Below are 110,597 nucleotides of genomic sequence, written 5' to 3'. Positions count from 1 at the left end.
GGGGGAGCCGTGTCCGCCCGCCGGCGGCGCGGTCATCGGCCGCTCCAGATGGAGGGAGAGGGCGATCCCGTGGCCCATCGCCCAGACACCGCTGCCCAGCAGGGAGACGTCCACGACCGGTGCCTCGCCCGTGCGCTCGCGCCGGAACAGAGCCGCCGCGATGCCGCCGGCGAGGTTGGTGCCGGAGATGGTGTCGCCGTAGGCCGGTCCGGGCGGCGGGATCATCCCCTCGATGCCGGGCGGGGTGAGGCTGGCGGCCGTGCCGGCCCGGGCCCAGAAGGCGGTCATGTCGTAGCCGCCCTTCTCCGCCTCCCGGCCGCGCGGACCGAGCGCGCTGCCCCGGGCGTAGACGATCCGCGGGTTCACCTCACGGATGTCGTCCACGTCGATCCCGAACTTCCGCCGGGCCGAGGGCAGGAAGCTCGTCAGGAACACGTCCGAGCGGCGGGTCAGGTCGTACAGCACCTCCCTGCCCTCGGGACGCGCCATGTCGAGGCCGATGCTGCGCTTGCCCCGGTTGGCGTGCTCGACGTTGGGGTTCGGATCGCCCTCGACCTTGAACGTGCCGGTCTGCCGCAGACCGCGCTGCGGATCGCCGTTGACCGCGTGCTCCACCTTGACGACGTCGGCGCCCCAGTCGGCGAGGACGGCACCGGCGGACGGCACGAAGCCGTACATCGCGACCTCGAGAACCCGTATGCCGTTCAGAGGTCCGGCGCTCATTCGACCACCGCCCCGAAGGTCTTGCGCTCCATGAACTCCTCCAGTCCGTCCACGCCCTTCTCCCGTCCGATGCCCGACTGCTTGTAGCCGCCGAAGGGCGTGTCGGCGAAGAAGTAGTTGCCGCCGTTGATGCTGAACGTGCCCGTGCGGATCCGCCGGGCCAGGGCGATCGCCCGTTCCTGGTCGGCGCTGTGGACCGCGCCGGACAGGCCGTACACCGAGTCGTTGGCGATCCGGACCGCGTCGTCCTCGTCGTCGTACGGGACGATGGCGAGGACCGGGCCGAAGACCTCTTCCTGTGCCAGCTCGCTCGCCGGGTCCACGCCGGTGAGGAGCGTCGGCGTGTAGAAGAAGCCCGGGTCCACCCGCTTGCCGCCGGTCACCAGCGTCGCGCCCGCCTCGACCGCCCGCCGCACCATGCCGTCGACCCTGTCGCGCTGCCGCTCGCTGATCAGCGGACCCATATAGGTGCGGGGGTGCGCGGGATCGCCGTACCGCACCCGCTCCAGTGCGGCCGCGACCTGCTCGGTGATCGCGTCGTGGTGCTCGCGCGGCACCAGCATCCGCGAGGTGATCGCACAACTCTGGCCCGCGTGCAGACAGATCATGTAAGCCGCGTACGTCGAGGCGGCCGCGAAGTCGGCGTCGTCGAGGACGATCAGGGCCGACTTGCCGCCGAGTTCGAGGAAGACCCGCTTCACGGTGCCGCTCGCGGCGGCCATGATGTGGCGGCCGGTCACGGTGGACCCGGTGAAGCTGACCATGTCGATGTCCGCGTGGGTGGTGAGCAGCTCACCGACGGCCGCGTCGGACGAGGTCAGTACGTTCACCACGCCCGCCGGGATGTCCGTGTGCTCCGCGATCAGCTCGCCCAGCGCGAGGGTGACCAACGGGGTGTCCGGGGCGCCCTTGAGGACGACCGTGCAGCCCGCGGCGAGCGCCGGGGCCAGCTTCGCCAGGGCGAGCTGGGTGGGGTAGTTGTACGGGACGATCGCGGCGAGGACCCCGCCGGCCTCCTTCTCCACCCAGCGGCGGTGCCGCTGCCCCAGGTACTCGACCACGCCGAGATCCTCGGTCCGGGGGTGGGTCTTGAGGAGGTCCGCGTAGTAACGGACCAGGCCGACCGGCTCGTCGAGCTGCTGGCTGTGCGTGAGCATCCGGGGCGAGCCCACCTCGGCGACGGTCAACTCCCGCAGCTCCTCCAGGTGTTCGGTGAGCGCGGTGTGGAGCTGGTCGAGGCAGTGGATGCGGAACTCGGTGTCGGTGGACCAGTCCGTGGTGTCGAACGCGCGGCGGGCGGCCGCGACGGCGGCCTCGGCCTGCTCGGCCGTGGCGTCGGGAGCGTGGCCGAGCAGGTCGCCGGTGGTGGGGTTGAGCGTGGCGAACGTCCGGTCGGCTTCGACGAGCCGCCCGTCGATGAGCAGTCGCCTGTCCGGGGGTGGCATCCCGTCCCCTTCCCGATGGAAATGGCGTTCTCGAATTGGGAGAACACTACAGTGGCCCAACTTCCGCGTCACGACCTCGGTCTGGATCAGTCATGCATGTCACGTGCTGACATAAAGTCGTCACACGGGCCTTCCGGGTGCTACGGATTTGAAAGTAGGGTTCTCGCATTCGGAAGGGAGATTCTTGTGATCCGGGTTGGAACGTGACGCGCGTCGGGCTCGTAGGAGCCGGTCGCATGGGGCGGCCCATGATCCGCAGACTCACCGAGGCGGGACACGCGGTGTGTGTCCTGGGCCGGTCGGCCGATTCCCGTGCCGCCCTCGCCCAGGAGCCGGCCCGGGTGGTCGACCGGGTCGCCGAGGTCGGTGAAGGCGCCGATGTCGTACTGGTCTGCGTCCACACCGACGCGCAGGTGCGTGAAGTCTGCCTCGACAGCGGCCTGTCGGAGACCTTGCCGAACGGCGCCGTCCTCGTCGTGCACACCACCGGCGACCCGCACACCGTCGAGGAGATCGCACAACGCGGCATCGATGTGGTCGACGCCCCCGTCAGTGGCGGCCCGCCCGATGTCGCCGCCGGTCACCTCACCCTCTTCGTGGGCGGCGCCGACGACACCGTCGCCCGTGTCCGCCCGGTCCTGCGCAGCTACGGCGACCCGGTGCTGCACGTCGGCCCGCCGGGCGCGGGACAGCGCGTGAAGCTCGTCAACAACACCGTCTTCGCCGCCCAGATCGGACTGCTCTCGCACGCGGTCCGGCTGGGCGCACAACTCGGCGTGGACGAACGGCTCCTGCTGGACGCCCTCACCCACGGCAGCGCGTCGAGCCGCGCGCTGGCCGGGGTCGTACGCCGTGGCTCGGTCGCCGAATTCGCCCGGTCCACGGCCGAGTTCCTCGGCAAGGACCTCGATGTCGTCCGAGCGGTCGCCGCCGGCCTGGGCGCCGATCTCGGCGCACTGGCCCAGGTGCTCGACGCGGCGACGCCCGCGAGCACGCCCTGACCCCATCGACCTGTGCGGCGCCCGCGGGCGTCCCTGAACCAACCGACCGACAACGTGAGGACACCACCCATGGGACGAGTTGAGGGCAAGGTCGCGTTCATCACCGGCGCCGCTCGCGGCCAGGGCCGCAGTCACGCCGTACGCCTCGCCGAGGAGGGCGCCGACATCATCGCGGTGGACCTGTGCCGCGACTACGAGACCGTCGGCTACCCGATGGCCACCCCCGAGGACCTCAAGGAGACGGTCCGCCTGGTCGAGGAGCAGGGCCGCCGCATCGTCGCCCGCCAGGCCGACGTACGGGACGTGGCCGGGCTGCGCGAGGCGCTGGAGGCGGGGATCGCCGAACTCGGCGGCCTGGACATCGTGGTGGCCCAGGCCGGGATCGCCCCGCTGCGCGGCGAACCCAAGCTCCAGGCCTGGTGCGACGCGATCGACGTCGACCTGATCGGCAGTATCAACGCCATTCAGATCTCCCTTCCCCATCTGCGCGAGGGCGCCTCCGTGATCGCCACCGGCTCCACCGCCGCCCTCATGGAGCACGGCATCGTCGACACCCCCGGCTCCAACCCGGGCGGCTCCGGCTACGTCTACGCCAAGCGCGCCCTGTCGGAGTACGTCCACGAACTCGCCCGCAACCTCGCCCCGTTGAAGCAGCGGGCCAACGTCATCCACCCCACCAACGTGGACACCCGGATGCTCCAGAGCGAGCCGATGTACAAGTCCTTCCGCCCCGACCTCGAACACCCCACGCGCGAGGACGCCGAGCCGGTGTTCGCCGTTCAGCAGGCCATGCCGGTCCCGTACGTCGAGCCGGTCGACATCAGCAATGCCGTGCTCTTCCTCGCCTCCGACGAGGCCCGCTACATCACCGGCACCCAACTGCGCGTCGACGCCGGCGGATACCTCAAGTGGTACGACTGGCGCCGCTGAGCGCCAGGGACAACAGAATCGACAGGGAGGCAAGCCGTGAAGGTCCGCGTCGATCCGGAGCGCTGCCAGGGCCACACGCTCTGCTGGATGACCGCTCCGAAGACGTTCCAGCTGGACGAGGTCGACGGCCACTCCTCGGCCGTCAGCGAGGACGTACCGGCCGATCAGGAAGAGGACGTGCGGGAAGCCGCGCACTCGTGCCCGGAACGGGCCATCCAGATCTTCTGAAGGGAAGGCCCCATGAGCGAGGACGACGGCCCCATGAGCGAGGCCGCGAGCGGCGACGACCGCAGGAAACACCAGGTGCACTTCGACCGGCACACCCCCGAGTACCGCCACCAATTCGAGGAGATCACCCACGAGTTGCACGCCAAGTGCCCCATCGCCTGGACCGACACCCACGGCGGCCACTGGGTCGCCAGCGGCAACCGCGAGGTCTTCGAACTGGCCCGGTCCGCCGAGTTCCTCTCCAACGACCATGACGTCAAGGGGGAGCGGCGCGGCTACAAGGGCATCACCATCCCCTCGCCGCCGCGTGCGCGTGAAGTCCAGGGCGGTTTCCTGGAGATGGACCCGCCGGAGCAGCGCCACTACCGGCAGACCCTGAACCCGTATCTCTCCCCGGCCGCGGTCGGCCGCTGGGTGCCCTTCGTGGACGAGGTGGTGCGCGCCTGCCTCGACGAGAGGATCGAGCAGGGGCGGATCGACTTCGTCGACGACCTCGCCAACATCGTCCCGGCCGTCCTCACCCTGGCGATGATGGGCATCCCGCTGAAGGACTGGACCGTCTACAACGAACCGGCCCACGCCTCGGTCTACACCCCGCCCGACTCGCCCGACATGCCACGCGTCGCCGAGATGAGCCGGAACATGGGGATGGGCCTGTACATGTCCATCCAGGAGATCCGCCGGAACCCCCGGCCGGGACTGATCGACGCGCTCGTGCACGCCGACATCAACGGCAGGACCCCGCCCGACGAGGAACTGACCGGCGTCCTGGCCCTGTTGATCGGCGGCGGCTTCGACACCACGACCGCCCTCACCGCACACGCCCTGGAGTGGCTCGGCGAGAACCCGGAGGACCGCGACCGGCTCAGCCGCGAACGGGACACCCTGCTGGACTCCGCGACCGAGGAGTTCCTGCGCTTCTACGCGCCCGCCCCGGGGGACGGCCGTACCATCTCCGCCGACTGCGAGATCGCCGGCCAGCGCTTCGAGGAGGGTGAACGCCTCTGGCTGTCCTGGGCGATGGCCAACCGCGACCCCTCCGTCTTCCCCGACCCCGACCGCGTCGACCTCGAACGCAAGGGCAACCGGCACAGCAGTTTCGGCCTCGGTATCCACCGCTGCATCGGCTCCAATGTCGCCCGTACGGTGTTCAAGCGCATGGTCACGGCGGTGCTGGACCGTATGCCCGACTACCGCTGCGAGCCCGACGGCACCGTCCACTACGAGACCATCGGCATCATCCAGGGCATGCGCCACCTCCCGGCGACCTTCACCCCGGGCAAGCGCCTCGGACCCGGGCTCGACGAAACCCTGGAAATCCTCCAGAAGGCCTGCGACGAACAGCGCCTCGCCGAGCCCGTCACGGTCCGCTCGGCCAGGGCGAACATCGAACGCTGAATGGAGGAGACCCAGGTGGCCGCATCCCCGGGACGCCCGCTGCCCCAACTCACCGACCAGAACGCGTTCTTCTGGACGTCGGGGGCGGACGGACGGCTGCGGATCCAGGAGTGCGCGTCGTGCGCGTCCCTGATCCACCCGCCCCAACCCGTGTGCCGCCACTGCCGCGGCCACGCCATGGGCGTACGGACCGTCTCGGGGCACGCCACCCTCGTCGGCTTCACCGTCAACCACCGCTTCGGCCTGCCCGGCCTCCCCGCCCCGTACGTCGTCGCCCAGGTCGCGCTGGAGGAGGACGACCGCGTCCGGCTCACCACCAACGCGGTCCAGTGCGACCCCGACGACCTGGTCCTGGGCATGCGCATGGAGGTCGTCTTCGAGCAGGCCGGAGAGGAGGCCGGTCAGGTGTGGCTGCCGCTGTTCCGCCCCACGGCCGAACAGGGCGAACCGGCACCGCTGCCCGAGGACGAAGTCACCCCCCGCACAAGGCCGTTGGCGACCACCGAGAAGTTCGAGGACAAGGTCGCCCTCACCGGCATCGGCAGCTCACGCCTCGGCCGCCGACTGCTGGTCCCCCCGCTCTCCCTCACCGTTCAGGCCTGCGAGCGGGCGGTCGCCGACGCCGGTCTCACCTTCGACGACATCGACGGCCTGGCCACGTATCCCGGAGCCGGATCCTTCGGCGGCTTCGCCGAGGGCGGCATCACGGCCCTGGAGTCCGCCCTCGGCATCCGCCCCACCTGGCACAACGGCGGCGGCGAGACCTTCGGCCCCGGCGGCTCCCTCATCGCCGCGATGCTGGCCGTGGCCGGCGGACTGGCCCGGCACGTGCTCTGCTTCCGGACCCTGTGGGAGGCGTCGTACAACGAACTCGTCAAACGGGGCCGGCTCCAGCCGCCGAGCAGCCCGGACGCCGGCTGGCTCAAGCCCTTCGGCGCGACCTCCGCCGCCCACACGCTGGCCCAGAACGCCCAGCGCCACTTCCACAAGTACGGCACCACCCGCGAGACCCTCGGCTGGATCGCCCTCAACCAGCGCGCCAACGCCGCCCTCCATCCGACGGCGATCTACCGCGACCCGATGACGATGGACGACTACCTCGAAGCCCGGCCCATCACCACCCCGTTCGGCCTCTACGACTGCGACGTCCCCTGCGACGGAGCCGTGGCCGTCGTCGTGTCGCACGTCGACACCGCCCGGGACCTCGCCAAGCCGCCCGTCCTCGTCGAGGCCGTCGGCACCCGGATCACCGAGCGCCTCGAATGGGACCAGAGCACCCTCACCCACGAACCCCAGGTCATCGGCCAGGCCGCCCACCTCTGGACCCGCACCCCGCTCGGCCCCGACGACGTCGACGTGGCCGAGCTCTACGACGGCTTCACCTTCAACTGCCTGTCCTGGATAGAGGCGTTGGGCTTCTGCGGCATCGGCGAGGCGAAGGACTTCCTGGACGGAGGAAAGAACATCGCCCGCGACGGCGTACTGCCCCTGAACACCCACGGCGGCCAGCTCTCCCACGGACGCACCCACGGCATGGGGCTCGTCCAGGAGGCGATCGTCCAACTGCGCGGCGAGGCGGGCCCACGCCAGGTGCCCGGCGCGCGCGTCGCCGTGGTCAGCTCCGGAGGGCTCACGCCCAGCGGAGTCCTTCTCCTCAGGACGGACACGTGAACCACGGTTCCCTCGACATCGACGGCATCCCCCTGTCGTACCGGGCGAGTTGGGCCCCGCAGCCGCGCGCCGTCGTCCTCGCCCTGCACGGCGGCGGCACCGACTCCGCGTACTTCGACTGCCCGGGCCGGCCCCGGCTGTCGTTGCTACGGACCGCTCCGGCGCTCGGCTTCACGGTGATCGCCCTCGACCGGCCGGGCTACGGCGCCTCCCACGCCCACCAGGCGAAGGTGACCGACCCGGTCCGCCGCGTCGAGCTCACCTACGCGGCCCTCGACGGGCTGCTCGCCTCCCGCCCGCACGGCGCGGGCGTGTTCCTCATGGCGCACTCGGCAGGCAGCGAACTGGCCATCCGCATGGCGGCCGAGGAGCGTGGCCGTGCCCTGCTGGGTCTGGAGGTCGCCGGGACCGGACGGGAACACCATCCCCGCTTCACCGCGCGCTGGGCGCAGCACGGGGAGCAGGGCGTCCGACGGCCGGCGCGGAGCCGGATGCGCGATCTGTTGTGGGGGCCCAGCCATCTGTACCCGGCCGACGTCTTCGGCGGAACGGCCATCGGTGCCGCCTCGCCCGCCTACGAGGCCCAGGCGCGTGACTGGGCGCGGGAGTTCCCCGAACTGGCCGCCCGGGTGCGCGTCCCCGTGCACTACACCCTCGGCGACCACGAGGCGGTGTGGAGTCCCGGTGAGCGGGCGCTGAAGGACTTCGCCTCGGTGTTCACTTCGTCACCTCGCGTCAGGGTTCACGAACAACCCGACAGTGGCCACAATCTGAGCCTGGGTCACTCGGCCCGGGCTTACCACCTCGGAGTGCTGGCGTTCGCCGAGGAGTGCGCGGTGTTCCGCGAGAACGCGCGCCCCGAGGGTGTCGACTCCGCGCAGGGAAGGGCGGGTTGAGTGTCATGGACGACTTCGCGCTGCTGCTGATACGGCTGGTCCTGGGCGTCGTGATGATCGCGCACGGCCTGAACCACTGGCGCGGCGGCGGCCGTATCGAGGGCACCGCCCGCTGGTTCACCGGCCTGGGCCTGCGCAACGGCACACTCCAGGCCTGGATGAGCGTCGTCACCGAGATCGGCGCCGGAGCGCTGCTGGTGCTCGGCCTGTTCACCCCGCTGGCGTGCGCGGCCGTCGTCTCGGTGATGCTCGTGGCGGGTCTGCTCGCCCACCGCCGCAACGGCTTCTTCGTCTTCAAGGAGGGCTACGAGTACGTCCTCACCCTCGCCGTGGTCGCGCTGGCGCTGGCCGTACTGGGACCGGGCGGTCTCTCGGTGGACGAGGCGAGCGGCATCGACGTCACCGGCTGGGCGGGCGGTGTCCTCGCCCTCGGCGTCGCCGTGGTGGCGACGGCGGGACTGCTCGCCGTGTTCTGGCGTCCTGAACCCCCCGAGCAGGAGGCACGCTGATGCGAGTCGGATTCATCGGTCTGGGCAGCCAGGGCGCCCCCATGGCCCGACGGATCGTGGACGCGGGATTCGAGACCACGGTGTGGGCGCGACGGCCCGCCACCCTGCTCCCCTTCGAGGACACCGTCGCGAAGCGCGCCGGGTCCCCCGCCGAACTGGCCTCGGTCAGCGACCTGGTCTGTGTGTGCGTCGTCGACGACGCCGACGTGGAAGAGGTCCTCACCGGCGGCTCCGGTGTCCTGTCGGGCCTGCGCCGGGGCGGGGTCGTCGCCGTGCACAGCACCGTCCACCCCGACACCTGCCGCCGCCTCGCCGACATCGCCCGCACCCACGGGGTCACCCTGATCGACGCACCCGTCAGCGGCGGCGGACCGGCCGCGGCGGAGGGCAGGCTGGTGGTGATGGCCGGGGGAGAACAGGGCACCGTCGCCTACTGCCGCCCGGTCTTCGAGACCTACGGCGACCCGGTCGTCCACATGGGCCCGCTGGGGTCCGGACAGGTGGCCAAGCTCCTCAACAACGTCCTGTTCACCGCCCACCTCGCCACCGCCGCGAGCACCCTTGCCCTCGGCCGGGACCTGGCCGTCGACCCCACCGCCCTGGCCCGCGTCATCTCCCACGGCAGCGGCAGGAGCTTCGCCCTGGACCGGGTCACCGCCGCGGGCGGCACCCTCGACCGGCTGGCCGCCCACGCCGGACCACTGCTCCGCAAGGACGTCCGCCTGCTGACCGACGTCGCCACGACCGCGGACGCGTCCACGGGGGTCGTCACCTCGGCCGCGGAGGAGGCACTGGCCCTCATGAACCAGCTGCGCTGAGCCGCGAAACCCGGTGGTCGGCGCCTCGCCGCCACCGGTAGGGTCGCCGCGTTCCGATCGACCACGCACATCGATCACGCACCTCGACCACGTACGGAGCGCGACCGCCATGACCGGCCCCCGACCGACGACGACCCTCTGGCGCCCCACCGGCCCCGTCGAGCTGGATCTGGTCCGCGAGCTGAACTGGTGTGCCTGGCCGCCCCGGCTGCCCGAGCAGCCGATCTTCTACCCCGTCCTGAACGAGGACTACGCCGTGAAGATCGCCCGGGACTGGAACGTCAAGCACGACGGTGCCGGCTTCGTGACCCGCTTCGAGGTCGACTCGGACTTCCTGCGCCGCTACCCCGTCCAGCAGGCGGGCGGCGAGACGATCCTGGAGCTGTGGGTGCCGGCCGAGGAGCTCGACGAGTTCAACGCGCACATCGTCGGCGAGATCGAGGTCGTCCACGAGTTCCGGTGACGGTGGCCGCGTCTACGAGCGGGCCAAGTGGCGCATCGTCAGGGCCAGTTGCAGCCTGAACCGGTCCTGCGGGGTGCGCACCGGCCAGCCCAGCAGATGCTCGGCGTGCACCAGCCGGTCCTGGAGCGTCGAGTGGTGCACGTTGATCTCCGCGGCGGCCGCCCGCAGACTCGCCGTCGACGCGACGGCGTGCAGCGTGACCAGGAGCCACGGCGTCGCCGCGGCCGCGGACTCCAACGCGACGACGTCGGGCGGGGGTTCGGCCCCCGGGACGACGAGATCGGCGAGGAGAGCCGTGCCGCCCAGCTCGTCGGCGTACACCACACGCTGACCGGGATCCTGCGCGCTGCCCTCCGCGGTGAACCGCAGCGCGGTGCGCGCGGCGGCCCAGGACCGAGGCAGGTCGAGCACGGGCACGGCGGGGCCCAGCCCCAGGCGGCCGGCGGGAAGTTCCGTGCCGCGCGGCTCGGGGACGATCCGGGGCAGGCCGCCGGCGGCGGCCACGGCGCGCGCGGCCACCGCCGGGTCGAGGCCCAGGCGCCGCGCCGCGTGCAGCCGGGCCGGTTCCGGGGCCGTGGCGTCGAGCAGCGTCTCCACCAGAGCCGGATCGTCGACCGGGGCCCGGCCGCGGGTGCGGTCGAGGACGAGCCGCACGGCACCGGCGGCCCGTTCCAGGATCACGGCGTCCACCACGCTGGGCTCGGCCGCCCGCTCCAGCCACAGCGCGGGCACCCCGCCGGGCGCCAGCGCCGCCGACGGCCAGGCCGGATCCGGTGGCGGAGCGGAGTCGCGGCGCGTGCCGTCGGCCTCCACGCGCACGTGCACCCGCCGGTCCGCGTCGACGAGCCGCGCGGGCACCCCGGCCAGTACGGCCGCCCCGCGCACCAGTGCCTCCAGACCGGCCCGTGACTCGGCCAGCCGGTCGAAGTAGGCGATCACCCGGACGGCGGCACCGGCGTCCGGGTCCAGCGCGGTCAGGCGCCCGGCCAGCTCTTTCATGGGTCCATGGTGCGGTATGCGGGGCCCGGCCGGGGAGCCCCGCGGCTCACACCGGGCGGTGAGCCGTGCCGTACGGTCACGCCTCGAGGAGCCTGCGCAGCCAGTCCAGATGCGCCGCCCGTGTCCGCTGGGACAGTGCCGCCTGGGGGGCGAAACCGTCGAAGCCGTGGAAGCCGCCCGGCCACACATGCAGCTCGGCGATCCCGCCGGCCTGCCAGATCCGGGAGGCGTAGGCGACGACCTCGTCCCGGAACGTCTCCGCGGAACCCACGTCCAGGAACGCCGGAGGCAGCCCGGTCAGGTCCTCGGCGCGGGCCGGCGCGGCGTACGCGGGCACGTCCGGGCCGCCGCGCCGGTCTCCGAGCAGTGCCGTCCAGCCGGTCTCGTTGGCCGTCCGGTCCCAGACGCCCAGGCCCGCCATCTGGTGACACGACGGGGTGTCGTTGCGGTCGTCCAGCATCGGGCACATCAGCACCTGGCCGATCGGACGCGGCCCCTGGCGGTCCCGGGTGAGCAGGGCGAGGGCCGCGCACAGTCCGCCGCCCGCGCTGGCGCCCGCGAGGACGATCCGCTCCGGGTCGGCCCCCAGCTCCCCGGCGTGCTCCGCCGTCCACACCAGACCGGCGTACACGTCCTCGATCTGCGCGGGGTACGGGTCCTCCGGGGCCAGCCGGTACTCCACCGACACCACGACGGCGTCCAGCTCCTTCGCCCAGGCCAGCGCCACGTCCACGCCCACCCGGTTGGTGCCGAGGACCATGCCGCCGCCGTGCACGTGATAGACGACGGGGCGCGGACCCGCGGCCGAGGGCACGGTGGGGCGGCAGATCAGCAGTGAGATCTCGGGGGCGTCCTCGGGACCCGGCACCACGCGGTCCTCGACCTTGAAGAAGCCGTCGAGCGTCAGGTCCAGCTCGGCCAGCATCTGGATGGCGGGGCCCTGACGTATCTGTTCGATGTCCTCCCGGGTCATCCCCGGGGAGACGAACTCCTTGATCAGTTCCAGGGCTCCGGCAAGTTCCGGGTCGAACGGCGGCGGCACCAGGGTCATGTCTTCTCCTCACGCGGGAACGCGGCGGCTCATGCCGACATGATTCGCGCCCCGCCCGTCGTCCGGGGCGCCGCCGTACGGCGGAACCTGCCCGCCGTCCGGCGGGTGGCACCGGAGTGCCCCCGGGACCTTGCCATGTCATGACCTTTTGTTCACCTGTCAGGGGTGGAAGGGATCAGAACCTGAGACAACCCTGTGAAGGCCCCACACGTACCAGGAGTAACAAGTGAACGTGTCCCTCTCCGTCTGGCTGTTGACGGTAGCCGCCCTGTGCGTGCTCGTCGCCGTCGACTTCTTCATCGGCCGCAAGCCCCACGACGTGTCGATCAAGGAAGCCGGCATCTGGACGGTCGTCTGGGTCGTACTGGCCTGTCTCTTCGGCATCGGCCTGCTGATCTTCAGTGGCGGAAAGCCGGCCGGTGAGTTCTTCGCCGGGTTCATCACCGAGAAGTCGCTGAGCGTCGACAACCTCTTCGTCTTCGTCCTGATCATGGCGAAGTTCTCGGTGCCCACGCAGTACCAGCAGCGGGTCCTCATGGTCGGCGTACTGCTGGCCCTGGTGCTGCGCGCCGGGTTCATCGCGGCCGGCGCGGCGATCATCTCCACGTTCTCCTGGGTCTTCTACCTCTTCGGTGCCTTCCTGATCTGGACCGCCTGGAAGCTCGTCCAGGACGCCCGCAAGGACGAGCACGAGGAGGAGTACCAGGAGAACAAGCTCCTCAAGATGGTCGAGCGGCGCTTCGGCGTGGCCGACCGCTACCACGGCACCAAGCTGTGGATCGAGGAGAACGGCAAGCGGGTCATGACCCCGATGCTGGTCGTGATGCTCGCGATCGGCTCCACGGACGTGCTGTTCGCACTCGACTCGATCCCCGCCATCTACGGCCTCACCGAGGACCCGTACATCGTCTTCACGGCGAACGCGTTCGCGCTGATGGGGCTGCGCCAGCTGTACTTCCTCATCGGCGGTCTGCTGAAGAGGCTCGTCCACCTCAGCTACGGCCTGTCGATCATCCTCGGCTTCATCGGCGTCAAGCTCGTGCTGCACGCCCTGCACGAGTCCGGCGTCCATGTGCCCGAGATCAGCATCCCCTTCTCGCTCGGCTTCATCGTGCTCGTTCTGGCCGTCACGACCTTCACGAGCCTGAGGGCCTCCAGGAAGCAGGAGGAGCTGGTCTCCTAGCCGAGCCTCTTGACTTCGAGAGCGCTCCAAGACCTAGCGTCACCAGGGTCGGTTACGACCTTGGTGAACGGAGACGGCCATGCGCGTGGGCGTGCACATCAACCGGTTCGACCATCCCGGGGGAGGGCCCGCGCTCGGCGCCGAACTCGCCGCGGCGGGCGACGCCGCCGAGGCCGCGGGCCTGAGCTGGCTGTCGGTGATGGACCACTACTTCCAGATGGAGTTCAACGACCGGGCCGAGGACCCCATGCTGGAGGCCTACACGACCCTCGGCTATCTCGCGGCCCGCACCTCGACGGTCCAGCTCGGCGCTCTGGTGACCGGGGTGTCGTACCGGCACCCCGGACTGCTCGCCAAGATCGCCACCACGCTGGACGTCCTGTCCGGCGGCCGGGCCACCCTCGGGATCGGCGCCGCCTGGTACGACCGGGAGCACGCGGGCCTCGGTGTGCCGTTCCCCCCGGTCGCCGAGCGCTTCGAGCGGCTGGAGGAGACCCTGCGGATCTGCCTGCAGATGTGGGACCCGGACGCGAACGGCCCCTTCGAGGGCAAGCACTACCGGCTCGCCGAGACGCTGTCCGTGCCGGCCCCGGTGAGCGACCCGCGGCCCGAGATCATGATCGGCGGAGGCGGCGAGAAGAAGACGCTCCGGCTGGTCGCCCGGTACGGCGACGCCTGCAACCTGTTCACCACCACACCCGAGGAGGTCGCGCACAAGCTCGACGTCCTGCGCGGCCACTGCGACACCGAGGGCCGCGACTACGACGCGATCCGCAAGACCGTCGCCTACTCCGGGGACCCGCTCACCACCGGTGACCTCGACGCCTTCACCCAGGACATCACGGGCTACACCAAGCTCGGTATCGACACCGTGATCCTCTCTCCGCGCACGGGGGAGCCGGCGGCGTTCATCGAGCGGTTCGCGGCCCCCGCCGTTCAGCGGCTGGCCGGACTCGACTGAGGGACGGCGGGCCCGCTGCGGGAGACGATCCGCATCCCGCGGTCGTCGACCACACGCACCTGCAGCGAGCCGCAGCCGCAGCGGGTCCACACCGTGCGGCCCGCCGCGGTGGCGTGCCGGGACACCACCTGGAAGGGCTCGGCGCCGTCCGGCCATCCGCAGTGCGGGCATACGGTGCCGGCCGTGGTCGTGCCGGTCGGGCTGGTCATGGGGACTCCTCGTACGTCGTGGTCGGTTGACCGTCGCGACACATCCAGGGTGCAGCGCACGCTTCGTACACGTCCAGGTTGACTTTCCGGACCTCACCTTGAAGCGTGGACTTCATGATTGATCTGCGTCGGCTCCACGTCCTGCGCGCGGTCGCGCACTACGGCACGGTCACCGCGGCCGCCCGCGCCCTGCACTTCACCCCGTCCGCCGCCTCCCAGCAGATCCGCCAGCTCGCCCGCGACCTCGGCGTCGACCTCCTCGAACCACAGGGCCGGGGAATCCGTCTCACCCCGGCGGCCGAGAGCCTGCTGGCGCACGCCGACGCCATCCAGGCCCGCTGGGAACAGGCGGAACTCGATCTGCGCGCCGAACAAGGCGCGCCCGGCGGGCCGTTGCGGGTGAGCGGCTACCCGGTGGCGATCTCGGTACTGCTGGCGCCGATGGCGGTGCGGCTGAAGGAGCGGTATCCGCGGCTGAGCGTGCGGATCCAGGAGGCGGATGTGCCGGAGAGCTTCGATCTGCTCTTCGAGGGCGAGACCGACCTCGCGATCGTGGAGGCCACCCCGCACAACCCGCCGCTGAACGACCCCCGCTTCGACCAACAGCCGCTGCTGGACGACCCGTTCGACCTCGTCGTGCCCGCCGATCATCCGCTGGCCGGGCGCGAGCACGTCGACCTCTCGGAGGCGGCGCACGAGGACTGGATCGCCCCGATGCCGGAGAGCCCCTGCCGCCCGCACGTCATCTCCGCGTGCGCGGAGGCCGGGTTCAGCCCCGCGGTGGTGCACCACGCCGTGGACTGGAACGTCACGGCCCATCTCGTCGCCCACCGGCTCGGCGTCGCGCTGATCCCGCGCCTCGCCCGACTCGCCCCGCACCTGCCCGTCACGCGGGTGCCCTGCACCGGCAATCCGCACCGCAAGCTGCTCACCTGCACGCGGCGCGCCGGACGTGAACGCCCCGCGGTCGAGGCCGCGTTGACGCAGCTGCGGGAGCTGGCGTCCACCGCTGTGGCCTGAGCGTTGTCAGTGCCCTTTGGCACCATGGGGATCATGAGTCGCAACATCAGCTACACCACCGCCGACCAGAACGACATCATCGGCTTCCTCGGTGCCGGCGAACCGACGAGGGACCAGCAGCGCATCCTCGGCAATGTCCGCAAGTACGCCGAGGCGCACCAGGCCGACCTCGAACGGCAGGGCGTCGACTGGGGCCTGACCGTCCCCGAGGCGCTGGACCACCTCATAGCGGGCCGCGCCGACTCGGACGCCGAGTGCGCGGGCAACGCCTACTACGCCGCTCTGCAGAAGATCATCGACAGGAACGGCAGCGACCCGTACCAGCTGGGCACCTTCTCCAAGCCCTCGACCTTCTTCGGACTGATGGACGACGAGCTGCGCCGCCTCGGCGTCCCCGCCGACCTGCTGCCGGGCGACTACCTGTTCGCCGGTCCGCCCGACGGCATCCCGTTCCCCATCCCGTATCCGGTGGACGGCACCCCGGGCATCGGCCGCCTCCCGCTGGCCAGGGCGAAGCCCGCCGCGGACGCCTACCGCGCCGTCCTGGACCGCGTCGACGGCGCCTTCTCCTACGAGCTCGGGCAGCTCGCCGGACAGCTGGAGTTCGAGCACGACGAGTGGCGGTCCGCGCAGTCGATCGACTGGTACAGCCAGGACACGATCTTCTTCTCGATCACGGACTGAACCGTCGTGGGGGCGTGAGGGGCCGTGCGGGCGTGAGGTCGTACGGGCATGAGAAAGGGGCCGGAGCTCCATGAGCTCAGGCCCCTCGCCGCGAGGAGATGATCAGGCGGCAGCGGTCTCGCCGGCGTGGCCGTGCACACGGGCGATGACCTCGGTCAGCTGCGCGGCGACCTCGGCGTCGTCGGCCGGGTGGGTCTCGGCGAAACGGACCACGGAACCGGGGATGGAGAGCTTGACGTCCTCCAGCACCGTGGCGCCGGCGATGCCCAGCGCCTTGCGGGTCTCGTCCTGCGCCCACACGCCACCGAACTGGCCGAACGCGGTGCCGACCACGGCGGCCGGCTTGCCGCCGAAGGCGCCGGCGCCGTAGGGGCGGGACAGCCAGTCGATGGCGTTCTTCAGGACGGCCGGGATGGTGCCGTTGTACTCGGGGGAGAAGAGCAGGAAGCCGTCGGCGGCCTGGGCGGCCTCACGCAGCTTGGCGGCCGGGGCCGGAACGCTGCCCTCGACGTCGATGTCCTCGTTGTAGAACGGGATCTCGGCCAGGCCCTCGAAGAGTTCGACACTCGCACCCTCGGGAGCGAACTTGACCGCCGCCTCGGCCAGCTGGCGGTTGTGCGAACCGGCGCGAAGGCTGCCGACGAGCGCAAGGATGCGAACAGACATACGAACTCCAAGATGCTGAAACAGTGCCGTCACAAATACGGACCGGGGTCCGTTTAACTTCTATCACCCTAACCGGACCGCGGTCCAGTTTCATTCCCGATGCTTTACGCTGTCGTCATGTCCGCCTCTCTGCCGCCGTTTCCCAGGCCTCAGGAACCTGCGGGTGAGGCCGAGTTGCTGCAGCTCGGCACACCCGAGGAGGAGCCCTGCCTGCGTGCCGACGCCGCGCGCAACCGGGCCCGGCTGCTGGAGGCGGCCGCCCGGCTGATCGCCGAGCACGGCGCCGCCGGGGTCACGATGGAGGCGGTGGCCGCCGCCGCCCAGGTCGGCAAGGGAACGGTCTTCCGCCGCTTCGGCGACCGCACCGGCCTGCTGATGGCGCTGCTGGACCACTCGGCGAAGAAGCTGCAGGAGGACTTCCTCGGCGGCCCGCCGCCCCTGGGCCCCGGGTCGCCGCCCCTGGACCGGCTGCGGGCGTTCGGTGTGGCGGTGCTGTACCGCACGGCCGAGCAGCTGGACCTCCACCTCGCCGCCGAGCCGGAGCCCACCCGCCGGTTCTCCCACCCGTCGCACCGCGCGCTCACCATGCACGTCACGGTCCTGCTGCGCCAGATCGTGCCGGACGCCGACTGCGAACTGCTGGCCCGGACACTGCTCGGGTATCTCGACCCTGCCCTGATCCACCACCTGACCAGGGAGTGCGGGATGCCGATGGAGCGCCTGGAGGCCGGCTGGGCCGATCTGGTGGCTCGCGTGACGGGCGCCGGGGCGACCCACTGAGAGGCGACTCGTACAGGTTCTGCAAAGATGCGTCACGTCATGGTGCAGATACCGAAAACGCCCGCCCCCGCGCCGCCCGCACCGCGCTCGGTTCCCACGAGCGCCGATGTGGCCCGTCTGGCCGGCGTCTCGCGCGCGACCGTCTCCTACGTCCTCAACAACACCAGCGCCGTCCGGATCAGTGAGCCCACCCGCCGCCGTGTGCACGAGGCCGCCAAGGAACTCGGGTACGTGCCGCACGCGGCGGCCCGCAGCCTGCGCGCCGGCCACAGCCGCCTGGTCCTGATGCCCGCCCCCACCATCCCCGTCGGCCAGCTCTACGGCCAGTTCATCAACGAACTCCAGTGGGCCCTCAGCCGCCTCGACTACACCGTCGTGCAGCACGGCAGCGTCGGACTGCACGGCGACGAGGCCGCCCGCGCCTGGGCCGAACTCCGCCCGGTCGCCGTCCTGGTGCCCGGCGCCGGGCTCGGCCCGAAGGGCGTCGCGGTCCTCAAACGCTCCGGCGCCCGCGCCGTCGTCACCCTCGGCCCCGAGTCCGTCGAGGGAGCCCACGCCCTGCTCATGGACCACGAGGCGGTCGGCCACTGCGCCGGCACCCACCTGTACGAGCGCGGCCGGCGCCGCATCGGCGTCGTCGTCCCCGAGGAGGCGGGCCTGGAGGCCTTCTCGCTGCCCCGCCTCGAAGGCGTGCGCAACGCCCTGCGCGGCACCGACGCCACCGTGACCCATCTGCCCCTCGCCCACACCGAGGAGGCCGGCGCCCGGCTCGCCGCCCGCTGGCGCGACCTCGACCTGGACGCGGTGTTCGCGTACAACGACGAGTACGCGATGCTGCTGATGCGCGCCCTCCAGGACCAGGGGATCGACGTGCCCGGCGAGACGGCGCTGATCGGCGCCGACGACCTGATGATCGGCCGGCTCCTGCGGCCCAGACTGAGCACGGTCCACCTCGAACTGCCCTCCGGCCGCGACCTCGCCGAGCTGGTCGACCGGGCGGTGCGCAACCCCGGCGCCGTGCCCGAGACGCACAAGGTGCTGGGAGCGACGGTGGTGCACCGCGAGTCCAGCTGAGAGTCTGAGGCCGTCACTCACGGAAGGCGTGCCATGCGCACGACGGTCGGCATCATCGGCGGCGGCCCCGCCGGACTGCTCCTCGCCCGCCTGCTGCACCGCGCGGGCATCGACTGCGTCGTCCTGGAGGCCAGGACGCGCGAGTACGTCGAACAGCGCCAGCGTGCCGGAATGCTGGAGCAGGGCACGGTCGACGCCCTGCGCGAGTGCGGCGCGGCCGAGCGCCTGGAGGCGCAGGGCCTGGTCCACCAGGGCATCGAGCTGCGCTTCGACCGGGAACGCCACCACATCGACTTCCCGGTCCTCACCGGCGGCCGCACCGTCACGATCTACGCCCAGACCGAGATCGTGAAGGACCTCGTCGCCCTGCAACTGGCCGACGGGCCACCGCTGTTGTTCGAGGCGGAGGCGCTCGCGATCGAGAAGCCGGAGACCGCGGCACCGGTCGTGCGGTTTGTGCACGAGGGCCGGGAACAGGCCCTGAACTGTGACTGGGTCGTCGGCTGCGACGGCTTTCACGGCATCGCCCGCGACACCGTCCCCGCCGGGGTGAGCCGGGCCCATGAGCACGACTACCCGTACTCCTGGCTCGGGATCCTCGCCGATGTCGCCCCGTCCTGCGACGAGTTGATCTACGCCCGCGGCGAGCGCGGCTTCGCCCTGCACAGTATGCGCTCACCGCATGTGTCACGCCTGTACCTACAGGTCCCCAACGGCACCGACCCGGACGACTGGTCCGACGACCGCATCTGGGACGAACTCACCGCCCGCTTCGCCATCGACGCCGACTGGACCCTGCGCCGCGGCCCGATCACCGCCAAGTCCGTGACCCCGATGCGCAGTTACGTCCACGAACCGATGCGTCACGGACGGCTCCTGCTGGCCGGCGACGCCGCCCACATCGTCCCGCCGACCGGCGCCAAGGGCCTCAACCTCGCGGTGTCCGACGTACGCCTGCTCGGCCGCGCCTTCGCCGAGCTGCGTCGCACCGGCTCCGAGCAACTCCTGGACACCTACTCGCAGTCGTGCCTCGCCCGCGTCTGGCAGGCGACCCGATTCTCGTACGACATGACGACGATGCTGCACACCCGGCCCGACGCGGACCCCTTCGAGCACCGCATGCAGCTGGCGCGGCTGCGCCGGATCACCGCATCCCGGCACGCCGCCGCCGAACTGGCCGCGAACTACACGGGACTTCCCCTTCAGTGGTGAGCCCCGACCCCCGGGATGCGGTGTCTCAACAGCCGTCTCAACAGCCGTCTCAACAGCCGTACGGCTACTGGCCGTTCTGCTCTGCGTTGGCCTGCTGCTCGGCGACCGACTTGCGGACCTCGTCCATGTCCAGCTTCCGGGCCTGCCCGATCACATCGGTCAGCGCGGCCTCCGGCAGCGCGCCCGGCTGGGCGAACACGGCCACCCGGTCACGGACGATCATCAGTGTGGGAATCGACTGGATCCCGAAGGCCGCCGCCAGCTCCGGCTGCGCCTCCGTGTCCACCTTGCCGAAGACCAGGTCCGGGTTCGCCTCGGCGGCCTTGTCGTAGACGGGCGCGAACTGACGGCACGGCCCGCACCAGGACGCCCAGAAGTCGATCAGCACGAACTCGTTGTCCGTCACCGTCTGGTCGAAGTTCTCCTTGGTGAGCTCCACGGTCTTGCTCATGGCGTGAATCCCTCTTCCTGATGTCGGGGCGAAGCCGTCGTCGCAAACACGGCAGGCCGAGTAGGTATTCCGCGCGCGTACCCATGTGGCCTGAGCGCACACCACCCGTAAGACTGACCCCATGACGGAAACGGAATCCACTGTGCACACCACCTACGACGTCGTGGTGCTCGGTGCCGGGCCCGTGGGGGAGAACGTCGCCGACCGCACCCGTGCGGCCGGTCTCTCCACCGCGGTCGTGGAGAGCGAGCTGGTCGGCGGCGAGTGCTCCTACTGGGCCTGTATGCCCAGCAAGGCCCTGCTGCGCCCGGTCATCGCCCAGGCCGACGCCCGACGCCTGCCCGGTCTCGCCCCCGCCGTGCAGGGCCCCCTCGACACGGCCGCGGTCCTCGCACGACGGGACGAGTACACCTCCCACTGGAAGGACGACGGCCAGGTCCGCTGGATCGAGGGCATCGGCGCCGACCTCTACCGCGGCCACGGCCGCCTCACGGGCCCCCGCACGGTCACCGTGGGCGACAAGACCCTCACCGCCCGGCACGCAGTCGTCGTCAGCACCGGCACCCGCGCCGTCCTGCCCGACCTCCCCGGACTCGACGAGATCAAGCCGTGGACCAGCAGGGAGGCCACCAGCGCCAAGGCCGCGCCCGGCCGGCTGGTCGTGGTCGGCGGCGGGGTCGTCGCCACCGAGATGGCCACCGCATGGCAGGCCCTCGGCTCCCGGGTCACCCTCCTGGTCCGCGGCAAGGGCCTGCTGAACCGCATGGAGCCCTTCGCCGGCGAACTGGTCCACCAGGGCCTCACCGAGACGGGCGCCGACGTCCGCACCGGCACCTCGGTCGCCTCGGTGACCCGGGAGAACGGCACCGTCGTGGTCGTCACCGGCGCCGGCGAGCGCATCGAGGCCGACGAGATCCTCTTCGCCACCGGACGCGCCCCGCGCACCGACGACATCGGCCTCGACACCGTCGGCCTGGAACCCGGCTCCTGGCTGGAGGTCGACGACAGCCTCCGCGTCACCGGCAACGACTGGCTCTACGCCGTCGGTGACGTCAACCACCGCGCCCTCCTCACCCACCAGGGCAAGTACCAGGCCCGCATCGCCGGGGCCGCCATCGCGGCCCGCGCCTCCGGCGCCCCCCTCCTGGAGACGGCCCCCTGGGGCGCGCACGCCGCGACCGCCGACCACTCGGCCGTACCCCAGGTCGTCTTCACCGACCCGGAGGCCGCCGCCGTCGGCCTCTCCCTGGCGGAGGCCGAACAGGCGGGCCACCGGGTCCGCGCCGTCGACTACGAGCTCGGCAACGTCTCCGGGGCGAGCCTGTACGGCGACGGCTACCGGGGCCGCGCCCGCATGGTCGTGGACCTGGAGCGCGAGATCCTCCTCGGTGTCACCTTCGTCGGCCCTGGCGTCGGCGAACTCATCCATTCCGCCACCATCGCCGTCGCCGGAGAGGTACCGATCAGCAGGCTGTGGCACGCCGTGCCGTCCTATCCGACGATCAGCGAGGTGTGGCTGCGGCTGCTGGAGAGCTACCGCGACAACTGAGGCCGGTGCTCACGCGGGCGTGAGCAGTTCCAGGTAGTCCTCGTGCCACAGGTCCTCCTCGGACTCCGGGAGCAGCAGCACCCGGTCCGGGCGCAGCGCCTGTACGGCGCGGTCGTCGTGGGTCACCATGACGACCGCGCCCGGATACGTGCCCACCGCGGCCAGCACCTCGGCGCGGGACGCCGGGTCCAGGTTGTTGGTGGGCTCGTCCAGGAGCAGGACGTTCGCACCGGAGTGCACCAGACCCGCCAGGGCGAGGCGGGTCTTCTCGCCGCCGGACAGGACACCGACCGGCTTGTCGACGTCGTCCCCGGAGAACAGGAACGAGCCCAGCGCACGCCGCAGTTCACCGTCCGTCAGATGAGGGGCGGCGGCCGCCAGATGCGCGCCGACCGTCGACTCCCGGTCCAGGGTGTCGTGTTCCTGCGCGAAGTACCCGAGACGCAGTCCGGGCCCGTGGACCACCCGGCCGGCGTCCGGGGTGTCCCGGCCCGCCAGCATCCGCAACAGGGTCGTCTTTCCCGCTCCGTTGGGCCCGAGCACGACCAGACGGCTGCCCCGGTCGACGGCCAGATCGACGCCCGCGAGGACGCGACGGCCGCCGTAGGACCTCGTCAGGCCGATCGCTGCCAGCGGGATCCTGCCGCAGGGCTCCGGCTCGGGCAGCCGGATCCTGGCCACCTTGCCGGTCCGCCGCACCGGTTCGAGGCCGCCGAGCAGCCGGTCGGCGCGCCGGGCCATGTTCTTCGCGGCCGTCGCCGTCGACACCCGGGCGCGCATCCGGTCGGCCTGTGCGTGCAGGGACGCCGCCTTGCGCTCGGCGTTCGCCCGCTCCCGGGTACGGCGCCGCTCGTCGGCCTCGCACTGGGCGAGACAGGCGTCCCAGCCGGTGTTGTGGATGTCGATCGTGGCGCGGTGCGGGTCCAGGTGGAAGACCCGGTTGACGGTGTCGGCCAGCAGGGACGTGTCGTGGCTGATCAGGACCAGTCCCGACCGCAGGTTCGCCAGGAAGGCGCGCAGCCAGCCGATCGAGGCCGCGTCCAGATGGTTCGTCGGCTCGTCGAGCAGCAGGGTGCCGTGGTCCGCGAACAGGATCCGGGCCAGCTCGACACGGCGGCGCTGACCGCCCGACAGCGCGCCGAGCGGCTGGTCCAGGAGACGGGTCGGCAGACCGACGCCCGCGGCGATGCGGGCGGCCTCGGCCTCGGCGGCGTACCCGCCCCGGGCCTGGAAGTCGGCCTCGGCGCGCACATAGGCGTCCATCGCGCGCTGCGTGCCGTCGGCCATCGCCGCCTCGGCCCGGCGCAGGGCGCGCACGGCCCGGTCGAGGCCGCGCGCGGACAGGACACGGTCGGTGACGGTGACCGTCGCGTCGGCCGCCCGGGAGTCCTGGGGGAGGTGACCGACCGCGCCGGTGCGGGTGACGGTCCCGGCGGCGGGGCGCAGGGTACCCGCCAAGGTGTTCAACAGGGTGGTCTTTCCGGCGCCGTTGCGGCCCACCAGGCCGATGCGGTCACCGGGGGAGACGTGGAAGGAGAGGTCGGACAGCAGCAGACGCGCGCCGACGCGCACGTCGACACCACGAACGGTGATCATGAGAGAACGCTCCGAACAAGCAAGAGGACACACGGGTGGCGTGTAGGCGGGTCCTCAGCTAGGAAATTCGGGGCGTGGACATGCGGCCACGGTAAGGGACGCGCACGGACCGGCGCCTCCGATTTTCGGCTACGGCAGTGCGAAGCCCAGCGACTCGGCGGCCTCCGCCGGCGTCGGCTGCGCCCATCGCTCCGCCATCGCCTGGCCCGACGAGAGCGAGCGCAGCTCCGCCCGGTCGAGGTAGAGCAGGCCGTCGAGGTGATCGGTCTCGTGCTGCACGATCCGCGCCGGCCACCCGGAGAACACCTCGTCCACCGCACGCCCGTGCTCGTCCTCGCCGGTCAGCCGCACCTCGGCGTGACGTGCCACGACCGCCTGCCAGCCCGGCACGCTCAGGCAGCCCTCGAAGAACCCGGCACGCGCGGTGCCGACCGCCTCGTACGACGGATTGACCAGCACCCGGAACGGCTGCGGCACCCGTCCGCGCGCCACCCTGATCTCGTCCGGCACCGGCGCCGGGTCCTCGATCACCGCGATCCGCAGGGGCACGCCGACCTGTGGAGCCGCCAGGCCCACGCCCGGCGCCGCGTGCATGGTGATCCGCAGCGCCTCGACGAACCGGGCCAGCAGCGCGGAGTCCAGCTGGCCTTCGAACCGTTCGGTCCCGCGCCGCAGCACCGGATCACCGGCAGCCACGATCGGCAGCGGGCCCTCGCCCGCCAGGAGTTCCTCGACCAGCCCGGCAAGGGGCGCGTGATGACGCGGAGTTGCCATCGCGCCAGGATGCCATGCCCCCCTGCGCACCCATGTGTGACGCAGGTCACTTCGATCTCCGGGAACTCGAAGGTCTCTCCCTCCGACTACTGGACCGGTACAGCCGAGAAACGTCCCCTGCCCCAGAAAAGAACCGCCGATGACCTCCGCTCTCACGAGGACCACGGACGAGGCCCAGAAAGCCGCCGATCCGATGCCGTCACGCAGCAGTTGGGCGCCGCTCCGCCCCTTGCTGCTGCGCCTGCACTTCTACGCCGGGCTGCTCGTCGCGCCGTTCCTTCTCGTGGCCGCCTGCACCGGACTCCTCTACGCCGCTTCCTTCCAGGCCGAGAAGATCGTCTACTCCGACGAGTTGACCGTCGCAGCGGTCGGTGACGTCAAACTGCCCATCTCCGAGCAGGTCACCGCCGCCCGCGAGGCCCACCCCGAGGGCGCCGTCGCGGCCGTCCGCCCCTCCCCGGAGGACGACGCGACGACCCGGGTCCTGCTGTCCGGAGTCAAGGGCGTCGACGCCGACCACACCCTCGCCGTCTTCGTCGACCCGTACACCGCCGAGGTCCGAGGCGCCCTCGAACAGTACGGCTCGACCGGCGCACTTCCCCTGCGCACCTGGATCTCCGGGCTCCACCGCAATCTGCACCTCGGCGAGACCGGCCGCCTCTACAGCGAGTTCGCGGCGAGCTGGCTGTGGGTGATCGCGAGCGCCGGCCTGGTGATGTGGTTCACCCGCCGCAGGGCCCAGCGCAAGCTGCGCGGGACCAGCGGGCGGCGCCGCACCCTGGGCCTGCACGGCGGCGTCGGCGCCTGGGCCGCCGCCGGGTTCCTCTTCCTGTCGGTCACCGGTCTGACCTGGTCCACCTACGCCGGCGCCAACATCGACGTACTGCGCACCTCGCTGCACCAGGCCACCCCGTCGATCTCCGCGAGCGCGGGCGGCGACCACTCCGGGCACGGCGCGTCCAGCTCGGCCGGGGACGCCGAGCACGGTGTCGGCCTCGACAAGATCCTGGCGGCGGCGCGGGCCGAGGGGCTCGGTGACCCGGTCGAGATCGTCCCGCCCGCCGACGCCGCGTCGACGTACGTGGTGAAGCAGGTGGGGCGCGGCTACCCCACGAAGCAGGACGCGGTGGCCGTCGACCCGACCACCGGCCAGGTCACCGACGTGCTGCGGTTCGCCGACCACCCGGTCCTCGCCAAGCTGACCCGCTGGGGCATCGACCTGCACACGGGCGTCCTGTTCGGGCTGGTCAACCAGATCACCCTGATGCTGCTCGCGCTCTCGCTGATCCTGTTGATCGTGTGGGGCTACCGGATGTGGTGGCAGCGCGGCCGCGGTTCCGCCTTCGGCCGTCCGATCCCACGCGGCGCCTGGCAGAAGGTGCCGCCGCTGGTCCTGCTGCCGTGCGTGGCGGCCATCGCGGTCCTCGGGTACTACGTCCCGCTTCTCGGCATTCCGCTGGCCGCGTTCATCGTCGTCGACATCGTCCTCGGCGAGATCAGTCACCGGCGGGGGAAGCGCGCCGACGCGGCGGCCTGACGGTACGGCAGCACAGGGGCCCGGTTCCATGACGGAACCGGGCCCCTGCGGTCGTGCTCAGAGCGTGTCGAAGTCGCCCGCGAGCGCGGAGGCGAGGCGGATGTGCGGCCCGGCCTCCTCGTGCCGCCCCTGCCGCTCCAGCGTGCGGCCCAGCATCAGACGGGCGTACTGCTCGACCGGGTCGCGCTCCACGATGATGCGCAACTCGGTCTCCGCGCGGCGCAGTTGGGCCGAGTGGTAGTAGGAGCGGGCCAGCAGCAGCCGGGGTCCGGTCTGCTCCGGCACCTCCTCGACCAGCCCGTCGAGAACGCGCGCCGCGGCGGCGTAGTCCTTGGCGTCGAAGAACATCCGCGCGCGCTCCCAGCGCTCCGCCGGTGTTCCGTGGTCGTAGTACGTCATCTCCACTCCGACCTCCTTCGAGGCCGTCAACGGAGAGAGTTGGTTCAATATTCCACTACTTGCCGAGGGCTGCGAGCTCGGTGTCGGCCCGGTCGGCGACGAGGGACAGTACGCGTCCGGCGACGGCGAGGTCCTCCGTCGGGATGCCGTCGTAGATCCGGGCCGTGATGGGCGCGGTCTCGGCGGACGTCCTGTCGTACAGCTCCCGTCCGGCGTCCGTGATCCGCACCCGTGACGGCTCCAGGGGGGCCAGCAGCTCCGCGGCGATCAGCTCGTCGACCACGGTATGGGCCTCCGCGGCGGCGATCTTCAGCGAGCCGACGACACCGTCGACGACACGGCCCCGCTCGACCGGGCCGTCGGCGACGGCTACGACCCGCAGGGTGACGGACTGCTGGAACGTCGCGCCGTGGCGGGCCAGTACCCGCTCCAGGACGCCGCGGGCGGCGTAGTGGGCCAGGGCTATGACCCGGGGGTTGAGCAGGGGAGTGGTGGTGGTCATGACTGCTCCTTGTCGGGCTCGCCGGTGACGGCGAGCGGATCCAGAGGTGCGTCGAGCAGGGTCACGAGGTCGTGCCTGAAGTCCCGGGTGCGCTCGCTGTCCTGGCCGCCGAACGGTGCCAGCAACTGCTCCAGGAGGCCCTGTACGACCTTGATGGCCTGCCGGGTCGTGTCGCGGCCCTGCTCGGTGAGGGCCAGCTGCACGGCGCGTGGGTCGCGAGGGTCGCGGGTGCGCTCCAGGAGGCCCGCGGACTCCAGGGAGCGCGCCAGCTTGGACACGTACAGCGGCTCCAGTCCGACATGGTCGGCGAGGCGCCGTTGACTGGGGCGCTCACCGGCGCGCTGCATGCCGTACAAGGACGCCACCAGCGAGTACTGCGCATGGGTGAGCCCCAGCGGAGCCATCGCGCGGTCCACCGCGGTCCGCCACTTCATCGACAGTCGCCACACCAGGAATCCAGGTGTCGCCTTCTCGGAACCCTCGCTCATGACAAATACAGTACATGGCTACTATGTACATGGCTACTATTTTTCGAACGGGCCGGACAGCCCGGACGACGGACTGACGGGACGCCGCTCACGGGTCTAGGTTGGGCGCCATGAGCAATCTTGATCGCGAGGCGGCTCCCGCCCTGTGCGGCGGCCGCGGCTTCGTGGTGGCGGAGCCCGTTCGCGAACTCCTCAGCCCGCGCACCGTCAAGCTCGGCGAGTCCACCGAGGTCCGCCGGCTGCTGCCCAACCTGGGGCGCCGCATGGTCGGCGCATGGTGCTTCGTCGACCACTACGGCCCCGACGACATCGCCGACGAGCCCGGTATGCAGGTGCCGCCCCACCCCCACATGGGCCTGCAGACGGTGAGCTGGCTGCACCAGGGCGAGGTGCTGCACCGCGACTCGACCGGCAGCCTCCAGACGATCCACCCGCGCGAGCTGGGCCTGATGACCTCCGGACGAGCCATCAGCCACTCCGAGGAGAGCCCCAAGTCGCACGCCCGCTACCTCCACGGCGCCCAGCTGTGGGTGGCCCTTCCCGACAGCGACCGCCACACCGACCCGCACTTCGAGCACCACGCCGAACTGCCGGTCGTCACGGCACCCGGCCTCTCGGCCACCCTGATCCTCGGCGCCCTCGACGGCGCGACCTCGCCCGGAACGACGTACACCCCCATCGTCGGCGCCGACCTGACCCTCGCCGGTGGCGCGGACGTACGCCTCCCGCTGGAACCGGACTTCGAGTACGCCGTGCTGTCCATGTCCGGAGAGGCACGGGTGGACGGCGTTCCGGTGCTGCCCGGCTCCATGCTCTACCTCGGCTGCGGCCGCACCGAACTGCCGCTGCGCGCCGAGTCGGAGGCCTCCCTGATGCTCCTGGGCGGTGAGCCGTTCGAGGAAGAGCTCATCATGTTCTGGAACTTCATCGGCCGCACCCAGCAGGACATCGAACAGGCCCGCGCGGACTGGACGACCGGTTCACGCTTCGGCGAGGTCAAGGGCTACGACGGTGCTCCCCTGCCCGCTCCCGCACTCCCGCCGGTGCCGCTGAAGCCGCGCGGACGGGTGCGCTGACCCGCGGATCCCGCGCGGGTCAGAGGGTGAGGAGCACCTTCGTGGCACGGCGCTCGTCCATGGCCCTGTAGCCCTCCGCGGCCTCTTCCAGCGGCAGGGTGAGGTCGAAGACCTTGCCGGGGTCGATCCTGCGGTCCCAGATGAGCTGGATCAGGTCGGGCAGGAACCGGCGTACCGGGGCGGGGCCGCCCTCCAGGTGGATGCCGGCGAGGAAGAGGTCGAAGCCGGGAATGGCGACGTCGTAGTTGACGCCGACGAAGCCCATGTGGCCGCCGGGGCGGGTGGCGCCGATCGCCTGCATGGTCGACTGCTCGGTGCCGACGGCTTCGACGACCGAGTGCGCGCCGAGCCCGCCGGTGAGTTCCCTGACCTTCGCGACGCCCTCGTCACCGCGTTCCTCGACGATGTCGGTCGCGCCGTAGAAGCGGGCCAGTTCCTGGCGCTCGGGGTGGCGGGACATCGCGATGATCCGCTCGGCGCCCAGCTGCTTGGCGGCGAGGATCGCCATCAGACCGACCGCGCCGTCACCGACGACGGCGACCGTCCTGCCGGGACCGGCCTGTGCGGCGACGGCGCCGTACCATCCGGTGCCGAGCACGTCGGAGGCGGCCAGCAGGGAGGGGATGAGCTCCGGGTCGGGCTGTCCGGGGGTGGCGACGAGGGTGCCGTCGGCGTGCGGGATGCGGGCCATCTCGGCCTGGGTGCCGACCGTCATGGCGACGAACTCGCGGTGCACACAGCCGGACTGGTAGCCCGACCGGCAGATCTCGCAGGTGTTGTCGGAGATGACGAACGACCCGACGACGAAGTCGCCCACCTTGACGCTCCGTACGTCGGAGCCGATCTCCTCGACCACGCCCACGTACTCGTGGCCCATGTTCGTGTGGTCGACGGGCTCGATGCCGCGGTAGGGCCACAGGTCGGAGCCGCAGATACAGGTCGCGGTCAGCCGGACGATCGCGTCGGTGGACTCGATGATCTTCGGGTCGTCGCGGTCCTCGACCCGGACGTCACCGGGCCCGTACATGACTACGCCTCGCATGTGTGAATCTCCCTGCTGTGGGGGGGGCTGGTGATCGGGCGGGAAAGCGCCACGTCATCCAGGTAACCCCGGCTTCGAGAGGGCAGCGAGTCACTGACGATGGGTGTACCAGCAGTACACCCCACGCGGCCGGACCCGGTCGTACGGTCGGGGGTATGGACAACCGTGACGAAGTCCGTGAGTTCCTCACCTCGCGGCGAGCCAGGATCACCCCGGAGCGGGTCGGACTGCCGGCCGGCACCCGGCGCCGCGTAGCGGGGCTGCGTCGCAGTGAGGTCGCCGCGCTCGCCGACGTCAGCGTGGAGTACTACGCCAAACTGGAGCGCGGCAATCTCGCCGGCGCCTCGGCCGCCGTCCTCGAAGCCGTCGCCGGCGCCCTCCGGCTCGACGACGCCGAACGCGCCCACCTGCTCCACCTGGCCCAGGCCCAGGAAGGCTCCGACACCCTCGCCCGCCCCCGGCCGCGCGCCGGGAGGCAGCGGACCTTGCACAGGAGCCTGCAGTGGACCCTGGACGCCGTCACCGCCGGGCCCGCCTATGTCGCCAACGGCCGGCTGGACCTGCTCGCGACCAACCAGCTCGCCCGTGCCTTCTTCGGCGACCTCTACGACGGCGGCACGAAACCGCCGAACATCGCCCGCTACCAGTTCCTGGACCCCGGGGCCCGCCGCTTCTACGCCGACTGGGCGGTCGCCGCCGGCATGACCGTGGACGTGCTGCGGACCGAGGCCGGCCGTAGCCCCCACGACAAGGATCTGCACGACCTGGTGGGTGAGCTGTCCACCCGTAGCGACGCCTTCCGCACCCGCTGGGGCACCCACAACGTCACCCACCACGGCACCGGCACCAAGCGCTTCCACCATCCGGTCGTCGGCGACCTCACCCTCGCCTGGGAGTCACTGGCCATGGCCGCGGAACCGGGCCTCACCCTCGTCGTCTACACGGCCGAACCCGGTTCACCCTCCGAGGGGGGCCTCGGGCTCCTCGCCTCCTGGGCCGCCACGCACGACCCCGCCACCACCGCCGCTCCGAAGTCCCCCACCACTCCGCCGAATTGAGATCCGGCACGCCACAGAGGAAAGGGCACCGACATGGCACTGATCCTGGTGACCGGAGCGTCCAGCGGGCTCGGGCGCAACACGGCGGACGCGCTGGCCGCCGACGGCCACGACGTGGTCGTCCATGTGCGCAACCCGGACCGTCTCACCGACCCGGAGGACGTGGCCCGGTGGAGAGGCGTCATCACCGGGGATCTCGCCCAACCGGACGAAATCCCCGAAGTCGCCCGGCAGGCCGCTGAATTCGGCCGCTTCGACGCCGTCATCCACAACGCCGGCACCATGCGCGTTCCGGACGCGGTCACCGTCAACACCGTCGCTCCGTATGTGCTCACGGCGTTGATGGACAAGCCGGCCAGGCTCATCTACCTCAGCAGCTCGATGCACCGGACCGGCTCCACCGAACTGCGAGAGCCGGCCGTCGCGAGCGCCGCCTACGACGACACGAAGCTGTGGGTCACCACCCTCGCGCTCGCCCTCGCCTCCCGCTGGGACGGCACCACCAGCCATGCGGTCGACCCCGGTTGGGTCCCCACCCGCATGGGCGGCGCGGGCGCCCCGGACGACCTGACCGCCGGCCACCGGACACAGACCTGGCTCGCCACCCACCCCGACGTGACCCCGCGGACCGGCGGCTACTGGTACCACCGACGCCCTCAGTCGCCCCACCCCGCGGCCCAGGACGGCGAGTTCCAGGCCCGCCTGCTCCAAGCCCTGGAGAGCCGCACCGGCGTCCGCCTCGACTGAGCGCGGTACCCGAGCGGACAGGGCGATCCGATTGCTCGGGTGACCGGTACGAACCCGGGCCCTCAGCGCCGCGCCGACACAGCTGGGCGCCTCCGTGGCCTCCGTGGGACCGTTGTGCGAGGCGGGCCGCCGACTACGGTTTCGCCGATGTTCCGGCCATGACGTTCCCCACCGTCAAGGCCCTGGAGAAGCGGCGCGACGAAGCCCACGAGGGGATGGTCGAGCTCATCGGCGGGGCCAGAGCTACGGGCCGACTGCGCGCGGACTTCGATCTTCGGATCTGGTGCGGCCGCACATGGCCACGCGCAGGACGCGGCTGCCGTGGAGCAGCCGGGGCGTGACAGTCCCGTGCTGAGCCGGATCGTGGAGCGGCTCCATCCGCAGATCCACCGCTTCCGCTACCGCAAGTTCTCCACCGTGCTCGGCGGCCGCAACACCATCGAGCACCACGACGAGCTCATCACCGTCTGTGCCGGCGGCGATGCCCGTGCCGCCGCCGAACTCTCCGGACGGCACTGGTCCGAACTCGGCGGCCACATCAACGAGCTCGTCGACACCAACCAGTTCGCCGAGGTGGCCGCAGGTTAGGGTGCCGGTCGCCGCCTGCTGCGATCGGATCTGCGGCGCGACGACTGCGGACCGCGGACTCGGCGACCGGCTCCCGCTGAGGATGCCCGCCTCCGACCTCTGGACCGCCACCGCACCCCGGGGCGCCGCCTTCGGAGGCGCGGCCTACCAGGTCACGGGCAGCTCGTAGACCCCGTACACCACCCCGTCGTCCTTGAACGGGATCTTGTCCAGTTCGACCGCCCGCCGCAGGGTCGGGACGCGGCGCAGGAGGGTGCCGTAGACGACCTGGAGTTCCAGGCGGGCCAGCGGCTGGCCCAGGCACTGGTGGATGCCGAAGCCGAAGGCCATGTGGCGGCGGGCATCGCGGGTGACGTCGAGGCGGGCGGGGTCCGGGAAGCGGTCGGGCTCCCAGTTGCCGGTGGCGCCGGGGATGATGACGCCCTCTCCGGCGCGGAGGGTCTCGCCGCCGATCTCGAGGTCCTCCAGGACCACACGGCGCTGGCCGTTGTCGACCACCGTCAGATAGCGCAGCATCTCCTCGACGGTGCCCGCGAGGACCTTGGGATCGTCGGTGTCGCGGACGAGCGCCAGTTGGTCGGGGTGTTCCAGGAGGGCCAGGACGCCGAGCGCGATCATGTTGGCGGTGGTCTCATGGCCCGCGCCGAGCAGCAACAGGCCCAGCATCGCGGCGTCGAGACGGCCGAGGTCGCCGTCCCGCATCCGGGCGGCCAGGTCGGAGAGCATGTCGTCGCCCGGAGCCGCGAGCTTCGCCTGGAGCTGCTCGTCCAGGTACTGGAGCAGCTCCCCGCTCGCGGCCCGCGACTCCTCCACGGAGGCGTCCCGGCGGACGCCCACCTGGCTCCTGCTCTGGAAGAACTCGTGGTCGTCGTACGGGACTCCGAGCAGGTCGCAGATCACCAGCGACGGGAGCGGCAGTGCCAGCGCTTCGACCAGGTCGGCGGGGTTCGGGCCGGCCAGCATCGTGTCGATGAACTGGTCGGTCATGCGCTGCACGGCCGGTCGCATGGCCTCGATGCGCTTGATGGTGAAGGGACTGGTCACCATGCGCCGTATGCGCGCGTGATCGGGGTCGTCCATGTTGAGGAAGGACGGCGGCATCTGGGAGTAGGCCTCCTGGAAGGCCGCGCTGAAGTGGGGGAATCCCGGCCGCCGGGGATCGACGCTCAGCCGCGCGTCGCCGTACAACGCCCGCTGGTCCTCGTAGCGCGTGACGAGCCAGGGAGTGCTGCCGTCCCACAGCCTGACGCGGGCGACGGGCCGTTCGCTCCGCAGCCGCAGCATCTCCGGCGGCGGGTCGAAGGGGCAGCCGGCCGCGCGCGCCATCGGGAAGTCGGGAACGGTGTCGGTCATCTCACTCCTCGGGGTGGGGGGAAGGGAGTTGGCGTCATGGAAGTCCGCGAAGCTGACAACTCCCAGTCATCGGGCTGACAGGAGCCGGATCTGGCCGGATCACGCGGGCCGAGGGCAGCGATCCCGCCACGTTCCCTTGGAGAAGCGCATGCCAACGATCTGGACTATCAGTCCAGAGAATGGACTGATAGTCTAGGTCTCATGCTGTCCGAGCGAGCACTGGAAGCGGAGCGGGACGCGATCGTCGCCGCCTTGACGCCCGTTGTCGATGGGTTGGTGGCGACGTTCGGCCCGGTGTGCGAGGTGGTGCTGCACGACTACCGGAACGCCGACAAGTCCGTGGTCGCCCTCGCCGGTTCGGTGACCGGGCGTGCGGTGGGCGGGGCGATGAGTGAGATCGGCATGCGGATCGTCGCCCGCGGGGACGCGGCGGGTGACGAGCTCAACTACGTCACCCGCACCCAGGCCGGCAGGACGGTCAAGTCGTCCACGATGGTGCTGCGGGACTCCACGGGTATGGTGTTCGGCGCCCTGTGCGTCAACCTCGATGTCACCGCCGCGAGCGAGGCCCACGCGCTCCTCGGCGCGCTGGCCGGGACCGGCGGCACCCCCGCCGAACTGCCGGTCACCACCTTCGGCGACGACATCGACTCGGTCGTCGACGCCATCCTCGACACGCACCGACATCAGCCGTGGGGCGCCCTCGACCGCGCGGAACGCCTCACGTTGTTCCGGAGCCTCGACGACCGTGGGGTCTTCGCCGTGCGCCGCGCGATCGAGCAGGTCGCGACCCGCCTCGGCATCTCCCGTGCCTCCGCCTACAGCTACCTCTCCCAGGCCCGCGCCACGACCACGGACGCGGACACCGGCACCGAGTGACGACCCCCGATGGAGGCACCGAGTGACGACCCCGACCCCTCTGGTCACCCTCGACGACATCCGCGACGCGGCCCAGCGGCTCAAGGGAGTCGCCCACCGTACGCCCGTGCTCCGCTCCCGCACCCTCGACGCCCGCGTAGGCGCAGAGGTCCTCCTCAAGTGCGAGAACTTCCAGCGTGTGGGCGCCTTCAAGTTCCGCGGCGCCTACAATGCGGCCTCCCGGCTGACGTCCGGGCAACTGTCCCGCGGCATCGCCACGTACTCCTCCGGCAACCACGCCCAGGCGGTCGCCCTGGCCGCCCGCGAACTCGGCAGCACCGCGGTGATCGTCATGCCCGAGGACGCCCCGCGCTCCAAGCGGGAGGCCACCGTCGGCTACGGCGCCGAGATCGTGACGTACGACCGCTACACCGGCGACCGCGTCGCCCTCGCCGAAGCCCTGGCCGCCGAGCGGGGACTCACCCTGATCCCGCCCTACGAGCACCCGCACGTCATCGCCGGACAGGGCACCGCGGCACTTGAACTCCTGGAAGAAGAAGGGTATTTGGGTGTGTTGATGGCACCCGTCGGTGGTGGCGGGCTGATCGCGGGAAGCGCCACGGCGGCCAAGGGGCTCCAGCCGGGCATCCGGATCGTGGGCGTCGAACCCGAGGCGGGTGACGACACCAGGCGTTCCCTGGAGGCCGGCCGGCGTGTCGCGATCCCGGTCCCCCGCTCCATCGCCGACGGCCAGCTCCTGCACACACCCGGCGAGCTGACGTTCTCGGTGAACCGGCGGCTCGTCGACGCGATCGCGCTGGTCAGCGACGACGAGATCCGGGACGCGATGCGGTTCGCGTTCGAGCACCTCAAGATCGTCGTCGAGCCGAGCGGTGCGACTCCACTGGCCGCGCTGCTGTCCGGTCGTGTGGCGGAGCTCCCGGAGCGGGTGGGAGTGATCGTCTCCGGCGGCAACGTGGACGCCGAGCGCTTCGCCCGCCTCTGCGGCGCCGGGGCGCAGCCCACCCGAATGGCGGCTCCCGCTTGACGGGCGGACGATGGAGTGGTGGGGCTCGGCCCCCGCCGGTGCCGCGTGTGGTGGCCGGGAGACGGAGACCGGCCCGGCCCGAGCGAGCGGTCTGAAGGGAGCGTCGACATGCTGGAGATGAAGATCCTCGACAAGCCGGACGAGCGGCGGGACTTCCCCCGAGGGCATCTGGAAGCCGTCCATCTGACGGGCCTCGACTTCGCTGTCGGGACGTTCGAACCGGGCTGGCGCTGGTCCGAGTCCGTGGGACCCATCGCGGGGACCAGCAGCTGCGAGGTCCACCACAACGGCTATGTGGTCCAGGGCAGGATGCACATCCGCATGGACGACGGCAACGAGGGCGAAGTGGGCCCCGGCGACGTCTTCGTGGTCTCGGCGGGGCACGACGCCTGGGTGGTGGGAGACGAACAGTGCATCGTCTACGACTTCGCGGGCGGCATGGCCAAGGACTACGCCAAGAAGAGTGACGGCTGACGTTCGAGGTCGGCTCGTCGTACGGAAACCGATCGATTTGCCTGCTCGACGCAGACTAAACTGATCGGTTTCCTGCGTGTCGGGAGACCCCTGGGGAATCCCCTTCCGGCCCCCTGCGGGCTTCCTCCCAGGCATGCGGGCTGTGGTGGTGGTTCCTGTGCCCGGCGGTGAGCACGGCGCGCAGTTCCGCCGAGTGCGCGGTGTCCGCCGGGAGGTTCAGCCCGGTGAGGAGGCCCAGCGCGGCCGCCGGGTCGAGGTCGCCGTAGACGTCGCGGTAGCTGCCCAGCAGTCCCTTGAACAGCGCCGGGTGCAGTGCCGGGAGGCGAGCGGCGCTGCCGTACGCGCTCTCCTTCAGCGCCCAGGGGACCGGGCCCGAGCACTCCAGGACCCGGCGGGCCCGGCGGAGCAGCGGTTCCGGGCTCTCGGTCCGCAGGTGGTCGGCGTCGCGTCCGAGCACTTCGGCGAAGGCGGTCGCGCAGGTGTCGCGGTCCTCGAACCAGTCGACCCACAGCGAGTGGGTCACGGCGTCGGCCGCCTCGGGGGCCTCCAGGCGCCGCCGATAGCCGTCCCAGAGGACCTCGGACGGCAGCGGGCCGCTCGGGCCCCGGTCGGCGAAGCGGATTTCGCAGGTCACCCAGTAGTCGTCGAGGAGATCCAGCAGCCCGAACGCCAGCCCCAACTGCCCGGCGACGTCCAGACGTTCGTCGGTGAAGGCCTGTCCCGCCCAGGACTGGGCGACATCGTTGGAGGTGAGCCGCTTCTCGGGAGAGTCGCCGTCGATCCATGCGTCGTCGCCGACCTGTGCGACGCCGGCCTCCGCCAGCCAGTGCCGGGCGTCCTGTCCGGCTCGCATGTCCATCCGCACAGTATGGCGGTCAGATCGGCAGGAGCCGTCCCACCAGCGCGCCCAGCTGCTTCGCGTTGCGGCACTCGTGCATCTCGACGAGCTCGGCGTACTCCGGCGCGGCGGAGTCGCCGGTACCCCACTGCGCGTGCTGCTCGGGGTTCAACCAGTAGACGCGCCGGGCCCGTTCGGAGATCTGCCGTACGGCCGCGAGGTTGGGGTCGCTCATGTTCGTCCGGGCGTCCCCGAGAACGAACACGGTCGTGCGCGGGCCGACCGCGTCGCCGTAGCGCTCCGCGAACTCGCCCAGCGCCATGCCGTAGTCACTGCTGCCGTGATAGCCCGTGAGCGCCGCCTCGGACCGGATCCGGGCGCCGAGTCCCGCCGCGTCGGCCGCGCCGTGCACCAGGAGTCCCGTCACCTCGTCGATCCGGTTGACGAAGGCGAACACCCGCACCTTGCTGAACTGGTCGTGCAGGGCCTGCACCAGCAGCATCGTGAAGTCCGAGAAGCCGGAGACCGAGCCCGACACATCGCACAGCAGCACCAGTTCGGGCCGCGCCGGGCGGCGCCTGCGCAGGACGGGCTTCATCGGCACCCCGCCGGTCGACAGCGAACCGCGCAGGGTCCGCCGCAGATCGATCGTGCCCCGGGCCGCCCGCCGCCGACGGGCCGCCAGCCGTGTGGCCAGCTTCCGCGCCAGCGGCTGAACCGTCCTGCGCAGCTCGGCCAGTTGGGCCTTCCCGGCGAACAGGAAGTCGACCCGGTCGGCCGTGGGCCGCACCGCACGCCGGGCGATCTCGTCCCGATCGCGTCGCTCCGCCACCCGACGCCGTGCCTCCGTCGCCACGAAGGCGCGGAAGGACTCGATACGCCGCCGGATCTCGTCGTCGAGCAGCCGGTCGGCGAACCCCGAACTCCCGCCCCGCGACCGGACGTCGGCGCGGACACGGGCGAGCAGCGTCTGCGGGCGGATCCGTTCGAGTGTCTGGTACGACGACCAGCCGTCCGAGGCGGGGGAGGAGCCGTATCCGCCGAAGCCGTCGACGGCCTCGACCGCCAACCGGGCCATCATGGCCTCGTCGCCCGCGGCGAGGGCGGCCGCCAGCCGGTCGCGCAGGTCGTCGCGGTCCGTGGCGCCGGCCTCGGGCGCGCCGACGCCCCGCGGGAAGTAGAGGTCGAAGACCGGGTCGAACACCGGCCGTTGGGCCGTGCCGTGCAGCAGCGTCGCCGCCAGTCCCTCGCGCAACAGCTCCCGGTCCGCGAGGCCGAGCGCCGCCATCGCCTGGGCGGCGTCGACCGTCTCGCCGGTGCCGACGCGGATGCCGTGGGCGCGCAGGGCGGCGACGAGAGACGTGAGCCGCTCGGCGACCGGTGTGCTCACAGCGCGTCCAGATCGAGCTTCGCCGCCGCCTTGAGGACGTCGTCCTGATGCTTGAGGAGGACGCCCAGGGTGTCGCGTACGACGGTCTCGTCGAGCGTGTCGGCGCCGAGCGCGAGGAGGGTGTGCGCCCAGTCGATGGTCTCCGCGACCGACGGCAGCTTGCGCAGATCCATCGCCCGCAGCGCACCCACCACCCGGACCACGGACTCGGCCAGCGCCGCGTCGAGCCCGGGCACCTTCAGCCGTACGATCCGGCGCTCCAGCTCCTCCTCGGGGAAGCCGATGTGGAGGAACAGACAGCGGCGGCGCAGCGCCTCGGACAGCTCGCGGCTCGCGTTGGAGGTGAGGACGACGAAGGGGCGGCGGGTGGCGGTGATCGTGCCCAGCTCCGGCACCGTGACCTGGAAGTCGCTCAGCACCTCCAGGAGCAGGCCCTCGACCTCGACGTCCGCCTTGTCGGTCTCGTCGATCAGCAGGACCTTCGGCTCGTCGCCGCGGATCGCCGTCAGCAACGGGCGGGTGAGCAGGAACTCCTCGCTGAAGATGTCCGTGCGGGTCTCGTCCCACGTCTCGTCGCGGCCCGCGCTGATCCGCAGCAGCTGCTTGGCGTGGTTCCACTCGTACAGCGCCCGGGACTCGTCGACGCCCTCGTAGCACTGCAGCCGCACCAGCTCCGCCCCCGCCACCTGGGCCACCGCCTTGGCGAGCTCCGTCTTGCCGACCCCTGCGGGGCCCTCCACCAGGAGCGGCTTGCCGAGCCGGTCGGCCAGGAAGACGGTCGTGGCGACCGAGGGCGAGGCGAGATAGCCGGTCTCGGCGAGGCGTGCGGAGACGTCGTCGACGGAAGTGAACAACGGGGGCCTCCAGGTCGGCGGCGTGAGCGGTCCAGGGCAGTCCACCTATCTAAGCGCTTGTTCAGCACTCGTGTCACCCCGGATCCGGGCTCGGCCGAACTCTTCCACCGTGACGGTGTGCGCATCGGCGTCGAGGCGCAAGGCCGGACCGCCGACAGGTGAGGGGCGACTGCCGAAGCAGCCGCCCCTCATCGCGTACGTCCTTCTCAGGCGGCCAGTCCCACCGCTTCCGTCGCCGGTGTGCGCAGCACCTTGCGGGCCGTCGCCAGACTCGTCCCCAGCGTCACCACCACCGCGACCGACACCACCGCGAGCCAGATGCCGAAGGCCTGACCCGGCAGCACCGAGTCGGTGCGCACCACGGTGAAGGGAACGATCCCCGCCAGCGCGGCGACCGTGCCGAAGAAGACTCCGGCGACCGTCAGGACCAGCGTCTCGGCCCCGACCACACCGAGCACCTGGTTCGGCGTCGCCCCCGCCAGCCGCTGCTGGCCGAACTCCCGGCCGCGGTAAGTGGTCGCCGCGTACAGCGAGTTGACCAGCATCACGCAGACGAAGACCACGATGATCCCGACGACCGTGAAGTTCAGCGTCTCCAGGTTCTTCGCGTCCACCGTCTTCACGAGCCCCGAGGCCTCGATGGCGTCGCTCTCCACCGACTGCATGGTCAGCGTGGCCGTGGCCATCGCCGTGAACAGGATCAGCGACATCAGGATCCCGGCGAGGTGCCCGGCCCGCTCCCGCAGATTGCGCACGGCCAGCCAGCCCGCCGCTCCCGACAGGTGCAGCCGGTTCAGGACGCCCTCGAGGAGCCGGGGTGCCAGCAGCGCGAGCCCCACCGACAGCAGGATCGCCCCGTACGCCGGCGGTGCCATCAGCGCCTCGGCCGTGCCGGAGAAGACGAAGGTGGAGGTGGCCGACAGAGCGCCGGCCACGAGAGCGGCGTAGGTGAAGAACTTCCGCGCCCGGCCGTGCTGTCGGCGTTGTCCGTGCGTCACCCGCCGTACCGCGAGGAACGCGGCGCCCGCGGCGGCGAGCAGCGTGATGCTGACTCCCGACATCAACGCGATCGGACCGAAGGCGTGGTCGACCGAGGCCGCCACCTGCCCGTTGTCCTGGAACACGTCCAGCAGCGCCTGGCCGCCGAGCATCGCCGGGCCGATCGCCAGCGCGGCGCCCACCAGGGCGACGGCCACCGCCTCACCGACCACCAGCCGCTTGATCTGCGCCGGCGTCGCTCCCGAGCAGCGCAGCAACTCCAGCTCGGCGGCCCGCTGGCGCACGTTGACCGTGAGTGTGGAGGCCACGGCGAAGAACACCAGCAGAGAGCCGTACCCCCCGACCACGCTCGCCGCGGTCGTCAGCGTCTCCGCGCTCACCGAGTCGACGCCGCTCTGCGCCGCCGTGTCGTGCATCGAGTTGAACGTCATGATGATCGCCGCGCCCAGAAAGGCGGACAGCAGCGTCGCGAGGAACCGTCCGGGGCGTTGCCGGATCGACCGCATGGCCAGTACGAACATGGCTCACACCCCCGCCGTCACGTCGTCGCCCAGGTGCGCGAGGCGCTCGGCCACCGCGTCCGCGGTCGGTGCGGTCAGCCCGCCGGCCAGCCGGCCGTCGGCCAGGAACTGCACCGAGTCGGCGTACGAGGCGGCGACCGGGTCGTGCGTCACCATCACCACGGTCCGCCCGTGCACCCGCACCGCCTCCTGGAGCAGCCGCAGCACATCCCGCGCGCTGCGGGTGTCCAGGGCACCCGTCGGCTCGTCCGCGAAGATCACCCGGGGCTCGGCGACCAGCGCCCGGGCGATCGCGACCCGCTGCCGCTGACCGCCGGACAACTGGTCGGGACGGTGCCCGAGCCGGTCGCCGAGACCGACCTGCGTCAGGATCTCCCGGGCCCGCTTCCGGTCGACGCGCTGCCCGGCCAGCTTGAGCGGCAGCACCGTGTTCTGCGCGACGGTCAGCGTCTCCAGCAGGTTGTACTGCTGGAAGACGAACCCGATCCGGCCCCGCCGGAACTTCGTCAGTTCGGCCTCGCCGCCGCCCGTCAGCTCGGTGCCGTCCACGACGACGATGCCGCTGTCGGGCCGGTCCAGCCCCGCCGCGCACTGCAGCAGCGTCGACTTGCCGGAACCCGACGGACCCATCACCGCGGTGAAGGTGCCCCGGCCCAGGCTGAGTGTGACCCCGTCCAGAGCGGTGACGGCGCTGTCGTCGCTGCCGTAGGTCTTGGTGACCTTGACCAGCCGCAGCGCCTCGGCGGCGGGTCCCGTGTCGTGCGTACGTCGCGAGCCTGTGCGAAACATCGTCTTCACCTCTCGGTCCGGCACCCCGTGTGCCCTGACAGAGAAATTACGGAGATGTCGCGGGGACCACATTGGGCCCAGAACCCGTATCGGGGGGTGTACCCAGCGACACCCCGTACGGGTCACCCCAGCGAGCCGACCCCCTGGCCCGCCGGTGCAATGGAGTCGTGACCGCGCCCCCGGACGACTGCCTCGCGCGCAACGAGTGGATCTGCGGCGAGTATCTGAGCACCCGCCGGCAGATCCTCCTCGACGCGGTCGTCCAACATCTGGAGCTCACCGCGGTCTCGGTGCTCATCGGCCTCGTCATCGCCCTGCCGCTCGCCGTGCTGGCCCGCCGCTGGGGCTGGGCGTCCGGTCCCGTCCTCGCCGTCACGACGATCCTCTACACGATCCCGTCCCTGGCGATGTTCTCCCTGCTCCTGCCCGTGTACGGACTCTCGGCCGGCCTGGTCGTGGCCGGCCTCGTCCTCTACTCGCTCACCCTGCTCGTACGGAACATCCTCGCCGGGCTGCGGGCCGTCCCCGAGGAGACCCGACAGGCCGCCCGTGGCATGGGCTACGGCCCGATCCGCCTCCTCCTCACCGTCGAACTGCCGCTCGCCCTGCCCGCCGCGATGGCCGGCCTGCGCATCGCCATGGTCTCCGCGGTGTCGCTGGTGACGGTGGGCGCGATCGTGGGCTTCGGCGGGCTCGGGAACCTCATCTACGCGGGCATGAACACCTACTTCAAGGCACAGGTCCTCACCGCCTCCGTCCTGTGCGTCGTGATCGCCGTCGCGGCCGACGTGCTGCTCCTGGGCGTGCAGCGGTTGATCACCCCGTGGACGAGGGCGGGCCGCTGATGACGACCCTGACCGACGCCTGGGACTGGCTCACCGACTCCGCCCACTGGGCGGGCGACGACGGCATCTGGCACCGGCTGCTGCAACACCTCGTCCTCACCGTCGTCTGCCTCGTCATCAGCTGTCTGATCGCTCTCCCGGTGGCCCTCGTCCTCGGCCACCTCGGCAAGGGCGGCGCCCTGGCGGTCAACATCTCCAACGTCGGCCGCGCGGTCCCCACGTTCGCCGTGCTGGTCCTTCTGCTGCTGACCCCCGTCGGGGACTGGGGGGAGGGTCCGACGGTCGTGGCCCTGGTGCTGTTCGCCCTCCCGCCCCTGCTCACCAACGCGTACGTCGGGATGCGCGAGGTGGACCGCGGCGTCGTCCAGGCGGCGCGGGGGATGGGCATGACGGGGCGGCAGATGCTCTTCCACGTGGAACTGCCCCTTGCGCTCCCCATGGTGCTGACCGGCGTACGCATCGCCGCCGTCCAACTCGTCGCGACGGCCACGATCGCCGCGCTGGCGGGCGGGGGAGGGCTGGGCCGGATCATCACGGCGGGCTTCAACCTCGCCAGTACCCCGCAGGTGGTGGCCGGAGCGGTGCTCGTCGCCCTGTTCGCGCTGATCGTGGAGGGCGTCTTCGAGGTCGCCGAGCGGCTGGCGCCCCGCTGGGCCAGGGGGACGCGATGAGGCGATGCGCGGGGACGGCCCTCGTCCTCCTGCTGACCGGCTGCTCCACGGGCCCCTCCCTGGAGAACCGGAGCGCGGTCACCGCCGCACCCGGCGACAGCCACGAACTGACCGTCGGATCCGCCGGGTTCACCGAGAGCGACCTGCTCGCCCAGATGTACGCGCTGCTGCTGGACCGGGCCGGCTACAACACATCGCTGCTCACCGTCGCCAACCGCGAACTGTACGAACCGGCCCTGGAATCCGGCCAGATCGACGTCGTGCCCGAGTACGCGGCCACCTTCGCCGACTGGCTCAACGCCAAGGCCAACGGCGCCGACGCGGCCCCGGTCGGCGCACCCGACCTCGACGCCACGATGACGGCCCTGCGCCGACTGGCCGCACCGCGCGGACTCTCTGTCCTGGACGCGGGCAGGGCCGTCGACCAGAACGCCTTCGCCGTGAGTGCCTCCTACGCCCGGCAGCACGACCTGAAGACCCTGAGCGACCTCGGCGCCTCGGGGCTGGAGGTGCGGCTCGCCGCCGGTGACGAGTGTGTCCAACGACCTTACTGCGAGCCGGGGTTGAGGAAGACCTACGGCATCGACATCACCGGCGTCGACCCCAAGGGCGTCGGCACCACCCAGGCCAAGCGGGCCGTGCAGAGCGGCCAGGACCAGATGGTGCTGACCACCACGACCGACGCCACCCTCACGGACTTCGGCCTGGTCCTCCTCGCCGACGACAAACACCTCCAGAACGCCGACTGCATCGTCCCCGTCGTCAACCGCTCCCGTGCCGGCAGCGAGGGGGTCACCAAGGCGCTCGGCAAGCTGAACGACGTCCTGACGACGGCCGACCTGGCCTCCATGAACCAACAGGTGGACAGCTGGCGGCGGTTGGCGAAGGACGTGGCACGGAGCTATCTGGAGGACAAGGGGCTGCTGAAGTGAGATGTCAGTGGGGCGCCGTACATTGCCCGCATGGGTGTCTATCTGGTGAGTGTCGACGCAGAGGACTGGCGCGGTGACCACGAGGGTGGCTATGGCGAGATCGCCTCGGCGCTCGACGAAGAGCTGAACAGGCGTGGTCTGCCGCCGTGTCCGTCCGTTCCGGAGGAGAGCCGCGCCCTCGAGTTCGAGGAGAAGCTGAGCCCTTCCATGGACGGCTTCGTCGAGCTGTGCCGTGCGCATCTGACGCGCGACGAGGAGGAGACACTCTGCGGCTGGTCGGTGCTGGTGCCGGTGTCCCTCGCCGAGGAGATACCGCTGCCGGTGGGCTCCGCCTACACGGACACGACCGTGGTCGCCGGAGCACCTCAGGTGCTCGCGCTCGCGCAACGGCTGGCGTCGGCGATCGGGCTGCCGCCCATGCTTCCGGTCATGAGCCGGAACCTCGGCCTGACCTCCTGGTTCCTGGACGGGTCGGCGAAGGGGACGGCAGCCGCGAGACCGGGACTGTGGGGCGAGGACCTGGACGCCGCCTTCTACGTGGCGCTGTACCTGCGCGCCGCCCAGCACTCCCTGCGCAAGGGCTGCCCGATCGTCTTCAGCTGACGTGACGCCTCCGTGACGACGGTGACCGTACTGGTGCGGTGGGGAGGCTTCCCGGGGCCCGTCCGCGCGGGTACACCCGGTTCATGGGGGACAACAACGGGGGAGACCGCCACCCGTGGTGGCGGGGAATGCTTCAGTCGCTCGACGGCGCGGACACCGAACTCCGGCCCGAGGGGCTCGTCGACGTGGTGCCGGCCGGATTCGAGAGCGCCTATGTGCAGTTCGGCGATCTGTATCCCGAACAGCAGCTTCAACTGCAGCTGCTCTACGGGAGCTCGCAACGCGCCTTCGAACAACGGACGCGGGTCTCGGCTCGGATCACCGTGCTGCGGGTCCTCGGCAACGCGCTGACCGACCCACGGCTCGGCGACCAGAAGCCGAACGAACACGTGGCCGAGTATCTGGACCAGGAGATCGCCGACCTGCGGGGCCGGCTCGCACAGGACAGTGCCACGGCCGTGAGCCGAGGCCTCAACATCGGCCTCGGACTCGGGGCGGCCGTCAGCCTGGTGCTGCTCGCCGCGCCCCTGCTGTGGGGCGTGGGCCTGCTCGGGTCGATGGGCGTGACGCTCAACTGCACCAACCGCTGGAGCCTGCTCGGCGCCTTTGTGTGCGGAGGCGTCGGCGCGTTCGGCGCGGTGCTCAGCGTTCTCGTCCGGCTGCGGGGCAGCGCCGACCAGCTCGCGCGCCGGCAGACCAACGGGCGCGAGGGCGTGGTCGTACCCGGCCAGATGGCCCGCAGCATGCGCCACGAGGGTCTCTACCGGGTCTTCGTCGGCTGGGTCCTGGCGCTGGCCGTCTACTTCCTGTTCAGCGGTGGTATCGTGCCGGTCTTCCAGACGCCCGCCACGGCGGCGGAGATCTGCCCGGCCCCGGGCAGCCCCGGCTCCGCCGTCAAGGGCACCGACTTCTGGGGTTTCTGGTGCGCCATCGGTTTCGTGGCGGGCTTCAACGAACGCTGGGCCTTCGGCATCCTGGGCCGCGACTCGACCCGCCGGCCGGGCAAGGGCTCGTGAGCTACGCGTCCAGCTCGTAGTCGAACCACACCCGGTGCGTGCCGTCCTCGTCGACCGCCATACCGCCGGACCCGGTGATCCCGTTCAGTGCGCCCGTGCCGCTGCCCGGGACCACGACGAAGAACTCGTTCTGCCTGCCCGTGCCCAGGGTCGTCGCGGAGTGCGCGAAGTTGAACGCGCCCGCCTTCCCGTGCAGCGAGCCCTCGAAGGACTCCATCGCCACATACGTCCCGACCCCGGAGGTCTGGTCGTACGCGGCGGTGAACAGGGTCGCCGAGCGCCCGGCGACCTCCCCCTCGTACTCCTTCTCCATCGTGGCGACCCCGACGGGCACAGCCGTCTCGATCGCCGGGGCCGGTACGGAGGCGGGCGTGAAGTCCGCGACGTTGAAGGTTCCCGAAGCTCTCATCCCGCGAGCGTAGGACGCACCACTGACAATGGCTCACGGTCCGCGCCCGTGAGGAGGCCCGCAGGGCCCTTCAGGGGCGCGGGAACTGCGCGACCAGCCACAACGGACCCGCAGACGACAGACAACCATCACGGCGCACCCACCCCCACGGCCCACCCGGCGGAGCGCCTACGCGTCGGCCACCGAGTCGAACCGCACCTGGTCCCGCGGCACCCCGAGGGCGTCCGCGTCCACCGACCTCCGCAGCGCCTCGTGCAGCTTCGCCGGAGTCAGCACCCCCAGGAAGCGTGCCCCGTCCAGCACCGCGACCCACCCCGCGTCGTGCTGGAGCATCACGCCGAAAGCCTGCTTCAGCGGCGCGCCCACCGGTACCCAGGCGTTCATCCGGTGCGCCCGGTCGCCCACCGTGCCGCCCGCCCCGAGGTCGTCGACGCCGACCCAGCCGTGCAGTTCGCCCTGGTCGTCCAGGACGACGGCCCAGCGCGCCCCCTCCGCACCCAGCCGCGCCGCCGCAGTCCCGGCCGGCTCGTCCGGGCGGGCCAAAGGCGGCTGTTCCAGGTCGTCGGCCTCGATGTCGGTGACCGAGAGCCGCTTCAGCCCACGGTCGGCGCCCACGAACTCGGCCACGTACGGCGTCGCCGGCGCCCCGAGAACCGTGCCGGGCGTGTCGAACTGCTCGATCCGGCCCTGCCCGTACACGGCGATCCGGTCGCCGAGGCGTACCGCCTCCTCGATGTCGTGCGTGACCAGCAGTACCGTCTTGCGCACCGCGGCCTGCATCCGCAGGAACTCGTCCTGCAACTGCTCGCGCACCACCGGGTCGACCGCGCCGAACGGCTCGTCCATCAGCAGCACCGGCGGATCGGCGGCCAGCGCCCGCGCCACACCGACGCGCTGCCGCTGTCCGCCGGACAACTGGTCGGGATAGCGCGGCCCGTACAGCTTCGGGTCCAGGCCCACCAGATCGAGCAGCTCGGCGGCGCGCGCCCGCGCCCTCTCCCGCTTCCAGCCGACCAGCGCCGGCACGGTCGCCGTGTTGTCGAGGATCGTGCGGTGCGGGAAGAGCCCGACCTGCTGGATGACGTACCCGATCCGGCGCCGCAGCCGTACCGGGTCGACAGCGGCGATGTCGTCGCCGTTCACGAGGATCCGTCCCGAGGTCGGCTCGATCAGCCGGTTGACCATCATCATGGTGGTCGTCTTGCCGCAGCCGGACGGGCCCACGAGCGTGACGAGTTCACCCTCGGACACCTCGAAACTCAGGCCGTCCACGGCCGTCGTGCCGTCCGGATACCGCTTGCTGACCTGCTCGAACCGGATCATGCACTCACGCTAGCGGCGCGCGTCGCGCACCGCCTTCCCGTGGGGTCCCACCGGCTGGCGAAGGGTGGGTTCCGGTTTTGAACGGTTTCAATCATCTGCCTGAAAATCGCACTGCTCAGCCGGTAGACATGCTTACCGATCGACACTAACTTCAACCGCCAACCGAGCTGAATCGATACAACTCCGAGCAGCCGAAGGGACTACGGCATGACCGACGGAGTCGACAGCACGAACGGCGGGACAGTACGCCGCAGAACGGTTCTCACCACGGCGTTGGGCGCCGTACCGGTGGCCATGGCGGGTGGCATCGGCGGCGCGGGAGCCGCCTCCGCCGCACCCGCCGCGGACCGCACCGCCGTCGAGGGCCTGACGGTCGAACACCGCACGAACCCGCTCGGCGTGGACGCCACCCGCCCCAGGTTCGGCTGGCGCACGGCGTCCGCGACCCGCGGCCGCCGCCAGACGGCGTACCGCATCCTGGTCGCCTCCTCGCCCGACCGCCTGGCCCGCGGCCAGGGGGACGTGTGGGACAGCGGACGCGTCACCTCGGCGCGGTCCGTGGCGGTCCGCCACGACGGCGACGACCTCCGCCCCTCGACCCGCTACCACTGGACGGTCCGGGTCTGGGACGAGAACGGCCGGGCCCTCCCCGGCACCCCGACCGCCCACTTCGAGACGGGCCTGCTGAGCACCGACGGCGTCACCGGCTGGGACGGCGCCCGGTGGATCACCATGGCCGGCAAGGCGCCGAACAGCGAAGGCGCGCCCCTGCTGCGCACCGAGGCAGCCCTCCGGCGGGGACGAGTGCGCGAGGCCCGGCTCTACATCTCCGCCCTCGGCGTGTACGACGCCTACGTCAACGGCCGCCGGGTCGCGGTACCGCAGGGCAGCGGCACCACCCTCGAGCTCCTCGCGCCGGGCTGGACCAACTACGACGCCCGCGTCAGCTACCTGACCTACGACGTCACCGCCCTGATCGCCGGGGAGCGGCAGGCCACGCTCGCGGCGGTGCTGGGCAACGGCTGGTACAACAGCCGCGTCTCCGAAGGGAGTTCGTACTACTCCGCCGACGGCGACCGTCTCGCGCTCAAGGCCCGCCTCCTGATCCGGTACGCCGACGGCTCCACCCAGACCGTCGTGACCGTACCCGGCGACGACTGGAAGGCCACCGACACCGGCCCGTACCGCGCCGACGACATCTACGACGGACAGACCTACGACGCCCGCGAGGAGATACCCGGCTGGACGGCGGGCGGCTTCGACGCCTCCGCCTGGTCCGGAGTCGAGGAGCACGACTTCACGACCAGGTTCCCGGACTCCCGGCTGGTGGCCTACCCCGGTGAGAGCGCCCGCCTGATGCCCGAGTGGGACCGCGAGCCCCAGTCGATCACCGTGTACGGCGACGCGTTCCGCGAGAGCCGCACCGCCATCCTCCCCGTCACCCTCCGCCCCGGCGAGACCGCCGTGATCGACCTCGGCCAGAACCTGGTCGGCGTCCCCCGCTACACCCTGAGCGGCCCCGAGGGCGCCCAAGTCGCCTTCAAGCCGGGGGAGATGCTCAACGACACGAGCGAGGGCGCCGACGGCCCCGAGGGCTCCGTCTACCGGGCCAACCTCCGCGCCGCCAAGGCCACCAGCACCTACACCCTCAAGGGCGACCCGCAGGGCGAGACCCACCAGGACTCGCTGACCTTCTACGGCTTCCGCTACGTCTCCGTCACCACCACCGGCACTGTCACCCTCACCGGGTTCACCGGCCGGGTCGCCACCTCCGCGATCCACGACATCGGCACCGTCACCACGGACGACGCCGACATCAACCAGCTGATCGGCAACGTCCGTTGGGGCCAGCGCGGCAACTACCTGTGGGTGCCCACCGACTGCCCGCAACGCGACGAACGCCTCGGCTGGACCGGCGACACCCAGCTCTTCTCCAACACCGGCCTCTACAACGCCGACACGGTCAACTTCCTCAGCCACTTCGAGGAATCCCTGATCGACTCACAGCGGATCTACGGCCTGGACGGCGCCCAGTTCACCTGGGTGGCCCCCGGCAGCCGCTACAACCAGCCCATCCCGGCGAGCGGTTGGGCGGACTGCGGTGTGGTCGTGCCGTGGACGGTGTGGCAGATGTCCGGCGACACCACCGTCATCGACCGCAGCTGGGCCGCGATGACCAAGTACCTGGACTGGATCCGCCGGCGCACCGGCGACACCTACGCCGGGCAGGGCGCCATCTTCGGCGACTGGCTGGCCTTCCAGGACACCAGCACCCAGCTGATCAGCGACATCTACTACGGCCACAGCGCCCGCCTCATGGCCGACATGGCCCACGCCACCGGGCGCACCGCCGAGGCCGGCACCTACGAGGACCTCTTCTCCCGTATCAAGCAGGCCTTCGTCACCAAGTACCTGGCCACCGACGCGACCACGGGACAGGTCACCGTCCGCTCCAGCCTGGGCAAGGCACCCGAGTGGCTCGGCGGCACGCCCGAGGACGACAGCCAGACCGCCCTCCTGTGGGTCCTCAAACTCGGCTTCTACGACACCGGGGCCCAGCGCCGCCAACTCGTCACACTGCTCGCCGACAACATCGCCAACGACGAGGCCTACAAGGCCGCCCACCCCGACAGCACCCGCGTGCGCTACGGCGAGAACACCCTCGCCGTCGGCTTCCTCGGCGTGAACGTCCTCGCCCCGGTGCTCACCGACGAGGGCCGCGCCGACCTCGCCTACGCCCTCCTCCACCAGGACGCGATGCCCTCCTGGCTGTACTCGGTGCGCAACGGCGCCACGACGATCTGGGAGCGCTGGAACTCGTACTCGAAGGAGGACGGCTTCGGGCCGGTCGAGATGAACTCGTTCAACCACTACTCCTACGGCGCGATCATGGAGTGGATGTACGAGAGCATGGCCGGCATCGCCAAGGACCCGGCCCACCCCGGCTTCAAGCACTTCTTCCTCAGGCCGCACCTCGACCCGACCGGCAGGATCACCCGGGTGTCCGGCTCGCACGTGTCGCCCTACGGCGAGATCGTCAGTGCGTGGACGGCGCGGGACCGCGGCCTGCACTACCGGGCCACGGTCCCCGCCAACAGCACGGCCACCCTGCGCATCCCCACGACCGACCCCGACACCGTCCGCGAGGGCCGGACACCCCTGTCACGCGTCCGGGGCGTGAAGCACCTGGGCTTCGCGGACGGCGTCGCGTCCTACCGACTCCCGTCCGGACGCTACGAGTTGACCTCCACGATCGACTGATCGCCCACCAGCACCACCTCCAGGGTGCGCGGACCGTGCACCCCCTCGACCCGGTCCAGCTCGATGTCACTGGTCGCCGAAGGACCGGAGATCCATGTCAACGGGCGGGTCGGGTCGAGGCGTTCGAGCGCCTGGGGCACGGAGGAGACCACCTGCTCCGGGACCCGTACGACACAGATGTGGTGGTCGGGGACGAGGGTGATACGGCGGCGGCCCTGGTCGGGGGAGCCGTCCAGCACGATCGTGCCGGTCTCGGCCACGGCCACCGCGCACGCCGTGACGACACTGTCGATCCGGTCCAGCTCATGAGGGGTGCTCTCGATCCGGTCCGGTACTTGCTCCGCCTCGGTCTCGGCGAGCCAGGACGGTTCGAGACCCGGCGGCACGAGCACCGTCTTCGCGCCCTGTGCGGCCAGCATCCCGGCGATCGTCACGGCCAGGTCGTCGGCGGTGCAACGGTGCACGACGGCACGGTAGTCGGCGAGGTTCTCGGCCAGCAGATCGACGGTCTGCGCGACACTCCGGTCGCCGTGCTCGCGCAGATAGTCCCGTGCGACCGCCTGGTCGTACGGCGTGTCGTCCTGCTGGACATCCGCCAGCGCGCGCCGCACCCGGCCCAGGATCCGTTCCCTGCTGCTCACTTCGCACCGCCCTTTCCACCGTTGGTCCGCTGCCACCAGTCCCGGAACGGCTCGGCCGGCAGTGCCGGCAGGTCCCGGGTGCCGCTCCACGCCTTGCCGGGACCCGGCAGCTTGCGCGGGTGGAGGCGGCGGGTGCGGGAGGCCAGGCGCTGGCCGGTGCGCAGGGCGCCGGGGTGGGCGAACGCCCAACGGGCCGCCCGCATGGCCGCCCGCTCGGCGGCATGTCCCTTGGCCGGCTTGAGCACGACCTTGTTGCCCTCGCGGACCACCGGGCCGCCCTCCACGATCCGTTCCCGCAGATGCACCAGCACTTCGGGGATGTCGATGGCGACCGGGCACACCTCGTAGCAGGCCCCGCACAGCGAGGACGCGTACGGCAGCGAGGCGTCGATCTCGCTTTGGGTGCCCCTCAGTTGAGGGCTGAGGATGGCGCCGATCGGGCCGGGGTAGACCGAGCCGTAGGCGTGGCCGCCGGCCCGCTCGTAGACCGGGCAGACGTTCAGGCACGCCGAGCAGCGGATGCAGCGCAGGGCCTGGCGGCCGACCTCGTCGGCGAGGGTGTCGGTGCGGCCGTTGTCGATCAGGACCAGGTGGAAGGCGCGCGGACCGTCCTCGTCCGAAGTGCCGGTCCACATCGAGGTGTACGGGTTCATGCGCTCGGCCGTCGACGAGCGGGGGAGCGTCTGGAGGAAGACCTCCAGGTCCTGCCAGGTCGGCAGGATCTTCTCGATGCCGACGACCGAGATCAGCGTCTCGGGCAGGGTCAGACACATCCGTCCGTTGCCCTCGGACTCCACGACCACCAGCGTGCCGGTCTCGGCGATCATGAAGTTGGCGCCGGAGACGCCGACCTTGGCGCGCAGGAACTTCTCGCGGAGGTGGAGGCGGGCGGCCTCGGCGAGTTCGGCGGGCGTGTCGGTGAGCCCGTCGGGTGCCGGACGCCCCCACTCGCTCATCTCGCGCTCGAAGATGTCCCGGATCTCGCCCCGGTTGCGGTGGATCGCCGGAACGAGGATGTGCGAGGGCCGGTCCTTGCCCAACTGCACGATGAGCTCGGCGAGATCGGTCTCGTAGGCGCGGATCCCCTCCTCCTCCAGCGCCTCGTTGAGCCCGATCTCCTGCGTGGCCATCGACTTGACCTTGACGACCTCCGACTCGCCGGTCTCCTTGACCAGTCGCGTCACGATCCGGTTGGCCTCGTCGGCGTCGGCGGCCCAGTGGACGGTGCCGCCCGCGGCCGTCACCGACTCCTCCAACTGCACGAGATACCGGTCGAGATGACGGAGCGTGTGGTCCTTGATGCGCTTGCCCGCCTCGCGCAGCTCCGCCCAGTCGGAGACCTCGGCGACGGCCTTCTCGCGCTTGCCGCGGATGGTGTGCGTGGCATGCCGCAGATTGCTGCGCAGGGTCTGGTTGTTGACGGCCTCGTGCGCGGCCTCGGGAAAGGCCGGCATTCCTACGAACGTTCCGCTCATGCCGCCGGCTCCTCCTCTGTGCCCGCCAGGATCTCCGCGATGTGCACCGGCCGCATGCCCGTGCTCAGCCGGGCCATCGTGCCGCCGATGTGCATCAGACAGGAGTTGTCGGCCGCGCACAGCACGTCGGCGCCGGTCGACTCGGCGTTGCGCACCTTGTCCGCGCCCATCGCCGCCGAGACATCGGCGTTCTTCAGCGCGAAGGTGCCGCCGAACCCACAGCACTCCTCCGCACCCGGCAGCTCCACCAGCTCCAGTCCCTTCACGGCCTGGAGCAGCCGCCGGGGCCGGTCGCCCAGCCCCAGGCTGCGCAGTCCGTGACAGGTCGGGTGGTAGGTCACCTTGTGCGGGTAGTAGGCGCCGACATCCGTGACCCCGAGGACGTCCACCAGGAACTCCGTGAGCTCGTACGTCTTCGGGATCACGGGCGCCAGCGTGGTCGCGAGGCCGTCCCCGCGCCCCTCGGCCCGGGCCCGCTCACCCATCCGCGGATACAGCTCCCGCACCATCGCCCCGCACGATCCGGACGGCGTGACGATCGCCTCGTACTCCCCGAAGACATCGGAGAAATGCCGGGCCATCGGCTCCGCCTCATGGCGGTAGCCGGTGTTGTAGTGCGCCTGTCCGCAGCAGGTCTGGGCCATCGGGAAGTCGACCTCGACGCCCAGCCTGGTCAGCAGTTTCACCACGGCGCGCCCGGTGTCCGGATAGAGCGTGTCGTTGACACAGGTCAGGAACAGGGCGACACGCATCGCGGCTCCTTGTGATCGATCATCGGATGAGTGAAGCGTAGTGCGGCAGGGGGGCGCGGGGGAGACCCCGCTCACCGATCGGCGAGCCGGGCCTCCGCCTCGCGCCACGGTGCGGTGTCCCCCTGGGGCTCGTACCGGGTCAAGGGCTGCGTACGGGTGAGCAGCCGCCGTCCGTCCGCGAGGTCGCCGACGAGCCCATGGGCCCGGGCCTGGACCAGGACGTTCCCGAGGGCCGCCGCCTCCGTCGGGCCCGCGACCACCGGCAGCCCGCAGGCGTCGGCGGTCAGCTGGCACAGCAGCGCGTTGCGGGTGCCGCCGCCCACCACGTGCACGACGTCGACCGGGTGCCCGGCGAGCCGCTGTGCGTCGGCGATCGCCCTGCGGTGGGCGAGGGCCAGCGAGTCGAGGATGCAGCGCGTGATCTCGGCAGGGGAGGCGGGCACCGGCTGCCCCGAGACACGGCACGCCTCGGCGATCCGCTCCGGCATCCGCCCCGGCGCCAGGAACGCCGCGTCTCCCGCGTCCACGACCGACCGCAGCGCCGGCACCTTGGCCGCGTCGAGGAGCAGCGCCCCCAACTCCGGCTCGCCCCAGGCCCGTACGCACTCCTGGAGCAGCCACAGCCCCATGATGTTCCGCAGATACCGAACCGTGCCGTCCAGCCCCAGCTCGTTGGTGAAGTTGGCGGCCCGGCTCTCCTCGGTCAACACGGGCGCGTCCAGTTCGAGGCCCGCCAGCGACCAGGTTCCGGTGCAGATGTAGGCGAACCGCTCGCCCCCGGCCGGTACGGCGGCCACCGCGGACGCGGTGTCGTGCGAACCGACGGCCGTCACCGGCACGGGCCCGGCGAGCCCGGTCTCCTCCAGCACCTCGGGCCGCAGCACACCGGCCGGATCGCCGGGCTGCCGCAGCGGCGCGAAGAGGTCCAGGTCGATCCCGAGCCGCGCGGCGATGTCGTACGACCACTCGCGCGTCCGGGGATCGATCAGCTGGGTCGTCGAGGCGTTGGTGAGCTCGGTGCCCTGCTCGCCGGTCAGCCAGTACGTGAGGAGGTCCGGGATGAGCAACAGCCGCTCGGCCTGCGACAGTCGAGCCGAAGCGCGGGCCGCCGTGAGCTGGTACAGCGTGTTGAAGGGCGCGTACTGCAACCCGGTGGCCGCGTACAACTCCTCGGCCGGCACGGTCGCCCAGACCTTCTCGGCGATGCCGTCGGTCCGGGAGTCCCGGTAGTGCACGGGGTTGCCGAGCAGCGCCCCGTCCGTGTCGAGGAGCCCGTAGTCCACGGCCCAGCTGTCGATGCCGACCGAGTCGACCTGCCCCGCCGACCGGAGTCCGTCCAGGACACCGCCGTACAGCGAGAGAACGTCCCAGCGCAGCCCTTCGGGAGTGCGCACGGGCCGGTTTGGGAAGCGGTGCGCCTCGGCCAGCTCCAGGCTGTCCGGCCCGACGCGGCCGACCATGACACGTCCGCTGGACGCGCCGAGGTCGACCGCGGCGTACGACTTCACGCCCGTCACCGCAGGAAGGCGGCCGCGACGCCGGCGTCGACCGGGATGTGCAGACCGGTGGTGTGGGTCAGCTCCCCGCCGGTGAGGGCGAAGACGGCGTTGGCGACATGCTCGGGCAGCACCTCGCGCTTGAGGATGGTCCGCTGCGCGTAGAACTCGCCCAGCTTCTCCTCCTCCACGCCGTACACGGCGGCGCGCTGAGCGCCCCAGCCGGCGGCGAAGATCCCGGAACCGCGCACCACGCCGTCCGGGTTGATCCCGTTGACCCGGATGCCGTGCTCGCCCAGCTCGGCGGCGAGGAGTCGCACCTGGTGGGCCTGGTCGGCCTTGGTGGCGGAGTAGGCGATGTTGTTGGGGCCGGCGAAGACGGCGTTCTTGGAGGCGATGTAGACGATGTCGCCGCCCAGCTCCTGCGCGATCATCACCCGGGCGGCCTCGCGCGAGACGAGGAACGAACCCCGGGCCATGATGTCGTGCTGGAGGTCCCAGTCCTTGGCCGACGTCTCCAGGAGCGGCTTGGAGATGGAGATCCCGGCGTTGTTGACGACGAGATCCACGCCGCCGAAGGCGAGCGCGGCGGCCTTGAAGGCCTCGGCGATCTGCTCCTCGGAGGTCACGTCCACCGTCACGGCGACGGCCTTGTCGGCCCCGCCGAGCTCCTCGGCGACCGCGGCGGCGTTCTCGGCGTTGAGATCGGCGACGACGACACAGGCGCCCTCGGCGACCAGCCGCTGCGCGATCGCCTTGCCGATCCCGCTGCCCGCACCCGTCACCAGCGCGACCCGAGTGGCGAGCGGCTTCGGCTTGGGCATCCGCTGGAGCTTGGCCTCCTCGAGAGCCCAGTACTCGATACGGAACTTCTCGGACTCCTCGATGGGCGCGTACGTAGAAACGGCCTCCGCGCCGCGCATCACGTTGATGGCGTTGACGTAGAACTCGCCGGCCACCCGCGCGGTCTGCTTGTCCTTGCCGAAGGAGAACATGCCCACGCCGGGGATCAGCACGATCGCCGGGTCCGCACCGCGCATCGCGGGGGAGTCGGGCAGGGCGTTCCGCCGGTAGTAGGCGGCGTACTCCTCGCGATAGGAGGCGTGCAGCTCCTTCAGCCGGGCGACGGCCTCGTCCAGCGGCGCGGCCGGCGGCAGGTCGAGAACGAGCGGCGCCACCTTGGTCCGCAGGAAGTGGTCCGGGCAGGAGGTCCCGAGCGCGGCGAGCCGGGGGTGCTCGGCGGCGGCCAGGAAGTCGAGCACCACGTCGGCGTCGGTGAAGTGCCCCACCTGCGGCTTGTCCTGGGAAGCGAGGGCACGCACGTACGGCGCCAGGGCGGCGGCGCGCTCGCGCCGCGCCGAGGCCTCCAGCGCACCGTAGCCCTCGATCACCGGCCCGAAGGGCTCGGCCTTGCCGCGCTCCTCCAGAAACGCCTCGGCGGTCCGGATGATGTGCAGCGAGTTCCGTTCGCACTCCTCGGAGGTGTCCCCCCAGGCGGTGATCCCGTGCCCACCGAGAATGCACCCGACGGCCTGCGGATTGGCCTCCTTGACCGCGGCGATGTCCAGCCCCAGCTGGAACCCGGGCCGGCGCCACGGCACCCACACCACGGTGTCACCGAAGCACTCGGCGGTCAGCTTCTCCCCGTCGGCGGCACAGGCGAGCGCGATCCCGGAGTCGGGATGCAGATGATCGACGTGCGCGGCTTCCACGAGTCCGTGCATGGCGGTGTCGATGGACGGAGCCGCCCCACCCTTGCCGTGCAGGCAGTAGTCGAAGGCGGCGACCATCTCGTCCTCGCGCTCGACGCCGGGATACACGTCGACCAGCGCGCGCATCCGGTCCAGCCGTAGGACTGCCAGCCCACCCTCGGTCAGCGTCCCGAGGTCCCCACCGGACCCCTTGACCCACATCAGCTCCACATCACCCCCGGTGACGGGATCGGTGTCGCTGCCCTTGGCGGAGGCGTTGCCCCCGGCGTAGTTGGTGTTACGGGGATCGGCGCCGAGCCGGTGGGACCGGGCCAGCAGAGCGGCGGCTTCAGGATGGATGGCCATGAACTCTCAGTCCTTCTGAACAGAGGGGAAGTGGAGACACCTAGGGGCGCGGGGCTGTATCGATTTGCGGCTCCGCCGCGTGGGCGCGACCAGCCACGTACGGCCCGCACCCCGCAGACGACGGAACCCGGCAGACGCTTACGCACCCCACCCGGCCTGCTCGCCACCGACGCGCTCGGCAACGATCTTCTGCGCCCACCCGGACCGCGCGTACGCCCCGATGGGATCCGCATCCAGCCCCATCTCCTCACGCACCTCACGCAGCAACGGACGCACGTCCGTGTTGTACGCATCCATCACCACGGCATTCGCACCGAGCACATCCCCGGAGGCCTGCGCCTCAGCCAGAGCGACGCGGTCGACCAGCAGCGCCTTCGCCGTCGCTTCCTGCACATTCATCACCGAACGGATGATCGCGGGAATCTTCGCCTCGATGTTGTGGCACTGATCGAGCATGAACGCCACGTCCGGCGTGAACCCGCCGCCACGGATCACCTCGTACATGATCCGGAACAGCTGGAACGGATCAGCCGCACCCACCATGAGGTCGTCATCCGCGTAGAACCGGGAATTGAAGTCGAAGGCGCCGAGCTTGCCCTCCCTGAGCAGCGTCGCGACGATGAACTCGATGTTGGTCCCGGGAGCGTGATGCCCGGTGTCGACCACGACCTGCGCCTGGGGCCCCAGCTTCAGGCAGTGGGCGTACGCCGTCCCCCAGTCCGGCACGTCGGTGGTGTAGAAGGCCGGCTCGAAGAACTTGTACTCCAGCAGCATCCGCTGCCCGTCCCCGAGCCGCTCGTACACCTCGGCGAGACCCTCGGCCAGCCGGTCCTGCCGGGCCCGGATGTCGTCCTGACCGGGATAGTTCGTACCGTCGGCGAACCACAGCTTCAGATCGGCGGAGCCGGTGGCGTCCATGATGTCGACGCACTCCAGCAGGTGATCCACCGCCTTGCGCCGCACCGCGGCCTCGGGATGGCAGATGCTGCCGAGCTTGTAGTCGTCGTCCTGGAAGGTGTTGGAGTTGATCGCGCCGAGCTTCACCCCGCGGTCCTGCGCGTGCTTCGCCAGCGCCGCGTAGTCGTCGACCTTGTCCCACGGAATGTGCAGGGCGACGGTCGGTGCGACGCCCGTGAGGGCGTGCACCTGGGAGGCGTCGTCCAGCTTCTCCTGCGGGGTACGCGGAACACCCTGTTGCGCGAACACCTTGAAGCGGGTTCCCGAGTTCCCGTACGCCCACGACGGTGTCTCGACTGCCTGTGTCTTGAGCGCGGCCTTCACCGCGGCGAGCTCGGTCACTTCGGGGCTCCTGTGACGTCGGGTCGGAGGGTTCTTGAAAGGTTCCAAGAAACGTTCCGAGAGAGCTTCTGTATGAAACGATTCAAGAGGGGAAGTTATGAGCCGTCCGCAGAGGTGTCAAGCCCTGCGACCAAGCCTGTTGCTCGTGACCCGGCTGTGACCTATGTGCATCGAAAGTTTTTCGACACGAACCCATTGACGTGACATGCACTGCATGCCTAACGTCCCGGCAACCAAGTTGAAACCTTTCACGACGCCGTGAGGCAGGGCCCGGGCGTCGTCGAGGAGCCCCTCATGACCCACCCGTCCGACGCGGGTCCCGCCCCGGTGCTGGCGCTCAAGGACATCTCGAAGTCCTTCGGCGCCGTACGCGCCCTGCGGGACGTGTCCCTGGAGCTGTTCCCCGGCGAAGTGCACGCACTCGCCGGAGAGAACGGCGCGGGCAAGTCGACCCTCATCAAGACCCTCGCGGGGGTGCACCGGCCGGACGCCGGCCAGGTGCTGCTCGACGGCGCGCCCGTCGTCTTCCACGGCCCCGGCGACGCCCGCGACGCCGGCATCGCCGTGATCTACCAGGAGCCCACCCTCTTCCCCGACCTCTCGATCGCCGAGAACATCTTCATGGGCCGCCAGCCCCGGCGCGCTCTCGGCCGCATCGACCACAAGGCCACCCACGCGGCGACAGCCGCCCTGATGCAGCGGCTGGGCGTCGAACTCGACCCCGACCGCCCCGCACGCGGCCTGTCCATCGCGGACCAGCAGATCGTCGAGATCGCCAAGGCGCTCTCCTTCGACGCCCGCGTCCTGATCATGGACGAACCGACCGCGGCCCTGACCGGCAGCGAGGTCGCCCGGCTCTTCGGAGTCGTACGCACCCTGCGCGAACAGGGCGCCGCGGTGCTGTTCATCTCCCACCGGCTGGAGGAGATCTTCCAGATCTGCCGGCGGGTGACCACGCTGCGCGACGGCGCCTGGATCGCCAGTGAGCCGATCGAGGGCATGACCGAGGACGACCTCGTCCGCCGGATGGTCGGCCGCGACCTCGACGAGCTCTACCCCAAGCAGGACGTCGAGGCGGGCGAGGTGGCGCTCAGCGTGCGCCGGCTGACCCGGGAGGGCGTCTTCACCGACGTCTCCTTCGATGTGCGGCGCGGTGAGATCGTCGGCCTCGCCGGACTGGTCGGCGCCGGCCGCACCGAGGTCGCCCGGGCCGTCTTCGGCATCGACCGCTGGGACGCGGGGGAGGTCGACGTCGACGGCAAGGCCCTGACGAACGGAGCCCCCTCCACCGCCATGGCCTCCGGGCTCGCCCTCGTCCCCGAGGACCGGCGCGCCCAGGGCCTGGTGATGGACATGTCCATCGAGCGCAACATCGGCCTCACCGGACTCCGTACGACCGTGAAGGCCGGCCTGATGGACCGCGGCGCCGAGCGCAGCCGCTCCCTCGACTGGGCGGTCAAGCTCCAGGTGAAGTACGCCCGCATCGCCGACACGGTCAACACCCTGTCCGGCGGCAACCAGCAGAAGGTCGTCCTCGCCAAGTGGCTGGCCACCGGCCCCAAGGTGCTGATCGTCGACGAGCCCACCCGTGGCATCGACGTCGGTACCAAGGCCGAGGTGCACCGGCTGCTCAGCGAACTCGCCGCCGACGGAGTGGCCGTCCTGATGATCTCCTCCGACCTGCCCGAGATCCTCGGCATGGCCGACCGCGTGCTGGTGATGCACGAGGGCCGCCTCACCGCCGAGATCCCGCGCTCCGAAGCCACCGAGGAAACCGTGATGGCCGCAGCCACGGGGAGGGCCGCCGCATGACGGTGACCACCACCGACAAGACCCCCGTCGCCGAGGTGCCCAAGTCCAGCGGCACCCGCCTGGTCGACCGGGTCTTCAAGATGCGCGAACTCGCCATCCTGGTCGTCTTCCTGGTGATGATCGGCATCACCCAGGCCGGCAACAGCGAGTTCCTGTCCGAGCAGGGCATCAAGGACCTCCTGCTCAACGCGACCATCCTGGTGCTGGTCGCCACCGGCCAGTCGCTCGTCGTCATCACCCGCAACGTCGACCTGTCCGTCGGCTCCACCCTCGGCATCAGCGCCTTCGCCGCCGGTACGTATCTCCAGGGCGGCGGCAACTCCGTCGTGGCGATCGCGCTCGCGGTCCTGCTCGGCATCGGCTGCGGACTGGTCAACGGACTGCTCGTCAGCCTCGGTCAGGTCCCCGCGCTCGTCGTCACCCTCGGCACGCTCTACATCATCCGCGGCATCGACTCCATCTGGGTCGGCTCACGTCAGATCACGGCGGCCAACCTCCCGGACGGCTTCATCGACTTCGGCTCCGGCGGCATCTCGGCGGTGCCGTACCTGGCGCTCATCGCGCTGGCGGTGCTGGTGGCCACCGCGTACTACCTCAAGCACTTCGGCAGCGGCCGTGAGCTGTACGCCCTCGGTTCCAACCCCGAGGCCGCCCGGCTCGCCGGCATCCCCGTCCGCAAGCGGATCCTCGCCGCGTACACCTTCTGCGGGGCCCTCGCCGGACTCGCCGGCGCGATGTACCTGGCCCGGTTCGGCAACGTCGACTCCGGCACCGGCACCGGCTACGAACTCACCGTCGTCAGCGCGGTCGTGGTCGGCGGCGTCGTCTTCACCGGCGGCTCCGGCAGCGTCTACGGCGCCGCCCTCGGCGCCCTGCTGCTGACCTCCATCAACAGCGTGCTGCCCGCCCTCGGCGTCAGCTCCGTGTGGGTGCTCGCCATCAACGGCATCCTGCTCATCCTCGCCATCGCGGTCGACCGGGTCGTCGCGCTGCGCGTGGCCTCGGCCCTGAAGAAGAGGAACGCCCGCCATGCCTGAGTCCCTCAGCCGCGCGATCCGGTGGGACACGATCGTCGGCGCCGTCCTGATCGTCGTGCTCCTGCTGTCCTTCGGAACGGTCGACGGTTTCGGAAACGCCTTCAACCTGTCGTTCCTGATCGGCAGCACCCTTCCGATCGCCCTGATCGCCCTGCCCATGACCCTCCTGGTCGTCTCGGGCGAGATCGATCTCTCGGTCGCCTCCACCGCCGGTCTCTCCGGCGCCGTGATGGGCGCCCTGTGGAACCAGGGCATGACGATCGAGACGATCATCCCGATCTGCCTGCTGCTCGGCGTGGTCTGCGGTCTCGTCAACGGACTGCTCGTCACCCGGCTCGGGCTGCCCTCCCTCGCCGTCACCATCGGCACCCTCGCCGCCTACCGGGGCATCGCACAGATCGTGCTCGGCTCCGACGCGGTGACCGACTTCCCCACCCAGTACCTGGACTTCGCGTCCGGACGCATCGGGGACACCTTCATCCCGTACGCCTTCCTGCCCTTCCTGGTGCTGTTCGCGATCGCCCTGGTCGTCCTGCACGCCACCCCGTTCGGACGGTCCACGTTCGCGATCGGCGCGAGCGAGGAGGCCGCGCGGTTCGCCGGCATCCGGGTCAAGCGGCAGAAGCTGATCCTGTTCACGGTGACCGGCCTGATGGCCTCGCTCACCGGGATCTTCTGGGCGTTCCACTACGCGAGCGCCCGCTATGACAACGCGACCGGGCTCGAACTGTCCGTCATCGCGGCGGTGCTGCTCGGCGGCATCGACTTCGACGGCGGCAAGGGCACGCTGGGCGGCGCCATCGCCGGGGTGTTCCTGCTCGGCGCCCTTCAGAACGTGATGAGCCTCCAGGACGTCTCCGCACAGTCGCAGATCGTCGTCACCGGCATCCTTCTCGTCCTCTCCGTGCTGGGCCCCCGGGTCGCACGCCAGATCGCGGTGGCGAGGGCGGGCCGCAGAGCCGCCTCGACTCCGACCTCGTAAATCCGCTCACCCCCGTAAAGGACCATCATCATGCGCAAGTCGTCTCTCCGTCGTAGCTGTGCGGCCCTCGCCGCCGGAACCTCCCTGGCCCTGGCCCTGACCGCCTGTGGCGGCACCACCAAGAAGGACGTGGCGGACGAGGGTGCCTCGGCCGCCTCCACCGCCAAGGCGGACCCGAACGCGGCCACCAAGAAGGGCCTGACCGTCGGCTTCCTGCCCAAGCAGGTCAACAACCCCTACTTCACCTCCGCCGACAAGGGCGGCGAGGCGGCCCTGAAGGAGCTGGGCTCCAGCTACAAGGAGGTCGGCCCGTCCAACGCCACCGACACCGCCGGGCAGGTGAGCTACGTCAACACGCTCACCCAGCAGCAGGTCGACGCGATGGCCATCTCCGCGCAGGACCCGGGCGCCCTGTGCACCGCGACCAAGCAGGCCATGAAGAACGACATCAAGGTCGTCACCTACGACTCCGACACCAAGGCCGACTGCCGCAACGCCTTCGTCTCGCAGGCCTCCGCCGAGGACCTCGGCCGCACCGAGGTGCAGCTGCTCGCCGAACAGATCGACTACAAGGGCGAGATCGCGATCCTGTCCGCCGCGCAGACGGCGACGAACCAGAACACCTGGATCGACTTCATGAAGGACGAGCTGAAGGACCCCAAGTACAAGGACATCAAGCTCGTCAAGACCGCGTACGGCAACGACGACGCCCAGCAGTCCTTCCAGCAGACCCAGGGCCTGCTCCAGGAGTACCCGAACCTGAAGGGGATCATCTCCCCGACCACCGTCGGCATCAAGGCGGCGGCCCAGTACCTGTCGGGCTCCAAGTACAAGGGCAAGGTCAAGCTGACCGGCCTCGGCACCCCCAACGACATGCGCAAGTACGTCAAGAACGGCACCGTCGAGGCGTTCGAGCTGTGGGACCCCTCGAAGCTCGGCGCGCTGGCCGCGCAGACGGCCGTGGCGCTGGTCTCGGGCCAGATCACCGGTAAGGAAGGCGAGACCTTCGAGGCCGGCGGCACCACCTACACCATCGGCAAGGACGGCGTGATCAACCTCGGCAAGCCGACCGTGTTCAACGCCAAGAACATCGACCAGTTCAACTTCTAGGCCCCTCTGTCCCGCTGGGAGCTGGTACTTCATGCAGCGCGTCTGTTTCCTGCTCAAGGTCCGTCAGGACAAGCTCGCCGAGTACCGCGAACGGCACGCCGCCGTGTGGCCGGAGATGCTCGAAGCACTCTCGGCCACCGGCTGGCACAACTACTCGCTCTTCCTCAGAGATGACGGCCTGCTGGTCGGCTACCTGGAGACCGAGGACTTCCAGGCCGCTCTCGACGGCATGGAGGCCGCCGAGGTCAACGCCCGCTGGCAGGCCGAGATGGCCCCGTTCTTCGAATCCCTCGACGGATCCCGCCCGGACGAGGCGATGAAACCGCTCACCGAAGTGTTCCACCTCGCCTGATCCCACCCGCGCTTCCCGCTCGCCGACAATGGAGTCCCCCGAGATGAAGAGACGTACGCTGCTGGGCGCCGCCCTCGCCGGTGCCGTGATGACCCCCGCCCTCGGCGCCGGCACCGCCCGCGCCGCCGACCCCGGCCCCTCGGTCACCCGGACCGGCAGCACCACGCTCGACAGCCAGGCCGTCTTCTTCGTCTCCTACGACGGCCTGGTCAACAACAACTCGTTCCAGAAGAACGGCCTGTTGACCTACAAGGGCTACCAGTACGCCGTCTGGTACACCGCCGACAAGAACGCCGTCGTAGGACGCCGCGTCCTCGGCGGCAGCACCTGGTCGACGGTCAAGGTCGGTCACACCCTCAAGGCCAGCGACTCCCACAACGTCATCTCCATGGGCGTCTCCAAGGTCGACGGCCGCCTCCACCTCAACATGGATTCCCACAGCGACGGCTTCACCTACGTCAAGTCGGTGGCCGGGCTCATGGACAACCCGTCCGGACTGAGCTGGACCACGAGCCGCTTCGGCGCACCGCAGTCCACCCTCGACGGCCTCGCCCTCACCTCGCAGTTCACCTACCCGCAGTTCGTCTCCACTCCCGACGGCAAGCTCCAGCTCAGCTACCGCGTCGCCATATCCGGCAACGGCCGCAACGCCCTCGCGGAGTACGACGGTTCGACCTGGACGAACCTCGGCGAGTGGTCCAGCTCCACCGGCACCTACACCAGCGAGCACGGCTCCTCGACGGCCCGCAACATGTACCTGCACGGCATCGACTACGACGTCAACGGCCGACTGCACTCCTTCTTCACCTGGCGAGAGCAGAACGGCGCCGTGATGTGCTCCAGCGGCGGCATCACCAACCACGACACCGGCTACGTCTACTCCGACGACCGCGGCCGCACCTGGCGCAACAACGCCGGCACCGTCGTCGGCACCACCGGCGGCTCCGACAAGGTCGCCGTCACCGACTCCGGTCTCGTCATCGACGCGCTCAACCCGGACCACTCCCTGATGAACCAGGAGAGCCAGGCCACCGACTCCGCCGGCCGGCCGCACGCGATCATCAGTTACGTGCCCGGTCGCTTCGGCCAGTGCACCACCAACTACGTGTCCGACCGCACCGCGAACGGCCGGGCGTTCCACGTCCGCAAGAACGCGTCGGGCACCTGGCAGAAGACCGAGATACCGGTGGTACTGGGTTCCAGCCAGCGCACCAGGCTGGTCCTGGACAAGTACAACAACGCCTACGCGATCTTCCCGTTCGGCCGGATCGCCGGAGCCTCCGCGGCCTCCGGATACACCGACTGGAAGATCCTCTTCGACGGCAGCGGTCTCAACGCGTTCGGCGAGGTTGTGATCGACGAGATGCGGATCAAGGCCGACAACGTCCTGTCCGTCATGTACCAGGAGAAGTCCAGCGGTACGACGCCCTCGGCACTGCACGTCGTCGACTTCGCGCTTCCCGCCTGACCGAAGTCGTCCTGGGGCGGCGTGCCGGTAATGTGAAGGCCTGCCCGCCGCTCCTTGTTCACCTGGAGGTCCCTGCCCGATGGCCCAGTCGGTGGGTATCAAGGACGTCGCCCGTGCCGCCGGAGTCTCGGTGGGCACGGTGTCGAACGTGATCAATCGTCCGGACTCCGTCGCCACCGAGACCCGGGCCCGGGTCCTGTCCGCGATCGACCGGCTCGGTTACGTCCGCAGCGAGTCCGCGCGCCAGCTGCGCGCGGGCCGTAGCCGGATCATGGGGCTGCTCGTCCTCGACATGGGCAACCCGTTCTTCGTGGACGTCGCGCGCGGCGCCGAGCGGGCCGCCCGGGACGCCGGGCTCGGCGTGATGGTCTGCAACAGCGCGCAGAGCCCCGGCGAGGAGGCCGAGTACCTCTCGCTCTTCGCCGAGCAGCGGGTCCGGGGCGTCCTGCTCACCCCCGCCGACGCGACGGGCCGCAACATCGAGAGCTTCCGGCGCCACGGCATCCCCTTCGTCCTCGTCGACCGCGTCGCCGAGGGGACCACGGAGTGCTCCGTCTCCGTCGACGACGTCGCGGGCGGCGCCCTCGCCGTACGCCATCTCATCGACGCCGGGCACCGCTCCATCGCGTACGTCAGCGGCCCGCCCGGCTTCAACCAGGTCCGCGACCGTCGCACCGGCGCCCTCAACGCGCTCGCCGAGGCCGGCCTCGCCCCCGAGGTGCTGCGCGAACTGCCCACCGAACGCCTCGACGTATCGGCCGGACGGGACGCCGGCGCCCGCCTCCTCGGCCTCGCCGACCGCCCCACCGCCGTCTTCTGCGCCAACGACCTCCTGGCCCTCGGTGTGCTCCAGGCGATGTACGCGGCCGGGATAAACGTCCCCGACGACCTCGCCATCGTCGGCTACGACGACATCGAGTTCGCCGCCGCCGCGGCCGTCCCCCTCACCTCGGTCCGCCAGCCCGCCGTCACCATGGGAGCCCTGGCCGCGGAACTGCTGCTGGAGGAGACGGAGGCGGAGACCGTGACGCGCCGGCACGAGCACCGGCGGGTGGTGCTCCAGCCGGAACTGGTCGTACGGCGATCGAGTCTCTCCGCCCGCTGATCCACCGGTCAGTACGATTTCATGATCCCGGGGATCGGATATCGGACGGACATGTGCTGAACTGGGACGCGCCTGAAGTAGTCCGTCCGTCCCGGGAGCCCTGTTGACCGCGACCTACCGCCAGCCCGGCGTCGTCCTCACCGACCGCCGCTTCACCGTGCCGCTCGACCACGACGACCCCACGGGGGAGACGATCGAGCTCTACGCCCGTGAGGTGGTCGCCGGCGACAAGGCGCAGCAGAACCTGCCGTGGCTGGTCTATCTCCAGGGCGGACCCGGCTTCGGCGCGAACCGCTTCGTCGGCAGGCCCGCCTGGCTCGGCCGTGCCCTCAAGGAGTTCCGTGTCCTGCTCCTGGACCAGCGCGGCACCGGCCACTCCACGCCCGCCAACCGGCAGACGCTCCCGCTGCGCGGCGGCCCCGCCCAGCAGGCCGACTACCTCACGCACTTCCGCGCCGACTCGATCGTCCGCGACTGCGAGGCGATCCGCCCCCGGCTCACCGGCGGCGCCCCCTGGACCGTTCTCGGCCAGAGCTTCGGCGGCTTCTGCGCGGTGAACTACCTCTCCAGCGCCCCCGAGGGCCTCAGCGCCGCCGTGATCACCGGTGGCCTGCCCTCCCTCGACGCCCACGCCGACGACGTCTACCGTGCCGCCTTCCCGCGCATCGAGCGCAAGGTCGCCGCGCACTACGCCCGCTACCCGCAGGACGTCGAGCGCGCCCGCCGTATCGCCGACCATCTCCTCCACCACGAGGTGACCCTGCCGAACGGCTACCGCCTCACCGTCGAGGCCTTCCAGTCCCTCGGCATCCTCCTCGGCGGCGGCGAGGGCAGCCACCGTCTGCACTTCCTCCTGGAAGAAGCCTTCGTCCGCACCCCGAACGGCCCGGCGCTCGCCGACGCCTTCCAGGAAGAGGTCCAGGGCCTCCTCTCGTACGCGGGCCACCCGCTCTACGCCCTCGTCCACGAGGCGATCTACGGCCAGGACGCCCGGCCCACGAACTGGTCGGCCGAGCGCGTGCGCACCGAGTTCCCGCAGTTCGACGCCGCCAAGACGCTCGCGGGCGACGGACCGCTGCCGTTCACCGGCGAGTCCGTCCACCCCTGGATGTTCGAGACCGACCCGGCGCTGCGCCCGCTGCGCGAGACCGCCGAACTCCTCGCCGCCCGCACCGACTGGACACCGCTGTACGACAGTGCCCGGCTCGCCGCCAACGAGGTCCCCGTCGCCGCGGCCGTCTACCACGACGACATGTACGTCGACACCGCCCACTCCCTGGACACCGCCCGCTCGATCCGCGGCCTGCGCACCTGGGTCACCGACGAGTTCGAGCACGACGGCGTGCGGGCCGGCGGCCCCCGCGTCCTGGACCGGCTGCTGGCGCTCGCACGCGACGAGGCATGATGCCGGAGGCGCGGAATAGTCTCGGAGCATGACAGAGCCGACGACCACTCAGCTTCTGCCCATGCCCGAGGACTGGCGACGCGCCCTCGCGGTCGTGGCCCACCCGGACGACCTGGAGTACGGCTGCTCGGCCGCGATCGCCGCCTGGACCGACGGCGGCCGAGAGGTCGCCTACGTCCTCGCGACCCGCGGCGAGGCAGGCATCGACACCCTGGAGCCCGACAAGTGCGGTCCGCTGCGTGAGCGGGAGCAGCGGGCCGGCGCGGCGGTCGTCGGGGTGTCGACGGTGGAGTTCCTCGACCACAAGGACGGCGTGATCGAGTACGGCCTCGCCCTGCGCCGCGACATCGCCGCCGCGATCCGCCGCCACCGGCCGGAGCTGGTGATCACCCTCAACCACCGCGACACCTGGGGCGGCGTCGCCTGGAACACCCCGGACCATGTCGCGGTGGGCCGCGCGACCCTGGACGCGGCCGCCGACGCCGGCAACCGCTGGATCTTCCCGGACCTGCTGGACCAGGGCCTGGACCCGTGGAACGGCGTCCGCTGGGTGGCCGTCGCGGGTTCGTCGACCCCCACCCACGCGGCGGACGCCTCGGCCGGCCTGGAGCGCGCGGTGCGCTCGCTGCTCGAACACCGCACGTACATCGAGGCGTTGACGAGCGAGGACCCGGAGACGTATGCGAGAGGCTTTCTGACCGGAAACGCCGCGGCGACGGGAGAGCGGTTCGGCGGGAAGCCGGCCGTGGCGTTCGAACTGTTCGGCCGGTAGCGGGAACCGACACCCCTGTACGTGTGTGCGAGCGGCGCCGCTATCCTCGTTCGACCGATGACCAGGGCGACCGCGCCCGTACGCAGGACGAGGGACCCGGAGTTGAGTCGGATACGTGTCGCGCTGGGGCTCGGCGCGGTGGCCATGGGGACGGCGTGGGCGGTCGGCGGAGTGGCGGGACTGCGGGATGTCGCAGGCGTTCTCCTGATCGCGGTGCCGGCGTTGCTGGCCCTGGCCGGTGCCGCGCTGGTGCTTCGGGCAGCCGTGCCGCACGGCCAACTCGCCGGGCCGCTGACGCTCATGGGCGTGGGTATCGGTGTGCTCGTGCTGCGGTTCGACGTCCCGCAACTGCCGGAACTGTCGGGTCAGGCGCCGACCGCGCTGATCCTGGGGGGAGTCTTCGTGGCGTTGTTCCGCGGGCGGTCGGGGTCTGGTCTCGACATCGGGGTCAGGCGCTACACCTCGCTGCTGTATCCACACGTGCACACTGTGCTGGAGGGCAGGGCGCCCAAGAAGCTCATTCTGCGTGCCCTCTTGTTCGGCGCGGTCGACATCGATCTGTCACGCTGCGAGTTTCCCTTCGAAGCGCGCCTGGTCGTGGATGTCACGGTGTTGTGGGCCCGTGTCCGCCTCAAGGTGCCGGCCGACTGGACGGTCCTGGCGGGTCGCGTCGAACTCACCTCGGGGGTGCTGTTCGACGGGCGTCTCTCCGAGCCTGCCTTCGCGTCTCCGCAGCCGTCGGCGGACGAGGAGAGGACTGTCGTGGTGAACGTCCAGGGGCTAGGCGGAGTTGTCTCCCTGACCCGGGGATCCTGACGCCGGGAAACCGGGCGGGGGCTCCGGGTGTTTGTAGGCGATGCCTGGAAGGTTGTCCTTGGCGAGCACCTCGCGGCGGGCGAAGAACCTCGTGAGTGTCGTGTTCTGCTTGTGCTCCTCCGCGGGTGTGTCGGGGAGCTTCAGATGGAGAGCCGTGAGCATGTCGAACCGGTGCAGGTCGAAGGCTGCCGCGAGCAACTGCCGGTGCCCCGTGGCCACCCGCATCGCTCCGCGGTAGGCCCCGACGCTCAGCAGCGCGGTGGCGACGGGTGCCAGACTCCATGTATCGAGACGGCCCAGCAGAGGTGAGCCGGCCAGGGTGCCGAGCCCGAAGCACACACTCAGCGCGCAGGTGGTGTCGAGCAGGTCCAGCTGCTGGTTGATGGCGGTCGCCAGCTTGGGGGACAACTGCGGATACAGGCGTGCGGAGACTGTCGGCAGATCCAGCCCGTACCTTCTGCCGCTGTCGTCCTCGGCCTCTCGCAGGATGTTTCCGAGCATGGTCGGCATCAGCCGGTCGTGGTCCGCACCCAATGGGCCGGGAACGGGATGCGGACCGCTGGGATAGCGCAGGGCCTGGCGCCTGGCCTGGGCGGCGAGACGGCCCGCATGTCGTCTTCTGCGGGCGAGACACACCACCTCCTGGAAGTCGGTTCCCGGTTCGTCGACCACCACCAGTTCCTTGACCACCCCGGCCGTGCTCAGACGGCGCCGGTGCCGCTCGGTGGCGAGCGCCGCGGCCGTGGCCGGAAGCGCGCGGCTGTGCCAGTACCCCTCGAGCATCTGCACCAGAGTGACCTGGAACGGGCGCAGAAGCAGGCCGGCGAGGAGACATGCGAAGGCCGCGAAGGCCAACCAGCCGGGATTCTCCTTGGCGTCATGCGCGAGTCGGCCGACCTGGATGCGGTCTCCGGCGTAGGCACCGGACATGATCAGCGCGGTGACATACCCGGTCAGCACGGTGATCGGCAGCACGCTCACCAAGGTGAAACGGGCACCCCCGAGAGCCTTGCCCACAGCCTGCGAAACCCCGGACAGCACAGGGCTCACCCTCCCGAATCGGACGGCCGGACCGGCTCCATGCGCGCGTTGCACTTCTGACAGCGTGGGGCTGGGGGTTTCGTGTCGTAGGAATGCGCCCACTTGCAGGTGGACTTCGAACACCGGTAGTCCCAGCCGGAGCCCGCGTCTTCACCGCGGGACAGGTCGGGGTCGCCGTAGCGCGTCACGAGCACGCCCAGCACCGCGACTAGGCGAACCCCCAACGCGACGCGGAACCGAACGTGCACCTCGTGCTCCCCCGGGCGGAACGGCAGTGCGCACAGTATGCGGCGTGTACATGCCTCCCGGTAAGACGTCTCCGCGCTCTGCCTCAGGCGGCCACGACAGGCATCCCGACCACACGCCGCGGGCTCACCACCCGTCCGTCCGGGAGGAGTTCAGCAGTGTCGTCGAAGACGATCGTGCCGTTGCACAGCAGGTGCCAGCCCTGTTCGGGGTGGGACGACACGATGATCGCGGCGTGGTGGTTCGTGCTGTCGGCGGTGGGGCACGCGGGCTGGTGGCTGCACATGACGTCTCTCCACGGTCTTCGGCGGGGTGGTTCTCCTGTTTCCGTCGGCCTGCTTCTCAGTGGTAGCCGACTTTGTTCTCTTGTATGCAGAGACCCCCACAGGGCGAGAAATTCATCGGTGAGGTTTGTTCCGTATGCTGGAAACATGCAAGATCACATAGTCGGCCCCGCCGATCTGCGCGGCGACTGCGCGAGCTGCTTCGGGCTGTGCTGCGTAGCCCTGCCCTTCACGGCGTCGAAGGACTTCGCCGTGGACAAGCAGGCCGGGAAGGCCTGCTCGAACCTGCAGGACGACCACCGCTGCGGCATCCACGCCCGGCTGCGGCAGAAGGGCTTCACCGGCTGCACGGTCTACGACTGCTTCGGCGCCGGACAGAAGGTCTCGCAGGTCACCTTCGGCGGCCGGGACTGGCGCACGGGCCCGCGCGAGGACGCCCGCCGCATGTTCGACGTGTTCCCGGTCGTCCGCCAGCTGCACGAGCTGCTCTGGTACCTCACCGAGGCCCTCACCCTGCCCGCCGCCCGCCCGGTCCACGCCGACCTGCGCCGCATCCTGGAGCGAACGGAGCAGCTCACGCGCCAAACCCCCGAGGAACTGGGCGTGTTGGACGTGGGCGCGCACCGCCAGGACGTCAACGTGCTCCTGTTGAGGACCAGCGAACTGGTCCGTGCGGGCACCCGCGGCAAGAAGAAGGACCGCCGGGGCGCCGACCTGATGGGCGCCCGCCTCAAGGGCGCCGACCTGCGCGGTGCCGACCTCCGTGGCGCCTACCTCATCGCCGCCGACCTCACCGGCGCCGATCTGCGCGGCGCGGACCTGATCGGTGCCGACCTGCGCGACACCGACCTCACGGACGCCGATCTGACCGACGCGTTCTTCCTGACCCAGCCGCAGCTGAACGCGGCGAGCGGGAACGCGGGCACGAGGTTGCCGGAATCCGTCACCCGCCCCGGGCACTGGACGCGGCCCTGAGGGCAGCTCGGTTCGGCCACCGACCGGGTACGACGAGGGGCTCTGCCTGCGCACGCGGCGAAACCGTGCGAAGAGCCCGACCGCGTCGGCCCGGCTCAGTCACCGGCCCCACGCACAGGACACCGAGGCTCTGAAACCGCAGTCTCCGCCTCCTCCACGGCCGCCCGCCCCGCCGGCGCCGGCACGTTCCGCCGCTCCAGTCGCAGGCGCAGCCCCTCCGGCATCAACGTCAGCCGCTCCGTCACCCGCAACCGGTATTCCGGGTCGGCCCCCAGTTCGTACCGGCGCAGCAGCAGACCCAGCACCAGCGTGGCCTCGTGCAGCGCGAACTGCCGGCCGATGCACGCCCGGGCCCCCGTGCCCCACGGCTTGAAGGCGTGCGGGGCCCGGTTCCGTACGGCCTTCGGGTCGAACCGGTCCGGGTCGAACCGCTCGGCGTCCGCGCCCCACACCTCGGGATCACGGTGCAGCATCGGTGTGAGGACCAGCGTCCACGCACCCCGCCGCATCGGATGCCGCCCGGCGAGCACCGTGTCGTCGAGTGCCTCGCGGGCGAAGGCGGGCGCCGTCGGCCACAGCCGCAGCGACTCGTCCAGCACCCGGCGCACGTAGCGCAGCTTGGCCACCTGGTCGTAGCCGGGCACGGCCGTGTCGCCCCACACCCGGTCCACCTCGGCACGCGCGCGTGCCGCGACGTCGGGGTGCCGGGAGAGGTAGTGCAGGGCGAAGGAGAGCGCACCCGAGGTGGTCTCGTGGCCCGCCACCAGGAAGGTGATCACCTGGCGCCGGACGTTCTCCGCGGACAGCCGCTCCCCGGTCTCCGGGTGGGCCGTCTCCAGCATCCGGTCCAGCAGGTCCCCGTCCCCGCCTCCGCTCGCCGTACGACGCTCCTGGACCAGCTCGTCGACCGTCCGGTTCAGATGGGCGATGTCGGCCTCGTTGCGCCGCGCCGCCTCCCGCAACAACCCCGGCCAGGGCACCGAGTTCAGCCGCTGCGCGTACGTCAGCGTGCCCACCATCGCCGTGATGAACGGATGCGGCCGGTCCCGCTCGAAGGAACCGAAGTCGTGCCCGAACCCGGTCCGGGCGATCGTCTCCAGCGTCAGCTTGGTCATGTCCCCGGGAACGTCCACCGTGCGGTCCGCCGCGGTCTCCCGGTCCCAGTGGTCGGTCAGGCGCTCGGCCACGGCCAGCATCATCGGGTGGTAGGCCGCCATCGCCTCACGGCTGAAGCCCGGTGCCAGCACATCGTGCGCCAGCTGCCAGTTGGGCTCGTGGTTGTACGCCGTGAACAGCCCGTCCCCGACGACCGGCCGCAGATTGGCGATGCCGAGCCCCACGTGCTTGGCGAAGCGCGTCTCGTCGGCGAGGTCGGCCGCGAGTTCGGCGCCCCACACGAACACGAACTCCCGGTTGAAGGCCTTGCGCCGGTAGATCGGCCCCAGCATGCGGGCGTACTTGACGGAGTCCTGCAGCGGTGTGCGCCGGTTGGCGCCGAGTACATCGCCGAGGAGGGGGAGCCGGCGCGGCGGGTGGGGGATGCGGTGCAGCTCCGGCCAGCCGTGCTCCGCGCTGCGGAACCCCTTGGGCAGAGCGGTCCCTGTCGTCGTCCTCGCCATGACGCCATCTCCCTTGAAACACCCGCGGATTGAGCGTGTTGTACGTGAGTTCAATAGCGTGAATCAGTCTGATCCCGTTGTTGAACCGGCGTCAAGTAAAGTGCTGCCATGGCCGCCGAGCAGGGCGCACGCACACGCCGTCGACTCAGTACCGAGGAGCGCCGTGAGCAGCTCCTCGCCGTCGGCGCGCGACTGTTCTCGGAGAGTCCGTACGACGACGTGTGGATCGAGCGCGTCGCCGAGATCGCCGGGGTCTCGCGCGGGCTGCTGTACCACTACTTCCCGACCAAGCGGGATTTCTTCGCGGCGGTCGTCGAGCGGGAGAGCGTACGGATGCTGCGGATGACCGCGGCCGTGCCCGGTGTCCCCGCGCGCGAACAGCTGACCGCCGGACTCGACACGTTCCTGGGGTACGTCGAGACCCACGCGCACAGCTACCGTGCCTTCCATCGGGCCGACGCGGCGGGGGACCAGGCCGTGCGCAAGGTCTACCGGCGGGCACTGGCGGCGCAGGAGCGGCAGATCCTGGCCGCGCTGGCCGCGGACCCGGAGTTCGGTGCGCTCCTCGATGCGCGGCCCGACACCAGGCTCGCCGTGCGCGGCTGGCTGGCCTTCACCACCGCCGTCTGTCTGGAGTGGCTGAGGGGTTCGGACCTCTCGCGCGAGCAGGTGCGCGACCTGTGTGCCCGTGCCCTTTTGGGTGTCGTCGCCCCCTGAGTGCGCCTGTGTGCGCTGAAAAGGACCCGTAAAGGATCAGGTCGCCGGTTGGCGTACGTCCCGATCTCGGATAGGTTAGGCAAGGCTTACCTAAGGAGATTCTGGGATGGGTGCTGGGATGGGTGAACAAAGCTGGGCGGCCGCGCCCGCCGCGGCGGAGCGGGCGCGCTCGGTGCTCGCCACCGCGTGGTCCTGCGCGGTGACCGCGGACGGCGGCCGTGAGGAGTTCGTCGGCGCGCACACCGTGACCGAGGACGGCCGGGTGCGGCTTCAGGTGCCGGAGGACAGTGCCCTGCTCGCGGCCGCGATCTGCGCGCCTCGCGGAGAGCCGTCCGCCGTGCTGGAGTTCGCCGACGTCTCGCCCGTCCCCGTGCGCAACCGTATCCGGGCCCGCCTCTGGCTCGCCGGCTGGTTCGTGCCCGAGGACGGCGACCTGGCGTTCCGGGCGACCCGGGTGGTGCTGCGCGAGCCGTCCGGTGCCGTGGTCGTCGACCTCGACGAGTTCGCCGCCGCCGCACCCGACCCGCTGGCCACGGCCGAGGCCCGGCTGCTGACCCACCTCGCCGACTGCCACTCCGACGCGGTCGAGCGGCTCACCCGGCTCGTCGAGCCCGACAGCCTGCACGGCGCCGTGAAGGTCCAGCCGATCGCCGTCGACCGGCACGGACTGACGCTGCGCATCGAGCGCACCCGCGCCCAGGGCGACGTACGCCTGCCGTTCCACCGTCCCGCCGACGACGTCGCGCAGCTCACCGAGCGGATGCACGTCCTGCTCACCCAGGCCAGCGCCGCCTCCTGCCCGCGCGCCCTACAGCGGCAGCGCACAGACGGCGACGGGTGACGCGAACGGCTTTCCCGCGAGCCGCAGTTCACCGCTGTCCGCGTCCACCCGGAACACGCTCACCGTGCTGGAGCGCTGGTTCGCCGCGAACAGCAGCGCTCCGTCCGGCGAGAAGGCGATCTGCCGCGGGAAGTCCCCGGACACCGGCACGGTGTCCAGCAGCCTGAGCCGGGCACCGTCCGCCTCGACCGCGTAGCGCGTGAGGCTGTTGTGGCCCCGGTTGGCGAGGTAGGCGTACGAGCCGTTCGGCGTCACCAGGATCTGTGCCGGGTAACTGGTGCCCGGCCCCGTCCCCGTGGACTGTGCCTCGCCGACGGTGAGGCGGCCGGTCTTCGTGTCGTAGGCGCAGACGGCGACCGTGTTGTCGACCTCGTTGGCCAGGTAGGCGTACCGGCCGTCGGGGTGGAAGGTCAGATGGCGCGGTCCGGCGCCCGGCCGGGTGTGCGCCCGCGCGACCTCGGTGAGCTTCCCCGTCCGCTCGTCGAGCCGATAGGTGTAGACGGTGTCCGTGCCCAGGTCGACGGCGAGGACATGGCCGCCGTCGGGACTCGTGACGATCTGATGGGCATGCGGGCCCTCCTGGCCGGGCCCCGGCTCCGGTGCGGAGTGGGTGACGAGGTCGGCGCGCTCACCGATCGCCCCCGTGTCGTCGATCGGATGCACCGCCACGCTGCCCGAGCCGTAGTTGGCGCTCAGCAGCCAGCGCCCGTCCGGATGCACCGACACATGACAGGGCGCACCGCCGCCCGTGCTCCGGCTGCCCAGAACCGTGCGGTCGGACAGCCGTACGGCGGTCACGGCCCCCTGCTCCCGCTCGTTCACCGCGTAGAGCGTGCGGCCGTCGGGATGCGGGGCGAGATACGACGGGTCGCCGACACCGGTGAGAGTCCTGCCGGCGGTCACCTCGCCCGTCGTCGGGTCGTAGGTGGCGAAGCCGATGCCGGTGCCGCCGCCCTCGGCGGAGGTGTAGGTGCCGAGGTGGAGAGGGCGGGGACCGGTGGGCGTCGGTGAGGCGCTGGGGGCGGCTGCCTCAGGAGCCCGGGCCGTCGGAGGCGTCGAGGTTGTGGCGGGCGTCGTAGGCGCCGACACCGCAGAGCCCGGTGACTCGCCGCAGCCCGCCGCCGCGGCCCCCGTCCCCACGAGGGCGGCGACGAATCGCCGCCTGCTCCAGTCACCCCTGCCCATGCACGCACCTCGGATGGTCGGTTGCCTCGGCCGTCACCACCTTGACGCGGACCACCCCTCACGTGCAAACGGCTCTACCAGTCGCCGTCCTCCACGGGGATGCCCGGCGCGTCCTTGAGCGGCAGCACCTGCGCCGGGTACGGCTCCTGCCAGGGTTCGTGATCGTCGCCGAGCCAGTCGCCGACCGGCTTCACACCCTCCAGGGTGTCCGTAGGGGCGAGATCCTCCGCGTCCTGGTCGTAGTAGTCGTACCAAGGCAGGCCCGCCTGTGTGTACGCCGAGCGGTCCACGGGCGACGGCGGGGGCTCCTCGCCGGTGATGCGACGCCACTGCGGAGGCGTCACCAGGTGCACGAAGACCCGGCCGCCGGGCCGCTCGGCCCAGTCGGACAGGGGACGGTCGTCCTTGTAGACCTCCTGGCGCATCGAACCGCCGACACCGAGGCCCATACCGGCCGGGGCCGCGGGGGCCGGGGCGGCCATCATCTGCGGGGCGGCCCCGAACGAGGGTGCGTGCATCGGCGCCCTGGTGCGGCGCTCCCGCTCCCGCGACTCGCGCCACCGCGCGAGCGCCTCCTCCTCGAGCGGGAACGACTGCAGCTGAACGCCGCCCCACACCTCCTCGCCCGTGACCTGCCCCTCGACGGTCGCACCCAGGCCGAGCGGCAACGCCACGAACTGCTTGACCGTGCCCGTACCGGAGTTGATGCCGTCCAGCCACGGCTGCCGGGGCAGTACGACGTAGTTCTGCGGCTTGCGCGAGAGCCGACCGCTCCACGGCTCGCCCGAGACCGCGCACACCTTGCCCACCCCGACCTGGAGCGCGGCCGGCTCGATGGTGCCGCCGAAGCTCAGCCACATCGCCTCGCGCAGATACACGGGCAGCATCACCCCGCCGCGCGCCCGCCAAGCCTCGGGCACACGGTCCGCGTGGTCGGCGACCCGGCGCAGCGGGAACTCCCCGAGCCCCGGTGGCAGCGGATGCGTGCCCGTCTCCGGCAGGCGCAGGGTGCGGATGAACCGCACCGCCACCCCGCCGGGCAGCCTCAGCGTGTTCCCGTCGATGCGTACGCCGGTCATCCTGCTCGCCCCCTCGGTCAGACCTGGTGACTACGTCACCTAGAACGACGGGCGAGGGCGGGACGGTTCCTGCGCAGCCGCTCCTGAAGCCGGGTCAGCCGCGGCATCCGCTCGCGCTGCTCCCGGGAGGTGCGGTCCAGCTCCTCCAGGAGCCGGTGGGAGCGGTGCTCGGTGTCCAGCTCGTCGAGGATGCGGTTCACCTCGGTGAGCACGGCGCCGTGCAGCTGCCACTGCCGGGCGTCGCGCTGGACCTCCTCCAGGAGCAGCTGGGCGAGCTTGTCGCGGGTGGCCGCGGCGTGCCGGAGCTGGGAGGCGAGCCGCTCCTCCGCCGACTCGGCGCTGCGGGAGACGTCGGTGGTGACCAGCACCGCGAAGCTCACCACGGCGTCGGCGATCTCCGACAGCAACTGCTCCACGGCGGCGCCCGTCTGCCGTGCGAACAGCCGCTCGGACTCGCGTTCCTTGGCGAGGTCGGTGAGGGTGCGCGCGAGCACCCGCAGGACGACCGTGCAGATCTCCAGCGTGTCGAGACCGGTGCGCAGCACCACCCGGTGCAGCAGGCCCTCGCGGACGCGCGGATTGAGCCGCAGACTGTCCTCGGCCTGCTTGAGGGCCGCGTCCACCTCGACGATGTCGTGGTCCAGGCGCCGCGCCTCGTGCAGCCGCTCGGTGGCGTGCTCGACCGGCGTACGGCCCGCGGCCTCCTCGCCCATGCTCAGCATCAACTGCCGTACCCGGCGGGCGAGTCCCTCGATCGACTCGCCCGCCTCGTCCACCCACACCGGCGGCGCGAGCAGCAGGTTGAAGCCGAGCCCGACGACCGCGCCGATCAGCGTCTCCAGCACCCGCGCCCACGCGGTGTCCCCGACGGTCGTGACCCCGAGGACCAGCATCGCGCTGATCGCCACCTCGGGCACGTACTCGTCGACCTTGACCAGATGCCCCACCCCGAGCGAGGCCAGGATCAGCAGGGCCAGACTCCACCAGGTGAGCCCCACCAGCAGGCTGAAGGCGATGGCGACGAGGACGCCGGCCACCACGGCGTTCACCCGGCGGATGCCGTTGGTGAGCGTCGCGTAGAGGGTGACCTGGACGACCAGCAGCGCGGTCAGGGGCGCGGTGAGCGGGGCCGCCTCGGGACTCAGGCGCAGCGCGATGACGTAGGCGATCGTCGCCGCGGCCGCCGACCGCAGCGTCTGTACGACCACCGGGTCCCTGCGTCGCTTCACGAAGCGCACGAGGGACGCCGCCCACTCACGTACATCTCGCATCCTCAGGCTGTCCCTCTTCCACAGTTGCGCGCCTTCACGCATTGCGGACCGTAACTGTCCGCAACGACGCCTAGATTGTTCGCACAAACCCGTCGACGGCAAGTGGGGAGAGCAGTGATGACGGACACCCGAGGCCTTGAGGTTCTCACGGGAGCGCACGACTACCTGCGTGAGGTGGTCGCGGCGGTGCCGGAAACGGCGTGGGGAGTGCCGACGCCGTGCACCGAGTGGACGGCCCGGCAGGTTCTCAACCACGCCCGTATCGACCAGCAGGGCTATGGCCTCGCGATCACCGGTGGCCGTCCGGACTCCGACCCCTTCGCCCCGGCCGACGCACTCGCCGCGGACCCGTCGGCGGAGCTGGAGGAGGTGCTGCGCCTGGTGGCGGACGCGTACGCCGGTCTGCCCGCCGACGCGGACGAGGTGCCGACCCCGCTCGGACCGATGCCGCTGCCACTGGCCGCCGCGGCGGCCGCGATGGACGCGGCCGCGCACGCCTGGGACATCGCGGTCGCGACCGGCCAGGACGCGCCGTTGACGGAGGAACTGGCCGAGGGGATCCGGCCGGTCGCGGAACGGCTCGTGGATCATCTCCGGGACTCCTACCGGGTGTTCGCACCCGCCCGGAAGGTGCCGGACGGCGCCGGCAGGGCCGACGCGCTGCTCGCCTTCCTCGGCCGCGATCCTGAGTGGCGACCGGGGGTTCTCCGCACTCCGTGACGGAGGACAGCAGGATGGCCCGGGCCCGCCCGGTGGGAAAGCCCCGGACGATGAAGAGGATCGGAACACTCCTGACCCTGCTCATCGCGCCGGCGGCCGGCACCCCGGCCGCCGCGACACCGACCCCCACGGTCGTCGACACCCTCGACCGGGCGGCCCACCCCCCTGCGCACGGTCGAACCGGGCGGCGACACCCGCGATCTGCGCGTCCTCGACCCGATGATCGGCGACGCCCGCGTCGTCGGTCTGGGCGAGGCCACCCACAGCTCCCACGACTTCTTCGCCCTCAAGGACCGCGTCTTCCGCCACCTCGTCGAGGAGAAGGGCTTCCGCACCTTCGCCCTGGAGGCACCCTGGAGCACCGGCCTGCGCCTCGACGACTATGTGCTGCACGGCAAGGGCGACGTCCGGCGCATCATGCGTGAGGAGTTCCAGCGCGACTACCTGTGGTGGAACAACACCGACTGTCTGCGACTCCTGGAGTGGATGCGCGCCTACAACGTCCGCCACCCCGACGACCCCGTCCGCTTCCTGGGCGACGACCTCGCCTGGACGGGACCGGAGTCGTACGACTCCGTCGCGGACGCGGTGGCCGCCGCCCACCCGGAGTCGAGCGCCCGCCTCGCCGAGCTCTACCGCGGACTGCGGCCCACCACCCAGAGCGGCGCGTACATCGAGCAGTACCTGGCGAAGCCGTACGCCGAACGCAAGGACATGGCCCGACGCACCGGCGAAGCACTGGAGTTGGTCGGCAAGCGGGAGTCGATGACCTGAGCCTGCGGAACGCGACCGCGATCGACCGGACCGCCCGGCAGTACGCCTTCGACTTCGAGGACCCGGCCCAACTCGCCGCGGCCATGCGCTACCGCGACGAGGCGATGGCCGACAACGTCGTGTGGTGGCAACGGCACACCGGCACGAGGGTGCTGCTGTCGGCGCACAACAACCACATCGGCTACGTCCCGGACGACCCGGCCCACTACCCGAAGGTGCAGGGCGCCTTCCCGCGCGACAGCCTCGGCTCGCGGTATGTGAGCATCGGCCTGACCTTCGACAGCGGCTCGTTCAACGCCACCGGACAGGAGGACGAGACGGTCCGGCGCTGGACGCTGGGTCCGGCGGGACCGGGCAGCAACGAGCGGACCCTGGACCGGGTGCGCCACCGCGACTACGTACTCGACATGAGGTCCGTGGGTTCACCGGCCCGCGCATGGCTGCTCGGGGCGCGGCCGACACGCAGCATCGGAACGGCCTACCCGGACGGCCCGGACAACACCGCGCTCGCCCGCAGTTACGACGTCCTGGTCCACCTTCACCGGGTGGTGGCGGCCCGGCTGCGGGACCGGTAACCGGAGACCTTCGCGAGGTTGCCGCAGCGGTCCATCGAGCACCAACGGCGGCGCCGGGCCTGGGAGTCGTCGAGGAACAGCAGGGAACAGGCCGGGTTCCCGCACTCCTTGACCCGTTCGATCAGGGGCCCGCCCGCCAGCAGTACGGCGTCCCGGGCCACCGTCGCCAGGGCGGCCCGTGCCGGATACCGGGCCGTCCAGCGTGCCTCGCCCAGCTGGGGTGCCAGATCGGGCTTGGCCGCCGCGTCGTTGACCAGTGCGACATCGGCCGCCTCCGGCTCCCGGCCGGCCATCGCGGTGCGTACGAGACGGTTGACGGCCTCACGCAGCATGCGCGCGTCGGCGAGATCCCGCGCGGTGACGTGCGCCGGCTCCTCGCCCACGGTCAGTTCCGCCTCCGTCAGCCAGCGGGTCAGCGCGGCGGGGTCCGGCAGCCGCTCCTTGGGCGTGGCGTGCCGCTTGCCGAGCGTGGCCACGAAGTCCAGACAGGGGCGGCCGCCGACGAACGGAAAGGCGAGCTCGGGGTCGGTGCTGGTCATGAGGGCGAGCTTACCCGCCGCGCGAGGCTCTTGACACCACTTGAACCGGTGTCGCAGAGTGACACCAGTTCAAGCGGTGTCAGTCACGACGAGAGCGGGTGGGGTATGCGCGCGGTGCGGATCGAGGAGTTCGGCGGACCCGAGGTGCTGGTGGAGACCGAGGTGCCGGATCCGGTGGCGGGGCCGGGGGAGGTGCTCGTACGGGTCGCCGTGGCCGGCGTGAACCGTGCGGACGCCCTGCTGCGGGCCGGCGTCTACCACGGCGCCGGTCGGCCCCCGCTGATCCCGGGCGCCGAGGCGGCCGGTGTCGTCGCCGCGGTGGGGGAGGGGGTGACCGACTTCGCGGTCGGGCAGCGGGTGGTCGCGCTGAACGGGGTGAAGTCGCCCGGCTTCTACGCCGAGTTGGCGGCCGTGCCCGTCACCCAGGTGGTCGCCCTGCCGGACGGAGTGGAGCTGACCGAGGCGGCGACGCTGCCCATCGCCTGGCTCTCCGCCTGGTACTGCGTACGGCATCTCGCCAAGGTCACCAAGGAGGACACCGTGGTGGTGAAGGCCGCCGCGAGCGGGGTGGGCACCGCGGCCGTGCAGATCGCCGCAGAGTCCGGGGCCCGCGTCATCGCGCTCGCCGGGTCGGCGCAGAAGGCGGCCTGGGCGGGGGAGTTCGGCGCCCACACCACCCTCGACACCTCCGCGTACCCCGACGAGGCCGAGGTCGAGGAGGTGCTGCGGCTCACCGACGGGCGCGGCGCCGACGTCGTCCTCGACATCGTCGGCGGCGCCGCCTTCGCACGGAGCCTGCGCCAGGTCGGACACGGCGGCCGGGTCGTGGCGCTCGCCAACGTCGCCCTGGCGCCCAGCACCATCGACACCCGCGACTTCTACCCGAAGAACGCGGCGATCCTCGGCTTCCAGCTCACCAACCGACAGCGCCACGGCTGGGACCCCCGCGCCGACCTGCGCGAACTGGCCGAGCGGGTCGCCGCGGGCGCCTATCGCGTACCCGTCGAGACCGTGCTGCCCCTCGCGCGGGCGCGCGCCGCCCACGAGCAGCTGGAGCGGCGCGGGAACCGGGGCAAGATCGTGCTCGCCGTGGACTGAGTCAGGAGTGGACCCTGTCGATGAAGGAGGACAGATTGCCCGTCGCGCGGGCGATCTGCTCCTCCAGCGTCAGGCTCTCCTCGATCCGCAGGGTGCTCTGCGGGACCTTCCTGCCGCGGACGTAGAGGGAACAGGCCAGGTCGGTGCAGATGTACACGCCGACGGAATTGCCCTCCCGCCCGGCCGTACCCGCCTTGCGTGCGGTCATGAGCGAGACGCCGCCGCCCGGATGGGTCGTCAGGCACAGCGAACACATGCTGCGGTGCAGGAAGCCTCGGTGTCCGGAGGTCAGGCGCAGGGTGAGGCCGACGAGCCGGCCGCCCCGCTCGGTGACCAGGTAGCTGCGGTCGGGCGCCCCGGGATCTCGCCAGCCGAGGAAGTCGAGATCGTCCCAGGGGCGTTCGTCGAGATCGCGCGGCACGGCCACGCGTTTGGCCTCCCCCTTGGAACAGTTCACAAAAGAGTCGCGAATGTCGTGCTCGGTCAGTGATCTCATGGGGGAGCCTCCTGGGGGCGTCATGTTGTTGCCGAAACCTGAGGGTAAAAAAACTAGTGCCCCTAGGTTCAGCCAGGATAGACGGCCCCGGCGAGGAGGAACCAGTGAATTTCGAGAACGTCCGCTCGGCACGGGCGAGGGCGGCGCTGCGGCACGTGGCGGAGCGGTCGGCGGGGCCGCCCGTCGCCCCGGACGTACGTATCACGCTCAACTTCCACCCCGACCGGCTGACCGGCGGGGTGGGCATCCTCGAGGCCCTGGCGCGGGACGGCGCGTACCGGTCGCAGTTCGTGACCGGCACCAGCAACGGCGGCCTCACGGCGCACCCCGGCGGCGACCGCCGGCGCTGGGAGAGCCGGATCTTCGGCGGCGCCTACGACGAGGCGGCCGCGGGCGACCGGCCCGTGTACGGCGCGCTGGACTTCCGGCGCCAGGTGGTCGGCGCCGCCCCGCGCTTCGGTTCCTCGCACTTCCGGCTGACCGGTGCGGCCCTGTCCCGGGCCACCTTCTGCTACCCCGACAGTGCCGCCGAGCCGGCCCACTTCGGCGTCGCCGCCGGCATGTCGCTGGTCGCACTGGCGGAGGCGGACGAGCAGGACGCCCTCAACGACTACATCGAGGCACAGGTCCACGGGGGCGTCTCCCTCACCACGGACGTGGCCGCGCTCGTCCTGGACGCGTGCTACCGCGGCACACCCGTCGAGGCGGCGGCGCGGCTGCTGCCCTGTCCCGTCGAGTGGCATCCCGGGTACCGGATCACCGTGGAGCGGCTGCGCCGGCACGCGGACTACCGCGGTGAGGAGTACGCCGAGCTGGGCGCCCGGATCGCCGAGGACGGGCGGATCGACCCGCGGATCATCGGGGACGCCGCCCGCACGGGACGGTACGAACTCCAGGACCTGAAGAAGGTCTGGCACACCCTCGCCCGCTTCGGAGCCCCGGTGGGCGCGGGCACGGCCTACGCGGGCGCCGGCGGCCACACCCCCGGAGTCAGCACCCCCAGCGCATAGGCTCGGGCGACCAGTTCCGTACGGTTGCCCGCGCCCCACCGCGCGGACAGCCGCCGCAGGTGATAGGTGACGCCGTCCGAGGTGAGCCCGGTCTCCCGGGCCGCCCTGGCCGTGGTGGCGCCGCCCGCGAGCAGCGCCAGGATCCGGGCCTCCACCGGTGTCACCCGCACCGGGTCCACCGCGGGCCGCTCACGCTCACCCAGCATCCGCAGCATCACCAGCAGCGTGGGTGTCTCGTCCACGCTGTCGCTCACCGGGTCCGCCGTCAGCTCCCCGAACCGCTCCACGCCGCCGGGCGCCCGCCAGCACACCGACACCTGATAACGCGACCGGTGGCGCAGCCGCAGCGCCTCGGCGATCCGCTCCACCTGCGTCGCCTCCTGCGGCCGGAACAACTCCAGCACATCCCGGCCGCGCAGCCGCCCGGGCGTCGTACCGCACTCCGTGGCCATCGCCGGATTGGCGAGCAGGACCGCGCCGTACACATCGCACACCGCGACCGGCACCGAGACCCGGTCGAAGAGCATCAGCGCACGGTTGCGCCACACCACCGCCTCCGGGGGCGACCGGTCCACAGCACCTCCCAACCCCTGTACGCAAGGGCGACCCACTTGCGTGCACTACACAATCATGTAGTCCCGTGGTGCGGGCGGCCGGGGCCGGTCGACCAACCTGGAGCGCAGTACTCCCGTACCGCGAAAGGCAGTTGTCGCGCCATGCCCCCCACCGCGCCGCATCCGCAGTCCCCCGACACCCTCCCCGGCGTCCCGGTCGTCGACATCTCGGCGACCGGACCCGGACACACCCCGATCCAGCAGGTCATGGACCTGATGCGCGAGCACGGGCCGGTTCTCGTGCGACGGCTGCACGGACGGGACACCCTCTTCGTCGCCGACCTGGACCTCGTGGCCGACCTCGCCGACGAGGACCGGTTCGCCAAGCACATCGGGCCCGCCCTGGAGAACGTCCGGGAGTTCGCCGCCGACGGGCTGTTCACGGCGTACAACGACGAGCCCAACTGGGCCAGGGCGCACGACATCCTCATGCCCGCCTTCGCCCTCGGTTCGATGCGCACCTATCACCCCGTGATGCTGAAGGTGGCCCGGCGGCTCATCGACGCCTGGGACCGCGGCGCCCGCACCGGGCAGCCGGTGAACGTGCCCGACGACATGACCCGCATGACCCTGGACACCATCGGCCTCGCCGGATTCGACTACGACTTCGGCTCCTTCGAACGCGACGAGCCGCATCCCTTCGTCGAGTCGATGGTCCGCTGCCTGGAGTGGAGCATGCAGCGCCTGGCCCGGGTCCCGGGCCAGGACCACTCCGCGGCCGACGCCGCCTTCCGCGACGACGCCGCCTATCTCGCCCAGGTCGTCGACGACGTCATCGCCTCCCGCGCCGGCACCGACCAGGCCGACGCCGAGGACCTCCTGGGCCTCATGCTGACCGCCGCGCATCCGGCCGACGGCACCACCCTGGACACCGCCAACATCCGCAACCAGGTCATCACCTTCCTGATCGCCGGCCACGAGACCACCTCCGGCGCGATGTCCTTCGCCCTCTACTACCTGGCCAAGCACCCCACCGCGCTGGAGCTCGTACGCCGCGAGGTGGACGCCCTCTGGGGCGACCGGGCCGACCCCGAGCCGGCGTACGACGAGGTCGGCCGGCTGACGTACACCCGCCAGGTCCTCAACGAGGCACTGCGGCTGTGGCCCACGGCCGCCGCCTTCAGCCGCCACGCCCTCGAGGACACCGTGCTCGGCGGCCGGATCCCGCTGCGCGCCGGGCAGTTCGTGACCGTGCTCGCCCCGATGCTGCACCGGCAGTCCGTCTGGGGCGACAACCCCGAGCGGTTCGACCCCTCCCGCTTCACGCCCGAGGCCGAGGCGGGCCGCTCCGTGCACGCCTTCAAACCGTTCGGCACCGGGGAACGCGCCTGTATCGGACGGCAGTTCGCGCTGCACGAGGCGACCATGCTGCTCGCCATGCTGGTCCACCGCTACCGGCTGCACGACCACGCCGACTACCCGCTCACGGTCAAGGAGACCCTCACCCTCAAGCCCGAGGGATTCACCCTGACCTTGGCCCCGCGCACCCCCGCGGAACGGGTGCACGGGCTGCTGCCGGGGGGCATCGAGACGGCTGATGCCGAGAACACCCCGAGCGCGGACACCCTGCCCGCGCGCGTCCGACCGGGCACCGCCGCCCTCTTCCTGCACGGCAGCAACTACGGCACCTGTCGCGACTTCGCCGCCCAACTCGCCGACGAGGCCGCCGCGATCGGCTGCGAGACCGAAGTCGCCTCGCTGGACGCCTACGCGGACGGCCTGCCCACCGACCGCCCCGTCGTCATCACCGCCGCCTCCTACAACGGCCGCCCCACGGACGACGCCACCGCCTTCGCCGCCTGGCTGGACTCCGCGCACGACCTGGCGGACGTCAGCTACGCCGTCCTCGGCGTCGGCGACCGCAACTGGGCGGCCACCTACCAGCACGTCCCGACCCGCGTCGACGACCGCCTCGCCGAACTCGGCGCCACCCGCCTCACCGCCCGCACGGCCGCCGACGCGTCCGGCGATCTCACCGGCGCGGTGAGGGACTTCACGACCCGACTGCGCACCGCCCTCCTGGCTCGGTACGGCGACCCGGACGCCACCGCCCCGGACACCGGGCCGACGGCTGCCTACGAGGTCCGCACCCTGACCGGCGGCCCGCTTGAAGCCCTCGCCGAGCGGCACGGGCTGGTCCCGATGAAGGTCACCGAGGCGTACGACCTCACGGCACCAGGCCACCCGCGCCGCAAGCGGTTCGTCCGCGTCGCCCTGCCGGAGGGCACGCGGTACCGTACGGCCGACCACCTCACCGTCCTGCCGGCCAACGCCCCGGCCCTCGTCGACCGCGCCGCCGCGGCCCTCGGCGCCGACCCGGACACCGTCCTGGACATCCGGGCCGCTCGCCTCCGCCGCGACGGCATCGCCGTGGACCGGCCTGTGACGGTACGTCAACTTCTCACCCATCATGTCGAGTTGCAGGAGCGCCCGAGCGCCGGCCAACTGGCCCGGCTCGCCGCCGCCAACCCCTGCCCGCCCGAGCGCGCGGCCCTGCTGGCGGCGGCGGCCGACGACCCGCGCACCCTCGTCGAGGTGATCGAGGACAACCCCGCCCTGCGCGGCACCCTGGACTGGCCGCAGCTCCTGGAGATCCTCACCCCGCTGCGTCCGCGCCACTACTCCGTCTCCTCCTCGCCCGCGGCCGACGCCGGGCACGCGGACCTGATGGTCTCCCTGCTGGCGGCCCCCGCCCGCTCGGGCAGGGGCGAGTACCGGGGCACCGGATCCGGGTACCTCGCCACCGTCGAACCCGGCGACACCGTGTACGCCCGCCTCCAGCCCTGCCGAGAGGCCTTCCGTGTCGACGACTCCGCCCCCGTCGTCATGATCGCCGCGGGCACCGGCCTCGCCCCGTTCCGCGGTGCGATCGCCGACCGTGCGGCAGCGCTCGCCTCGGGCGCCGAACTCGCCCCAGCCCTCTGCTACTTCGGCTGCGACGCCCCCGACGCCGACTTCCTGCACGCCGAGGAACTGCGCGCGGCCGAGACCGCCGGAGCCGTCTCGCTGCGCCCCGCCTTCAGCGCCGCACCGCAGGGCGAGGTGAGCTTCGTGCAGCACCGCATCGCCGCCGAGGCCGAGGAGGTCTGGGCCCTGCTCGCCGCGGGCGCCCGGGTGTACGTCTGCGGCGACGGTTCACGGATGGCGCCGGGTGTCCGGGAGGCGTTCCGTACGCTGTACCGGAAGCACACGGCGGACGCCGACGCGACGGCCGCCGGGGAATGGCTCGACGGGCTGATCGCGGACGGGCGCTACGTCGAGGACGTGTACGCGGCGGGCTGACCGAAGCGTCGCGAAGGGGAGAGGCGGGCGCACGGTGGTGGACTCCTGGGCACGGGCTCGGCGCATCCTGGAGGAGGCGGGCCTGCCACCCGGACACCTCGCCCAGCTGCGCCCGCTGACCGGCGGCACCTACAACACGGTCGAGGAACTCGTCCTCGCCGACGGCAGCCGCTATGTGCTGAAGGTGCCGCCCGCCGAGACCGTCCCCGGACTGAGCCACGAGCGTCGACTCCTCGTGGCGGAGGCCGAGTTCTACCGCGGGGCCGCCGAGGCGGACGTGCCGGCGCCCCGGGTCGTGATCCTCGGGCGGGAGGATCTGCTGATGACGGCCGTCCCCGGCGACCCCTGGGACGGACGGCTCACCGACCCTGAACAGAAGGGCCTGCGTACGGAGTTGGGCCGCCAGGTGGCCCGCCTCCACCGTGTGACCGGCCCCGCCTTCGGCTACCCGTCGGGCGCCCTCGGCCCGCTCGCCCCCGACTGGCGGACCGCGTTCACGGGGATGCTCGACGCGGTCCTCGAGGACGCCCGCCGCTACGGTGCCGAACTGCCCCGCCCCGTCGACGAGGTGGCGGACGCGCTCCGCCCCGCGTACGGCGCGCTCGACGAGGTGACCGTCCCGCGTCTCGTCCACTTCGACCTGTGGACCGGCAACATCCTGGTGGAGCGCGCGGACGGCGGCGTCCGGATCGGCGGGCTCATCGACGGCGAGCGCATGTTCTGGGGCGACCCCCTCGCCGACTTCGTCTCCCTCGCACTGCTGGGCGACATCAGGACCGACGAGGCGTTCCTGGCCGGCTACCGGGAGGAAGGCGGCCGCGCCGAGTTCGATGGGGCGGCCCGTCTCCGGTACGCCCTCTACCGGGCCTATCTCCACCTGATCATGCTCGCCGAGACGGTTCCGAGGGAGATGGGCGAGGGGGATCGGCGCTGGCGACGGGAAGCGGTTGCACCGGAACTGCTCGCCGCATTGACCGAGATCGCGGAGCTCTCATAGTTCACATCGTGAATTAAGGGGTCGTGGAAAGTGCTCCCGCAGCGGTATGTTGCAGGTCGGACAGGGTTCGAAGGGGGCCATACATGGCGGGGCGGAACGGGCGCACGGTACGCGATCTGAGGCGGGCCAACCGCACGGCCGTGCTGCAAAGGCTCTACTTCGACGGCCCTCTCAGCCGCTTCGAGCTCGGCCCGGCCACGGGCCTGAGCTCCGGCTCGGTGAGCAACGTCGTCGCCGACCTGGTCGCCGACGGCCTGCTGGAGGAGGCCGGCAGCGTCGACTCCGACGGCGGCCGCCCCCGCACCCTGCTGCGGGTGGCGCCCGGCAGCGGCCACATGATCGGTGTCGACGTCGGCGAGACCCGGGTGCGCATCGAGCTCTTCGACCTGACCCTCACCGAACTCGCCCGCGCCGAACGTCCGTTGACGCGGCAGGGCTACGACGTCGGGGTCATCGTCGGCCACATCCGTGACGGCGTCGCCGAGGTGCTCGACACCGCCGGCATCGCCCCCGACCACCTCCTCGGCGTCGGCATCGGCGTCCCCGGCATCGTCGAGCACTCCCCGGACCGGGGCGCCGTCGTCCACGGGCAGACGATCGGCTGGGACGCGGTCCCGCTGGAGGAACTGCTCCGCTCCACCTCCCGACTGCCCGACACCGTCCGGTACTTCATCGACAACGGCGCCAAGACGCTGGGCCAGGCCGAGATGTGGTTCGGCGGCGGGCGCGGCGCGCACAACGCGGTCGTCGTCCTCTTCGGGTCCGGCGTCGGCGCCTGTCTCGTCACGCCCGAGGTGGAGAACGGGCGGGCGGTCGAATGGGGTCATCTGACGGTACGGGTCAAGGGGCGCCGCTGTCGGTGCGGTGCGCTGGGCTGTCTGGAGGCCTACGCGGGCGCCGAGTCGCTGCTCGACCGCTGGCGCGAGGAGGGCGGACGGCCGCCCGAGGGTGCCGACGAGGAGACCGCGCTGACCGCGATGCTGGCCGCCGCGTACCCGGCCGAGGGCGATGCGCCCGACCCCGTGGCACTGGCCGTGCTGGAGGAGACCGCCGAGTACCTGGGCGCCGGCCTCTCCGACCTCATCAACCTCTTCCAGCCCGAGCGCATCCTCATCGGCGGCTGGGCGGGCCTCCAGCTGGGCACCCGCTTCCTGCCCGCCGTACGCCGCCACGCCTCCTCCTACGCCCTGCGCCACCCGGCCGAGAAGGTCACCATCGACCTCGGCCGGCTCGGCCCCGACGCGGTCACCGTCGGCGCCGCGATCCTGCCGCTGGCCGACTTCTTCGCCCGTGGCGGCCGCCGCCCCGAGCCCGCGCCCGAGGGACCGCACCCGGCCTGGCGCACCGCGCTGGAGGAGCGGGCTCCGCACTGAGGTTTCGCCGGTGAGGGCGGAGGTACTCGCGAGTCGCCCGGACCACGCGAAGGGAGGGCACCATGGCCGACTACCACGGCAAGGCCCCCGGCGACGAACCCGTACCGCGGGACATGCCGGACCAGCAGGCAGGCGAGGGCGAGGACCCCTGGGACGCCGATCCCGAGGCGGCGGACAAGGAAGAACCCGACGCCGACGTCCCCGACACCGACGAGGCGGGCAGCGGCCGCCAGGGCGCACCGCGCCAGGCCGGCGTCCACTCCGAGCACCCGGTACCGGAGGAGCCCACCGCCTGACCCCGCCGTGCGCCGCCTTCTCGACCGCCCGCACACACGCCTGTGCCGTCCCCGGGGACGGCACAGGCGTCGGCGTCAGCCCACCTTCCGCCCCCGCGGCGGTTCCGTGCTCGCTCCCGCGCCCTGCCGGAAACCCTTGAGGAACTCCTCCAGCACCTCGTTCGCCGTGTGCTCGGGGTTCCAGCGCAGTTCCGTACGGGCGTGGGTGCAGTCCATGAGCGGGAGGCGCAGGGCCGCGTCGAAGAGGTGCGGGGAGGTCGGGAGGAGATGGAGTCCCCAGGCGGCGGCGAGCGCCGAGCGGGCCGCGATGCGGGGCAGCCGGACCCGCCGGTCGACGCCGAGCATCTCGCCGAGCAGCTCGGCGTCGACCGGCGGCTCGGCCGCCAGGTTGAAGGCGCCGTGCAGATCGGAGTGGACCGCGAGGCGGTACGCCTTGGCCGCGTCGTCCGTGTGCAGGGCCTGGACCCGCAGCCCGGGGATGTCGGGCAGGAACGGCAGCAGCTCCGGACGGGCCAGCGGGCCCGGCAGGAAGCGGCCGCCGAAGATACGGCGCTGCTCGCTCGCCGACTCCCGCTTGAGCAGGAACGCCGGCCGCATCCGCACCACCCGCACCTCGGCGTGATCACGCTCGAAGGTGTCCAGGGCCCGCTCCAGATACGCCTTCTCCCGGCAGTACGCGGCATCCGGCCAGCCGTGCGTGGGCCACGACTCGTCCACGGCCTCGTCCTTCGGCCCCGGCGAGTACGCGCCGACCGACGAAGCGTGCACCAGCGCGGGCACTCCGGCGGCGGCCACCGCGTCGAAGACCCGGATGGAGCCCAACACGTTCGTCCGCCAGGTCGCCGCCGGGTCGTGCGTCGGCCGGAACGCCCAGGCCAGATGCACCACCGCGTCCGCGCCCGCGAACTCCTTCTCCAGATCCGCCTGTTGTGACGACAGGTCCACCGCCGACCAGTCCGTCTTCGGCGGCGACCAGTCAGGGATCCGCCGCGCCAGCCCCAGCACGGAGTCGACCTCCGGATCCTCCGACAGCAGACGCACCACACTCGTGCCGACGTTTCCGGTGGCGCCCGTGACAACGATCCTGCTCACGTCCGGCTCCTCTCGGGCATGCCCCACGACGGGGCGGACCGAGTACCCGGGCGGCGAGGATGCAACTCCGTCTTGCGCTCCCAGCATGGTTCATACGGTTGACGTATGAGGCCGGGTAGGGTTGGCGGGGTGGGACTGTCCTTGGGAGAACGTGTGAGGTCTTCGGTCGCCGCGCTGATGCACGCGACGGGTGAGTCGCAGGCGGAGGTCGCCGTCGCACTCGGGGTGAGCCAGGCGCAGGTGAGCCGCCGTCAGTCCGGCAGCGCCGCCTGGAGCCTGGCCGACTGCGACGCGCTCGCCGCGCACTTCGGCATCGACGTGCTCGATCTGCTCGCCGGACCGACCCGGGCCTGCGAGACGCTGCCCGTGCGGCGGCGCCGGACCGCAGGACCGACGGCGGTGACCCGATGACGGACTTCGAGGCGATCGACGCACTCCTGGCGGGCGCCCGCCAGGAGGTGCCGCTGCCACCGGCCGATGTGCGGCGCGAGCTGCGGGAGAGCCTCAACCTCTCCCGTTCCCAGGTGGCCCAGGCGCTCGGCGTCAGTCCCTCCACCGTCGGTGGCTGGGAAGCGGGGCGGGACCCGGGCGGGGCCGTGCGCGAGAAGTACGCGTACTTCCTGGAGGGGGCGCAGGCCAAACTGGCGGCGCGGACGGAGGAGGCGGCTGCCGAACCCGTCGTAGAGCCGGAGACCGACGCCGACGCGCACTCGGACGGGACCGGCGACACGGGTGAGTCGGACGAGGTCGAGGCACTCTCGTCCCCGCAGCCCTGCGTCCTGTGCGGGATGCCCGCCCGGCACCAGGTCGCGGGCTTCCCCCAGCATCTGGACCCCGCCGACTGCGGTACGCCGGCGCCCGTGGAGCCGGATCCGGTGGCGTCCCCGGTCGCTCCGCCCGGGCGCGAGGAGCCTGCCTCGACCGAGGCCCGCAAGCCGGCCCCCGCGCGGCGCGAGCGCGCCGCCGAGCCGGTTCGTGTCGTCCCCGTCGGACGCCGTATGCAGACCGCCTCGCAGGACCCGGACCCGATCGGTGCCGCGGTGGCCGCCGCCCTGGAGAAGCACAGCGGTGATCTGGAGGCGGCGACCGCGGCCCTGGTGAAGCGGGCCATCCCGGACGCCATGGCACTGCTGGACGAGACCCGCAAGGGCGGGCGTTACGACGTCGTGGCGCACCCCTGGATCCCGGAGATCCTGCGCAAGCAGTCCGCCCGTGGCGCGGACCGGATCTGGGAGGCCCGCCCCAAGTGGGCGCGGACCGAACTCCCCTCCGGTGCCCACGAGGTGACCGCCCTCGACATCAACGGCGCCTACCTGTCGGCGCTCAAGACCCATCTGCCGATCGGTCAGTTGGAGCACTCCACCGGCTTCGACCACGACCGTCGGCGGGCCGGCGTCCATCTGATCACCCCCTCCGAGTGGGACCACGACGCCCACCTGCCCAACCCGATCGGCAACCGCGACGAGCCAGGACCGCTCTGGGTCACCGAGCCGACCCTGCGCCTGCTGCTGCGCCTGTCGGGTCCGAAGTACGGGCTGTGCGAACCGCCGGAGATCCACGAGTCGTTCACCTCGGGCGCGACCGAGAGCCTCCTGGAGAAGTTCCGCGTCGCGCTGAAGGACGCCCGGGACCGGGCGATCACCGAGGACGACGACGTGACGCTGGAGTACGTGAAGGCGATGTACTCCAAGTTCGTCTCCACCATGGGTGAGTCGAACTACAACCGGGAGCTCTACCGCCCCGACTGGATGCACCTCATCCGCTCCCAGGCCTTCGCCAACCTCTGGATGAAGGCCTACAAGGCGCACGAGGAGGGCCTCATGGTCGTCCGCGCCATGGGCACCGACGAGTTGCACGTCATCGGCGACTGGCGACGGGTCTTCCCGGAGGGCCGCGGGGTCTCCGACGTGAAGGTCAAGGAGACGTACACCGTCGGCGAGGACGTCGACCCCGCGGCAGCGGGGGACGGGGACGGGGACGGGGACGACTGACGGTGAGCACCGTGATCGACTTCTTCGCGGCGCCGGACGACACGTCGGCCGCCACGGCGCTGCGGGCCCGGCCGGGGCCCGCCCACGAGTCGCTCTCCCTCGGCAACTTCGACGTCGAGGAGGCCGTGGTCGAGTGGGAATGCCTCCTCGTCGGCGGTACGTTCGCGGACCTCGTGGAGGCCGGGGAACCCCGTACCGTCGCCGACCGGGACGAGGACGAGTGCCTCGTGTTCGCGCTCTCGCCCCGGCTGTGCGCCGCACTCGCCGCGGCCGGCGAGTCCCGGCTCCGTGACGTCGCCGTCTCGTGGGTGGACCTGCGGGTGCGGGACGGCGAGGTCTTCGACCCGGAGATCGCCCACGGGATCGTGGGCGGTCTGGCGGCTCTCGCCGGCAGCGCGGGACGGCGCGGGCAGGGCGTCTACTGCCGGGTCGGGTAGCGCTCGGGTCAGGCGCGGAACGCGTTCACGCCGGTCAGCTCCGCCGACAGCTCCCACAGCCGGGCGGCCTGCTCCGCGTCGATCGCCCAGGCCCTGACCCCGCTGCTCTGGTCGCCGTCGACAGCGGGCTCGGCGATGTCGCAGTCCTCCAGATAGACGCCGCCGAGGCTGTCGAGCTGCGGCGAGGTCGCCGCCCACACCTGGGTGGCCGCGCCCTGCTCCGGGGTCTTGAAGCCCTCGGGGTTGAGGAACGCCCCGTCCTCGTCGATCCAGCCGCGCTCGACCATCTCGGCCCTGGGGATGTGCCGTTGCAGCGGGGTGAAGATGCCGCCGGGGTGCAGCGAGAAGGCGCGGACACCGGATTCACGGCCGAGCCGGTCCAGGTGGACGGCGAACAGGACGTTCGCGGTCTTGGCCTGTCCGTAGGCCTGCCACTTGTCGTAGTCCCGCGTCCACTGGACGTCGTCCCAGCGCATGCCCGAGAAGTGGTGGGCGCGGGACGAGACGGAGACGACCCGGGCGCCGGGGGCGATCGCCGGCCACAGGCGGTTGACCAGCGCGAAGTGACCGAGGTGGTTGGTGGCGAACTGCGCCTCCCAGCCGGGGCCGACCCGGGTCTCAGGGCAGGCCATGATCCCGGCGTTGTCGATCATGAAGTCGATACGGCGGTCCGAGGCGAGGAACCGCTCGGCGAAGGCGCGCACGCTGTCCAGGTCTCCGAGGTCCAGCTCCTCCACCTCGACGCCGTCGACACCCGCCAAGGCTTCCCGGGCGACCGCGGGACGGCGGGCCGGTACGACGACCCGGGCGCCCGCCCTGGTGAGCGCACGCGTGGTCTCCAGGCCGAGTCCCGAGTAGCCGCCGGTGACGACCGCGAGCTTGCCGGTGAGGTCGAGGCCGGCGAGAACGTCGTCGGCGGTGCTGCGGGCGTCGAAGCCCGATCCGATCTTGTGCTGTGCAGTGCTCATGCCGGGAACGCTACGAATTGGAGTGCTCTCGAAGTCAAGCGGAACCTGCCGAGGAGGGTCCAGGACAAGAGAAAGCCCCGACCGGACGGGGGATCACGGTCGGGGCGGTCCTGATGTGGGCGCGGATGGCGGTCGCCTCTCGGCGAAAGGCTCCACAGGGCTTCAGCCGAACGATCGTCCCTGCGGGCAAAAGGTGAGGCCCGGGGACACTGTCCCATCCGCACCCACGTGTGGTTCAACGGGCAACCACCATGGCGTGTTCCCCGGCCTGTCGCGTTATGGCGTGATCTGTGTCACCGCTCGGACGGCAGCCGGGCGAACGGACTGTCCGCGAGGGACGCGAGCAGCTGTGCGGGGTCGTCGTAGATCGCCTCCGCGCCCGCCTCCACCAGGACCGCGCGCGGGATGCCGCCGCACAGCACGCCCACGCAGCACACCCCGGCCCGGCTGCCCGCCTTCATGTCCCACACGGTGTCGCCGACGAACAGCGCACGTTCGGGCGGCACGCCCGCCAGTTCCAGGGCATGTTCGACGGGCTCCGGCGCGGGCTTGCCCTCGGTGACGTCGTCGGCGCTCGCCGTGGCGGTGACGGCGTCGTCGGCGCCGATGGCGCGGCGCAGCGCGGACAGTTCCGCACCGCCCGCCGAGGTCGCCAGCACCACCGCCCAGCCCTCGTGGTCGAGGCGCCGCAGCAGCCGCCCCGCGTCGCGCAGCGCGGGCAGCCGGTCGAAGTACTGGCCGTAGAGGGCCTTGTGGGCGGAGCTCAGTGCGTCCGCCTCCCGCGCGGCCCGGTTCTCGCCGATCAGACGGGCGACGAGGTCCTCGGAGCCGAGGCCCACCGCCCGGTGGATGGCGTGCATGGGCACGTCGTGACCCGCTTGGCGGAACGCCTCCCACCAGGTCGCCACATGGAGATGGTTGGTGTCGACCAGGGTTCCGTCGACGTCGAACACCGCCGCGCGTTCCATAGCCCGTCCTCCTCACACCGCACCGCACACCGCGGCGCACGAGTACCACGTCAGGGGCCGCTCACTCCGGCTGGCACCCGGCGTTCCCGGGTCCAGGCCAACAGCTCCTCCAGGGACCAGGCGGTGACCACACGCCCGTCGGGCACCCCGCACTCCTCGGCCCGGGCGCAGCCGAGGATCTGCCAGTCGAGCTGGCCGGGCGCGTGCGCGTCGGTGTCGACGGAGAACAGCACGCCCGCCGCCACGGCCTGCCGCAGCAGCCGCCGGGGCGGGTCGAGCCGTTCGGGCCGGCTGTTGATCTCCACGGCGGTGCCCGACTCGGCGCACGCGGCGAACACCTCGTCGGCGTCGAACTCCGACTCGGGCCGGCCTTTGCCGGTGACCAGCCGTCCGGTGCAGTGACCGAGGACGTCCGCGTGCGGATTGCGTACGGCGGCCACCATGCGGCGGGTCATCGAGCGGGCGTCCATGCGCAGCTTGGAGTGCACGGAGACGACCACGACGTCGAGCCGCTGGAGAAGCTCCTCGTCCTGGTCGAGCGAACCGTCGTCGAGGATGTCGCACTCGATGCCGGTGAGCAGCCGGAAGGGCGCCCAGGTGGCGTTCAGTTCCGCCACCACGTCCAGCTGCTCGCGCAGCCGTTCGGGGGACAGGCCGCGGGCCACGGTCAGTCGCGGGGAGTGGTCGGTCAGTACCGCCCACTCGTGCCCGAGCTCCGCCGCCGTCCGGCCCATCTCCTCGATGGGGCTGCCGCCGTCCGACCAGTCGGAGTGCAGATGGCAGTCGCCCCGGAGCAGCGCCCGCAGCCGCTGCCCGCCCCGCACGGCCGGCCCGGCGGGCGTCTCACCCTCCAGCTCCTCCAGATAGTCCGGCACCTCTCCGGCGAGCGCCTCGCGCACCACGTTCGCCGTCTTCGGCCCGACCCCTTTGAGCGACTCCAGCGTCCCGGCCTCCGTCCGCCCGCGCACCTCCCCCTCGGGCAGTGCCGCCAGCACCCGGGCAGCCGTACGGAAGGCGCGCACGCGGTACGTCGGCGCCAGGGACCGCTCCAGCAGGAAGGCGATCCGGTCCAGTGCCTCGACGGGGTCCATCGCCACCTCCTCCTCCAGGGTTCCCCAGCGGTACGGGGCTCGCACGGCGGACGCAGGGATGCCTTTGCCCTCTCATGTCCCTCTTGCGCAATGCGCTCTACGCTCTATTTCATGACCGAAATCGCGAGCCCGTACATCTCGAATCCGCGAATCCTGGTGCTCGGGGTGCAGCCCGGTACACCGCCGTTCCGGATCGTGGAGATCGACGGAGAGGTGGTCGGTGAGGCGAAAGCCGTCACCGACGTCCTGGAGGCCGCCGCCGCGTGGGGCATCACGGTCCACGACCTCGACGACCCGGACGTGGTGCGCTGGGTGGGCGGAGACAAGTTCACCTGGACCCGGCGGCACTAGGACCCGGCCCGGCGAGGGCGTGCGGGACGTTTCGGTATTCGCCGAAGCGTTCGGTTCCTAAGCTCCCCTCATGGAAGATCTCGGAGAGCTGCTCGCCGTCCTCGCCGCGGGCCTGGGTGCCGGTGCCGTCAACGCGGCCGTCGGGTCCGGGACGCTGATCAGCTTTCCGGTGCTGCTCGCGGCCGGCCTGTCGCCGGTCACGGCCGTGGTCTCCAACGCGCTCGGCCTGATCCCCGGTTCGATCAGCGCGGCCATCGGGTACCGGCGGGAACTGGCGGGCCAGCGCCGACGCATCCTCAAGTGGAGCGCCGGTGCCCTGGTGGGCGGTCTGACGGGTGCCACGCTGCTGCTCGCCCTGCCGGCCTCGGCGTTCGAGCGGATCGTGCCGGTCCTGGTGGGCCTCGCGCTGGTGCTGGTCGTCCTCCAGCCGCTGATCGGCCGGCGACTGCGTGACCGCCGTACCCGCGAGGGCCGCACGGCGCCCGCCGACGGCGGCCCGCCGCTGATCGTCGGACTGACGCTGGCCAGCGTCTACGGCGGCTACTTCTCCGCCGCCCAGGGGATCATCTACGTCTCCCTGATGGGACTGCGCCTCGACGACGGCCTCCAGCGCCTCAACGCCGTCAAGAACGTCCTCGTCGCCGTCGTCAACACCGTCGCCGCGCTCTTTTTCCTCGTCGTCGCCGACTTCGACTGGACGGCCGTCGCGCTGCTCGCGGTCGGCTCCGCCGTGGGCGGGCAGGCCGGAGCGGCGGCCGGCCGCCGTCTCCACCCGGCGGTCCTGCGCGGACTGATCGTGGTGGTGGGTACGGCGGCCATCGTGCAGTTGTCCGTCCGCTGACGTCAGCGGTGCACCGCCCGGCTCAGCCGCCGCCCCAGCAGGACGTAGCCGATCAGCGCTCCGGTGGTGTTGAGGATGACGTCGTCGATGTCGAAGGCCCGTCCGGTGATCATCGCACCCTGGGCGAACTCCACCATCAGCATCACGACGGCCGTCAGCAGCAGCACGCGCAGGACGCCACGGGTTCGCGGGGCGAGCACAGGGACCAGTACGCCGAAGGGGATGCCGAGCAACAGGTTGCCGCCGATCTGCTTGCCGGCGTCCCGCAGTTCCGGCTGATCGAGATAGGCCCGCAGGGAACGGCCCGGGTGCAGATTGGTGTGGGTGAGCGCCTCCGAGGCGGGCGAGGGCTCCAGCGTGAGCCGGGCCAGCACGACGGCGAACGCGACCATGAACGCGAACGCGGCCACCATCGCCACGAAGCGGCGGACGATGGCGAGGACGCTGCGTTTCTCCTTCGGGGCGCTGCCCTCCTTCGGTGCCTTCTTCTTCGGATCGGTCCCGGGCTTGGTGGTCTCCGTCTTGGCGGTCCCGGTCCCGGTCTTGGCGGTCCCGGTCTTGCCGGTACGCAGGCGGAACGCGGAACGCGGACGTAAGGCTGTACGGGCCATGTGGTCCTCCAGTCTTCAACTTCCCTGCGTCGTAAGGCGATTACCCGCGATCGAGCCGACAATGCGGCCGCGCCCCCGGCGGGTCGGGAGCACCCGCAGTTTCCCTTCGTGCGGGAGGGGCACTCCGGGACCGGACCCGCCCCCGCCACCGGCCCGTTGTGTCGCCGGGGCGTGGCCCGGGACCTGTCCACCGCCCTGGCCTGCCCGGCCCTCCTGCTGCTCGCGCAGCGCTACGACCGTCCGTCCTGCGTCGATCTCGCCCTGCTCGGCCCGGTCGGCACTCTCGTCTTCGCCCGGCTGCTCGCCGACGAACTGGCCGGGGACCCGCCGCGGGCCTGGGGCCTCACCTGGTCGGTGGCCGGCTTCGGCGCCGCGGTCGTCCTGGCGCTCTGCGTGGCCGAAGGACCGAGCCGGGCCATGGCGAGGCTCCTGGCCACCGGCGCGCTGTCCGGCGGATTCCGCGGGGTGCGCCGTGGCTCACGCCGTCATCGATGCCGTGCCGGCCTGTGGCCTGCTGCTCGTCGCCGCGACCGCCACCACGGCCGTGGTGTCCGCGACGCCGTGCGCCAGGCCCTCGTCCTGTCCGTCCTCGGCGTGGTGCCGGCCGTGCTGTTCCCCCTGCTCCAGGCACCCGATGCCGGACTCTCACAATGCGTCGTCACGAGCGCGGTGACGGCCGGTGCGGCGCTGCGGGTCGCCGCGCGCGTGTTCCTCGGACTCGGCCCGAAGCCGGACAACGACGGCGCATACGAGACGACCGGGGCCGGGGAGCGGCCCGGGACCGGGCAGCGACTGCGCCGGGTTCCGGACACCACGACGGTGGCCCCGGCAGTGCTGCTCGCCGGGGCGCTCGCCGTCGGGGTGGCACCCGGCTTCGCCGACGTGGTGGCCCACGCCGTGAACGAAGCCGGGTCCGGGGGTGTCGTCGTCGCCTCCGTGCACCGGACGCCGGTCGGAGTGCCGCTCGGACTCGCCTCGACGGCGCTGGCCGCGGCCCTCGCCGCCGTGGCGGTCACCCGACCGAAGCCGCTCGCCGCACCGGGCTGGGCGCAGTCGCTGCGGCGCCTGCGGTCCGGGCACATCGGGGACTACGTGGCCTGGTTGCTCGTGGGCGCCGGACTGTTCGGCGCCCTGGCCCTGCCGGGGATCATGACCTCCTGATCAGGTCGTGAGGGAGACGATCAGGTCCCGAACGACACACGCACCTCCTTGAAGCCGAGGGAGCTCAGCAGGCCTTCGAGCATGTCGGTGGTGTTGGTCTCGGCGCGTTCGGTCAGCCCGCTGTCCTTCGCCGCGTCACCGATGTGCTTCGTCGCCAGCTTCTGCACGGCCTGTTCGCCGTTCGGGTTGTCCGAGAACAGGTCGCCCAGCCGGTCCAGGAGACCCCGTTGCTTGGACACCGCGTAGGAGCGGTCGGTGTCCAGGGCGGGCTTGCCCAGTTGCGCGTGCGGCAGGTTCAGCGTGGCCGTCGTGCGGTCCTCGTTGACCGTCACGTCGTCCTTGGCCACCTTGCCGAGGTCGACATACGCGTCGACGGTGCCCGCCCCGACGTACAGGGTGCGGGTGCCGCGGATCGCGTCGGGCAGGTACTTGGCGTCCTTCTCCAGGTCCACGACCACCTGGAAGTTGCCGGAGGCGGCGTCGTAGCGGCTGAGGTCCTGGATGGACTCCAGGAGTGCGGGACCCGAACGGTCATGGGTCTCGGTGCCGAACAGGTCCTTGAGGCCCGGGAGCACGCTCAGCCGGATGCCGGCGAAGAACACGATGAGCACCAGTACGACGGCGCTCACCAACTTCGCCCAGCCGGGCATGCGCTTGGACATGCGCCTGATGGGAGTCGTCATGCGACGGCCCTCCTTCCTACTGTTCGAATTCCCTCCAAAACCCTTGTCAGACCGAAGCGTTGGCCGATTGCCACCGCTGACGGAGGCACGGACGGCGCACTAGCGTGGTAATCCTTCCGAACCGGCGCTTCTGGAGACCCGGATGAGTCCAGACAGCACATCCCGGCCCCTCTGTCCCATGCACCGCATCAGCCTCCCCGAGCACGGGCCACCCCGCCTCGGCACCCTCGCGACCGGCACCCCGGTGTGGCTCGTGACCCGGTACGCCGAGGTACGTCAGGTGCTCATGGACCCGCGGTTCGACCGGAGCTCCCTGCACGCCCCGAACGCCCCGCCCCTGCTCGTCGTCCCCAACCTGCTGGACGACCCCAACGGTCTGCTCAACCAGGACGGCCCGGCCCACCAGCTGCTCCGCGGCACCGTGCAGCGGGCGTTCACCCCGCGGGCCATCGCCCGCTGGCGGCCCTGGGTGGGCTCGGTGGTCGCCTCGCTCCTCGACGAGTTCGCCGCACAGCCACAACCGGCCGACATCATCGAGGGGTTCACCCGGCCGCTGCCGGTGTCGGTGATCTGCCGGCTGATGGGCCTGGACCACGTGGACCGCGAACGGATCCGGCACTGGGCCGACCACGCCCTGTCCGGCGGCGCGCACCAGGTGGGTGAAGTCGTCGAGGCGATGACGGAGTTCGGCACGTTCGCCGCCGGGCTGATCGCCGAGCGGCGCAAGGAACCGGGCGACGACCTGGTCAGCGGTCTCGTGGCGGCCGGCGACGAACTGGGGATCGAGGAACGGCGGTTGATCACCCTGGTCTGCGGGCTGGTCGTGGCCGGACACGAGACCACCATGACCTCGCTCGGCAACGCCGTGGTCTACCTCCTCACCGACGGACGGGACGGCTGGCCGCTGCTCGCCCACGACGAGGCGTCCGCGGCGGTCGCGGCCGAACAACTGCTGCGCACCGTCCCGCTCAGCGAGGGAAAGGTGCTGCCGGGCCTGATCCGGCGCGCGGTCGAGGACGTCGAGGTCGGCGGGGTGCTGATCCCCGCGGGCGCTGTGGTCGCCCTCCAGACCAACGCCGCGAGCCGCGACCCCGACGTCTTCCCGCCGGGGCCGCCCGATCTCTCCGCACCCCTGGCCTCGCCGAGCATCACCTTCGGGGCCGGACCCCACCACTGCCTCGGCGCCTGGCTCGCCCGTCTGGAACTCGAACTCGCCCTGCACCAGCTGGCCGCGCGCTTCCCGGGGCTACGGGCCGAGTTCACACCGGAGACGATCGAATGGCGGGTGGGGCAGATGACGCGCAGCCCGCGGCGGTTGCTGGTGGCATGGTGATCCACGGCAGGGTTGAACGCGTTCAAATAATTCACGCGAGGAGGGAATCGTGGGGGCGGGCTTCCTCATTGTCCCGTTGTGGATCTATCTGATGATCGCCGTTGCCGTTCTGCGCCCTGGTCGGTTCGAGGTCGTCCTCGAAGGCCGGCCGGCTGATGGCGGTCGCGTTGGTCCTCCTGCCCCTGTCCCTGGTGATCGGCCTCATCCCGGCTTGAGTTCGCGGTCGCCCGAGGGTTTGGACCACCACACGCCCTCCCCGTGCGTCAGCCCCGGCAGCCGCAGCTCGGCCTCGCGCACCCGCCGGGCCGCGATTTCGCCCGTGATCACCCATGCCGTGCCGCCGCCCGTCGTACCGGTGAACTCGGCGCCGAGCGCGGCGAGATGGGCGGTGACCGGGGCGAGCGCGTCCAGCGGGACCTCCGTCTCGAACGCGTGGTACGGCTCGTACAGCCGGGTCCGTGCCCGCTCCAGGGCCTGGCGCAGCACGTACGGGGTGAGTCCGCGGAAGTCCGCGGCGGTGCTCAGCGGTGCGACGAAGCCGGACCGGACGAGGGTCACCCGGTAGTCCGTCACGGCTGCCCCGAAGAGCCCGGTCCGCATGCTCGTGCGGACCGCCTCCTCGATGGCCGAGTGGAACGCCCGGGGGAGTGCGCCGAGTTCCGTCTCGTACGCGAACACCCCGCCGGAACCACGCGGTCCCGGCTCCACCCGCAGCCCGATCGTCGCCCAGTAGCGGGTGCCGTCGTGCCATGGCCGCTCCTCGCCGGCCTCGCCGACCCCGCGCGGCCGCTCCAGGAGCCGGACCCGTCCGGGTGCGAAGACTGCCTCGACACCGAAGTCCTGGGCGAGGGTCGCGGCGATGACCTCCATCTGGACCTCGCCGTACAGCAGGAGCGCGGTGGAGCCGGCGTCCGTCGGGCGGGCGTGGATCAGCGGGTCCTGGTCGGCGAGGGTGAGGAGCGCGGAGCGCAGTCGGCCGGCCTGCTCGGGGCGCCGGGCGCTGACCTCGGTCTGCAGGGTCGGGGGTGCGAACTGCGGCGCGCGGTCGGTGAGTTCGCCGAGCCGGTCGCCGACCCGGATGCCCGCGAGACCCGTGAGGGCCGCGATGTTCCCGGCGGTGAGGGGGCCGCTGCCGCCGCCGATCACGTCGAGGTGCGTCACCCGGCCGGACACCTCGCGGGTCCGGCCGTCGGCGTCGCGCCGCCGGAACGTCAGCCGTTGACGCTCCGTCACCTCACCGTCGTGGAGACGGAGATACGCCGTGCGCTCGCCGCCGGGTCCCGGCCGGACGGCGAACACCGTGCCGCGAGGGGTGGTGACCCCGGTCGTCGGGGCGGGCGGGATCAGTCGGACCACGCTCTCGACCAGGTCGGACACACCCTGGCCGCCGAGGGCGGACCCGAAGAGGACGGGGTGGAAGGAGCCGTCGGCCGTGTGGGCGGCGAGGGCCTTGTGCAGGTCGTCCGGTGTGGGCGCGGGGCCGTCCACGACGGCCGCGAGGAGGTCCGGGTCGATGTCCGCGAGGGATTCGGCCAGTTCGTCGCCGTAGAACAGGGGTGTGACGCGGGCGTCCGGCGTGCCGATGCCCTGGACCGTGCCGATCGGTGCGACGTGTGGTGTCAGTCGGCGGCGGATGTCGTCGAGCAGGCCCTCCGCGCGAGCCCCCGCCCGGTCGACCTTGTTGACGAAGACGAGCGTGGGCAGCCGCAGCCGGCGCAGGGTGCGCATCAGGACGCGGGTCTGCGCCTGGACGCCCTCCACGGCGGACAGCACCAGGACCGCCCCGTCCAGGACCTCCAGGGCGCGCTCGACCTCGGCGATGAAGTCCGAGTGCCCGGGGGTGTCGATGAGGTTGATCTGTGTGTCGCCGACGGTGAACGCGGCGACCGCGGAGCGGATGGTGATCCCACGCTGCCGCTCGATGGCGCCGTCGTCCGTTCGGGTGTCACCGGTGTCGACGCTGCCGAGCCGGTCGATCGTGCCGTGGTCGAACAGCAGCCGCTCGGTGAGGCTGGTCTTACCGGCGTCGACGTGGGCCAGAATTCCGATGTTCAGGGTGTGCATACGGGGTCGCGTCCTCGAGAACCGTGGGCCTGTGGAAGGGCTGGTGGATTCCGAGGAGTCGGCGCATGCGGGTGGTCCTGACGTGAGGGAACACGGACGTCGCCATCATGGCCTGAGCCGGGTGCGGGGCCGCAACCGAATTTCCCGGTCAGTAGCATGGCTCCGGCAGCCTGGAATGATCATGCTAGGAGTGGATCGTGCGAGACATCGCCGTGTTCAGCGGTAGTGCCCACCCCGAGCTGGCGGCGGAGGTCTGCGCACACCTGGGGGTGCCCCTGAGCCCCACCCGGGTCAGCCGGTTCGCCAACGACTGTCTGGAGGTGCAGCTCCAGGCCAACTGCCGGGAGCGGGACGTCTTCCTCGTCCAGCCGCTGGTCAAGCCGGTCCAGGAGAACCTCGTCGAGCTGCTGCTGATGTGCGACGCCGCCCGCGGGGCCTCGGCCCGCCGGATCACCGTCGTCATGCCGCACTACTCCTACGCCCGCTCCGACAAGAAGGACGAGCCCCGTATCTCGCTGGGCGGGCGGCTCGTCGCCGACCTGTTGGTGTCGGCCGGCGCGAGCCGTGTCCTCGCCATGACGCTGCACTCGCCCCAGGTGCACGGGTTCTTCTCGGTCCCGGTCGACCATCTGCACGCGCTGCGTGAACTGGCCGCGCACTTCCAGCAGTACGACCTCTCCCGCACCACCGTGGTCTCCCCGGACCTGGGCAACGTCAAGGAGGCGGCCGCGTTCGCCCGGCTGATCGGCGCGCAGGTGGCGGCCGGGGCCAAGCAGCGGTTCGCGGACGACCGGGTCAGCATCAACTCCGTCATCGGCGAGGTCGCCGACCGGGACGTCATCGTGCTGGACGACGAGATCGCCAAGGGCAGCACCGTCCTGGAACTCCTGGACCGGCTGCGGGAGTTGAAGCCGCGCTCGATCCGGGTCGCCTGTACGCACGGTCTGTTCGCGGCGGGCGCGCTCAAGCGGATCGGCGAGCAGCCCGACGTCCTGGAGATCGTCTGCACCAACACCGTGCCGGTGCCCGAGGAGGAGCGCACGGAGAAGCTGCGGATCCTGTCCATCGCTCCCGCGCTCGCCGAGGCCGTGCGTCGTATTCACAACGGGGAGTCCGTCAGTGCCCTGTTCGACGCGCCGCGGAGCGAATAGACATGGAGGGGTAGCCGGGTGACGCCCGGCATCACTCAGGTGACCTGGAGGCCCCAGTGGCGAAGGCGAAGTTCGAGCGGACCAAGCCGCATGTGAACATCGGCACCATCGGGCACATCGACCACGGCAAGACCACGCTCACCGCGGCCATCACGAAGGTGCTGCACGACAGGTATCCCGACCTGAACCCGTTCACGCCCTTCGACCAGATCGACAAGGCACCCGAGGAGCGGCAGCGCGGCATCACCATCTCGATCGCCCATGTCGAGTACCAGACCGAGCACCGGCACTACGCGCACGTCGACTGCCCGGGCCACGCCGACTACATCAAGAACATGATCACCGGCGCGGCCCAGATGGACGGTGCGATCCTGGTCGTCGCGGCCACCGACGGGCCGATGCCGCAGACCAAGGAGCACGTCCTGCTCGCCCGGCAGGTCGGCGTGCCGTACATCGTCGTCGCCCTCAACAAGACGGACATGGTGGACGACGAGGAGATCCTCGAGCTCGTCGAGCTGGAGGTGCGCGAGCTGCTCACCGAGTACGAGTTCCCCGGCGACGACGTGCCCGTGATCCAGGTGTCCGCGCTCAAGGCGCTGGAGGGCGACGAGCGGTGGGCCCGGTCGGTGCTCGATCTGCTGGACGCGGTCGACACGGCGGTCCCCGAGCCGCAGCGCGACGTGGACAAGCCGTTCCTGATGCCGATCGAGGACGTCTTCACGATCACCGGGCGCGGCACGGTCGTCACCGGCCGGATCGAGCGAGGGGTTCTGCACGTCAACAAGGAGGTCGAGATCATCGGCATCCACGAGGAGAAGACGAGGACCACCGTCACCGGCATCGAGATGTTCCGCAAGCTTCTCGACGAGGGCCGGGCGGGGGAGAACGTGGGGCTGCTGCTGCGCGGCATCAAACGGGAGGACGTCGAGCGCGGACAGGTCGTGATCCAGCCGGGCACGGTCACCCCGCACAAGGAGTTCGAGGCACGTGCGTACGTCCTGTCCAAGGACGAGGGCGGCCGGCACACACCGTTCTTCGACAACTACCGCCCGCAGTTCTACTTCCGCACGACGGACGTCACCGGTGTGGTGACCCTGCCCAAGGGCACCGAGATGGTCATGCCGGGCGACAACACGACGATGCTCGTGCAGCTGATCCAGCCCATCGCCATGGAGGAAGGGCTGAAGTTCGCCATCCGTGAGGGCGGGCGGACCGTGGGCGCCGGTCAGGTCACCAAGATTCTGAAGTAGCGGCCTTCACAGCGAGCCGGACGTGGCCTCGGACTGTCCCAGGGCCGCGTCCAGCGTCGGGTGCGCGGGCAGCAGCCGGTTCAGGCCGGTGACCCGCATGATGCGCAGGGTGAGGGGATGGGCGCAGACCAGGTGTAACCGGCCGTCGTGGTCGAGGACCCGGGTGCGGGCGCGGTACAGCAGGCGCAGTCCGGAGCAGTCGAAGAACTCGACCTGTCCGAGGTCGATCACGATCCGGGCGCCGTCGCGCCCGGTCACCCGGTCCAGGTACGGGACGATCTCCAGCGCCGCCGCGATGTCGATCTCGCCGCGGAACTCCAGGACCGTGTGTCCGCGGTCCTGGTGGATACGCAGATGCCGGCTCAGCGGTGCAGGTTGCTGCTGCACGACGACATCGCCTCCAACCAGCTCCTCAAGCGGCGGGTTCGCAGGTCACCGGGGGCCGGGGTGACATCGTGCAGCGAGCGTACGAGCGCAGCCGTGTCCCCGGGTCCCGAGTGAGCGCAAATCCTTGCCCCGCACTGCAAGTTACCCTCGATGGAGTGAATTTGAGCATGTTCGATTGACATATGTCTGCGAATTGAGACGGAGTCTTACGACAAGGCGTGCCAGGCCCTGGTGAGCGACTGACGGAACTGCTCGGTCTGGTGCGCCGTGAGATCGCGGACCATCCGCTCCTCCAGCTCCCGCACGGGCTCCTCGTGCCGGGCGAGCAGCTCGCGGCCGGCATCGGTCAGCAGGATCAGCAGCTCCCGGCGGTTGTGCGGATTCCGCTCCCGGCGCACCAGTGCGCGGTTCTCCAGTGACCGTACGAGATCGGCGATGGACTGGGCGGTGACGAACGAGTCGCGGGCCAGCTGTGCGGCCGACAGTCCGTCGTGCCGCTCCAGGACCGTCAGGGCGGTGTACTGCAGCGCCGTGATGCCGGACGGCTTGACCAGCTCGTCCAGGTGGGAACGGACGACGAGTTCCACTTGTTTGACCATGTAGAGCAGTGACGGGGCTGCCTTGGTCGCCTGGGTGTCGAGCATGAGTTCAGCCTAGAGCATTGACAGGAATCCTGTCTGTAATGAGACTGCGGACCAACAGGAATCCTGTTTGTTGAAATCTTGGCAATGGAGCTGAGGAGCGGTGATGACCACCTTCGAGATCGAACCCGGGCGGCTGTTCATCGGGGGACGGTGGCGCGAGGCCGCCGACGGAGCGCGCACCGAGGTGGTCGACCCGTCCCGGGGCGCGGTCGTCACCACCGTCGCGGAGGCGGGCGCCGCCGACGTGGACGCGGCCGTGCGCGCCGCACGGGAGGCCTTCGACGACGGCTCCTGGTCCGGTCTGAGCGGTCGGGAGCGCGGTCGCGTCCTGCACCGTGTCGCGGAGCTGATCCGCGAGAACGCCGAGGACATCGCCCGCCTGGAGAGTCTCGACGTCGGCAAGCCGATCACGCTGGCGCACGCCGTCGACGTGACGAACGCGGCCAACGACTACGAGCACTTCGCCGCTCTCGCCCACACCCTGCACGGGGCCAACCGCGACACCCCCATGAACGCCCTCGCCTACACGCGGCGCGAGCCGCTCGGTGTGGTCGCCGCGATCACCCCCTTCAACTTCCCGCTGATCCTGGCCGGCTCGAAGATCGCCCCGGCGCTGGCGGCGGGCAACACGGTCGTGCACAAGCCGGCCGACGAGACCCCGCTCAGCGCCCTCTACATGGCCAAGCTGTTCCAGCGGGCGGGTGTCCCCGACGGTGTGGTCAACGTCGTGACCGGCGCGGGCCCGGTCGCGGGCGAGGCGCTGCTGCGGCACAGCGGCGTCGACAAGATCGCCTTCACCGGCTCCACCGCGGTCGGCCGGCACGCGGCGAGCGTCGCCGGTGAGGCCCTCAAGCCGGTCACCATGGAGCTGGGCGGCAACGCGGCCCACATCGTCTTCGAGGACGCCGAGCTGGAGAAGGCCGTCGGCGCGATCATCAAGGGCTTCGTCTTCAACTCCGGCCAGTTCTGCATGGGCGGCCCGCGGCTGCTGGTGGCCCGCTCGGTCTACGCCACCCTGCTGGGCATCCTGGAACAGGCCGTGCCCGGCGTCCCGCTCGGCGACCCGCGGCAGCCGGAGACCGTCATCGGGCCGATGGCGGGGGAGAAGCACCTCAGGAAGGTCGAGGAGTACGTCGAACTGGCCCGCAAGGAGGGCGCCCGCATCGTCTGCGGCGGCGAACGCCTCGATCTGGACGGCGGCTTCTACTACAAGCCCACGGTCATCGCCGACCTGCCGAACGACTCCCGGGTGATCCAGGAGGAGATCTTCGGCCCCGTCCTCACCGTGCAGCCCTTCGACTCCGAGGAGGAGGCGATCCGGCTCGCCAACTCCACGCCGTACGGCCTGGCTTCGGGCATCCAGACGTCCAACCTCGCCCGCGCCCACCGCATCGCCGACAAGCTCCAGGCGGGCATCGTCTGGGTCAACGACTGGGCGATGCTCGACCCCGCGGTCCCCTTCGGCGGCGTCAAGGACTCCGGATTCGGGCGGGAATACGGCCCCGAGGCCCTCGCCTCCTACACCAGGACCAAGTCCGTCGTCGTCTCGCTCGACTGAACGCGCCTGAAATCAAAGGGAGTTACCGCGATGCCCATCACCACCCGCGCAGCCGTCGTCGAGTCCGGCGGAGCACCGTTCACTCTCGCCGACGTCCAACTGGACGAGCCCGGGCCGCACGAGGCCGTCGTCCGTATGGTCGCCACCGGTCTGTGTCACACGGACCTCGGTGTGGCGAGCGGCGGACTGCCCTTCCCGCTGCCCGGCGTCCTCGGTCACGAAGGCGCCGGTGTCGTCGAGGCCGTCGGCTCGGCCGTCACCGGCGTCGAGCCCGGCGACCACGTCGTGCTGTCGTTCACGTCCTGCGGCGAGTGCGGCAACTGCAACGGCGGCCACCCGGCGTACTGCGCCACCTGGCTGCCGCTGAACCTCATCGGCGGCCGCCGGGCCGACGGCAGCAGCACCATCAGCCGGGACGGCGAGACGCTGGGCGGCCACTTCTTCGGCCAGTCCTCCTTCGCCGAGAAGGCGCTGGTCGACGAGCGCAGCCTCGTCAAGGTCGACCCCGATGTGCCGCTGGAGTCGATCGCCCCATTGGGCTGCGGCGTACAGACCGGCGTCGGCGCCGTCTGGAACGTACTGAAGCCGGTCACCGGCAGCACGATCGTGGTCCTCGGTGCGGGAGCCGTCGGTCTGTCCGCGGTCATGGCCGCCGCCCTCACCCCGGCCACCACGATCGTCGCCGTCGACCGGGTCGGCGAACGCCTCTCCCTGGCAAAGGAGTTGGGCGCCACCCACACCGTCAACGCGGGCGAGGAGGACCTCGGGGAGGCCCTCGCCACGATCACCGGCGGGCGGGGCGCGGACGGCGTCGTGGAGACCACCGGCAACGTCACCGTGCTGCGCAAGGGCGTCGACGCGCTCGGCGCCCGCGGCACCCTGGTCGTCGTCGGCGCCCCGCCGTTCGGCTCGGAGGTCGCCCTCGACGTCAACGGGCTGCTCGGCGGCAAGCGGATCGTCGGTCTGACCCTCGGCGACGCCGAGACACAGTCCTTCATCCCCGCCCTGGTCGACCTGGTGAAGGCGGGGCGGCTCCCGCTGGACCGCCTGATCAGCACCTATCCGTTCGCGGACATCGACCAGGCGGTGCGGGACATGGGCGCGGGCAAGGCGATCAAGCCCGTGCTGACGTTCTGACCCCGGTCAGTCCATCGTCAGGACCAGCTTCCCCGTGGTCCGGCCGGTGTCGCCGAGCCTGTGCGCCTCGGCGGCCTCGGCCAGCGGGAAGGTGCCGGCGATCGCGGGGCTCAGCTTCCCCGCCTCCACCAGCTCCGCGATCGCCTCCATGCCGGCCCGGTCGGCGTCGACGAGCATCCACACCGCTCGTACGCCGAGCCGCTCCGCCTCCTTCGTGTATTCGTCCTGCGCGACCGGCAGGATCGAGACGGCCAGTCCGCCCGGGCGCAGGACGCGCAGCGAGCGCACGGCGTTGTCGCCGCCGATCGTGTCCAGCACGACGTCGACGTCCTTCACGGCCTCGGTGAAGTCCGTCTCCCGGTAGTCGATCACCTCGTCCACGCCGATCCCGCGCAGGAACTCGTGCTTGCCCGCACTCGCCGTGCCGATCACATGGGCGCCGCGCGCCTTCGCGATCTGGACGGCCACATGCCCCACCCCGCCGGCCGCCGCGTGGATCAGCACGCGCTGCCCCGGCCGCAGGTCGGCGTGTTCCACCAGCGCCTGCCAGGCGGTCAGCGACACCAGCGGAAGGGCTCCGGCCTGGATGTGGTCGATCCCGGCAGGCTTGTGCGCCAGGGCGCGGGCCGGGGCGATGACGTACTCGGCGTGCGAGCCCACTCCGTACGGGTAGGGCAGCATCCCGAAGACCTCGTCCCCGGGCGCGAAGGCGACGCCGAATCCGACCGCCTCGACCACGCCGGAGACGTCCCAGCCCAGGACGAACGGGGGCTCGCCCAGGAAGATGCCGGCGGCGCGGTGCTTCCAGTCGGTGGGGTTGACCCCGGCGGCCCGCACCCGGATCAGCACCTCGTTCGCCCGTGGCTCGGGGCGTTCCACTTCCACTTCCTTCAGGACCTCGGGACCGCCGAGGACGTCCTGGCTGACAGCTCGCATCGTCGTCTTCACAGTGCTCATGGTGATCAAGCCTGTCGAGATCCGGCCCGCAGGAAAATGGCATGATTGCCAACCTTCGATAGGATCGTGCCATGCGTGACATGCAGCGGGTCGAGCGAGTCGTGGTTCTGGCCCTGGAGGGCGTCTACCCCTTCGAGCTGGGTATCCCCGCCCGGATCTTCGGTGCTGCCCAGGGCCGATACGAGGTGCTGACCTGCACCGTCGACGGACGACCCGTGCACACCGACGCCGACTTCACGATCGGCGTCGAGCACGGCCCAGAGATCCTGAGGACGGCGGACACCGTGGTGATCCCGCCCGTCGACCCCGCGCGTGTCACCCCCGAGCTGCCCGACGAGGTCAGCGCCGCACTCGCGATGATCCCCGCCGACGCACGTCTGGTCTCCATCTGCACCGGCG

Annotated in this window: 111 protein-coding genes and 1 pseudogene (2 of these 112 only partly in view); 66 read left to right on the top strand and 46 right to left on the bottom strand. The window is 71.2% G+C overall.

Translation table 11 applies throughout. From position 1 onward, the window contains the following. Together ACWD3I_RS23945 and ACWD3I_RS23940 are read right to left on the bottom strand one after the other, a co-directional pair. Positions 1-723, bottom strand: partial view of a CaiB/BaiF CoA transferase family protein gene (locus ACWD3I_RS23945; RefSeq protein ID WP_365411623.1) — the 5' portion only. 492 nt of this gene lie to the left of the window's left edge; 723 of the gene's 1,215 nt are visible here — the first part of the coding sequence; it begins with the start codon at positions 721-723; its stop codon lies off the left edge, out of view. After that, positions 720-2,168: an aldehyde dehydrogenase family protein gene (locus ACWD3I_RS23940; RefSeq protein WP_365411620.1), complete on the bottom strand. Its 1,449-nt coding sequence runs from the start codon at positions 2,166-2,168 to the stop codon at positions 720-722. Before ACWD3I_RS23940 ends, ACWD3I_RS23945 begins: the two co-directional genes overlap by 4 nt. 203 nt (positions 2,169-2,371) lie before the next feature. Here ACWD3I_RS23940 and ACWD3I_RS23935 point away from each other — a divergent pair, with 203 nt between their 5' ends. The 9 genes from ACWD3I_RS23935 to ACWD3I_RS23895 all read left to right on the top strand — a co-directional run bounded on the left by ACWD3I_RS23935 (position 2,372) and on the right by ACWD3I_RS23895 (position 10,082). Next, positions 2,372-3,169 (top strand): NAD(P)-dependent oxidoreductase, encoded by a 798-nt coding sequence (locus ACWD3I_RS23935; RefSeq protein ID WP_365411617.1) that lies wholly within the window; start codon positions 2,372-2,374, stop codon positions 3,167-3,169. 69 nt (positions 3,170-3,238) lie between these two features. Continuing rightward, positions 3,239-4,099 carry a mycofactocin-coupled SDR family oxidoreductase gene (locus ACWD3I_RS23930; protein ID WP_365411614.1) on the top strand — a complete coding sequence of 287 codons (861 nt, stop codon included), beginning with the start codon at positions 3,239-3,241 and terminating at the stop codon, positions 4,097-4,099. Between the two features lie 36 nt (positions 4,100-4,135). Beyond that, positions 4,136-4,327, top strand: coding sequence for a ferredoxin (locus ACWD3I_RS23925; RefSeq protein WP_365411611.1), 192 nt, complete (start codon positions 4,136-4,138; stop codon positions 4,325-4,327). A 12-nt stretch (positions 4,328-4,339) separates the two neighbouring features. Beyond that, the gene (locus ACWD3I_RS23920) at positions 4,340-5,725 is read left to right on the top strand and encodes a cytochrome P450 (protein ID WP_365411608.1); all 1,386 of its coding nucleotides are present in this window, start codon (positions 4,340-4,342) and stop codon (positions 5,723-5,725) included. Positions 5,726-5,740: 15 nt separating this feature from the next. Further along, positions 5,741-7,396: a thiolase C-terminal domain-containing protein gene (locus ACWD3I_RS23915; RefSeq protein ID WP_365411605.1), complete on the top strand. Its 1,656-nt coding sequence runs from the start codon at positions 5,741-5,743 to the stop codon at positions 7,394-7,396. Then, complete coding sequence (locus ACWD3I_RS23910) at positions 7,393-8,292, top strand: alpha/beta fold hydrolase (protein WP_451084164.1); 900 nt, start codon at positions 7,393-7,395, stop codon at positions 8,290-8,292. The genes ACWD3I_RS23915 and ACWD3I_RS23910 overlap by 4 nt, the downstream gene beginning before the upstream one ends. Before the next feature lie 5 nt (positions 8,293-8,297). After that, complete coding sequence (locus ACWD3I_RS23905; protein WP_365399658.1) at positions 8,298-8,801, top strand: DoxX family protein; 504 nt, start codon at positions 8,298-8,300, stop codon at positions 8,799-8,801. Beyond that, entirely contained in the window at positions 8,801-9,619 is an 819-nt protein-coding gene (locus tag ACWD3I_RS23900; protein ID WP_365399436.1) for an NAD(P)-dependent oxidoreductase, read from the top strand. Before ACWD3I_RS23905 ends, ACWD3I_RS23900 begins: the two co-directional genes overlap by 1 nt. A gap of 109 nt (positions 9,620-9,728) precedes the next feature. Next, positions 9,729-10,082, top strand: coding sequence for a hypothetical protein (locus tag ACWD3I_RS23895; RefSeq protein WP_365399439.1), 354 nt, complete (start codon positions 9,729-9,731; stop codon positions 10,080-10,082). A 12-nt stretch (positions 10,083-10,094) separates the two neighbouring features. Here ACWD3I_RS23895 and ACWD3I_RS23890 read toward each other — a convergent pair whose 3' ends face one another. Next, the gene (locus ACWD3I_RS23890; RefSeq protein WP_365399442.1) at positions 10,095-11,081 is read right to left on the bottom strand and encodes a helix-turn-helix domain-containing protein; all 987 of its coding nucleotides are present in this window, start codon (positions 11,079-11,081) and stop codon (positions 10,095-10,097) included. 76 nt (positions 11,082-11,157) lie between these two features. Continuing rightward, on the bottom strand, positions 11,158-12,132 hold the full coding sequence (locus tag ACWD3I_RS23885; protein WP_365399445.1) for an alpha/beta hydrolase: 975 nt from the start codon (positions 12,130-12,132) through the stop codon (positions 11,158-11,160). Positions 12,133-12,358: 226 nt separating this feature from the next. Between ACWD3I_RS23885 and ACWD3I_RS23880 the strand changes: the two genes are divergently transcribed. Next, on the top strand, positions 12,359-13,315 hold the full coding sequence (locus ACWD3I_RS23880) for a TerC family protein (protein ID WP_365399448.1): 957 nt from the start codon (positions 12,359-12,361) through the stop codon (positions 13,313-13,315). Positions 13,316-13,394: 79 nt separating this feature from the next. After that, entirely contained in the window at positions 13,395-14,276 is an 882-nt protein-coding gene (locus tag ACWD3I_RS23875) for an LLM class F420-dependent oxidoreductase (RefSeq protein ID WP_365399451.1), read from the top strand. Here ACWD3I_RS23875 and ACWD3I_RS23870 read toward each other — a convergent pair. Beyond that, complete coding sequence (locus tag ACWD3I_RS23870) at positions 14,252-14,485, bottom strand: hypothetical protein (protein ID WP_365399454.1); 234 nt, start codon at positions 14,483-14,485, stop codon at positions 14,252-14,254. The two genes, ACWD3I_RS23875 and ACWD3I_RS23870, sit on opposite strands and share 25 nt — an antisense overlap. A gap of 114 nt (positions 14,486-14,599) precedes the next feature. Here ACWD3I_RS23870 and ACWD3I_RS23865 point away from each other — a divergent pair, with 114 nt between their 5' ends. Then, the gene (locus tag ACWD3I_RS23865) at positions 14,600-15,505 is read left to right on the top strand and encodes a LysR family transcriptional regulator (RefSeq protein ID WP_365399457.1); all 906 of its coding nucleotides are present in this window, start codon (positions 14,600-14,602) and stop codon (positions 15,503-15,505) included. A gap of 33 nt (positions 15,506-15,538) precedes the next feature. Next, positions 15,539-16,189: a DUF7691 family protein gene (locus ACWD3I_RS23860; protein ID WP_365399459.1), complete on the top strand. Its 651-nt coding sequence runs from the start codon at positions 15,539-15,541 to the stop codon at positions 16,187-16,189. 102 nt (positions 16,190-16,291) lie between these two features. Here ACWD3I_RS23860 and ACWD3I_RS23855 read toward each other — a convergent pair whose 3' ends face one another. Further along, on the bottom strand, positions 16,292-16,855 hold the full coding sequence (locus ACWD3I_RS23855; RefSeq protein ID WP_266819701.1) for an NAD(P)H-dependent oxidoreductase: 564 nt from the start codon (positions 16,853-16,855) through the stop codon (positions 16,292-16,294). A 99-nt stretch (positions 16,856-16,954) separates the two neighbouring features. Between ACWD3I_RS23855 and ACWD3I_RS23850 the strand changes: the two genes are divergently transcribed. From ACWD3I_RS23850 to ACWD3I_RS23840, 3 genes are read left to right on the top strand one after another with little or no spacing between them, the layout of a single operon-like run. Next, positions 16,955-17,635, top strand: a complete 681-nt coding sequence (locus ACWD3I_RS23850) for a TetR/AcrR family transcriptional regulator (RefSeq protein ID WP_365399463.1) — start codon at positions 16,955-16,957, stop codon at positions 17,633-17,635. A 39-nt stretch (positions 17,636-17,674) separates the two neighbouring features. After that, the gene (locus tag ACWD3I_RS23845; RefSeq protein WP_365399466.1) at positions 17,675-18,709 is read left to right on the top strand and encodes a LacI family DNA-binding transcriptional regulator; all 1,035 of its coding nucleotides are present in this window, start codon (positions 17,675-17,677) and stop codon (positions 18,707-18,709) included. Positions 18,710-18,742: 33 nt separating this feature from the next. Continuing rightward, positions 18,743-19,921, top strand: coding sequence for a 4-hydroxybenzoate 3-monooxygenase (locus ACWD3I_RS23840; RefSeq protein WP_365399469.1), 1,179 nt, complete (start codon positions 18,743-18,745; stop codon positions 19,919-19,921). A gap of 64 nt (positions 19,922-19,985) precedes the next feature. On the opposite strand, the gene trxA is transcribed toward ACWD3I_RS23840, so the two are convergent. Continuing rightward, positions 19,986-20,372 (bottom strand): thioredoxin, encoded by a 387-nt coding sequence (gene trxA / locus ACWD3I_RS23835; protein ID WP_365399472.1) that lies wholly within the window; start codon positions 20,370-20,372, stop codon positions 19,986-19,988. 121 nt (positions 20,373-20,493) lie between these two features. Between trxA and ACWD3I_RS23830 the strand changes: the two genes are divergently transcribed. After that, complete coding sequence (locus tag ACWD3I_RS23830) at positions 20,494-21,921, top strand: dihydrolipoyl dehydrogenase family protein (protein ID WP_365399475.1); 1,428 nt, start codon at positions 20,494-20,496, stop codon at positions 21,919-21,921. Positions 21,922-21,930: 9 nt separating this feature from the next. Here the strand turns inward: ACWD3I_RS23830 and ACWD3I_RS23825 are convergent, their stop codons facing one another. Together ACWD3I_RS23825 and ACWD3I_RS23820 are read right to left on the bottom strand one after the other, a co-directional pair. Continuing rightward, complete coding sequence (locus ACWD3I_RS23825; RefSeq protein ID WP_365399478.1) at positions 21,931-23,517, bottom strand: ABC-F family ATP-binding cassette domain-containing protein; 1,587 nt, start codon at positions 23,515-23,517, stop codon at positions 21,931-21,933. 129 nt (positions 23,518-23,646) lie between these two features. Then, positions 23,647-24,291, bottom strand: a complete 645-nt coding sequence (locus tag ACWD3I_RS23820) for a peptide deformylase (RefSeq protein WP_365399480.1) — start codon at positions 24,289-24,291, stop codon at positions 23,647-23,649. 139 nt (positions 24,292-24,430) lie between these two features. Here ACWD3I_RS23820 and ACWD3I_RS23815 point away from each other — a divergent pair, with 139 nt between their 5' ends. Continuing rightward, a complete protein-coding gene (locus ACWD3I_RS23815; protein ID WP_365399483.1) occupies positions 24,431-25,828 on the top strand; it encodes a PepSY-associated TM helix domain-containing protein in 1,398 nt (465 codons plus the stop codon). Between the two features lie 57 nt (positions 25,829-25,885). Here the strand turns inward: ACWD3I_RS23815 and ACWD3I_RS23810 are convergent, their stop codons facing one another. The 3 genes from ACWD3I_RS23810 to ACWD3I_RS23800 are packed head-to-tail and all read right to left on the bottom strand — an operon-like array spanning position 25,886 to position 27,217. Beyond that, positions 25,886-26,233: a tetratricopeptide repeat protein gene (locus ACWD3I_RS23810; protein ID WP_171139178.1), complete on the bottom strand. Its 348-nt coding sequence runs from the start codon at positions 26,231-26,233 to the stop codon at positions 25,886-25,888. 49 nt (positions 26,234-26,282) lie between these two features. After that, entirely contained in the window at positions 26,283-26,729 is a 447-nt protein-coding gene (locus tag ACWD3I_RS23805; protein WP_365399486.1) for a MarR family transcriptional regulator, read from the bottom strand. Next, entirely contained in the window at positions 26,726-27,217 is a 492-nt protein-coding gene (locus ACWD3I_RS23800; RefSeq protein WP_365399488.1) for a MarR family winged helix-turn-helix transcriptional regulator, read from the bottom strand. Before ACWD3I_RS23800 ends, ACWD3I_RS23805 begins: the two co-directional genes overlap by 4 nt. A gap of 110 nt (positions 27,218-27,327) precedes the next feature. On the opposite strand from ACWD3I_RS23800, the gene ACWD3I_RS23795 reads away from it, so the two are divergent. After that, complete coding sequence (locus ACWD3I_RS23795; protein WP_365399491.1) at positions 27,328-28,293, top strand: pirin family protein; 966 nt, start codon at positions 27,328-27,330, stop codon at positions 28,291-28,293. 19 nt (positions 28,294-28,312) lie between these two features. Here the strand turns inward: ACWD3I_RS23795 and ACWD3I_RS23790 are convergent, their stop codons facing one another. Then, positions 28,313-29,335, bottom strand: a complete 1,023-nt coding sequence (locus ACWD3I_RS23790) for a zinc-dependent alcohol dehydrogenase family protein (protein ID WP_365399493.1) — start codon at positions 29,333-29,335, stop codon at positions 28,313-28,315. Between the two features lie 155 nt (positions 29,336-29,490). Here ACWD3I_RS23790 and ACWD3I_RS23785 point away from each other — a divergent pair, with 155 nt between their 5' ends. The 4 genes from ACWD3I_RS23785 to ACWD3I_RS23770 all read left to right on the top strand — a co-directional run bounded on the left by ACWD3I_RS23785 (position 29,491) and on the right by ACWD3I_RS23770 (position 31,728). Then, complete coding sequence (locus ACWD3I_RS23785; protein WP_365399496.1) at positions 29,491-30,393, top strand: helix-turn-helix domain-containing protein; 903 nt, start codon at positions 29,491-29,493, stop codon at positions 30,391-30,393. Between the two features lie 33 nt (positions 30,394-30,426). Further along, positions 30,427-31,140: an SDR family NAD(P)-dependent oxidoreductase gene (locus tag ACWD3I_RS23780; protein WP_365399499.1), complete on the top strand. Its 714-nt coding sequence runs from the start codon at positions 30,427-30,429 to the stop codon at positions 31,138-31,140. Positions 31,141-31,298: 158 nt separating this feature from the next. After that, on the top strand, positions 31,299-31,481 hold the full coding sequence (locus ACWD3I_RS23775) for a hypothetical protein (RefSeq protein ID WP_365399502.1): 183 nt from the start codon (positions 31,299-31,301) through the stop codon (positions 31,479-31,481). Next, complete coding sequence (locus tag ACWD3I_RS23770) at positions 31,462-31,728, top strand: FCD domain-containing protein (RefSeq protein WP_365399505.1); 267 nt, start codon at positions 31,462-31,464, stop codon at positions 31,726-31,728. The genes ACWD3I_RS23775 and ACWD3I_RS23770 overlap by 20 nt, the downstream gene beginning before the upstream one ends. Positions 31,729-31,872: 144 nt before the next feature. On the opposite strand, the gene ACWD3I_RS23765 is transcribed toward ACWD3I_RS23770, so the two are convergent. After that, entirely contained in the window at positions 31,873-33,081 is a 1,209-nt protein-coding gene (locus ACWD3I_RS23765; protein WP_365399508.1) for a cytochrome P450, read from the bottom strand. A 201-nt stretch (positions 33,082-33,282) separates the two neighbouring features. Between ACWD3I_RS23765 and ACWD3I_RS23760 the strand changes: the two genes are divergently transcribed. From ACWD3I_RS23760 to ACWD3I_RS23750, 3 genes are all read left to right on the top strand, one after another. Then, a complete protein-coding gene (locus ACWD3I_RS23760) occupies positions 33,283-33,960 on the top strand; it encodes a helix-turn-helix transcriptional regulator (protein ID WP_365399510.1) in 678 nt (225 codons plus the stop codon). A gap of 22 nt (positions 33,961-33,982) precedes the next feature. Continuing rightward, positions 33,983-34,987, top strand: a complete 1,005-nt coding sequence (locus ACWD3I_RS23755; RefSeq protein ID WP_365399513.1) for a pyridoxal-phosphate dependent enzyme — start codon at positions 33,983-33,985, stop codon at positions 34,985-34,987. 108 nt (positions 34,988-35,095) lie between these two features. After that, positions 35,096-35,461, top strand: coding sequence for a cupin domain-containing protein (locus ACWD3I_RS23750; RefSeq protein ID WP_365399516.1), 366 nt, complete (start codon positions 35,096-35,098; stop codon positions 35,459-35,461). Between the two features lie 55 nt (positions 35,462-35,516). Here ACWD3I_RS23750 and ACWD3I_RS23745 read toward each other — a convergent pair whose 3' ends face one another. The 5 genes from ACWD3I_RS23745 to ACWD3I_RS23725 all read right to left on the bottom strand — a co-directional run bounded on the left by ACWD3I_RS23745 (position 35,517) and on the right by ACWD3I_RS23725 (position 40,852). Beyond that, complete coding sequence (locus ACWD3I_RS23745) at positions 35,517-36,320, bottom strand: hypothetical protein (protein WP_365399519.1); 804 nt, start codon at positions 36,318-36,320, stop codon at positions 35,517-35,519. 16 nt (positions 36,321-36,336) lie between these two features. After that, positions 36,337-37,689, bottom strand: a complete 1,353-nt coding sequence (locus ACWD3I_RS23740; protein ID WP_365399522.1) for a vWA domain-containing protein — start codon at positions 37,687-37,689, stop codon at positions 36,337-36,339. Next, positions 37,686-38,543: an AAA family ATPase gene (locus ACWD3I_RS23735; protein ID WP_365399525.1), complete on the bottom strand. Its 858-nt coding sequence runs from the start codon at positions 38,541-38,543 to the stop codon at positions 37,686-37,688. Before ACWD3I_RS23735 ends, ACWD3I_RS23740 begins: the two co-directional genes overlap by 4 nt. 206 nt (positions 38,544-38,749) lie before the next feature. Then, complete coding sequence (locus ACWD3I_RS23730) at positions 38,750-40,063, bottom strand: FtsX-like permease family protein (RefSeq protein WP_365399528.1); 1,314 nt, start codon at positions 40,061-40,063, stop codon at positions 38,750-38,752. 3 nt (positions 40,064-40,066) lie between these two features. Next, positions 40,067-40,852 carry an ABC transporter ATP-binding protein gene (locus ACWD3I_RS23725; RefSeq protein WP_365399531.1) on the bottom strand — a complete coding sequence of 262 codons (786 nt, stop codon included), beginning with the start codon at positions 40,850-40,852 and terminating at the stop codon, positions 40,067-40,069. Between the two features lie 167 nt (positions 40,853-41,019). Here ACWD3I_RS23725 and ACWD3I_RS23720 point away from each other — a divergent pair, with 167 nt between their 5' ends. The 5 genes from ACWD3I_RS23720 to ACWD3I_RS23700 all read left to right on the top strand — a co-directional run bounded on the left by ACWD3I_RS23720 (position 41,020) and on the right by ACWD3I_RS23700 (position 44,919). Then, positions 41,020-41,697, top strand: a complete 678-nt coding sequence (locus ACWD3I_RS23720; RefSeq protein WP_365399534.1) for an ABC transporter permease — start codon at positions 41,020-41,022, stop codon at positions 41,695-41,697. Then, positions 41,697-42,368 (top strand): ABC transporter permease, encoded by a 672-nt coding sequence (locus tag ACWD3I_RS23715; protein WP_365399537.1) that lies wholly within the window; start codon positions 41,697-41,699, stop codon positions 42,366-42,368. Before ACWD3I_RS23720 ends, ACWD3I_RS23715 begins: the two co-directional genes overlap by 1 nt. Beyond that, entirely contained in the window at positions 42,365-43,300 is a 936-nt protein-coding gene (locus tag ACWD3I_RS23710) for an ABC transporter substrate-binding protein (protein ID WP_365399540.1), read from the top strand. Before ACWD3I_RS23715 ends, ACWD3I_RS23710 begins: the two co-directional genes overlap by 4 nt. Before the next feature lie 30 nt (positions 43,301-43,330). After that, positions 43,331-43,903: a hypothetical protein gene (locus ACWD3I_RS23705; RefSeq protein WP_365399543.1), complete on the top strand. Its 573-nt coding sequence runs from the start codon at positions 43,331-43,333 to the stop codon at positions 43,901-43,903. An 83-nt stretch (positions 43,904-43,986) separates the two neighbouring features. Next, entirely contained in the window at positions 43,987-44,919 is a 933-nt protein-coding gene (locus ACWD3I_RS23700) for a hypothetical protein (protein WP_365399546.1), read from the top strand. Between the two features lies 1 nt (position 44,920). On the opposite strand, the gene ACWD3I_RS23695 is transcribed toward ACWD3I_RS23700, so the two are convergent. Both ACWD3I_RS23695 and ACWD3I_RS23690 read right to left on the bottom strand, forming a co-directional pair. Continuing rightward, positions 44,921-45,328 carry a DUF3224 domain-containing protein gene (locus ACWD3I_RS23695; protein WP_365399549.1) on the bottom strand — a complete coding sequence of 136 codons (408 nt, stop codon included), beginning with the start codon at positions 45,326-45,328 and terminating at the stop codon, positions 44,921-44,923. A 168-nt stretch (positions 45,329-45,496) separates the two neighbouring features. Further along, positions 45,497-46,651 (bottom strand): betaine/proline/choline family ABC transporter ATP-binding protein, encoded by a 1,155-nt coding sequence (locus ACWD3I_RS23690; protein ID WP_365399552.1) that lies wholly within the window; start codon positions 46,649-46,651, stop codon positions 45,497-45,499. A gap of 207 nt (positions 46,652-46,858) precedes the next feature. Between ACWD3I_RS23690 and ACWD3I_RS23685 the strand changes: the two genes are divergently transcribed. After that, entirely contained in the window at positions 46,859-49,912 is a 3,054-nt protein-coding gene (locus tag ACWD3I_RS23685; protein WP_365399555.1) for a family 78 glycoside hydrolase catalytic domain, read from the top strand. Here ACWD3I_RS23685 and ACWD3I_RS23680 read toward each other — a convergent pair. From ACWD3I_RS23680 to rhaI, 6 genes are all read right to left on the bottom strand, one after another. Then, complete coding sequence (locus tag ACWD3I_RS23680) at positions 49,885-50,553, bottom strand: LutC/YkgG family protein (RefSeq protein WP_365399558.1); 669 nt, start codon at positions 50,551-50,553, stop codon at positions 49,885-49,887. The two genes, ACWD3I_RS23685 and ACWD3I_RS23680, sit on opposite strands and share 28 nt — an antisense overlap. Continuing rightward, positions 50,550-52,028, bottom strand: coding sequence for a LutB/LldF family L-lactate oxidation iron-sulfur protein (locus ACWD3I_RS23675; RefSeq protein ID WP_365399561.1), 1,479 nt, complete (start codon positions 52,026-52,028; stop codon positions 50,550-50,552). The genes ACWD3I_RS23680 and ACWD3I_RS23675 overlap by 4 nt, the downstream gene beginning before the upstream one ends. Then, complete coding sequence (locus ACWD3I_RS23670) at positions 52,025-52,780, bottom strand: (Fe-S)-binding protein (protein WP_365399564.1); 756 nt, start codon at positions 52,778-52,780, stop codon at positions 52,025-52,027. Before ACWD3I_RS23670 ends, ACWD3I_RS23675 begins: the two co-directional genes overlap by 4 nt. Positions 52,781-52,851: 71 nt before the next feature. Further along, a complete protein-coding gene (locus ACWD3I_RS23665; RefSeq protein WP_365399567.1) occupies positions 52,852-54,288 on the bottom strand; it encodes a rhamnulokinase in 1,437 nt (478 codons plus the stop codon). A 5-nt stretch (positions 54,289-54,293) separates the two neighbouring features. Beyond that, positions 54,294-56,333, bottom strand: a complete 2,040-nt coding sequence (locus ACWD3I_RS23660; RefSeq protein WP_365399570.1) for a bifunctional aldolase/short-chain dehydrogenase — start codon at positions 56,331-56,333, stop codon at positions 54,294-54,296. 138 nt (positions 56,334-56,471) lie between these two features. After that, positions 56,472-57,632: an L-rhamnose isomerase gene (gene rhaI, locus ACWD3I_RS23655; RefSeq protein WP_365399573.1), complete on the bottom strand. Its 1,161-nt coding sequence runs from the start codon at positions 57,630-57,632 to the stop codon at positions 56,472-56,474. 294 nt (positions 57,633-57,926) lie between these two features. On the opposite strand from rhaI, the gene ACWD3I_RS23650 reads away from it, so the two are divergent. From ACWD3I_RS23650 to ACWD3I_RS23605, 10 genes are all read left to right on the top strand, one after another. Then, on the top strand, positions 57,927-59,444 hold the full coding sequence (locus tag ACWD3I_RS23650) for a sugar ABC transporter ATP-binding protein (RefSeq protein WP_267014141.1): 1,518 nt from the start codon (positions 57,927-57,929) through the stop codon (positions 59,442-59,444). After that, the gene (locus tag ACWD3I_RS23645) at positions 59,441-60,481 is read left to right on the top strand and encodes an ABC transporter permease (RefSeq protein ID WP_365399577.1); all 1,041 of its coding nucleotides are present in this window, start codon (positions 59,441-59,443) and stop codon (positions 60,479-60,481) included. The genes ACWD3I_RS23650 and ACWD3I_RS23645 overlap by 4 nt, the downstream gene beginning before the upstream one ends. Further along, on the top strand, positions 60,474-61,463 hold the full coding sequence (locus ACWD3I_RS23640) for an ABC transporter permease (RefSeq protein WP_365399580.1): 990 nt from the start codon (positions 60,474-60,476) through the stop codon (positions 61,461-61,463). The genes ACWD3I_RS23645 and ACWD3I_RS23640 overlap by 8 nt, the downstream gene beginning before the upstream one ends. Before the next feature lie 30 nt (positions 61,464-61,493). Next, complete coding sequence (rhaS, locus tag ACWD3I_RS23635) at positions 61,494-62,573, top strand: rhamnose ABC transporter substrate-binding protein (protein ID WP_365399582.1); 1,080 nt, start codon at positions 61,494-61,496, stop codon at positions 62,571-62,573. Between the two features lie 31 nt (positions 62,574-62,604). Beyond that, complete coding sequence (locus ACWD3I_RS23630; RefSeq protein WP_361490901.1) at positions 62,605-62,925, top strand: L-rhamnose mutarotase; 321 nt, start codon at positions 62,605-62,607, stop codon at positions 62,923-62,925. Between the two features lie 43 nt (positions 62,926-62,968). Continuing rightward, on the top strand, positions 62,969-64,393 hold the full coding sequence (locus tag ACWD3I_RS23625; RefSeq protein ID WP_365399585.1) for a BNR repeat-containing protein: 1,425 nt from the start codon (positions 62,969-62,971) through the stop codon (positions 64,391-64,393). A gap of 79 nt (positions 64,394-64,472) precedes the next feature. Further along, entirely contained in the window at positions 64,473-65,498 is a 1,026-nt protein-coding gene (locus ACWD3I_RS23620) for a LacI family DNA-binding transcriptional regulator (RefSeq protein ID WP_365399588.1), read from the top strand. A gap of 103 nt (positions 65,499-65,601) precedes the next feature. Then, positions 65,602-66,903, top strand: coding sequence for an alpha/beta fold hydrolase (locus ACWD3I_RS23615; protein WP_365399591.1), 1,302 nt, complete (start codon positions 65,602-65,604; stop codon positions 66,901-66,903). 28 nt (positions 66,904-66,931) lie between these two features. Next, positions 66,932-67,675, top strand: a complete 744-nt coding sequence (locus ACWD3I_RS23610) for a PIG-L deacetylase family protein (RefSeq protein ID WP_365399594.1) — start codon at positions 66,932-66,934, stop codon at positions 67,673-67,675. 57 nt (positions 67,676-67,732) lie between these two features. Continuing rightward, positions 67,733-68,491 carry a hypothetical protein gene (locus ACWD3I_RS23605; RefSeq protein WP_365399597.1) on the top strand — a complete coding sequence of 253 codons (759 nt, stop codon included), beginning with the start codon at positions 67,733-67,735 and terminating at the stop codon, positions 68,489-68,491. On the opposite strand, the gene ACWD3I_RS23600 is transcribed toward ACWD3I_RS23605, so the two are convergent. Together ACWD3I_RS23600 and ACWD3I_RS23595 are read right to left on the bottom strand one after the other, a co-directional pair. Further along, positions 68,456-69,466 (bottom strand): hypothetical protein, encoded by a 1,011-nt coding sequence (locus ACWD3I_RS23600; protein WP_365399600.1) that lies wholly within the window; start codon positions 69,464-69,466, stop codon positions 68,456-68,458. The two genes, ACWD3I_RS23605 and ACWD3I_RS23600, sit on opposite strands and share 36 nt — an antisense overlap. 397 nt (positions 69,467-69,863) lie before the next feature. Further along, positions 69,864-70,064, bottom strand: a complete 201-nt coding sequence (locus tag ACWD3I_RS23595) for a DUF5999 family protein (protein WP_365399603.1) — start codon at positions 70,062-70,064, stop codon at positions 69,864-69,866. A 145-nt stretch (positions 70,065-70,209) separates the two neighbouring features. Here ACWD3I_RS23595 and ACWD3I_RS23590 point away from each other — a divergent pair, with 145 nt between their 5' ends. Continuing rightward, positions 70,210-71,037 carry a pentapeptide repeat-containing protein gene (locus ACWD3I_RS23590; RefSeq protein WP_365399606.1) on the top strand — a complete coding sequence of 276 codons (828 nt, stop codon included), beginning with the start codon at positions 70,210-70,212 and terminating at the stop codon, positions 71,035-71,037. 95 nt (positions 71,038-71,132) lie between these two features. Here ACWD3I_RS23590 and ACWD3I_RS23585 read toward each other — a convergent pair whose 3' ends face one another. Continuing rightward, positions 71,133-72,656 (bottom strand): cytochrome P450, encoded by a 1,524-nt coding sequence (locus tag ACWD3I_RS23585; RefSeq protein ID WP_365399609.1) that lies wholly within the window; start codon positions 72,654-72,656, stop codon positions 71,133-71,135. A gap of 108 nt (positions 72,657-72,764) precedes the next feature. Here ACWD3I_RS23585 and ACWD3I_RS23580 point away from each other — a divergent pair, with 108 nt between their 5' ends. Both ACWD3I_RS23580 and ACWD3I_RS23575 read left to right on the top strand, forming a co-directional pair. Further along, a complete protein-coding gene (locus tag ACWD3I_RS23580; RefSeq protein ID WP_365399612.1) occupies positions 72,765-73,373 on the top strand; it encodes a TetR/AcrR family transcriptional regulator in 609 nt (202 codons plus the stop codon). A gap of 118 nt (positions 73,374-73,491) precedes the next feature. Further along, entirely contained in the window at positions 73,492-74,214 is a 723-nt protein-coding gene (locus tag ACWD3I_RS23575; RefSeq protein WP_365399615.1) for a DUF2470 domain-containing protein, read from the top strand. Here ACWD3I_RS23575 and ACWD3I_RS23570 read toward each other — a convergent pair. The 3 genes from ACWD3I_RS23570 to ACWD3I_RS23560 form a co-directional block, all read right to left on the bottom strand. Continuing rightward, positions 74,182-75,399, bottom strand: a complete 1,218-nt coding sequence (locus ACWD3I_RS23570) for a lactonase family protein (RefSeq protein ID WP_365399618.1) — start codon at positions 75,397-75,399, stop codon at positions 74,182-74,184. The two genes, ACWD3I_RS23575 and ACWD3I_RS23570, sit on opposite strands and share 33 nt — an antisense overlap. Before the next feature lie 74 nt (positions 75,400-75,473). Beyond that, positions 75,474-76,478: a hypothetical protein gene (locus ACWD3I_RS23565; protein ID WP_365399622.1), complete on the bottom strand. Its 1,005-nt coding sequence runs from the start codon at positions 76,476-76,478 to the stop codon at positions 75,474-75,476. 35 nt (positions 76,479-76,513) lie between these two features. Further along, positions 76,514-77,749 carry an aromatic acid exporter family protein gene (locus tag ACWD3I_RS23560; RefSeq protein ID WP_365399625.1) on the bottom strand — a complete coding sequence of 412 codons (1,236 nt, stop codon included), beginning with the start codon at positions 77,747-77,749 and terminating at the stop codon, positions 76,514-76,516. A 117-nt stretch (positions 77,750-77,866) separates the two neighbouring features. On the opposite strand from ACWD3I_RS23560, the gene ACWD3I_RS23555 reads away from it, so the two are divergent. From ACWD3I_RS23555 to ACWD3I_RS23545, 3 genes are all read left to right on the top strand, one after another. Then, complete coding sequence (locus tag ACWD3I_RS23555) at positions 77,867-78,469, top strand: TIGR03086 family metal-binding protein (protein ID WP_365399628.1); 603 nt, start codon at positions 77,867-77,869, stop codon at positions 78,467-78,469. A 219-nt stretch (positions 78,470-78,688) separates the two neighbouring features. Beyond that, a complete protein-coding gene (locus ACWD3I_RS23550) occupies positions 78,689-79,243 on the top strand; it encodes an erythromycin esterase family protein (RefSeq protein WP_365399631.1) in 555 nt (184 codons plus the stop codon). After that, positions 79,240-79,818, top strand: coding sequence for an erythromycin esterase family protein (locus tag ACWD3I_RS23545; RefSeq protein ID WP_451084167.1), 579 nt, complete (start codon positions 79,240-79,242; stop codon positions 79,816-79,818). Before ACWD3I_RS23550 ends, ACWD3I_RS23545 begins: the two co-directional genes overlap by 4 nt. Here the strand turns inward: ACWD3I_RS23545 and ACWD3I_RS23540 are convergent. Continuing rightward, positions 79,782-80,357, bottom strand: coding sequence for a CGNR zinc finger domain-containing protein (locus ACWD3I_RS23540; RefSeq protein ID WP_365399634.1), 576 nt, complete (start codon positions 80,355-80,357; stop codon positions 79,782-79,784). The two genes, ACWD3I_RS23545 and ACWD3I_RS23540, sit on opposite strands and share 37 nt — an antisense overlap. A 105-nt stretch (positions 80,358-80,462) precedes the next feature. On the opposite strand from ACWD3I_RS23540, the gene ACWD3I_RS23535 reads away from it, so the two are divergent. Beyond that, positions 80,463-81,455: a quinone oxidoreductase family protein gene (locus ACWD3I_RS23535; RefSeq protein ID WP_365399637.1), complete on the top strand. Its 993-nt coding sequence runs from the start codon at positions 80,463-80,465 to the stop codon at positions 81,453-81,455. A 1-nt stretch (position 81,456) separates the two neighbouring features. Here the strand turns inward: ACWD3I_RS23535 and ACWD3I_RS23530 are convergent, their stop codons facing one another. Further along, positions 81,457-81,951 (bottom strand): FBP domain-containing protein, encoded by a 495-nt coding sequence (locus ACWD3I_RS23530; RefSeq protein WP_365399640.1) that lies wholly within the window; start codon positions 81,949-81,951, stop codon positions 81,457-81,459. 104 nt (positions 81,952-82,055) lie between these two features. Here ACWD3I_RS23530 and ACWD3I_RS23525 point away from each other — a divergent pair, with 104 nt between their 5' ends. Beyond that, a complete protein-coding gene (locus ACWD3I_RS23525; RefSeq protein ID WP_365399643.1) occupies positions 82,056-82,961 on the top strand; it encodes a DUF3626 domain-containing protein in 906 nt (301 codons plus the stop codon). Here the strand turns inward: ACWD3I_RS23525 and ACWD3I_RS23520 are convergent. Further along, on the bottom strand, positions 82,910-83,488 hold the full coding sequence (locus ACWD3I_RS23520) for a PAS domain-containing protein (protein WP_365399664.1): 579 nt from the start codon (positions 83,486-83,488) through the stop codon (positions 82,910-82,912). The two genes, ACWD3I_RS23525 and ACWD3I_RS23520, sit on opposite strands and share 52 nt — an antisense overlap. A gap of 189 nt (positions 83,489-83,677) precedes the next feature. Here ACWD3I_RS23520 and ACWD3I_RS23515 point away from each other — a divergent pair, with 189 nt between their 5' ends. The 4 genes from ACWD3I_RS23515 to ACWD3I_RS23500 all read left to right on the top strand — a co-directional run bounded on the left by ACWD3I_RS23515 (position 83,678) and on the right by ACWD3I_RS23500 (position 89,523). Further along, positions 83,678-86,857, top strand: coding sequence for a cytochrome P450 (locus ACWD3I_RS23515; protein WP_365399646.1), 3,180 nt, complete (start codon positions 83,678-83,680; stop codon positions 86,855-86,857). A gap of 34 nt (positions 86,858-86,891) precedes the next feature. Further along, complete coding sequence (locus ACWD3I_RS23510) at positions 86,892-87,854, top strand: phosphotransferase family protein (protein WP_365399649.1); 963 nt, start codon at positions 86,892-86,894, stop codon at positions 87,852-87,854. Between the two features lie 83 nt (positions 87,855-87,937). Further along, positions 87,938-89,227, top strand: a complete 1,290-nt coding sequence (locus tag ACWD3I_RS23505) for an ROK family transcriptional regulator (protein WP_365399652.1) — start codon at positions 87,938-87,940, stop codon at positions 89,225-89,227. Positions 89,228-89,289: 62 nt separating this feature from the next. Further along, positions 89,290-89,523, top strand: a complete 234-nt coding sequence (locus ACWD3I_RS23500) for a hypothetical protein (protein WP_365399655.1) — start codon at positions 89,290-89,292, stop codon at positions 89,521-89,523. Between the two features lie 75 nt (positions 89,524-89,598). On the opposite strand, the gene ACWD3I_RS23495 is transcribed toward ACWD3I_RS23500, so the two are convergent. Further along, on the bottom strand, positions 89,599-90,615 hold the full coding sequence (locus ACWD3I_RS23495; RefSeq protein WP_451084163.1) for an SDR family oxidoreductase: 1,017 nt from the start codon (positions 90,613-90,615) through the stop codon (positions 89,599-89,601). A 105-nt stretch (positions 90,616-90,720) separates the two neighbouring features. On the opposite strand from ACWD3I_RS23495, the gene ACWD3I_RS23490 reads away from it, so the two are divergent. From ACWD3I_RS23490 to ACWD3I_RS23480, 3 genes are read left to right on the top strand one after another with little or no spacing between them, the layout of a single operon-like run. Continuing rightward, complete coding sequence (locus ACWD3I_RS23490; RefSeq protein ID WP_373463676.1) at positions 90,721-91,026, top strand: helix-turn-helix domain-containing protein; 306 nt, start codon at positions 90,721-90,723, stop codon at positions 91,024-91,026. Then, positions 91,023-92,606, top strand: a complete 1,584-nt coding sequence (locus ACWD3I_RS23485; RefSeq protein WP_365404664.1) for a helix-turn-helix domain-containing protein — start codon at positions 91,023-91,025, stop codon at positions 92,604-92,606. The genes ACWD3I_RS23490 and ACWD3I_RS23485 overlap by 4 nt, the downstream gene beginning before the upstream one ends. Positions 92,607-92,608: 2 nt before the next feature. After that, positions 92,609-93,043 carry a hypothetical protein gene (locus ACWD3I_RS23480; protein ID WP_365404661.1) on the top strand — a complete coding sequence of 145 codons (435 nt, stop codon included), beginning with the start codon at positions 92,609-92,611 and terminating at the stop codon, positions 93,041-93,043. Positions 93,044-93,051: 8 nt separating this feature from the next. Here the strand turns inward: ACWD3I_RS23480 and ACWD3I_RS23475 are convergent, their stop codons facing one another. The 3 genes from ACWD3I_RS23475 to ACWD3I_RS23465 form a co-directional block, all read right to left on the bottom strand. Continuing rightward, positions 93,052-94,011, bottom strand: coding sequence for an SDR family NAD(P)-dependent oxidoreductase (locus ACWD3I_RS23475; RefSeq protein WP_365404658.1), 960 nt, complete (start codon positions 94,009-94,011; stop codon positions 93,052-93,054). 293 nt (positions 94,012-94,304) lie between these two features. Beyond that, a complete protein-coding gene (locus ACWD3I_RS23470) occupies positions 94,305-94,979 on the bottom strand; it encodes an HAD family hydrolase (RefSeq protein WP_365404655.1) in 675 nt (224 codons plus the stop codon). Between the two features lie 50 nt (positions 94,980-95,029). Next, positions 95,030-96,070, bottom strand: coding sequence for a PHP domain-containing protein (locus ACWD3I_RS23465; protein WP_365404652.1), 1,041 nt, complete (start codon positions 96,068-96,070; stop codon positions 95,030-95,032). Between the two features lie 111 nt (positions 96,071-96,181). Between ACWD3I_RS23465 and ACWD3I_RS23460 the strand changes: the two genes are divergently transcribed. Together ACWD3I_RS23460 and ACWD3I_RS23455 are read left to right on the top strand one after the other, a co-directional pair. After that, positions 96,182-96,421: a hypothetical protein gene (locus ACWD3I_RS23460; RefSeq protein ID WP_365404649.1), complete on the top strand. Its 240-nt coding sequence runs from the start codon at positions 96,182-96,184 to the stop codon at positions 96,419-96,421. A 70-nt stretch (positions 96,422-96,491) separates the two neighbouring features. After that, positions 96,492-97,262 carry a sulfite exporter TauE/SafE family protein gene (locus ACWD3I_RS23455; protein WP_365404646.1) on the top strand — a complete coding sequence of 257 codons (771 nt, stop codon included), beginning with the start codon at positions 96,492-96,494 and terminating at the stop codon, positions 97,260-97,262. A gap of 2 nt (positions 97,263-97,264) precedes the next feature. Here ACWD3I_RS23455 and ACWD3I_RS23450 read toward each other — a convergent pair whose 3' ends face one another. Further along, positions 97,265-97,873 (bottom strand): VanZ family protein, encoded by a 609-nt coding sequence (locus ACWD3I_RS23450; protein ID WP_365404643.1) that lies wholly within the window; start codon positions 97,871-97,873, stop codon positions 97,265-97,267. Between the two features lie 108 nt (positions 97,874-97,981). Here ACWD3I_RS23450 and ACWD3I_RS23445 point away from each other — a divergent pair. Then, a pseudogene (locus ACWD3I_RS23445) lies at positions 97,982-98,350 on the top strand (monovalent cation/H+ antiporter complex subunit F); the annotation flags it as partial. Positions 98,351-99,054: 704 nt separating this feature from the next. Here the strand turns inward: ACWD3I_RS23445 and ACWD3I_RS23440 are convergent. Continuing rightward, a complete protein-coding gene (locus tag ACWD3I_RS23440; protein WP_365404640.1) occupies positions 99,055-99,717 on the bottom strand; it encodes a DUF4230 domain-containing protein in 663 nt (220 codons plus the stop codon). 142 nt (positions 99,718-99,859) lie between these two features. Between ACWD3I_RS23440 and ACWD3I_RS23435 the strand changes: the two genes are divergently transcribed. Beyond that, positions 99,860-101,050 (top strand): cytochrome P450, encoded by a 1,191-nt coding sequence (locus ACWD3I_RS23435; protein ID WP_365404637.1) that lies wholly within the window; start codon positions 99,860-99,862, stop codon positions 101,048-101,050. A 201-nt stretch (positions 101,051-101,251) separates the two neighbouring features. Here the strand turns inward: ACWD3I_RS23435 and otr(A) are convergent, their stop codons facing one another. Continuing rightward, a complete protein-coding gene (otr(A), locus tag ACWD3I_RS23430) occupies positions 101,252-103,114 on the bottom strand; it encodes a tetracycline resistance ribosomal protection protein Otr(A) (RefSeq protein ID WP_365404634.1) in 1,863 nt (620 codons plus the stop codon). 197 nt (positions 103,115-103,311) lie between these two features. Here otr(A) and ACWD3I_RS23425 point away from each other — a divergent pair, with 197 nt between their 5' ends. Together ACWD3I_RS23425 and tuf are read left to right on the top strand one after the other, a co-directional pair. After that, entirely contained in the window at positions 103,312-104,265 is a 954-nt protein-coding gene (locus ACWD3I_RS23425; RefSeq protein ID WP_365404631.1) for a ribose-phosphate diphosphokinase, read from the top strand. Positions 104,266-104,321: 56 nt separating this feature from the next. Continuing rightward, positions 104,322-105,515 (top strand): elongation factor Tu, encoded by a 1,194-nt coding sequence (tuf, locus tag ACWD3I_RS23420; RefSeq protein ID WP_365404628.1) that lies wholly within the window; start codon positions 104,322-104,324, stop codon positions 105,513-105,515. Between the two features lie 6 nt (positions 105,516-105,521). Here tuf and ACWD3I_RS23415 read toward each other — a convergent pair whose 3' ends face one another. Continuing rightward, positions 105,522-105,902 (bottom strand): anti-sigma factor antagonist, encoded by a 381-nt coding sequence (locus tag ACWD3I_RS23415; protein ID WP_365404625.1) that lies wholly within the window; start codon positions 105,900-105,902, stop codon positions 105,522-105,524. Between the two features lie 206 nt (positions 105,903-106,108). Continuing rightward, positions 106,109-106,546 carry a MarR family winged helix-turn-helix transcriptional regulator gene (locus tag ACWD3I_RS23410; RefSeq protein WP_365404622.1) on the bottom strand — a complete coding sequence of 146 codons (438 nt, stop codon included), beginning with the start codon at positions 106,544-106,546 and terminating at the stop codon, positions 106,109-106,111. A 103-nt stretch (positions 106,547-106,649) separates the two neighbouring features. Here ACWD3I_RS23410 and ACWD3I_RS23405 point away from each other — a divergent pair, with 103 nt between their 5' ends. Both ACWD3I_RS23405 and ACWD3I_RS23400 read left to right on the top strand, forming a co-directional pair. Beyond that, entirely contained in the window at positions 106,650-108,104 is a 1,455-nt protein-coding gene (locus tag ACWD3I_RS23405; RefSeq protein WP_365404619.1) for an aldehyde dehydrogenase family protein, read from the top strand. Positions 108,105-108,134: 30 nt separating this feature from the next. Further along, a complete protein-coding gene (locus ACWD3I_RS23400; protein ID WP_365404616.1) occupies positions 108,135-109,241 on the top strand; it encodes an NAD(P)-dependent alcohol dehydrogenase in 1,107 nt (368 codons plus the stop codon). 6 nt (positions 109,242-109,247) lie between these two features. On the opposite strand, the gene ACWD3I_RS23395 is transcribed toward ACWD3I_RS23400, so the two are convergent. Continuing rightward, positions 109,248-110,198 carry an NADP-dependent oxidoreductase gene (locus tag ACWD3I_RS23395; protein ID WP_365404613.1) on the bottom strand — a complete coding sequence of 317 codons (951 nt, stop codon included), beginning with the start codon at positions 110,196-110,198 and terminating at the stop codon, positions 109,248-109,250. An 80-nt stretch (positions 110,199-110,278) separates the two neighbouring features. On the opposite strand from ACWD3I_RS23395, the gene ACWD3I_RS23390 reads away from it, so the two are divergent. Then, positions 110,279-110,597, top strand: partial view of a GlxA family transcriptional regulator gene (locus ACWD3I_RS23390; protein WP_365404680.1) — the 5' end (the start) only. 632 nt of this gene lie beyond the right edge of the window; 319 of the gene's 951 nt are visible here — the first part of the coding sequence; the start codon lies at positions 110,279-110,281; its stop codon lies beyond the right edge, outside the window.

Source organism: Streptomyces sp. NPDC002817, from assembly GCF_053592055.1.
This window is presented reverse-complemented; position numbering and strand designations above follow the sequence as displayed.

Excerpts from the sequence above, each read along its gene's own strand:
- ACWD3I_RS23940 (WP_365411620.1), bottom strand. The coding sequence starts at position 2,168 with ATGCCACCCCCGGACAGGCGACTGCTCATCGACGGGCGGCTCGTCGAA.
- ACWD3I_RS23460 (WP_365404649.1), top strand. The coding sequence starts at position 96,182 with ATGACCGAAATCGCGAGCCCGTACATCTCGAATCCGCGAATCCTGGTG.
- ACWD3I_RS23785 (WP_365399496.1), top strand. The coding sequence starts at position 29,491 with ATGGACAACCGTGACGAAGTCCGTGAGTTCCTCACCTCGCGGCGAGCC.
- ACWD3I_RS23630 (WP_361490901.1), top strand. The coding sequence starts at position 62,605 with ATGCAGCGCGTCTGTTTCCTGCTCAAGGTCCGTCAGGACAAGCTCGCC.
- ACWD3I_RS23900 (WP_365399436.1), top strand. The coding sequence starts at position 8,801 with ATGCGAGTCGGATTCATCGGTCTGGGCAGCCAGGGCGCCCCCATGGCC.
- ACWD3I_RS23610 (WP_365399594.1), top strand. The coding sequence starts at position 66,932 with ATGACAGAGCCGACGACCACTCAGCTTCTGCCCATGCCCGAGGACTGG.
- ACWD3I_RS23625 (WP_365399585.1), top strand. The coding sequence starts at position 62,969 with ATGAAGAGACGTACGCTGCTGGGCGCCGCCCTCGCCGGTGCCGTGATG.
- ACWD3I_RS23780 (WP_365399499.1), top strand. The coding sequence starts at position 30,427 with ATGGCACTGATCCTGGTGACCGGAGCGTCCAGCGGGCTCGGGCGCAAC.
- ACWD3I_RS23395 (WP_365404613.1), bottom strand. The coding sequence starts at position 110,198 with ATGAGCACTGTGAAGACGACGATGCGAGCTGTCAGCCAGGACGTCCTC.
- ACWD3I_RS23820 (WP_365399480.1), bottom strand. The coding sequence starts at position 24,291 with ATGGCAACTCCGCGTCATCACGCGCCCCTTGCCGGGCTGGTCGAGGAA.
- ACWD3I_RS23595 (WP_365399603.1), bottom strand. The coding sequence starts at position 70,064 with ATGTGCAGCCACCAGCCCGCGTGCCCCACCGCCGACAGCACGAACCAC.
- ACWD3I_RS23400 (WP_365404616.1), top strand. The coding sequence starts at position 108,135 with ATGCCCATCACCACCCGCGCAGCCGTCGTCGAGTCCGGCGGAGCACCG.
- ACWD3I_RS23695 (WP_365399549.1), bottom strand. The coding sequence starts at position 45,328 with ATGAGAGCTTCGGGAACCTTCAACGTCGCGGACTTCACGCCCGCCTCC.
- ACWD3I_RS23725 (WP_365399531.1), bottom strand. The coding sequence starts at position 40,852 with ATGTTTCGCACAGGCTCGCGACGTACGCACGACACGGGACCCGCCGCC.
- ACWD3I_RS23505 (WP_365399652.1), top strand. The coding sequence starts at position 87,938 with ATGGCGGGGCGGAACGGGCGCACGGTACGCGATCTGAGGCGGGCCAAC.
- ACWD3I_RS23905 (WP_365399658.1), top strand. The coding sequence starts at position 8,298 with ATGGACGACTTCGCGCTGCTGCTGATACGGCTGGTCCTGGGCGTCGTG.
- ACWD3I_RS23710 (WP_365399540.1), top strand. The coding sequence starts at position 42,365 with ATGAGGCGATGCGCGGGGACGGCCCTCGTCCTCCTGCTGACCGGCTGC.
- ACWD3I_RS23560 (WP_365399625.1), bottom strand. The coding sequence starts at position 77,749 with ATGCGAGATGTACGTGAGTGGGCGGCGTCCCTCGTGCGCTTCGTGAAG.
- ACWD3I_RS23855 (WP_266819701.1), bottom strand. The coding sequence starts at position 16,855 with ATGTCTGTTCGCATCCTTGCGCTCGTCGGCAGCCTTCGCGCCGGTTCG.
- ACWD3I_RS23660 (WP_365399570.1), bottom strand. The coding sequence starts at position 56,333 with ATGGCCATCCATCCTGAAGCCGCCGCTCTGCTGGCCCGGTCCCACCGG.
- ACWD3I_RS23690 (WP_365399552.1), bottom strand. The coding sequence starts at position 46,651 with ATGATCCGGTTCGAGCAGGTCAGCAAGCGGTATCCGGACGGCACGACG.
- ACWD3I_RS23465 (WP_365404652.1), bottom strand. The coding sequence starts at position 96,070 with ATGGACCCCGTCGAGGCACTGGACCGGATCGCCTTCCTGCTGGAGCGG.
- ACWD3I_RS23875 (WP_365399451.1), top strand. The coding sequence starts at position 13,395 with ATGCGCGTGGGCGTGCACATCAACCGGTTCGACCATCCCGGGGGAGGG.
- ACWD3I_RS23730 (WP_365399528.1), bottom strand. The coding sequence starts at position 40,063 with ATGTTCGTACTGGCCATGCGGTCGATCCGGCAACGCCCCGGACGGTTC.
- ACWD3I_RS23585 (WP_365399609.1), bottom strand. The coding sequence starts at position 72,656 with ATGGCGAGGACGACGACAGGGACCGCTCTGCCCAAGGGGTTCCGCAGC.
- ACWD3I_RS23530 (WP_365399640.1), bottom strand. The coding sequence starts at position 81,951 with ATGAGATCACTGACCGAGCACGACATTCGCGACTCTTTTGTGAACTGT.
- ACWD3I_RS23750 (WP_365399516.1), top strand. The coding sequence starts at position 35,096 with ATGCTGGAGATGAAGATCCTCGACAAGCCGGACGAGCGGCGGGACTTC.
- trxA (WP_365399472.1), bottom strand. The coding sequence starts at position 20,372 with ATGAGCAAGACCGTGGAGCTCACCAAGGAGAACTTCGACCAGACGGTG.
- ACWD3I_RS23775 (WP_365399502.1), top strand. The coding sequence starts at position 31,299 with ATGACGTTCCCCACCGTCAAGGCCCTGGAGAAGCGGCGCGACGAAGCC.
- rhaS (WP_365399582.1), top strand. The coding sequence starts at position 61,494 with ATGCGCAAGTCGTCTCTCCGTCGTAGCTGTGCGGCCCTCGCCGCCGGA.
- ACWD3I_RS23850 (WP_365399463.1), top strand. The coding sequence starts at position 16,955 with ATGCTTTACGCTGTCGTCATGTCCGCCTCTCTGCCGCCGTTTCCCAGG.
- ACWD3I_RS23455 (WP_365404646.1), top strand. The coding sequence starts at position 96,492 with ATGGAAGATCTCGGAGAGCTGCTCGCCGTCCTCGCCGCGGGCCTGGGT.
- ACWD3I_RS23450 (WP_365404643.1), bottom strand. The coding sequence starts at position 97,873 with ATGGCCCGTACAGCCTTACGTCCGCGTTCCGCGTTCCGCCTGCGTACC.
- ACWD3I_RS23930 (WP_365411614.1), top strand. The coding sequence starts at position 3,239 with ATGGGACGAGTTGAGGGCAAGGTCGCGTTCATCACCGGCGCCGCTCGC.
- ACWD3I_RS23440 (WP_365404640.1), bottom strand. The coding sequence starts at position 99,717 with ATGACGACTCCCATCAGGCGCATGTCCAAGCGCATGCCCGGCTGGGCG.
- ACWD3I_RS23815 (WP_365399483.1), top strand. The coding sequence starts at position 24,431 with ATGACCTCCGCTCTCACGAGGACCACGGACGAGGCCCAGAAAGCCGCC.
- ACWD3I_RS23640 (WP_365399580.1), top strand. The coding sequence starts at position 60,474 with ATGCCTGAGTCCCTCAGCCGCGCGATCCGGTGGGACACGATCGTCGGC.
- ACWD3I_RS23520 (WP_365399664.1), bottom strand. The coding sequence starts at position 83,488 with ATGCTCTTCGACCGGGTCTCGGTGCCGGTCGCGGTGTGCGATGTGTAC.
- ACWD3I_RS23490 (WP_373463676.1), top strand. The coding sequence starts at position 90,721 with ATGAGGCCGGGTAGGGTTGGCGGGGTGGGACTGTCCTTGGGAGAACGT.
- ACWD3I_RS23645 (WP_365399577.1), top strand. The coding sequence starts at position 59,441 with ATGACGGTGACCACCACCGACAAGACCCCCGTCGCCGAGGTGCCCAAG.
- ACWD3I_RS23805 (WP_365399486.1), bottom strand. The coding sequence starts at position 26,729 with ATGACCACCACCACTCCCCTGCTCAACCCCCGGGTCATAGCCCTGGCC.
- ACWD3I_RS23470 (WP_365404655.1), bottom strand. The coding sequence starts at position 94,979 with ATGGAACGCGCGGCGGTGTTCGACGTCGACGGAACCCTGGTCGACACC.
- ACWD3I_RS23685 (WP_365399555.1), top strand. The coding sequence starts at position 46,859 with ATGACCGACGGAGTCGACAGCACGAACGGCGGGACAGTACGCCGCAGA.
- ACWD3I_RS23405 (WP_365404619.1), top strand. The coding sequence starts at position 106,650 with ATGACCACCTTCGAGATCGAACCCGGGCGGCTGTTCATCGGGGGACGG.
- ACWD3I_RS23555 (WP_365399628.1), top strand. The coding sequence starts at position 77,867 with ATGACGGACACCCGAGGCCTTGAGGTTCTCACGGGAGCGCACGACTAC.
- ACWD3I_RS23825 (WP_365399478.1), bottom strand. The coding sequence starts at position 23,517 with ATGATCACCGTTCGTGGTGTCGACGTGCGCGTCGGCGCGCGTCTGCTG.
- ACWD3I_RS23865 (WP_365399457.1), top strand. The coding sequence starts at position 14,600 with ATGATTGATCTGCGTCGGCTCCACGTCCTGCGCGCGGTCGCGCACTAC.
- ACWD3I_RS23565 (WP_365399622.1), bottom strand. The coding sequence starts at position 76,478 with ATGACCGGCGTACGCATCGACGGGAACACGCTGAGGCTGCCCGGCGGG.
- ACWD3I_RS23895 (WP_365399439.1), top strand. The coding sequence starts at position 9,729 with ATGACCGGCCCCCGACCGACGACGACCCTCTGGCGCCCCACCGGCCCC.
- ACWD3I_RS23580 (WP_365399612.1), top strand. The coding sequence starts at position 72,765 with ATGGCCGCCGAGCAGGGCGCACGCACACGCCGTCGACTCAGTACCGAG.
- ACWD3I_RS23550 (WP_365399631.1), top strand. The coding sequence starts at position 78,689 with ATGATCGGCGACGCCCGCGTCGTCGGTCTGGGCGAGGCCACCCACAGC.
- ACWD3I_RS23860 (WP_365399459.1), top strand. The coding sequence starts at position 15,539 with ATGAGTCGCAACATCAGCTACACCACCGCCGACCAGAACGACATCATC.
- ACWD3I_RS23675 (WP_365399561.1), bottom strand. The coding sequence starts at position 52,028 with ATGAGCGGAACGTTCGTAGGAATGCCGGCCTTTCCCGAGGCCGCGCAC.
- ACWD3I_RS23540 (WP_365399634.1), bottom strand. The coding sequence starts at position 80,357 with ATGACCAGCACCGACCCCGAGCTCGCCTTTCCGTTCGTCGGCGGCCGC.
- ACWD3I_RS23830 (WP_365399475.1), top strand. The coding sequence starts at position 20,494 with ATGACGGAAACGGAATCCACTGTGCACACCACCTACGACGTCGTGGTG.
- ACWD3I_RS23845 (WP_365399466.1), top strand. The coding sequence starts at position 17,675 with ATGGTGCAGATACCGAAAACGCCCGCCCCCGCGCCGCCCGCACCGCGC.
- ACWD3I_RS23885 (WP_365399445.1), bottom strand. The coding sequence starts at position 12,132 with ATGACCCTGGTGCCGCCGCCGTTCGACCCGGAACTTGCCGGAGCCCTG.
- ACWD3I_RS23760 (WP_365399510.1), top strand. The coding sequence starts at position 33,283 with ATGCTGTCCGAGCGAGCACTGGAAGCGGAGCGGGACGCGATCGTCGCC.
- ACWD3I_RS23500 (WP_365399655.1), top strand. The coding sequence starts at position 89,290 with ATGGCCGACTACCACGGCAAGGCCCCCGGCGACGAACCCGTACCGCGG.
- ACWD3I_RS23800 (WP_365399488.1), bottom strand. The coding sequence starts at position 27,217 with ATGAGCGAGGGTTCCGAGAAGGCGACACCTGGATTCCTGGTGTGGCGA.
- ACWD3I_RS23790 (WP_365399493.1), bottom strand. The coding sequence starts at position 29,335 with ATGCGAGGCGTAGTCATGTACGGGCCCGGTGACGTCCGGGTCGAGGAC.
- ACWD3I_RS23620 (WP_365399588.1), top strand. The coding sequence starts at position 64,473 with ATGGCCCAGTCGGTGGGTATCAAGGACGTCGCCCGTGCCGCCGGAGTC.
- ACWD3I_RS23840 (WP_365399469.1), top strand. The coding sequence starts at position 18,743 with ATGCGCACGACGGTCGGCATCATCGGCGGCGGCCCCGCCGGACTGCTC.
- ACWD3I_RS23920 (WP_365411608.1), top strand. The coding sequence starts at position 4,340 with ATGAGCGAGGACGACGGCCCCATGAGCGAGGCCGCGAGCGGCGACGAC.
- ACWD3I_RS23435 (WP_365404637.1), top strand. The coding sequence starts at position 99,860 with ATGAGTCCAGACAGCACATCCCGGCCCCTCTGTCCCATGCACCGCATC.
- ACWD3I_RS23700 (WP_365399546.1), top strand. The coding sequence starts at position 43,987 with ATGGGGGACAACAACGGGGGAGACCGCCACCCGTGGTGGCGGGGAATG.
- ACWD3I_RS23515 (WP_365399646.1), top strand. The coding sequence starts at position 83,678 with ATGCCCCCCACCGCGCCGCATCCGCAGTCCCCCGACACCCTCCCCGGC.
- ACWD3I_RS23475 (WP_365404658.1), bottom strand. The coding sequence starts at position 94,011 with ATGAGCACTGCACAGCACAAGATCGGATCGGGCTTCGACGCCCGCAGC.
- ACWD3I_RS23535 (WP_365399637.1), top strand. The coding sequence starts at position 80,463 with ATGCGCGCGGTGCGGATCGAGGAGTTCGGCGGACCCGAGGTGCTGGTG.
- ACWD3I_RS23410 (WP_365404622.1), bottom strand. The coding sequence starts at position 106,546 with ATGCTCGACACCCAGGCGACCAAGGCAGCCCCGTCACTGCTCTACATG.
- ACWD3I_RS23705 (WP_365399543.1), top strand. The coding sequence starts at position 43,331 with ATGGGTGTCTATCTGGTGAGTGTCGACGCAGAGGACTGGCGCGGTGAC.
- ACWD3I_RS23670 (WP_365399564.1), bottom strand. The coding sequence starts at position 52,780 with ATGCGTGTCGCCCTGTTCCTGACCTGTGTCAACGACACGCTCTATCCG.
- ACWD3I_RS23795 (WP_365399491.1), top strand. The coding sequence starts at position 27,328 with ATGAGCAATCTTGATCGCGAGGCGGCTCCCGCCCTGTGCGGCGGCCGC.
- ACWD3I_RS23715 (WP_365399537.1), top strand. The coding sequence starts at position 41,697 with ATGACGACCCTGACCGACGCCTGGGACTGGCTCACCGACTCCGCCCAC.
- ACWD3I_RS23890 (WP_365399442.1), bottom strand. The coding sequence starts at position 11,081 with ATGAAAGAGCTGGCCGGGCGCCTGACCGCGCTGGACCCGGACGCCGGT.
- ACWD3I_RS23485 (WP_365404664.1), top strand. The coding sequence starts at position 91,023 with ATGACGGACTTCGAGGCGATCGACGCACTCCTGGCGGGCGCCCGCCAG.
- ACWD3I_RS23590 (WP_365399606.1), top strand. The coding sequence starts at position 70,210 with ATGCAAGATCACATAGTCGGCCCCGCCGATCTGCGCGGCGACTGCGCG.
- ACWD3I_RS23745 (WP_365399519.1), bottom strand. The coding sequence starts at position 36,320 with ATGGACATGCGAGCCGGACAGGACGCCCGGCACTGGCTGGCGGAGGCC.
- ACWD3I_RS23650 (WP_267014141.1), top strand. The coding sequence starts at position 57,927 with ATGACCCACCCGTCCGACGCGGGTCCCGCCCCGGTGCTGGCGCTCAAG.
- ACWD3I_RS23605 (WP_365399597.1), top strand. The coding sequence starts at position 67,733 with ATGACCAGGGCGACCGCGCCCGTACGCAGGACGAGGGACCCGGAGTTG.
- ACWD3I_RS23570 (WP_365399618.1), bottom strand. The coding sequence starts at position 75,399 with ATGGGCAGGGGTGACTGGAGCAGGCGGCGATTCGTCGCCGCCCTCGTG.
- ACWD3I_RS23870 (WP_365399454.1), bottom strand. The coding sequence starts at position 14,485 with ATGACCAGCCCGACCGGCACGACCACGGCCGGCACCGTATGCCCGCAC.
- ACWD3I_RS23575 (WP_365399615.1), top strand. The coding sequence starts at position 73,492 with ATGGGTGAACAAAGCTGGGCGGCCGCGCCCGCCGCGGCGGAGCGGGCG.
- ACWD3I_RS23765 (WP_365399508.1), bottom strand. The coding sequence starts at position 33,081 with ATGACCGACACCGTTCCCGACTTCCCGATGGCGCGCGCGGCCGGCTGC.